General features: G+C 69.4%; 107 protein-coding genes, 1 tRNA gene, 3 rRNA genes and 1 pseudogene (2 of these 112 cut by a window edge). 72 read left to right on the plus strand and 40 right to left on the minus strand.

Going from position 1 to position 115343, the window contains the following annotated elements; translation table 11 throughout:
* The 14 genes from prfA to FO059_RS08115 form a co-directional block, all read left to right on the plus strand.
* Positions 1–428: the final stretch of a peptide chain release factor 1 gene (gene prfA, locus FO059_RS08050; protein WP_143907829.1), read on the plus strand. The gene continues 652 nt to the left of window position 1, outside the view; the window shows 428 of its 1080 coding nt (coding positions 653–1080); its start codon lies beyond the left edge, outside the window; its stop codon occupies positions 426–428.
* A gap of 25 nt (positions 429–453) precedes the next feature.
* Positions 454–1404, plus strand: a complete 951-nt coding sequence (prmC, locus tag FO059_RS08055; protein WP_143907831.1) for a peptide chain release factor N(5)-glutamine methyltransferase — start codon at positions 454–456, stop codon at positions 1402–1404.
* A gap of 58 nt (positions 1405–1462) precedes the next feature.
* Entirely contained in the window at positions 1463–2116 is a 654-nt protein-coding gene (locus FO059_RS08060; protein ID WP_143907834.1) for an L-threonylcarbamoyladenylate synthase, read from the plus strand.
* Positions 2117–2171: 55 nt separating this feature from the next.
* Positions 2172–3335: a glycosyltransferase family 4 protein gene (locus FO059_RS08065; protein WP_233267049.1), complete on the plus strand. Its 1164-nt coding sequence runs from the start codon at positions 2172–2174 to the stop codon at positions 3333–3335.
* A gap of 58 nt (positions 3336–3393) precedes the next feature.
* The gene (locus tag FO059_RS08070) at positions 3394–3909 is read left to right on the plus strand and encodes a hypothetical protein (RefSeq protein ID WP_199257131.1); all 516 of its coding nucleotides are present in this window, start codon (positions 3394–3396) and stop codon (positions 3907–3909) included.
* Positions 3910–4196: 287 nt separating this feature from the next.
* The gene (gene atpB / locus FO059_RS08075) at positions 4197–4991 is read left to right on the plus strand and encodes a F0F1 ATP synthase subunit A (RefSeq protein WP_143907836.1); all 795 of its coding nucleotides are present in this window, start codon (positions 4197–4199) and stop codon (positions 4989–4991) included.
* Between the two features lie 100 nt (positions 4992–5091).
* A complete protein-coding gene (locus FO059_RS08080; protein ID WP_143907838.1) occupies positions 5092–5343 on the plus strand; it encodes an ATP synthase F0 subunit C in 252 nt (83 codons plus the stop codon).
* 6 nt (positions 5344–5349) lie between these two features.
* Positions 5350–5916 carry a F0F1 ATP synthase subunit B gene (locus tag FO059_RS08085; RefSeq protein ID WP_143910569.1) on the plus strand — a complete coding sequence of 189 codons (567 nt, stop codon included), beginning with the start codon at positions 5350–5352 and terminating at the stop codon, positions 5914–5916.
* Between the two features lie 5 nt (positions 5917–5921).
* On the plus strand, positions 5922–6737 hold the full coding sequence (locus FO059_RS08090) for a F0F1 ATP synthase subunit delta (RefSeq protein WP_143910570.1): 816 nt from the start codon (positions 5922–5924) through the stop codon (positions 6735–6737).
* A gap of 77 nt (positions 6738–6814) precedes the next feature.
* A complete protein-coding gene (gene atpA / locus FO059_RS08095) occupies positions 6815–8458 on the plus strand; it encodes a F0F1 ATP synthase subunit alpha (protein ID WP_143907839.1) in 1644 nt (547 codons plus the stop codon).
* Between the two features lie 49 nt (positions 8459–8507).
* On the plus strand, positions 8508–9485 hold the full coding sequence (locus FO059_RS08100) for a F0F1 ATP synthase subunit gamma (protein ID WP_143907841.1): 978 nt from the start codon (positions 8508–8510) through the stop codon (positions 9483–9485).
* Positions 9486–9488: 3 nt separating this feature from the next.
* Positions 9489–10934: a F0F1 ATP synthase subunit beta gene (gene atpD / locus FO059_RS08105; protein WP_143907843.1), complete on the plus strand. Its 1446-nt coding sequence runs from the start codon at positions 9489–9491 to the stop codon at positions 10932–10934.
* A 9-nt stretch (positions 10935–10943) separates the two neighbouring features.
* Complete coding sequence (locus FO059_RS08110; protein WP_199257133.1) at positions 10944–11312, plus strand: F0F1 ATP synthase subunit epsilon; 369 nt, start codon at positions 10944–10946, stop codon at positions 11310–11312.
* A gap of 97 nt (positions 11313–11409) precedes the next feature.
* A complete protein-coding gene (locus tag FO059_RS08115; RefSeq protein ID WP_158726753.1) occupies positions 11410–11829 on the plus strand; it encodes a DUF2550 domain-containing protein in 420 nt (139 codons plus the stop codon).
* Between the two features lie 24 nt (positions 11830–11853).
* Here FO059_RS08115 and FO059_RS08120 read toward each other — a convergent pair whose 3' ends face one another.
* A complete protein-coding gene (locus FO059_RS08120) occupies positions 11854–12432 on the minus strand; it encodes a cob(I)yrinic acid a,c-diamide adenosyltransferase (protein ID WP_143907847.1) in 579 nt (192 codons plus the stop codon).
* A gap of 40 nt (positions 12433–12472) precedes the next feature.
* Here FO059_RS08120 and murA point away from each other — a divergent pair, with 40 nt between their 5' ends.
* The 22 genes from murA to FO059_RS08225 all read left to right on the plus strand — a co-directional run bounded on the left by murA (position 12473) and on the right by FO059_RS08225 (position 38119).
* Positions 12473–13726 carry a UDP-N-acetylglucosamine 1-carboxyvinyltransferase gene (gene murA / locus FO059_RS08125; protein ID WP_143907849.1) on the plus strand — a complete coding sequence of 418 codons (1254 nt, stop codon included), beginning with the start codon at positions 12473–12475 and terminating at the stop codon, positions 13724–13726.
* 655 nt (positions 13727–14381) lie between these two features.
* Positions 14382–15905 (plus strand): 16S ribosomal RNA (locus FO059_RS08130).
* Between the two features lie 344 nt (positions 15906–16249).
* A 23S ribosomal RNA gene (locus tag FO059_RS08135) occupies positions 16250–19397 on the plus strand.
* An 87-nt stretch (positions 19398–19484) separates the two neighbouring features.
* Positions 19485–19600: ribosomal RNA gene (gene rrf, locus FO059_RS08140) — 5S ribosomal RNA — on the plus strand.
* Together the 16S, 23S and 5S rRNA genes form the textbook arrangement of a ribosomal RNA operon.
* A gap of 135 nt (positions 19601–19735) precedes the next feature.
* Complete coding sequence (locus FO059_RS18725; RefSeq protein ID WP_233266787.1) at positions 19736–20881, plus strand: hypothetical protein; 1146 nt, start codon at positions 19736–19738, stop codon at positions 20879–20881.
* A gap of 123 nt (positions 20882–21004) precedes the next feature.
* Positions 21005–22027, plus strand: a complete 1023-nt coding sequence (locus FO059_RS08150; protein WP_233266786.1) for an HAD-IIA family hydrolase — start codon at positions 21005–21007, stop codon at positions 22025–22027.
* Positions 22028–22175: 148 nt separating this feature from the next.
* Positions 22176–22334 (plus strand): hypothetical protein, encoded by a 159-nt coding sequence (locus FO059_RS18345; protein WP_168226595.1) that lies wholly within the window; start codon positions 22176–22178, stop codon positions 22332–22334.
* A 1-nt stretch (position 22335) separates the two neighbouring features.
* Positions 22336–23184: a TlyA family RNA methyltransferase gene (locus tag FO059_RS08155; protein ID WP_143907854.1), complete on the plus strand. Its 849-nt coding sequence runs from the start codon at positions 22336–22338 to the stop codon at positions 23182–23184.
* Entirely contained in the window at positions 23181–24134 is a 954-nt protein-coding gene (locus tag FO059_RS08160; protein ID WP_143907856.1) for an NAD kinase, read from the plus strand. Before FO059_RS08155 ends, FO059_RS08160 begins: the two co-directional genes overlap by 4 nt.
* 78 nt (positions 24135–24212) lie before the next feature.
* Positions 24213–25976, plus strand: a complete 1764-nt coding sequence (gene recN / locus FO059_RS08165) for a DNA repair protein RecN (protein ID WP_143907858.1) — start codon at positions 24213–24215, stop codon at positions 25974–25976.
* A 94-nt stretch (positions 25977–26070) separates the two neighbouring features.
* Entirely contained in the window at positions 26071–27255 is a 1185-nt protein-coding gene (steA, locus tag FO059_RS08170) for a putative cytokinetic ring protein SteA (RefSeq protein WP_143907860.1), read from the plus strand.
* Positions 27252–28175, plus strand: coding sequence for a copper transporter (locus FO059_RS08175; RefSeq protein WP_143907862.1), 924 nt, complete (start codon positions 27252–27254; stop codon positions 28173–28175). The genes steA and FO059_RS08175 overlap by 4 nt, the downstream gene beginning before the upstream one ends.
* Before the next feature lie 168 nt (positions 28176–28343).
* Positions 28344–30149, plus strand: a complete 1806-nt coding sequence (locus tag FO059_RS08180; protein WP_372497942.1) for a CTP synthase — start codon at positions 28344–28346, stop codon at positions 30147–30149.
* Between the two features lie 7 nt (positions 30150–30156).
* On the plus strand, positions 30157–30813 hold the full coding sequence (locus FO059_RS08185; protein ID WP_143907864.1) for an NUDIX domain-containing protein: 657 nt from the start codon (positions 30157–30159) through the stop codon (positions 30811–30813).
* Position 30814: 1 nt separating this feature from the next.
* Positions 30815–31840, plus strand: a complete 1026-nt coding sequence (xerD, locus tag FO059_RS08190; protein WP_143907866.1) for a site-specific tyrosine recombinase XerD — start codon at positions 30815–30817, stop codon at positions 31838–31840.
* Between the two features lie 210 nt (positions 31841–32050).
* Positions 32051–32941: a ParA family protein gene (locus FO059_RS08195; RefSeq protein WP_233266800.1), complete on the plus strand. Its 891-nt coding sequence runs from the start codon at positions 32051–32053 to the stop codon at positions 32939–32941.
* On the plus strand, positions 32938–33816 hold the full coding sequence (locus tag FO059_RS08200; protein ID WP_372497943.1) for a segregation and condensation protein A: 879 nt from the start codon (positions 32938–32940) through the stop codon (positions 33814–33816). The genes FO059_RS08195 and FO059_RS08200 overlap by 4 nt, the downstream gene beginning before the upstream one ends.
* Positions 33813–34514: an SMC-Scp complex subunit ScpB gene (scpB, locus tag FO059_RS08205; RefSeq protein ID WP_143907870.1), complete on the plus strand. Its 702-nt coding sequence runs from the start codon at positions 33813–33815 to the stop codon at positions 34512–34514. The genes FO059_RS08200 and scpB overlap by 4 nt, the downstream gene beginning before the upstream one ends.
* A gap of 392 nt (positions 34515–34906) precedes the next feature.
* Positions 34907–35722 carry a pseudouridine synthase gene (locus FO059_RS08210; RefSeq protein ID WP_372497944.1) on the plus strand — a complete coding sequence of 272 codons (816 nt, stop codon included), beginning with the start codon at positions 34907–34909 and terminating at the stop codon, positions 35720–35722.
* A 35-nt stretch (positions 35723–35757) separates the two neighbouring features.
* Positions 35758–36426, plus strand: a complete 669-nt coding sequence (cmk, locus tag FO059_RS08215) for a (d)CMP kinase (protein ID WP_143910574.1) — start codon at positions 35758–35760, stop codon at positions 36424–36426.
* A 104-nt stretch (positions 36427–36530) separates the two neighbouring features.
* Entirely contained in the window at positions 36531–37934 is a 1404-nt protein-coding gene (gene der / locus FO059_RS08220) for a ribosome biogenesis GTPase Der (protein ID WP_143910575.1), read from the plus strand.
* A 111-nt stretch (positions 37935–38045) separates the two neighbouring features.
* Positions 38046–38119: transfer RNA gene (locus FO059_RS08225), tRNA-Pro, on the plus strand.
* Positions 38120–38296: 177 nt separating this feature from the next.
* Here FO059_RS08225 and FO059_RS08230 read toward each other — a convergent pair.
* On the minus strand, positions 38297–39955 hold the full coding sequence (locus FO059_RS08230) for an ATP-binding cassette domain-containing protein (RefSeq protein WP_143907874.1): 1659 nt from the start codon (positions 39953–39955) through the stop codon (positions 38297–38299).
* Between the two features lie 457 nt (positions 39956–40412).
* On the opposite strand from FO059_RS08230, the gene FO059_RS08235 reads away from it, so the two are divergent.
* From FO059_RS08235 to gcvP, 12 genes and pseudogenes are all read left to right on the plus strand, one after another.
* Positions 40413–41072: an NUDIX hydrolase gene (locus FO059_RS08235; protein WP_372497945.1), complete on the plus strand. Its 660-nt coding sequence runs from the start codon at positions 40413–40415 to the stop codon at positions 41070–41072.
* Between the two features lie 151 nt (positions 41073–41223).
* A complete protein-coding gene (gdhA, locus tag FO059_RS08240; protein WP_143907878.1) occupies positions 41224–42567 on the plus strand; it encodes an NADP-specific glutamate dehydrogenase in 1344 nt (447 codons plus the stop codon).
* 44 nt (positions 42568–42611) lie between these two features.
* On the plus strand, positions 42612–43247 hold the full coding sequence (locus FO059_RS08245) for a CDP-alcohol phosphatidyltransferase family protein (RefSeq protein WP_143907880.1): 636 nt from the start codon (positions 42612–42614) through the stop codon (positions 43245–43247).
* Between the two features lie 6 nt (positions 43248–43253).
* Positions 43254–44096 carry a DUF881 domain-containing protein gene (locus FO059_RS08250; RefSeq protein WP_143907882.1) on the plus strand — a complete coding sequence of 281 codons (843 nt, stop codon included), beginning with the start codon at positions 43254–43256 and terminating at the stop codon, positions 44094–44096.
* Complete coding sequence (locus tag FO059_RS08255; protein ID WP_143907884.1) at positions 44093–44425, plus strand: small basic family protein; 333 nt, start codon at positions 44093–44095, stop codon at positions 44423–44425. The genes FO059_RS08250 and FO059_RS08255 overlap by 4 nt, the downstream gene beginning before the upstream one ends.
* Before the next feature lie 61 nt (positions 44426–44486).
* On the plus strand, positions 44487–45200 hold the full coding sequence (locus FO059_RS08260; protein ID WP_143910576.1) for a DUF881 domain-containing protein: 714 nt from the start codon (positions 44487–44489) through the stop codon (positions 45198–45200).
* 67 nt (positions 45201–45267) lie between these two features.
* Positions 45268–45714: a glycine cleavage system protein GcvH gene (gene gcvH, locus FO059_RS08265; RefSeq protein WP_143907886.1), complete on the plus strand. Its 447-nt coding sequence runs from the start codon at positions 45268–45270 to the stop codon at positions 45712–45714.
* Between the two features lie 133 nt (positions 45715–45847).
* Positions 45848–46330 carry an oxoglutarate dehydrogenase inhibitor Odhl gene (gene odhI, locus FO059_RS08270; protein ID WP_143907887.1) on the plus strand — a complete coding sequence of 161 codons (483 nt, stop codon included), beginning with the start codon at positions 45848–45850 and terminating at the stop codon, positions 46328–46330.
* A 32-nt stretch (positions 46331–46362) separates the two neighbouring features.
* Complete coding sequence (gene ftsR / locus FO059_RS08275) at positions 46363–47055, plus strand: transcriptional regulator FtsR (protein WP_143910577.1); 693 nt, start codon at positions 46363–46365, stop codon at positions 47053–47055.
* A gap of 198 nt (positions 47056–47253) precedes the next feature.
* A complete protein-coding gene (locus FO059_RS08280; protein WP_143907889.1) occupies positions 47254–47742 on the plus strand; it encodes a bifunctional nuclease family protein in 489 nt (162 codons plus the stop codon).
* Positions 47743–48102: 360 nt separating this feature from the next.
* Positions 48103–48612: pseudogene (locus FO059_RS08285) on the plus strand (MerR family transcriptional regulator); the annotation flags it as partial.
* A gap of 23 nt (positions 48613–48635) precedes the next feature.
* On the plus strand, positions 48636–51548 hold the full coding sequence (gene gcvP, locus FO059_RS08290) for an aminomethyl-transferring glycine dehydrogenase (RefSeq protein WP_143907891.1): 2913 nt from the start codon (positions 48636–48638) through the stop codon (positions 51546–51548).
* A 65-nt stretch (positions 51549–51613) separates the two neighbouring features.
* Here the strand turns inward: gcvP and FO059_RS08295 are convergent, their stop codons facing one another.
* From FO059_RS08295 to FO059_RS08325, 7 genes are all read right to left on the minus strand, one after another.
* Complete coding sequence (locus FO059_RS08295; RefSeq protein WP_143907893.1) at positions 51614–53404, minus strand: substrate-binding domain-containing protein; 1791 nt, start codon at positions 53402–53404, stop codon at positions 51614–51616.
* 231 nt (positions 53405–53635) lie between these two features.
* Positions 53636–54736, minus strand: a complete 1101-nt coding sequence (locus FO059_RS08300) for a hemolysin family protein (protein ID WP_143907895.1) — start codon at positions 54734–54736, stop codon at positions 53636–53638.
* Complete coding sequence (locus FO059_RS08305) at positions 54733–56178, minus strand: hemolysin family protein (protein WP_143907897.1); 1446 nt, start codon at positions 56176–56178, stop codon at positions 54733–54735. Before FO059_RS08305 ends, FO059_RS08300 begins: the two co-directional genes overlap by 4 nt.
* A 414-nt stretch (positions 56179–56592) precedes the next feature.
* Positions 56593–58008: a GuaB1 family IMP dehydrogenase-related protein gene (locus FO059_RS08310; RefSeq protein WP_143910579.1), complete on the minus strand. Its 1416-nt coding sequence runs from the start codon at positions 58006–58008 to the stop codon at positions 56593–56595.
* A 104-nt stretch (positions 58009–58112) separates the two neighbouring features.
* Positions 58113–59615 carry an NADP-dependent phosphogluconate dehydrogenase gene (gene gndA / locus FO059_RS08315; RefSeq protein WP_143907899.1) on the minus strand — a complete coding sequence of 501 codons (1503 nt, stop codon included), beginning with the start codon at positions 59613–59615 and terminating at the stop codon, positions 58113–58115.
* Between the two features lie 161 nt (positions 59616–59776).
* Entirely contained in the window at positions 59777–60739 is a 963-nt protein-coding gene (locus tag FO059_RS08320; protein WP_143907901.1) for a M56 family metallopeptidase, read from the minus strand.
* Positions 60740–60762: 23 nt separating this feature from the next.
* Positions 60763–61155 (minus strand): BlaI/MecI/CopY family transcriptional regulator, encoded by a 393-nt coding sequence (locus tag FO059_RS08325; protein WP_143907903.1) that lies wholly within the window; start codon positions 61153–61155, stop codon positions 60763–60765.
* A 273-nt stretch (positions 61156–61428) separates the two neighbouring features.
* On the opposite strand from FO059_RS08325, the gene FO059_RS08330 reads away from it, so the two are divergent.
* The gene (locus FO059_RS08330) at positions 61429–61821 is read left to right on the plus strand and encodes a PaaI family thioesterase (protein WP_143910580.1); all 393 of its coding nucleotides are present in this window, start codon (positions 61429–61431) and stop codon (positions 61819–61821) included.
* A 111-nt stretch (positions 61822–61932) separates the two neighbouring features.
* Here FO059_RS08330 and FO059_RS08335 read toward each other — a convergent pair whose 3' ends face one another.
* The 9 genes from FO059_RS08335 to FO059_RS08375 form a co-directional block, all read right to left on the minus strand.
* Positions 61933–63408, minus strand: a complete 1476-nt coding sequence (locus FO059_RS08335; protein WP_143907905.1) for an NAD(P)/FAD-dependent oxidoreductase — start codon at positions 63406–63408, stop codon at positions 61933–61935.
* A gap of 178 nt (positions 63409–63586) precedes the next feature.
* Positions 63587–64138 carry a Clp protease N-terminal domain-containing protein gene (locus FO059_RS08340; RefSeq protein ID WP_143907907.1) on the minus strand — a complete coding sequence of 184 codons (552 nt, stop codon included), beginning with the start codon at positions 64136–64138 and terminating at the stop codon, positions 63587–63589.
* A 58-nt stretch (positions 64139–64196) separates the two neighbouring features.
* The gene (locus tag FO059_RS08345) at positions 64197–65732 is read right to left on the minus strand and encodes a polyamine aminopropyltransferase (RefSeq protein ID WP_143910581.1); all 1536 of its coding nucleotides are present in this window, start codon (positions 65730–65732) and stop codon (positions 64197–64199) included.
* 106 nt (positions 65733–65838) lie between these two features.
* Positions 65839–66294: a DUF350 domain-containing protein gene (locus FO059_RS08350; protein ID WP_143907909.1), complete on the minus strand. Its 456-nt coding sequence runs from the start codon at positions 66292–66294 to the stop codon at positions 65839–65841.
* Positions 66295–66385: 91 nt separating this feature from the next.
* Positions 66386–66814: a DUF4247 domain-containing protein gene (locus tag FO059_RS08355; RefSeq protein WP_143907911.1), complete on the minus strand. Its 429-nt coding sequence runs from the start codon at positions 66812–66814 to the stop codon at positions 66386–66388.
* Positions 66811–67314 (minus strand): DUF2617 family protein, encoded by a 504-nt coding sequence (locus FO059_RS08360; protein WP_143907913.1) that lies wholly within the window; start codon positions 67312–67314, stop codon positions 66811–66813. The genes FO059_RS08355 and FO059_RS08360 overlap by 4 nt, the downstream gene beginning before the upstream one ends.
* Before the next feature lie 9 nt (positions 67315–67323).
* On the minus strand, positions 67324–67950 hold the full coding sequence (locus FO059_RS08365; protein ID WP_143907915.1) for a DUF4178 domain-containing protein: 627 nt from the start codon (positions 67948–67950) through the stop codon (positions 67324–67326).
* A gap of 112 nt (positions 67951–68062) precedes the next feature.
* Positions 68063–69034 (minus strand): alpha/beta fold hydrolase, encoded by a 972-nt coding sequence (locus tag FO059_RS08370; RefSeq protein ID WP_168226596.1) that lies wholly within the window; start codon positions 69032–69034, stop codon positions 68063–68065.
* Positions 69035–70214: 1180 nt separating this feature from the next.
* Positions 70215–71237, minus strand: coding sequence for an AraC family transcriptional regulator (locus FO059_RS08375; RefSeq protein WP_143910582.1), 1023 nt, complete (start codon positions 71235–71237; stop codon positions 70215–70217).
* 302 nt (positions 71238–71539) lie between these two features.
* Between FO059_RS08375 and FO059_RS08380 the strand changes: the two genes are divergently transcribed.
* The 10 genes from FO059_RS08380 (at position 71540) to FO059_RS08425 (ending at position 80678) form a co-directional block, all read left to right on the plus strand.
* Entirely contained in the window at positions 71540–72517 is a 978-nt protein-coding gene (locus FO059_RS08380; protein WP_143907919.1) for a quinone oxidoreductase family protein, read from the plus strand.
* Between the two features lie 61 nt (positions 72518–72578).
* Positions 72579–73505: a TauD/TfdA dioxygenase family protein gene (locus FO059_RS08385; protein WP_143907921.1), complete on the plus strand. Its 927-nt coding sequence runs from the start codon at positions 72579–72581 to the stop codon at positions 73503–73505.
* Between the two features lie 66 nt (positions 73506–73571).
* Positions 73572–74624: a BKACE family enzyme gene (locus FO059_RS08390; protein WP_143907923.1), complete on the plus strand. Its 1053-nt coding sequence runs from the start codon at positions 73572–73574 to the stop codon at positions 74622–74624.
* Between the two features lie 356 nt (positions 74625–74980).
* The gene (locus tag FO059_RS08395; protein ID WP_143910583.1) at positions 74981–76276 is read left to right on the plus strand and encodes an MFS transporter; all 1296 of its coding nucleotides are present in this window, start codon (positions 74981–74983) and stop codon (positions 76274–76276) included.
* Complete coding sequence (locus FO059_RS08400) at positions 76273–76890, plus strand: RBBP9/YdeN family alpha/beta hydrolase (RefSeq protein ID WP_143907925.1); 618 nt, start codon at positions 76273–76275, stop codon at positions 76888–76890. Before FO059_RS08395 ends, FO059_RS08400 begins: the two co-directional genes overlap by 4 nt.
* Positions 76887–77705, plus strand: coding sequence for a CoA transferase subunit A (locus tag FO059_RS08405; RefSeq protein WP_143907927.1), 819 nt, complete (start codon positions 76887–76889; stop codon positions 77703–77705). The genes FO059_RS08400 and FO059_RS08405 overlap by 4 nt, the downstream gene beginning before the upstream one ends.
* Position 77706: 1 nt before the next feature.
* Positions 77707–78360 carry a 3-oxoacid CoA-transferase subunit B gene (locus FO059_RS08410; RefSeq protein ID WP_143907929.1) on the plus strand — a complete coding sequence of 218 codons (654 nt, stop codon included), beginning with the start codon at positions 77707–77709 and terminating at the stop codon, positions 78358–78360.
* A 91-nt stretch (positions 78361–78451) separates the two neighbouring features.
* Positions 78452–80029, plus strand: a complete 1578-nt coding sequence (locus tag FO059_RS08415; RefSeq protein ID WP_143907931.1) for a long-chain-fatty-acid--CoA ligase — start codon at positions 78452–78454, stop codon at positions 80027–80029.
* Positions 80026–80406: a carboxymuconolactone decarboxylase family protein gene (locus FO059_RS08420; protein WP_168226597.1), complete on the plus strand. Its 381-nt coding sequence runs from the start codon at positions 80026–80028 to the stop codon at positions 80404–80406. Before FO059_RS08415 ends, FO059_RS08420 begins: the two co-directional genes overlap by 4 nt.
* Positions 80407–80441: 35 nt before the next feature.
* Positions 80442–80678: a hypothetical protein gene (locus FO059_RS08425; RefSeq protein ID WP_143907933.1), complete on the plus strand. Its 237-nt coding sequence runs from the start codon at positions 80442–80444 to the stop codon at positions 80676–80678.
* Positions 80679–80768: 90 nt separating this feature from the next.
* On the opposite strand, the gene FO059_RS08430 is transcribed toward FO059_RS08425, so the two are convergent.
* Positions 80769–81125, minus strand: coding sequence for a hypothetical protein (locus tag FO059_RS08430; protein WP_143907935.1), 357 nt, complete (start codon positions 81123–81125; stop codon positions 80769–80771).
* Positions 81126–81306: 181 nt separating this feature from the next.
* Between FO059_RS08430 and FO059_RS08435 the strand changes: the two genes are divergently transcribed.
* The gene (locus FO059_RS08435) at positions 81307–81561 is read left to right on the plus strand and encodes a hypothetical protein (RefSeq protein ID WP_143907937.1); all 255 of its coding nucleotides are present in this window, start codon (positions 81307–81309) and stop codon (positions 81559–81561) included.
* A gap of 419 nt (positions 81562–81980) precedes the next feature.
* On the opposite strand, the gene FO059_RS08440 is transcribed toward FO059_RS08435, so the two are convergent.
* Together FO059_RS08440 and FO059_RS08445 are read right to left on the minus strand one after the other, a co-directional pair.
* Positions 81981–82763: a SigB/SigF/SigG family RNA polymerase sigma factor gene (locus tag FO059_RS08440; RefSeq protein ID WP_143907939.1), complete on the minus strand. Its 783-nt coding sequence runs from the start codon at positions 82761–82763 to the stop codon at positions 81981–81983.
* Complete coding sequence (locus FO059_RS08445; protein WP_143907941.1) at positions 82760–83188, minus strand: ATP-binding protein; 429 nt, start codon at positions 83186–83188, stop codon at positions 82760–82762. The genes FO059_RS08440 and FO059_RS08445 overlap by 4 nt, the downstream gene beginning before the upstream one ends.
* A 296-nt stretch (positions 83189–83484) precedes the next feature.
* Between FO059_RS08445 and FO059_RS08450 the strand changes: the two genes are divergently transcribed.
* Entirely contained in the window at positions 83485–83751 is a 267-nt protein-coding gene (locus FO059_RS08450; protein WP_143907943.1) for a hypothetical protein, read from the plus strand.
* 112 nt (positions 83752–83863) lie between these two features.
* Here the strand turns inward: FO059_RS08450 and FO059_RS08455 are convergent, their stop codons facing one another.
* From FO059_RS08455 to FO059_RS18730, 5 genes are all read right to left on the minus strand, one after another.
* Positions 83864–85282 (minus strand): NAD-dependent succinate-semialdehyde dehydrogenase, encoded by a 1419-nt coding sequence (locus FO059_RS08455; RefSeq protein ID WP_143910585.1) that lies wholly within the window; start codon positions 85280–85282, stop codon positions 83864–83866.
* Positions 85283–85463: 181 nt separating this feature from the next.
* The gene (locus FO059_RS08460; RefSeq protein ID WP_233266784.1) at positions 85464–85967 is read right to left on the minus strand and encodes a flavin reductase family protein; all 504 of its coding nucleotides are present in this window, start codon (positions 85965–85967) and stop codon (positions 85464–85466) included.
* Positions 85968–85995: 28 nt separating this feature from the next.
* Positions 85996–88413 carry a phosphoketolase family protein gene (locus tag FO059_RS08465; protein ID WP_143907945.1) on the minus strand — a complete coding sequence of 806 codons (2418 nt, stop codon included), beginning with the start codon at positions 88411–88413 and terminating at the stop codon, positions 85996–85998.
* A 3-nt stretch (positions 88414–88416) separates the two neighbouring features.
* The gene (locus tag FO059_RS08470) at positions 88417–88998 is read right to left on the minus strand and encodes a type 1 glutamine amidotransferase domain-containing protein (RefSeq protein WP_143907947.1); all 582 of its coding nucleotides are present in this window, start codon (positions 88996–88998) and stop codon (positions 88417–88419) included.
* Positions 88995–89396, minus strand: coding sequence for a hypothetical protein (locus tag FO059_RS18730; RefSeq protein ID WP_233266783.1), 402 nt, complete (start codon positions 89394–89396; stop codon positions 88995–88997). Before FO059_RS18730 ends, FO059_RS08470 begins: the two co-directional genes overlap by 4 nt.
* Before the next feature lie 214 nt (positions 89397–89610).
* On the opposite strand from FO059_RS18730, the gene FO059_RS08480 reads away from it, so the two are divergent.
* Entirely contained in the window at positions 89611–89919 is a 309-nt protein-coding gene (locus FO059_RS08480) for a hypothetical protein (protein ID WP_143907949.1), read from the plus strand.
* Between the two features lie 43 nt (positions 89920–89962).
* Here FO059_RS08480 and FO059_RS08485 read toward each other — a convergent pair whose 3' ends face one another.
* Positions 89963–90286 (minus strand): hypothetical protein, encoded by a 324-nt coding sequence (locus FO059_RS08485; protein ID WP_143907951.1) that lies wholly within the window; start codon positions 90284–90286, stop codon positions 89963–89965.
* Between the two features lie 213 nt (positions 90287–90499).
* Between FO059_RS08485 and FO059_RS08490 the strand changes: the two genes are divergently transcribed.
* Together FO059_RS08490 and FO059_RS08495 are read left to right on the plus strand one after the other, a co-directional pair.
* Complete coding sequence (locus FO059_RS08490; protein WP_143907953.1) at positions 90500–90844, plus strand: RNA polymerase-binding protein RbpA; 345 nt, start codon at positions 90500–90502, stop codon at positions 90842–90844.
* Positions 90845–91178: 334 nt separating this feature from the next.
* Complete coding sequence (locus FO059_RS08495; protein ID WP_233266782.1) at positions 91179–92120, plus strand: iron-containing redox enzyme family protein; 942 nt, start codon at positions 91179–91181, stop codon at positions 92118–92120.
* Between the two features lie 9 nt (positions 92121–92129).
* Here FO059_RS08495 and FO059_RS08500 read toward each other — a convergent pair whose 3' ends face one another.
* Complete coding sequence (locus FO059_RS08500; protein ID WP_372497835.1) at positions 92130–92399, minus strand: CDGSH iron-sulfur domain-containing protein; 270 nt, start codon at positions 92397–92399, stop codon at positions 92130–92132.
* A gap of 159 nt (positions 92400–92558) precedes the next feature.
* Here FO059_RS08500 and FO059_RS08505 point away from each other — a divergent pair, with 159 nt between their 5' ends.
* Positions 92559–93314 carry a HemK2/MTQ2 family protein methyltransferase gene (locus FO059_RS08505; protein ID WP_199257025.1) on the plus strand — a complete coding sequence of 252 codons (756 nt, stop codon included), beginning with the start codon at positions 92559–92561 and terminating at the stop codon, positions 93312–93314.
* A gap of 234 nt (positions 93315–93548) precedes the next feature.
* Here FO059_RS08505 and FO059_RS08510 read toward each other — a convergent pair whose 3' ends face one another.
* Both FO059_RS08510 and FO059_RS08515 read right to left on the minus strand, forming a co-directional pair.
* Positions 93549–94403, minus strand: coding sequence for a Rieske 2Fe-2S domain-containing protein (locus tag FO059_RS08510; protein ID WP_143907959.1), 855 nt, complete (start codon positions 94401–94403; stop codon positions 93549–93551).
* 59 nt (positions 94404–94462) lie between these two features.
* On the minus strand, positions 94463–95458 hold the full coding sequence (locus FO059_RS08515; protein ID WP_143907961.1) for a TIGR03557 family F420-dependent LLM class oxidoreductase: 996 nt from the start codon (positions 95456–95458) through the stop codon (positions 94463–94465).
* A 270-nt stretch (positions 95459–95728) separates the two neighbouring features.
* Between FO059_RS08515 and mdlC the strand changes: the two genes are divergently transcribed.
* From mdlC to FO059_RS08530, 3 genes are all read left to right on the plus strand, one after another.
* A complete protein-coding gene (mdlC, locus tag FO059_RS08520) occupies positions 95729–97351 on the plus strand; it encodes a benzoylformate decarboxylase (protein WP_143907963.1) in 1623 nt (540 codons plus the stop codon).
* 86 nt (positions 97352–97437) lie between these two features.
* A complete protein-coding gene (locus FO059_RS08525; RefSeq protein ID WP_143907965.1) occupies positions 97438–99090 on the plus strand; it encodes an FMN-binding glutamate synthase family protein in 1653 nt (550 codons plus the stop codon).
* A 106-nt stretch (positions 99091–99196) separates the two neighbouring features.
* The gene (locus tag FO059_RS08530; protein WP_143907967.1) at positions 99197–101017 is read left to right on the plus strand and encodes a molybdopterin-dependent oxidoreductase; all 1821 of its coding nucleotides are present in this window, start codon (positions 99197–99199) and stop codon (positions 101015–101017) included.
* Between the two features lie 69 nt (positions 101018–101086).
* On the opposite strand, the gene FO059_RS08535 is transcribed toward FO059_RS08530, so the two are convergent.
* From FO059_RS08535 to mgtE, 5 genes are all read right to left on the minus strand, one after another.
* Positions 101087–101284 carry a type 2 periplasmic-binding domain-containing protein gene (locus FO059_RS08535; RefSeq protein ID WP_143907969.1) on the minus strand — a complete coding sequence of 66 codons (198 nt, stop codon included), beginning with the start codon at positions 101282–101284 and terminating at the stop codon, positions 101087–101089.
* 149 nt (positions 101285–101433) lie between these two features.
* Positions 101434–103110: an apolipoprotein N-acyltransferase gene (gene lnt / locus FO059_RS08540; RefSeq protein ID WP_143907971.1), complete on the minus strand. Its 1677-nt coding sequence runs from the start codon at positions 103108–103110 to the stop codon at positions 101434–101436.
* 3 nt (positions 103111–103113) lie between these two features.
* Complete coding sequence (locus FO059_RS08545; RefSeq protein ID WP_233266781.1) at positions 103114–104721, minus strand: amidohydrolase; 1608 nt, start codon at positions 104719–104721, stop codon at positions 103114–103116.
* Positions 104722–104833: 112 nt separating this feature from the next.
* The gene (locus tag FO059_RS08550) at positions 104834–105388 is read right to left on the minus strand and encodes an FxsA family protein (RefSeq protein WP_158726516.1); all 555 of its coding nucleotides are present in this window, start codon (positions 105386–105388) and stop codon (positions 104834–104836) included.
* A gap of 177 nt (positions 105389–105565) precedes the next feature.
* Positions 105566–106909 carry a magnesium transporter gene (gene mgtE, locus FO059_RS08555; protein WP_199257024.1) on the minus strand — a complete coding sequence of 448 codons (1344 nt, stop codon included), beginning with the start codon at positions 106907–106909 and terminating at the stop codon, positions 105566–105568.
* Positions 106910–107011: 102 nt separating this feature from the next.
* Here mgtE and FO059_RS08560 point away from each other — a divergent pair, with 102 nt between their 5' ends.
* Positions 107012–107995: a hypothetical protein gene (locus tag FO059_RS08560; protein WP_143907974.1), complete on the plus strand. Its 984-nt coding sequence runs from the start codon at positions 107012–107014 to the stop codon at positions 107993–107995.
* Here FO059_RS08560 and FO059_RS08565 read toward each other — a convergent pair.
* The 3 genes from FO059_RS08565 to FO059_RS08575 all read right to left on the minus strand — a co-directional run bounded on the left by FO059_RS08565 (position 107946) and on the right by FO059_RS08575 (position 111038).
* Positions 107946–108824, minus strand: a complete 879-nt coding sequence (locus FO059_RS08565; protein ID WP_143907977.1) for a universal stress protein — start codon at positions 108822–108824, stop codon at positions 107946–107948. The genes FO059_RS08560 and FO059_RS08565 overlap by 50 nt on opposite strands.
* Positions 108825–108999: 175 nt before the next feature.
* Positions 109000–110022 carry an LLM class flavin-dependent oxidoreductase gene (locus tag FO059_RS08570; protein ID WP_143907979.1) on the minus strand — a complete coding sequence of 341 codons (1023 nt, stop codon included), beginning with the start codon at positions 110020–110022 and terminating at the stop codon, positions 109000–109002.
* Between the two features lie 221 nt (positions 110023–110243).
* Positions 110244–111038, minus strand: coding sequence for an SDR family NAD(P)-dependent oxidoreductase (locus FO059_RS08575; protein ID WP_143907981.1), 795 nt, complete (start codon positions 111036–111038; stop codon positions 110244–110246).
* A gap of 248 nt (positions 111039–111286) precedes the next feature.
* Between FO059_RS08575 and FO059_RS08580 the strand changes: the two genes are divergently transcribed.
* Together FO059_RS08580 and FO059_RS08585 are read left to right on the plus strand one after the other, a co-directional pair.
* Positions 111287–111862, plus strand: coding sequence for a dihydrofolate reductase family protein (locus FO059_RS08580; protein ID WP_143907983.1), 576 nt, complete (start codon positions 111287–111289; stop codon positions 111860–111862).
* Positions 111863–111899: 37 nt separating this feature from the next.
* On the plus strand, positions 111900–112310 hold the full coding sequence (locus tag FO059_RS08585; RefSeq protein ID WP_143907985.1) for a PPOX class F420-dependent oxidoreductase: 411 nt from the start codon (positions 111900–111902) through the stop codon (positions 112308–112310).
* 21 nt (positions 112311–112331) lie between these two features.
* On the opposite strand, the gene FO059_RS08590 is transcribed toward FO059_RS08585, so the two are convergent.
* Positions 112332–113498 carry a M24 family metallopeptidase gene (locus tag FO059_RS08590; RefSeq protein WP_143907987.1) on the minus strand — a complete coding sequence of 389 codons (1167 nt, stop codon included), beginning with the start codon at positions 113496–113498 and terminating at the stop codon, positions 112332–112334.
* A 41-nt stretch (positions 113499–113539) separates the two neighbouring features.
* Between FO059_RS08590 and FO059_RS08595 the strand changes: the two genes are divergently transcribed.
* Positions 113540–114481 (plus strand): 5'-3' exonuclease, encoded by a 942-nt coding sequence (locus FO059_RS08595; RefSeq protein ID WP_143907989.1) that lies wholly within the window; start codon positions 113540–113542, stop codon positions 114479–114481.
* A gap of 46 nt (positions 114482–114527) precedes the next feature.
* Here FO059_RS08595 and FO059_RS08600 read toward each other — a convergent pair whose 3' ends face one another.
* On the minus strand, positions 114528–115343 hold the 3' portion of the coding sequence (locus FO059_RS08600; protein ID WP_143907991.1) for a DUF4333 domain-containing protein. The gene runs 81 nt beyond the window's last position; only the last 816 of its 897 coding nucleotides appear in the window; the start codon falls outside the window, past its right edge; it ends in the stop codon at positions 114528–114530.

Here is a 115343-nt window from a genome sequence, read left to right on the forward strand (position 1 = left end):
TCGTGATCGACGATTCCGACATCCGGGTCGATGTCTACCGCTCGTCGGGGAAAGGCGGCCAGGGGGTGAACACCACGGACTCGGCCGTGCGCATCACGCACCTCCCGACCGGGATCGTGGTCACCTGCCAGAACGAACGCTCCCAGCTGCAGAACAAGGCGCGCGCGATGCAGGTGCTCGCGGCGCGTCTCAGGGCCGCCGCGGAGGAGGCCGCGCAGGCCGAGGCGGCGGAGGACCGGCACAACCAGATCCGGACCGTCGACCGTTCCGAGCGGATCCGCACATACAACTTCCCCGAGAACCGGATCGCAGACCATCGCATCGGTTTCAAGGCCCACAACCTCGACGCGGTCCTCGACGGTGAGCTGGGACCGTTGCTCGACGCGCTGGGCCAGGCGGACCGTGACGCGCGGGTGCAGGCGGAATGACGGCGTCGGCATCGGTGGCGCTGCGATGACCCGCAGACCGCTCCGCCTCGCGATCATCGCTGCTGCGGAGGAACTCGCGTCCGAAGGCGTCCCGGATCCCCGGATCGATGCCGAGATCCTCGCGGCGCACGTGGCCGGGGTGCAGCGGTCGCGTCTCGGGCTGGTGCCGTTGGTCGACGAGGAAGTTCTAGTCCGGTATCGGGAGTTGGTCGCCCTGCGTGCCACGCGGGTGCCGCTCCAGCACATCCTGGGCAGCGCACCCCTCGGCCCGATCGACGTCGCAGTGGGGCCGGGCGTCTTCACCCCGCGGTTCGAGACGGAACTGCTGTTCGCCTGGGCGATCGCGGGGCTTCGGCGCTGGGATGCTGCGCAGGCCGGCGACGGGGCGACGGAAGGACGCCGGCAGCCTCCCGCACGCACGCATCCTGTGGTCCTCGACCTGTGCACGGGTTCGGGGGCGCTTGCCCTGGCGATCGCGCACGAGCGGCAGGATGCCGAGGTGCATGCTGTGGAGTTGGACACCGCGGCGCTCGCGTGGGCCCGGCGGAACGCCGATTCCCGGGCGCGGGCGGGTGACACGCCCATCCACCTGCATCAGGGGGATGTCACGGACTGGGACCTGCTGGCGCGGCTCGAGGGGCGCGTCGATGTGATCGTGGCCAACCCGCCCTATGTTCCGGACGCGACGCGGGTGGATGTGGAAGTACGCGACCACGACCCGGCGCGGGCGGTTTTCGCCGGGCCGGACGGGCTGGACGTGATCCGGCCGATGGTCGCCAATATCGCCAGGTGGCTGAGGATCGACGGCATCGTGGGGGTCGAGCACGACGCCACCAATGGCGACGCCACCGCCGACCTCTTCCGGGCCCGCAGGGTCTTCGACGACGTGTCCCAGGAATCGGACCTCGTCGGCAGACCACGCTTCGTGGTGGCGAGGCGCGCCGCAACGGCGGCCGAGGCGCAATGGTGGCGGTGATCCCCGTGCCGGGTGGCGGGCGCAGCACCGTGGATAGGACGGATGATTGGATGAGGGTGTGAACACTGTTTTCGACTGTGCGGATCCTGCGTCACGGGCGGCCGGGATCGATGCGGCCGCATCGGCATTGCGTTCCGGCCGGCTGGTGGTGATGCCGACGGACACGGTCTACGGCCTCGGCTGCGACGCGTTCGACGGCGATGCGGTGGCGTCCCTTCTCCGCGCCAAAGGACGCGGGCGTGACATGCCCGTTCCGGTGCTGGTCGGTTCGTGGTCGACCATCGACGGACTCGTCTACAGCGTCTCGGATCAGGCTCGCAGCCTGATCCGCGCGTTCTGGCCGGGCGGGCTGAGCCTGGTCGTCCGGCAGGCCCCCTCGCTCGGGTGGGACCTGGGCGACGCCCACGGCACCGTGATGCTCCGGATGCCGTTGCATCCGGTCGCCATCGACCTGCTGCGCTCGGTGGGCCCGCTTGCCGTGTCGAGCGCCAACATCTCCGGCCGCCCGCCCAGCACCACCATGGAGGACGCCAAGGCGCAGCTGGGCTCCGCGGTCGAGGTCTTCCTGGACGGCGGTCGCTGCGAGCAGGGCGTCCCGTCGACGATCGTCGACGTCAGCGGTGCGGCCCCGCGCATTCTGCGTGAAGGGGCGGTGACTGCGGAATCGGTGGCGGACGTCGTGGGCGTCTCCGTCGAGGACCTGCGGTCCTGAGGGCGGGGCGGACGCCATCAGCGGGATAATCGTCGACGGGGCTGCGGTCTCCGCTGTGCCGGGGTCGTCGGACACGGCAGTGCACCTGGTCGCTCAGGCAGCGGGCGGTCTGGGCGTGCCGGTGCGCGAGCTCGGCTTGCTGGTCCTGGCGAGCGCCGTGATCACGTTCCTGATCACCGGCGTGGTCCGTGTTCTCGCAGTACGGTTCGGAGCGATGGCCATCCCGCGGCAACGCGACGTCCACGCGACGCCCGTTCCGCGGCTCGGTGGCGTCGGAATGTATCTCGGGATCGTCATCTCGTTCGGGCTTGCGAGTCAGCTGCCTGCGCTGACGCGCGGTTTCGAGTTCGGCACCGACGTCGTCGCCGTCATCGTGGCCGGAGCGGTCATCGTGATCGTCGGCGCCATCGACGACACGTGGGGACTCGACGCGCTGACGAAGTTCGTCGGACAGGTCACCGCCGCCGGGGTCATGGTCGTCTTCGGTTTGACATGGTTCCTGTTGTTCCTGCCCTGGGGCGGGGGAGTGACCGTGGTTCTCGACCAGCTCCAGGCCGGCACGCTCACAGTCCTCGTCACTGTGGTGATGATCAATGCGGTGAACTTCATCGACGGGCTCGACGGCCTTGCCGCGGGGGTCGGGCTGATCGCGGCCGCCGCGGTCTGTCTGTTCTCCGTCAGCCTGTTGCGGGACCAGGGCGGAGACGTCAGCGCCTATCCGCCTGCGATGATCGCAGCCGCCTTGGGCGGCGCCTGCCTGGGATTCCTGCCGCACAACTTCCATCGCGCGCGGATATTCATGGGGGATTCCGGGTCGATGCTCATCGGATTGATGCTCGCGGCCGCGTCGACGAGTGCATCGGGTCGTATCGGCCTGGCCGCCTACGGGACCAAAGACCTTTTGGCCCTGCTCTCGCCGGTGCTCGTGGTGGGGGCGATCATGTTCATCCCGTTCCTCGACCTGCTGCTGGCGGTCGTGCGCCGCACGCGGGCGGGACGCAGCCCGTTCAGCCCCGACAAGATGCATCTGCATCACCGGCTGCTGCAGATCGGGCATTCGCACCGCCGGGTGGTGCTCCTGCTCTACTTGTGGACCATCTCGCTGGCTTTCCTGGCGGTCGGTCCCGCCCTGCTGGAGATCGCGGTGGTGATACCCGTGGCGGCCGGGCTGTTCCTGGTGGCGATCGCGGCCACGGTGGTGCCACGGTTGCGATCGTGACGCATCGGCCGAGGACCGGCGGGCGCACCGCGCGGTGCTCCGGCTAGGCTGGTTGCCTGTGAACCACCCAGGCGCGCAGCAACCCAATCAGTTCGCACCGTTACTGGCGGCAATCCGCTACGGTGCTGCCGGACTGGCGGCGGTATCCGTCGTCAGCCTCATCGTGTGGGGGCTCGTCGCGGGCGGGCCAGGAGTTTGGGGCGCGCTGGTCGGAGCAGCAGTGGGCGGGGCGTTCATCCTCGCGACCATCCTCATCATGTACGCCACCCGGAACGTGGCGCCGACGACGACCGGGGCCATTCTGCTCGGCAGCTGGCTGCTCAAGATCATCATCGCCATCGCGGTGATGGTCGTGGTCCGGCAGATGGACTTCTACGACAAGCCGGCGCTCGTGGTCACGATCATCGCCGTTCTCGTGGTCATGCTCGCGGCGGAGTCGACGGCGATCGCACGCACCAACTCCACCTATGTGACCCCGGAGCCGTCGTCGGACGGCGACGGCGAGGGGGCGGGCGCCGGGGCGGATCGGGACGCCGCGGAGGAGGAGGGGACAGGGGGCTCGGCGACCCGCTGATCACGAGGACCTGTTGCCTCAGTTACTACAGAATGTAGTATATTTACCGAGGGCGACCCCGGCGGGCATGCGGTGGCCGGGATTGATAGGCTGCCCCCGGCAGGCCTGCGAAGTGGCCCCCGAAAGGTGGCTGTGGTCACGCACCGAGGCCACGCTTCAGTGCGGGTTGCGGCGGGCCGGGCGGAGTGCCGGTCGGCAGCCGATAGACCAGCATCAGATCAATATTCAGATCAGATTCACACTGTGGCTTCATCGACGGACCGAGAACGGGAGAGACCGCGAGAGCAATGAGCTTCTTTGACTACGGAGAATTCCACCCGCCGGAGCTGCAGGAAGAGTTCTTCCCCGGGCCGCTGTTGTTCGGTGACACCCCGTTCGAGATCGACCGGCTGATCATGGTGCGTCTGATCATGACGGCCGCGCTGTTGATCTTCTTCTACCTGGGCTTGCGGCGGGCGCGCATCGTCCCCCGCGGACTGCAGAACGCCGTTGAGTATCTGATGGACTTCGTCCGGATCTACGTGGGCGAGGAGATTCTGGGCAAGGAGCAGGCCAAGCGGTTCATGCCGCTGCTCATGACCATCTTCTTCATGGTCTTGGCGTTGAACCTGTCTTCCATCATCCCCTTCCTCAACATCTCGTCCAACGGCCTGATCGGTCCGCCGTTGGTGCTCGCCGTGGTGGCCTACGTCGCCTTCAACTACGCCGGCATAAAAAAGTACGGCTTCTTCCGCTTTTTCAAGTCGACGGTCGTGATCCCCAACGTTCCGTGGCCGCTGCTGCTCCTGCTGGTGCCGATCGAGTTCGTCTCGACGTTCATCCTCCGGCCGTTCACGCTGACGATCCGTCTTATGGCGAACATGCTCTCCGGGCACATCCTGCTCGTGCTGTTCTTCGGAGCCACGCAGTTCTTCTTCTTCGGCGAGGCAGTGGGCTGGATGCGCCCCTTCGGCGCCGCATCCCTGCTGGTGGGCTTCGCTTTCACGGCCTTCGAACTGCTGGTGATCGTCCTGCAGGCGTACATCTTCGTGTTGCTGACGGCGGTGTACATCGACCTTGCCCTGCATGCTGAAGAGCATTGACCGGGCACGTCACCGACCATCCGGACCGACCGACAACCCACAGACCGACTCGGCGACCACAAACCGGCGCTGAGCCACACGAAAAAGGAATGGATTGACAATGAGCGTTGCGCAGCAGGCTGTCGAGTTCCTGGCGGCTGATGAAATGAAGTTCACGGGCCTCGGCGCAGTCGGCTACGGCCTGGCGGCCATCGGCCCCGGTATCGGCATCGGCATCGTCGTCGGCAAGGCCATCGAGGGCATGGCGCGGCAGCCGGAGATGTCCGGCCAGATCCGCACCACGATGTTCCTCGGCATCGCCTTCACCGAGGCGCTGGCGCTCATCGGCATCGTCACCGGCTTCATCTTCTAGATCATGCTGAGCACCCATCTGGCCGTACTAGCGGCCGAGGAATCGGACCACAACCCGATCATTCCGACGGCGTACGACATCGTCTGGTCGATCGTCGTACTCATCATCATCGGCTTCTTCTTCTGGAAGTTCGCGCTTCCGGCCTACCGCAAGGTGATGGATGAGCGCTCCGAGAAGATCGAAGGCGGCATCGCTCGCGCCGAGGAGGCGCAGGCGAAGGCGCAGTCCGCGCTCGAGCAGTACACCGCCCAGCTCACCGAGGCGCGTGTCGAGGCGTCCCGTATCCGCGAGGATGCGCAGGACCAAGGCAAGCAGATCATCGCGGAGATGAAGACCAAGGCGCAGGAGGAAAGCGACCGCATCGTCGCCGCCGGCAGCAGTCAGCTCGCAGCGCAGCGCCAGCAGATCGTCGCCGAACTGCGCGGGGATCTCGGTCGCACCGCTGTGGACCTCTCCGAGAAGATCATCGGCGAATCGCTGTCCGACGAGGTCAAGCGTGCCAGCACCATCGACCGATTCCTGAACGAGCTGGATTCCGTCGATGCGGGGGCCGCGGACAAGGTGGGCCGGTGACGGAGATGTACGCGGCAAGCCGTGAGGCCATGTCGGCCGCACGGGCATCGCTGCAGGCCGAGCTGTCCTCGACGACGGACGGGACAGGTGCCGCGCAAATAGGCGCGGACCTGTTCCTGGTGGTCGACGTACTGACTGCGGAGCGGAGCCTGCGTGGCCTGCTTTCCGATCCGTCCGCGGAGCAGTCCGCGCGTGAACGCCTCGCTGACACCGTGTTCGGCGAGCGGGTCGGCGCAGGCGCGCAGAAGGTGCTGCGCAGTGCTGTGAACCAGCAGTGGTCGTCCGCACGTGACCTGGTCGATTCCATCGAACTGCTCGGTCGTGAGGCTCTCCTGGTCTCGGCGGATCAGCAGGGGCGACTGGCACTGGTCGAGGACGAGCTTTTCAGGCTGGGGCGGATCGTCGCCGGCAACCCGGAGCTGGAGATCGCGTTGACGGACCGCACCGCGGATCCGGAGCGCAAGCGGCAGCTGATCTCCCGACTGCTCTACGGCAAGGTCTCGTCGGTCACCGAAGCGCTCGCGACGCAGGGCGTCGGCCGTCTGAGCGGTCCGCCGGCGGCACTGTTCGACACGCTGTCGAACATGGCTGCAGAGCGCCGCGACCAGGCGGTCGCACACGTCCGCAGTGCGACCCCGATGACGGAGTTGCAGCAGCAGAATCTCGTCGACTCCCTGTCGCGGCTGTACGACCGGCGCGTCACGGTTCACGTCGAGGTAGATCCCACGTTGCTGTCGGGCGTGGTCGTCCGGGTCGGTGACGAGGTCATCGACGGCAGTGGCGCCGGCAGGCTGGCGAGCGTCCGCAAGTCCATCGGCTGAGCGCGGCGGCGGCCCGAGCGTCACACGAGCATCGGCACAGTGAAAACCCACAATCGACACCCGAGAGCAGGAAGAACATGGCGGAGCTGACGATCTCCTCCGACGAGATCCGTAGCGCGATCGAGAACTACACCGCGAGCTACTCCCCGGAGGCCTCCCGCGAGGAGGTCGGCGTGGTCACGGACACCAGCGACGGCATTGCGCACATCAGCGGCCTGCCGTCGGCGATGTCGAATGAGCTGCTGGAATTCCCCGGGGGCGTGCAGGGCGTCGCGCTCAACCTGGAGGCGCGCGAGGTCGGCGCTGTCATCCTGGGCGAGTTCGCCGGTATCGCCGAGGGTCAGGAAGTCCGGCGCACCGGCGAGGTCCTTTCCGTGCCGGTCGGCGACGGGTACCTGGGCCGCGTGGTGAACCCGCTCGGTCAGCCGATCGACGGCCTCGGCGACATCGCGTCCGAGGGCGACCGCGCGCTCGAGCTGCAGGCCGCATCGGTGCTCGAGCGCCAGCCGGTGGAGGAGCCGCTGCAGACGGGCATGATGGCCGTCGACGCGATGACGCCGATCGGACGCGGGCAGCGTCAGCTCGTGATCGGTGACCGCAAGACCGGAAAGACCGCGGTCTGCATCGACTCGATCCTGAACCAGAAGGCCAACTGGGACTCCGGGGACCCCGCGAAGCAGGTGCGTTGCATCTACGTCGCGGTCGGGCAGAAGGGCTCCACGATCGCCGGCGTCAAGTCCGCGCTCGAGGAGAACGGCGCGATGGAATACACCACCATCGTGGCGGCGCCCGCCTCGGATTCGGCCGGCTTCAAGTGGCTCGCCCCCTACACCGGCTCGGCCATCGGCCAGCACTGGATGTACGGCGGCAAGCACGTGCTCGTCGTGTTCGACGACCTCACCAAGCAGGCCGAGGCGTACCGCGCGATCTCGCTGCTGCTGCGCCGCCCGCCGGGCCGCGAGGCGTACCCCGGCGACGTGTTCTACCTGCACTCCCGTCTGCTCGAGCGCTGCGCGAAGCTCAACGACGAGCTGGGCGGCGGGTCGATGACCGGACTGCCGATCATCGAGACCAAGGCCGGCGACGTGTCGGCCTACGTTCCCACCAACGTCATCTCGATCACCGACGGTCAGGTGTTCCTCGACTCCGACCTGTTCAACCGAGGGGTCCGGCCGGCGATCGACGTCGGCATCTCGGTGTCCCGTGTCGGCGGTGCCGCCCAGACCAAGGGCATGAAGAAGGTTGCGGGTTCGCTCCGTCTGGACCTGGCACAGTACCGCGAGCTGGAGGCGTTCTCCGCGTTCGCCTCGGATCTCGACGCGGCCTCGAAGGCGCAGCTGGACCGCGGCGCCCGCCTGGTCGAGCTGCTCAAGCAGGACCAGTACCGCCCCGTCACCGTCGAGGACCAGATCGTGACGATCTTCCTCGCGAGCGAGGGCAAGTTCGACTCCGTCCCGGTCGAGGACATCCGGCGGTTCGTCGCCGATCTGCTGGACGACCTGCACCGCAACGCCGGCGGTGCGTTCGGCTCCATCGCGGGCGGCACCGTCCTGGGCGACGACGCGGCCGCGGAGTTCGTCGCGGCCACCGACCGGTTCAAGCAGGGCTTCCTCGCCTCGGACGGCAGCCGCGTGGTCAACGAGGCCGAAGCCGATTCTCTCGCGCCGGACGCCGTCGATCAGGAGACTGTGACAGTCAACCGCAAGACGGTCACCCGGTGATCATGGTGTTGAGTGTCCCGACTATGAGTGAGGGGAGTGTGACCGGCTGATGGCAAACCTGCGCGAGCTACGTTCGCGGATCAAATCGGTCAACTCGACGAAGAAGATCACCAAGGCCCAGGAGCTCATCGCCACTTCGCGCATCACGAAGGCCCAGGCCCGTGTCGCCGCGTCGAAGCCGTACTCGGTGGAGATCACCAAGGTGCTCTCGCAGCTGGCCAGCGCGTCGGCGGCGCTCGATCACCCTCTGCTCACCGAGCGGGCGGAGCCGAAGCGTGCCGCGGTCCTCGTCGTCACCAGCGACAGCGGCATGTGCGGCGGATACAACTCCAACGTCATCAAAGAGGCGGAGGAACTGAGGCAGCTGCTGCGCAGCGAGGGCAAGGACGTCGTCCTCTACGTCATGGGCGGCAAGGGCATCGGCTTCTACACGTTCCGCGGGCGCGAGCTCGCGGGTTCGTGGGCCGGCTTCTCGCAGCAGCCGAGGTACGCGGACACCGCATCCGCCGGGCGTCACCTCGTCGACATGTTCATGGCCGGATCGGGAGAGCAGGTCGACGCACCCGGTGGCGAAGGCACTCTCGAGGGCGTCGACGAGCTGCACATCGTGTACACGCAGTTCGTGTCGATGCTCACCCAGACCCCCCAGGTGCGCCGGGTCGCGCCGCTGGAGGTCCAGGTGCATGAGGAGATCGTCGAGCTCGGTGACGACCTGCTCAGCGACAGGCAGCAGAGCTCGGACGAGCCCGGTGCGGACTACGACTTCGAGCCTGAGGCGGAGGCCCTGCTCTCGGCGCTGCTGCCGAAGTACGTGAACACCCGGATCTACGCCGCACTGCTCGATGCCGCGGCGTCGGAGTCCGCTTCACGCCGCACCGCGATGAAGGCGGCGACCGACAACGCAAACGATCTGGTGAATGTCCTCTCGCGGGAGGCGAACCAGGCACGTCAGGCCCAGATCACCCAGGAAATCAGCGAGATCGTCGGTGGCGCCAACGCGCTGGCCGCGAGCGCAGGAAGTGACTAACCAATGACCGCAGCAATGACGCAGGACTCCGCGTCCGGCACCTCTGCCGCAGGGCGGGTCGTGCGGGTCATCGGCCCCGTTGTGGACGTCGAGTTCCCCCGCGGTGCCGTGCCGGCCCTCTACAACGCACTGCACGCCGATATCGCGCTGGAGTCGGTCGCCAAGGAACTGACGCTCGAGGTGGCGCAGCATCTGGGCGACAGCCTGGTGCGCACCATTTCGATGCAGCCGACGGACGGGCTCGTCCGCGGCACTCCGGTGTCCGATACCGGCAAGCCGATCTCGGTGCCCGTCGGCGACGTCGTCAAGGGGCACGTGTTCAACGCTCTCGGCGACTGCCTGGACGCGCCCGGAACGGGCCGTGACGGCGAGCAGTGGGGCATCCACCGCGAGCCGCCCGCGTTCGACCAGCTCGAGGGCAAGACCGAGATCCTGGAAACGGGCATCAAGGTCATCGACCTGCTGACCCCCTATGTCAAGGGCGGCAAGATCGGCCTGTTCGGCGGCGCCGGCGTGGGCAAGACGGTGCTCATCCAGGAGATGATCACCCGTATCGCCCGCGAGTTCTCCGGCACCTCGGTGTTCGCGGGCGTCGGTGAGCGTACGCGTGAAGGCACCGACCTCATCCTCGAGATGGATGAGATGGGCGTTCTCCCCGACACCGCCCTGGTGTTCGGTCAGATGGACGAGCCGCCGGGAACGCGTATGCGCGTGGCGTTGTCGGCCCTGACGATGGCGGAGTATTTCCGTGACGTGCAGAACCAGGACGTTCTGCTGTTCATCGACAACATCTTCCGCTTCACGCAGGCCGGCTCGGAGGTTTCCACGCTGCTGGGCCGCATGCCGTCCGCGGTGGGCTACCAGCCCACACTCGCCGATGAGATGGGTCAGCTGCAGGAGCGGATCACCTCGACCCGCGGCCGTTCGATCACCTCGCTGCAGGCCATTTACGTGCCGGCCGACGACTACACGGACCCCGCGCCTGCCACCACGTTCGCCCACCTGGACGCCACCACGGAGCTCTCGCGTGCCATTACGCAGAAGGGCATCTATCCTGCGGTGGACCCGCTGACGTCGACGTCGCGGATCCTGGAGCCGGCGATCGTGGGCGATGAGCACTACCGCGTGGCCCAGGAGGTCATCCGGATCCTGCAGAAGTACAAGGAGCTGCAGGACATCATTGCGATTCTGGGTATGGACGAGCTTTCCGAGGAGGACAAGGTCCTCGTCGGTCGTGCCCGCCGCCTGGAGAAGTTCCTCGGCCAGAACTTCCTCGTTGCCGAGAAGTTCACCGGCATGGTGGGCTCGGTGGTTTCGCTGACGGATACCATCGAGGCGTTCGACAAGGTCACCAAGGGCGAGTACGACCACCTGCCCGAGCAGGCCTTCAACAGCTGCGGCGGGCTCGACGACGTCGAAGCGAACGCGGCGAAGATCGCCGGGAAGTGACGGTGGCCCGTGGCTGAGATGACCGTGGAAGTGGTCGCAGTGGAGGAGCGGATGTGGTCGGGCTCGGCCACCCTCGTCTCCGCGCAGACCACGGAGGGTGAGATCGGGATCATGCCCGGTCATGCTCCGGTTCTCGGACAGCTCGTGGAGGGCGGGATCGTGTCGATCACGACCTCCGAGGGCGAGCGGCGTGTGGCGGCGGTGCACGGCGGTTTCCTCGCCGTCACCGGGCAGAAGGTGAGCGTCCTCGCCGAGACTGCGGATTGGTCCGACGAGATCGACGCGGACGAGGCCCGTCGTGTGCTGGACGACGCCGGATCCGATGAGGTGGAGGTCGCGCGCGCTCGCGGTCGGCTGAAGGCGGTCGAGCGCGCCTGAGGTGACGCAGTAGAATCGAGCACGTCTCAAGGCCGCGACAAGTCAGGGGTCCCTACCAGTGCCTACCACGATGACGATAGTCATCACGGTGGTGTGCGTGCTGGTCGGAGCAATCGCCCTCTGGCTTGTCGCGGCCTTCTGCTATCGCTACTACGTGGTACGGCGTGGTTCGACCTCCGTGATCCTCCGACGGTTGCCTGCTGACGAGGGGGCCGGGTGGCGTCACGGCGTCATCGTGTACGGCGACAGCGGGGTCCGCTATTTCAGGTTGTCGAGTCTGCGCATGTTCGCGGATCTGAATCTCCGCCGCAGCAGACTCGAGCTGAACGGGAAGCGCACCCCCGTCGGCACCGAACTGGAGATCATGAGCGAATCCATGCCCATCGCGACCGTCGAGGGGGAAGGGCTGCGGGTGGAGATCGCGCTGGAACGCGAATCCATGACCGCCTTCCAATCCTGGGTGGAGTCCCGCCCCCCGGCGCGTTCACTCCGGAGGGCCCCGCGTCGGCATGAGTAAGCCGACCGCGGGGCGTGCCGGCCGTCAGTCGTGATCGCCGCCGCCGGGCTGCCACAGAACGTCGCCCTCGGGATTGGCCAGCCTGCTGAGAATGAACAACAGGTCGGAGAGCCGGTTGAGGTACTTGGCGGGCAGCACGTTGGTGGATTCCGGCTGGCGCTCCACCTGTGCCCACGCGGACCGTTCGGCCCGACGTGCGACGGTGCGCGCGCAGTGCAGCAGAGCCGCGATCGGCGTGCCGCCCGGCAGGATGAACGAATCGAGTTTGGGCAGTTCCGCGTTGTATTCGTCGCACCAGGCTTCGAGCCTGTCGATGTAGCGGGTCGTGATGCGCAACGGCGGGTACTTCGGCTCGTCCACGACGGGCGTCGCGAGGTCGGCACCGGCGTCGAAAAGGTCGTTCTGGATCTGCCTCAGGACGCCCAGCACAGGCTCCGACGGCCGTCCCAGCGCGACAGCGAGGCCGATTGCCGCGTTCGCTTCGTCGCAGTCGGCGTAGGCGACCAGTCGGGGATCCGTCTTGTGCACCCTCGAGAAATCGCTGAGACCCGTCGTTCCGTCGTCGCCGGTCCGGGTGTATACGCGAGTGATATGTACGGCCATGTGATCACGGTACCGTCCGACTCGCCTAGGCTGTGACCCTGTGACTGAGAGATTCCTGGTGACCGGCGGCGTGAGCCTCGCCGGCGAGGTGCGCGTCACCGGCGCTAAGAACAGTGTGCTCAAGCTGATGGCTGCGGCGCTGCTGGCCGAGGGCACCACGCGCATCACGAACTGCCCGGAGATCCTCGACGTGCCGTTGATGGCGGACGTGCTCGAGGGACTCGGCTGCGATGTGGAACTCGACGGCGACGTCGTCGAGATCAGCGTGCCGGCGATGCCGCGGTACCGCGCGGACTTCGAAGCTGTGGAGAAGTTCCGGGCGTCCGTATGCGTGCTCGGTCCTCTGTTGGCCCGCTGCCGTCGGGCCGTTGTCGCGCTCCCCGGGGGAGATGCCATCGGGTCGAGGCCGTTGGACATGCATCAGGCCGGTCTGCGTGCACTCGGCGCAGTGTCGCGGATCGAACACGGCTGCGTGGTCGCGGAGGCCGAGAGGCTGTCCGGGGCGGAGATGACCCTGGAGTTCCCGTCGGTCGGCGCTACGGAGAACATCCTGATGGCGGCGGTGCTGGCGGAAGGGGAGACGACGATCGTCAACGCGGCCAGAGAACCTGACATCGTCGACCTCTGCGAGATGCTGAACCAGATGGGCGCGCGGATCACCGGCGCTGGCTCCCCGGTGTTGCGGGTGGAAGGGGTCGAGCGGCTCCACCCCACGACGCACCGCGTGATCGGAGACCGGATCGTCGCTGCCACGTGGGGCATTGCAGCGGCTGTGACGTGCGGTGACGTGTCGGTGCAGGGAATCGACCCCGGACATCTCACATTGGTGTTGGACAAGTTGCGCGCCGCCGGCGCCGAGGTGATCGAAAGCGTCGACGGGTTTCGCATACGTCAGGAGGCACGCCCCGCGGCGGTGAACTTCTCGACGCTGCCGTATCCGGGGTTCCCGACCGACTTGCAGCCGATGGCGATCGTCCTCGACTCCATCGCCCGCGGCAGCTCGATGATCACGGAGAACATCTTCGAGGCGCGGTTCCGCTTCGTCGAGGAGATGGTGCGTCTGGGGGCGCAGGCCCGTGTGGACGGGCATCACGTGGGCCTGCAGGGCATCGAACGTCTCTCGAGTGCCCCGGTGTGGTCCTCCGATATCCGGGCGGGTGCCGGCCTGGTGCTGGCCGGACTCGTGGCGGAAGGCACGACGGAGATCCACGACGTGCATCACATCGACCGCGGCTACCCCGAGTTCGTCGAAGATCTGGCACGCCTCGGCGCCAAGATCGAACGCGTCCGCTGAGATGGGGACTGCCGGTCTACCGATTCCCGGCGCTCCGACCGCGGACCAGCCCCGTGAGCCGACCTCTCGTCGGCGAACGGGGTTTCGTGCCTTCAAGGGACGCTCCGCCCGGAAGCGCCGGGGCAGGTCCGTCGGGGAAGTCCGCGGTCTGGCGGTGACCTGCGTTGCTGTCGCGGTTCATGGCTGGTGGAATGCGACGACCTCGCGCCTCCAGCGCCCTGTCGACCTGGGGATTTGTGTTTGGGTGGGGGTGGGCGTAACTTTATCCGGGCCGGAGCGGCGAGAGCAGCTCCCAAGCCCGAGTAGGGGCTGGGGGCGGTGCGCTTGTGAGTGTGCTACGGTGTTTGCAGCAGGTGCGGCCGGCTGAAGCTCGGGAGTGTCCGGGTGGTGGTGGTTGTGCGTGTTCTTTGAGAACTCAACAGTGTGTCGATGAATGCCAGTGCCAATAATTTGGCATGCCGCATCCCATGGTTTGTGGGGTGTGGTTGTTTGCGGGTCGTGTCTTCCATTCCCTGTCGGGAGGTGCGGCTCGATGTTTTTTGAAGCTAGGTTTGTTTTGCTAGTGGATTTCTCGATGTGATTTGACTGATTCGCCGTGTCGTCGGGGCTGCTGCCGTGTGTGGTGGTGCCGGTGGGATGGTGGGTTGTGAATCTTTCAACGGAGAGTTTGATCCTGGCTCAGGACGAACGCTGGCGGCGTGCTTAACACATGCAAGTCGAACGGAAAGGCCCCTTCGGGGGTACTCGAGTGGCGAACGGGTGAGTAACACGTGGGTGATCTGCCTTGCACTCTGGGATAAGCCTGGGAAACCGGGTCTAATACCGGATAGGACCGTACCTCGCATGGGGTGTGGTGGAAAGCGTTATGTAGCGGTGTGAGATGGGCCCGCGGCCTATCAGCTTGTTGGTGGGGTAATGGCCTACCAAGGCGACGACGGGTAGCCGGCCTGAGAGGGCGACCGGCCACACTGGGACTGAGACACGGCCCAGACTCCTACGGGAGGCAGCAGTGGGGAATATTGCACAATGGGCGCAAGCCTGATGCAGCGACGCCGCGTGAGGGATGACGGCCTTCGGGTTGTAAACCTCTTTCAGTGCCGACGAAGCGGAAGTGACGGTAGGTACAGAAGAAGCACCGGCCAACTACGTGCCAGCAGCCGCGGTAATACGTAGGGTGCGAGCGTTGTCCGGAATTACTGGGCGTAAAGAGCTCGTAGGCGGTTTGTCGCGTCGTCCGTGAAAACTCGCAGCTTAACTGTGGGCGTGCGGGCGATACGGGCAGACTTGAGTACTGCAGGGGAGACTGGAATTCCTGGTGTAGCGGTGAAATGCGCAGATATCAGGAGGAACACCGGTGGCGAAGGCGGGTCTCTGGGCAGTAACTGACGCTGAGGAGCGAAAGCGTGGGGAGCGAACAGGATTAGATACCCTGGTAGTCCACGCCGTAAACGGTGGGTACTAGGTGTGGGACCCTTCCACGGGTTCTGTGCCGTAGCTAACGCATTAAGTACCCCGCCTGGGGAGTACGGCCGCAAGGCTAAAACTCAAAGGAATTGACGGGGGCCCGCACAAGCGGCGGAGCATGTGGATTAATTCGATGCAACGCGAAGAACCTTACCTGGGTTTGACATACGCCGGATCGCCGTGGAGACACGGTTTCCCTTGTGGCCGGTGTACAGGTGGTGCATGGCTGTCGTCAGCTCGTGTCGTGAGATGTTGGGTTAAGTCCCGCAACGAGCGCAACCCTTATCCTGTGTTGCCAGCACGTAATGGTGGGGACTCGCAGGAGACTGCCGGGGTCAACTCGGAGGAAGGTGGGGACGACGTCAAGTCATCATGCCCCTTATGTCCAGGGCTTCACACATGCTACAATGGTCGGTACAGAGGGCTGCGAGACCGTGAGGTTCAGCGAATCCCTTAAAGCCGGCCTCAGTTCGGATTGGGGTCTGCAACTCGACCCCATGAAGTCGGAGTCGCTAGTAATCGCAGATCAGCAACGCTGCGGTGAATACGTTCCCGGGCCTTGTACACACCGCCCGTCACGTCATGAAAGTTGGTAACACCCGAAGCCGGTGGCCCAACCCCTTGTGGGAGGGAGCCGTCGAAGGTGGGATCGGCGATTGGGACGAAGTCGTAACAAGGTAGCCGTACCGGAAGGTGCGGCTGGATCACCTCCTTTCTAAGGAGCATCAAGTGTCTCGAGGCCGCCGTGCGTGTGGTCTGGGGTTGCTCATGGGTGGACACTGGTGGCACTTCGTGCAGGAGTTTCGTGGTGGTCGCCGCCGTTATGGGTGGTGGCCGGTGCGGGGCGGGGGTGCTAGTCGGCATGCTGTTGGGCTTTGAGGGAACACGCCGCGTGTTTGTGTGTGGTGGGTTGTCTTGATGTGATGCGCCGGTGTGCCTGCCGGATGCGCTCGGCTGGTCTTGCCCTGTTGTGGGGTGGGTGGCCGGGTGTGGTGGGTGTGGTGGTGTGTGTGTTGTTTGAGAACTGGACAGTGGACGCGAGCATCTTTGATCTTTGTGTTGTAAGTGTGTAAGAGCACACGGTGGATGCCTTGGCACCAGGAGCCGATGAAGGACGTGGGAGGCTGCGTTAAGCCTCGGGGAGCTGTCAACCGAGCTGTGATCCGAGGATGTCCGAATGGGGAAACCCAGCAGCGGTGATGCGCTGTTACCCGCGCCTGAATGTATAGGGCGTGTGGAGGGAACGCGGGGAAGTGAAACATCTCAGTACCCGTAGGAAGAGAAAACAATAGTGATTCTGTGAGTAGTGGCGAGCGAAAGCGGATGAGGCTAAACCATGCGCATGTGATACCCGGCAGGGGTTGTGTGTGTGGGGTTGTGGGGCTGCGGCGTGCCGGTACTGCCGTGCCGGCGGGTAGTTGTAGAAAACACATGGTTAGCGGAAGTGGTCTGGGATGGCCTGCCGTAGTGGGTGAGAGTCCCGTACGTGAAAGCTGTGTGTCTGCCTTGTCGTGGTGCCCGAGTAGCAGCGGGCCCGTGAAATCTGCTGTGAATCTGCCGGGACCACCCGGTAAGCCTGAATACTCCCTGGTGACCGATAGCGGATAGTACCGTGAGGGAATGGTGAAAAGTACCCCGGGAGGGGAGTGAAAGAGTACCTGAAACCGTGTGCTTACAATCCGTCAAAGCCTGCGCGTAGTTTGGTCTGCGGTGGGTGATGGCGTGCCTTTTGAAGAATGAGCCTGCGAGTTAGTGGCATGTCGCGAGGTTAACCCGTGTGGGGTAGTCGTAGCGAAAGCGAGTCCGAATAGGGCGAGTTAGTGGCATGTTCTAGACCCGAAGCGGAGTGATCTACCCATGGCCAGGGTGAAGCGACGGTAAGACGTCGTGGAGGCCCGAACCCACTTAGGTTGAAAACTGAGGGGATGAGTTGTGGGTAGGGGTGAAAGGCCAATCAAACTCCGTGATAGCTGGTTCTCCCCGAAATGCATTTAGGTGCAGCGTCGCGTGTTTCACCATGGAGGTAGAGCTACTGGTTGGCTGATGGGCCTTACCGGGTTACTGACGTCAGCCAAACTCCGAATGCCGTGGTGTGAGAGCGTGGCAGTGAGACTGCGGGGGATAAGCTTCGTAGTCGAGAGGGAAACAGCCCAGATCGCCGGCTAAGGCCCCTAAGCGTGTACTAAGTGGAAAAGGATGTGGGATTGCGAAGACAGCCAGGAGGTTGGCTCAGAAGCAGCCATCCTTGAAAGAGTGCGTAATAGCTCACTGGTCGAGTGGTCCTGCGCCGATAATGTAGCGGGGCTCAAGTACACCGCCGAAGCCGCGGCACTCACATGTGTGGTTCGCATCTGCCTGCGGGTGGGTGTGCAGCCGTGTGGGTGGGTAGGGGAGCGTCGTGTAGCCGGGGAAGCGGCAGAGTGATCTAGCCGTGGAGGCTGCGCGAGTGAGAATGCAGGCATGAGTAGCGAAAGACGAGTGAGAAACTCGTCCGCCGAATGACCAAGGGTTCCTGGGCCAGGTTAATCCGCCCAGGGTGAGTCGGGACCTAAGGCGAGGCCGTCAGGCGTAGTCGATGGACAACGGGTTGATATTCCCGTACCCGTGATATCGCGCCCGTGGTGAATCAGTGATACTAACCATCCTGAAGCCCGTGTCGTGCACTTTCGGGTGCCGGCGTGTGGTGGATGCGTGGGACCTGATCTGGTAGTAGCCAAGCGATGGGGTGACGCAGGAAGGTAGCAGAGCCAGTCAGTGGTAATACTGGTGTAAGCCCGTAGGGCGAGGTGCAGGTAAATCCGTGCCTCATATGAGCCTGAGAGGCGATGCGACCCCGGTGTGGGGGATTCTGTGATCCTATGCTGTCGAGAAAAGCCTCTAGCGAGTGGTGTCATGGCCCGTACCCCAAACCGACACAGGTGGTCTGGTAGAGAATACCGAGGCGATCGAGAGAACTGTGGTTAAGGAACTCGGCAAATTGCCCCCGTAACTTCGGGAGAAGGGGGGCCATGTCCGGTGAACACCCGTGCGGTGGGAGCTGGGTGTGGTCGCAGAGACCAGAGAGAAGCGACTGTTTACTAAAAACACAGGTCCGTGCGAAGTCGTAAGACGATGTATACGGACTGACGCCTGCCCGGTGCTGGAAGGTTAAGAGGACCGGTTAGTGGCTCTTCGGGGCCGCGAAGCTGAGAATTTAAGCCCCAGTAAACGGCGGTGGTAACTATAACCATCCTAAGGTAGCGAAATTCCTTGTCGGGTAAGTTCCGACCTGCACGAATGGCGTAACGACTTCTCTGCTGTCTCAACCACAGGCTCGGCGAAATTGCATTACGAGTAAAGATGCTCGTTACGCGCGGCAGGACGAAAAGACCCCGGGACCTTTACTATAGCTTGGTATTGGTGTGTGATTCGGTTTGTGTAGGATAGGTGGGAGACTGTGATGCGCCGGCGCCAGCCGGTGTGGAGTCGTTGTTGAAATACCACTCTGATCGTATCGGACTTCTAACCTCGGACCATGATCTGGTTCAGGGACAGTGCCTGGTGGGTAGTTTAACTGGGGCGGTTGCCTCCTAAAGAGTAACGGAGGCGCCCAAAGGTTCCCTCAGCCTGGTTGGCAATCAGGTGTTGAGTGCAAGTGCACAAGGGGGCTTGACTGTGAGACTGACGGGTCGAGCAGGGACGAAAGTCGGGACTAGTGATCCGGCACTGGCTTGTGGAAGCGGTGTCGCTCAACGGATAAAAGGTACCCCGGGGATAACAGGCTGATCTTCCCCAAGAGTCCATATCGACGGGATGGTTTGGCACCTCGATGTCGGCTCGTCGCATCCTGGGGCTGGAGTAGGTCCCAAGGGTTGGGCTGTTCGCCCATTAAAGCGGCACGCGAGCTGGGTTTAGAACGTCGTGAGACAGTTCGGTCTCTATCCGCCGCGCGCGTAAGAAACTTGAGGAAGGCTGTCCCTAGTACGAGAGGACCGGGACGGACGAACCTCTGGTGTGCCAGTTGTTCCGCCAGGGGCATTGCTGGTTGGCTACGTTCGGGAGGGATAACCGCTGAAAGCATCTAAGCGGGAAGCCTGTTCCAAGATGAGGTTTCTTTCCCCTTTTGTGGGGTAAGGCCCCCTAGAGATGATGGGGTTGATAGGCCGGAGCTGGAAGCCCTGTGAGGGGTGTGAGGTGACCGGTACTAATAGGCCGTAGGCTTACCCATGAAGTTGTCTGGTTGTTTGTGCGTCCACTGTCCGGTGTCTGAGGCAACACCCACGTTCACTGCGTGTGGGTGTGTGTCGCATGGAGTTGCGGTGGTTATAGCGTGAGGGTCACGCCCGGTCCCATTCCGAACCCGGTAGCTAAGCCTTACTGCGCCGATGGTACTGCACCCTCAGGGTGTGGGAGAGTAGGTCACTGCCGCACAAATATTGCCGGTGGAGGGAACCCCGATAGGATGGGGTTCCCTCCATTGGTGTTTGGGCCGTCTTCCGGGCGGCGGACGACGCGGACGCCGGACCGACACCGATCGCAAACTGATATCGACCACAAGGATGATGCATGAACGCGCAGGAACCCCGGGAAGCACCCGGCGAGCGGCGTCACGGCGCAGACGACGGTTCCCGTGGTCGGCATAATCCGCCGCGCGAACGGACCGGCGGCGCTGCGCCAGGCAGCGGCGCTCAGGCCGGTGACCGCCATCGCAACCAGTCCGGAGCCGGTGCAGGCCGGCATCAGGGCGGTTCCAGCGGTGACCGGTATCGGGACCAGGGCGATCGGGCGGACCGCCGTTCGGCCGATGACCGACCGCGCAGCGGCGGACGCCGGGGCGACGCCGCACGTACGGGCGGACGCCCGAACGAGCGCGACGGAGGATTCCGCGCCGATCGGAACCGCAACGGCGGCGGCCGCGGTCCTGCCTTCCGCGGCGGGGCGCAGGACAGGCGCGCCCGGCCGCACCGTGACAACGACAACGCGCCGGCCCGGCAACACAGGGATCCCGAGCCGGACCTGCCGGACGACGTCGCCCCCGACGAGCTGGACACCTCGGTGCGTCGCGATCTGCACACCTTGGACAGGGCCAATGCAGAGACTGTGGCACGGCACCTGGTGATGGCGGGACGGCTCGTGGACACCGACCCTACGGCCGCGTTGGCCCACGCCCGCGCAGCCCGGGGCCGGGCGGGGAGGGTGGCCGCGGTGCGCGAGGCGGCCGGCATCTCCGCCTACCACGCCGGCGAATGGGCCGAGGCGCTTTCCGAATTGAGGGCCGCCCGCCGGATGGCGGGGGGACCGGGGATGCTGGCGGTCATGGCGGACTGCGAACGCGGTCTCGGTCGCCCCGAGCGGGCGCTCGATCTCGCGCGCAGCGAAGAGGCGCGGCGTCTGACCGGTGAGGCCGCAATCGAGCTGAACATCGTGGTCGCGGGCGCTCGGATGGACATGGGCAAATACGACGCCGCGGTGGTCACCCTGCAGGGGAAGGACCTGGACCCGGCGAAGACCGGTTCGGCCTATGCCCGCTTGTTCTACGTCTACGCGGAGGCGCTCCTCGCCGCCGGGCGTGAGCGTGAAGCCCTGGAGTGGTTCCTCAACTGCGCGGCGGCCGACGACTCGGCGGAGACGGACGCGGAGGAACGCGTGGCGGAGCTGAGCGCGGACGGCCCGGGAGCCGATGGCCCCGCGGGTACGACCGGGGGCGAGTAGGCACCATTGTCCGAGGAACAACGTCCGGACGGCCGTTCGCGCACGGAGCAGGAACCGGGTTCCGCAGGGCGGGCTGCGCCGCACCCGGCGGACACCGGCCTTTCGGGGTCATACGATCTCCTGTTGCTCGACCTCGACGGCACCGTATACCGCGGGTCAGAGCCGATCGTCGGCGCTGAATCCGCGCTCGCGGCCTCCCCCTCCCGTCACCTGTTCGTGACGAACAATGCGAGCCGGAGTCCCGAGGATGTCGCGGAACACTTGAACGCGCTGGGAATCCACGCGGAGTTCGACGACGTCGTGACGAGCGCGCAGGCAGGTGCGCGTCTGGTGGCGTCCCGGCTCGGCGCGGGCGCCGAGGTCCTCGTCGTCGGAGCGCCCGCGCTGGCCGACGAAGTGCTCGGGCAGGGTCTGCGCCCTGTTCGATCCTTCTCCGAGTCGGTGGCGGCGGTCATTCAGGGGTTCTCCCGGTCGGTCGCGTGGTCGGACCTGGCGGAGGCGGCCCTCGCGGTCCGGAACGGCGCGTGGTGGGTGGCGACGAACGTCGATTCGACACTCCCGGACGAGCGGGGTCTGCTGCCCGGAAACGGCTCGCTGGTGGCGGCGCTGGCGACGGCGACGGGAGCCACGCCGACGGTGGCGGGGAAGCCCGGCAGACCGATCATGGACGACGCGGTGCGCCAGGGCGGCGGGCGGCGCCCGCTCGTGGTCGGGGACCGTCTCGACACCGACATCGCGGGGGCGTGTGCCGCGGGTCTGGACAGCCTCCTGGTGTTCACCGGCGTGTCGACGCCGGCGGAGACGATCCTGGCGGCGCCCGCGATGCGTCCCACGTACGTCGCCGATTCCCTGCACGCATTGGCCGCGCCGGCGCAGGAATGTGCAGTGGGCCCGCAGCGGGGATGGCATGCCCAGGTCGACGGCGACATGATCCGGGTCGAGGCCGACCGCGAGGTGCTCGAAACGCTGGAGGAGCAAGGCGGTCGGGTCGTCGACGGCCCGGGGCAGGTCGCGGCCTCCTCAGAGTTGTCGATGCGCGGACTGCGGGCGGTGGCAGCCGTCGCCTGGAAGCATGATTTCCAGGGCCGCATCGTCGGGGCGGATCCGCGGATCCAGGCGTTGGTGCGGCAGTGGCACGGCGCGTGACCCCTGTTTCGGGCCGGAGGCCGTGGCGCACTTCGTTGGGCCGCCCGCGGCACATCGACTAGCGTTGGCAGCGATGAACGACCCCGGACCCCACCACGGTATTCGGACGCCAGGCCCCGTGCCGACGCCCGCGGAGGCGGCCGCGCCCATGACGGACCCCGACACGGTGCGGGAGAGGGTGCAGGCGTTGCTCGCGCGGGCGGCGGACGATGCCGACGCTGCGACGGACGGCGCGGATGCGGCGGATTTCTACGAACAGGCGCATGAGGTACTGCTCGAGGCGCTCGGCACGCTGGACAGGAACTGATATGGCACGCCGTGCACGTGCGGATGCGGAACTGGTGCGTCGCGGTCTTGCGCGGTCGCGCGACCATGCGGCCCGGCTCATCGCGGACGGCCGGGTGCGCTCGGGCCCGTTGCCGGTGGCGAAACCTGCCACCGGGATCAGCGCCGGCGATCCGCTGCACGTGACCGAGGTGCCCGACGAGTTCGACTGGGCCTCGCGCGGGGCGCACAAGCTGATCGGTGCGCTGGACGGTCTGGGGCCGGACGGCCCCGGTGCAGACGGGAAGCGGTGCCTGGACGCGGGAGCCTCCACCGGCGGGTTCACCGATGTCCTCCTCGAGCGCGGCGCGCGCGAAGTGGTCGCCGCGGATGTGGGATACGGCCAGCTCATCTGGCGGTTGCAGAACGATCCCCGGGTGTTCGTGCACGACCGCACCAACGTCCGCTCCCTCGGCCCCGACGACATCGGAGGTCCGGTCGACCTGGTCGTCTCCGACCTGTCCTTCATCTCGCTCGCCCTCGTGCTTCCGGCGCTGCGCGAATGCTGCCGTCCGGGTGCGGACCTGCTTCCCATGGTGAAGCCGCAGTTCGAGGTGGGCAAGGACCGAGTCGGGCACGGCGGTGTGGTGCGCGACCCCGCGCTGCGGGCCGAGGCGGTGAGCGGCGTCGCGTACACGGCGGCCCGGTTGGGGCTCGAAACGCTCGGCGCAGTGGCAAGCCCGCTCCCCGGTCCGTCCGGGAACGTCGAGTACTTTCTCTGGCTGCGCCGCACCGACGTCGATCCGGAGTCGGCGGAGGCGGCCGTCGATCGGGACGGAATCGACGGGATCGACGGGATCGTCCGCCGTGCGGTCGAGGAGGGGCCCCGATGAGCGGACGCCCCGGGCCGGGGGTGCCGACGCCCGCCCGCGAGATCCTGCTGGTTGCGCACACCGGGCGGCCGTCGATCGCGGACACGGCCCGGCGGGTCTCGCGGATCCTCGCGGACGGCGGCATCGGGCTCCGGGTGCTCGACGACGAAGCGGACCGTACGGGCTTACGGGGCGCCGGATCCGACCGGGATGCGCATATCTTCCCGGCGCGCGTCGTACCGCACGACCACCGCGCCGCCGCCGGATGCGAGATGGTGATCGTGCTCGGTGGTGACGGGACCTTCCTGCGGGCCGCGGAGCTGGCCTGGTACGCGGGCGCCCCGGTGCTGGGGATCAACCTGGGACGCATCGGATTCCTGGCGGAGGCCGAGGCGGACCATCTTGACGACGCGCTTGGGAGCGTCATCCGCGGCCACTACCGGATCGAACACCGGATGACGCTCGATGTGCGCCTGTGCTCCGGCGACACCACGGAGTCGGCCGGGTGGGCGCTCAACGAAGTGAGCATCGAGCGCGGCCGGCACGTCGGCGTGCTCGAGCTGTTGCTGGAGATCGACGGGCGCCCGGTGTCGTCGTTCGGCTGCGACGGGCTGCTGGTCTCCACGCCCACCGGTTCGACGGCGTACGCCTTCTCCGCCGGCGGGCCCGTGGTGTGGCCGGAGCTGGAGGCGATCCTGGTGGTGCCCAACAACGCGCACGCGCTGTTCTCAAGGCCCATGGTGACCAGCCCGTCGTCGGTGATCGCGGTGGAGGTGGAGCCGTCGGGCAGCGGCGCTGTCATGTATTGCGACGGGCGGCGCGCGGTGCATGTGCCCGCGGGGGCGCGGCTGGAGATCGTGCGCGGACACCACCCGGTGCGGTGGGTGCGGCTGGACTCGGCACCGTTCGCGGACCGGATGGTGCACAAGTTCGCGCTGCCGGTCCGCGGCTGGCGCGGCCGCGGGGCCTGAGCGTCCCGGACGCCGCCCGACCGTTCCCGTGGCATGCGGTGCTGCGGCGGTGTCGTGGGACATGGTTAGGATTCGGTTGTGCTTGCGGAGATTCGAATCGACGGACTGGGGGTGATCTCGGCCGCGTCGGCGCGGTTCCACCCCGGGTTCACCGCGTTGACCGGCGAGACCGGCGCCGGCAAGACCATGGTGGTGACCAGCCTGCATCTGCTCGGCGGGGCGCGCTCGGACGCCGGGCGGGTGCGCACGGGGGCGCAGCGGGCCGCAGTGGAAGGGCGGTTCACCCTCGACGACCTGTCCGCGGAGGCCCACGCGGCCGTCGAGGAGATCGTCGACGCCGGCGCCTCCGAGGTCGATGAGGACGGCAGCATCATCGCCGTGCGCACGGTCGGCAAGGACGGACGGTCCCGCGCCCATCTCGGCGGGCGCAGCGTGCCCATCGGGTTGCTGGGCCGTCTGACGGGGCAGTTGCTCGCGGTGCACGGCCAGAACGACCAGCTGCGCCTGCTGCGTCCCGAACGGCGCCGTCATGCCCTGGACACGTTCGCCTTCGACGAGATCGGCCCGCTGCTCGAGCATTACCGCGAGACCCGACGCGACTTCGGCGCCGCGCGCGACGAGTACGCGGAGCGCACCGATCGGGCACGCGAGCTGGCGCAGGAGTCGGACAGGCTGCGGCTGGGTGCGGAGGAGATCGCCGCGGTGGATCCGCAACCCGGCGAAGACGTGGCGATCGCGGCCGAGGTCCGTCGCCTGGGCGAGCTGGATTCGCTCCGCGAGGCCGCGGAGTACGTGCACGCCGCTTTGGCAGGGGCGTCGTCCTTCGCCGGCGAGGGGGAGGGGATCGCGGATCTGGCCTCAGGCGCGCGCGGCCGGCTCGACAACGTCGACGACCCGGCGCTTCGCGCGTTCGTCCCCCGCCTCGACGAACTGGCGGTGCTGTCGTCGGATCTGGCCGGCGACGTCTCGGGGTATCTGGCGGACCTGCCCTCGGACGGGCGGGAGCTCGACGACCTGCTGCAACGCCAGGCGTCGCTCAAGGGGCTGACCCGCAAGTACGCGGCGGACGTCGACGGAGTCCTGGAATGGGCGCGCGACGCGGAGGAGCGCTTGTCCGGGCTGGACATGTCCGAAGGCGCGCTGGCGGAGCTGGCGCAGCGGGTCGAGGATCTGCGCGGCGAGCTCGCCGACGCGGCGTCCGTCCTGCACCGCGCCCGCGCGTCCGCCGCCGCCAAGCTCGGCGAGGCGGTCACCGAGGAGCTGGCAGGCCTCGCGATGGGGAAGTCGCGCCTGGCGGCGCAGGTGGAACTCGTCCCTGCTGCCGAGGACGATCCGTGGCGGATCACGGTCGACGGCGCGCAGGCGCACGCGGCTGCCGACGGCGCGGACACAGTGGATCTGCTCCTGGGATCGCACCCGTCCGCCGACCCGTTGCCGATCGGCAAGACCGCGTCCGGGGGCGAGCTGTCGCGCGTCATGCTGGCCATCGAAGTGGTGCTCGCGGGGAGGGACGGCGGCGGCACCCTGGTGTTCGACGAGGTCGATTCCGGCGTCGGCGGGCGGGCCGCCGTGGAGATCGGCCGTCGCCTGGCGCGGCTTTCCCGCACGCATCAGGTGATCGTGGTGACCCACCTGCCGCAGGTCGCCGCGTTCGCCGACGCGCACCTCGTGATCGGCAAGGAGATCGGCGACGAGGGAGCGCACAGCGCGGTCCGCGGCCTCGACGACCAGGAGCGGGTGGGCGAACTGGCGCGGATGCTCGCCGGGCTCGACGACACCGAGACCGGCCGCGCGCACGCGGAGGAGTTGCTGGCCACCGCGAGCGCGGACAGGGCCCGCTGACCGGCCGGCCGCTGCCGCCCCGATCGCGGTCGAATCGCCACCGCCCCGGCGCGCCTCCACAGGGAGTGGCCGCGGACGGTCCATCATTTCAGGCATGAAGATGCCTGCGTTGCTCTCGCGAAGCACAGACGCGCTCCCGGGCACTGTCGGCCTCGCCCGGGTTGGCCGCAACACGACCAAGCTGCTCGGCCGGGTGGGTGAGGGCGACATCGTCGTTCTGGACGAGGTGGACCTCGACCGGGTCACCGCGGACGCGCTGGTGGAGGCCAAGGTGGCCGCTGTCGTGAACGCGTCGGAGTCGGTCTCCGGGCGCTACCCCAACCTGGGGCCGGAGGTCCTGGTGTCGGCGGGGATCACGCTCATCGACCGTGCGGGCGAAGACGCGCTGCGCAAGGTCAAGGACGGCGCGCGGGTGCGTGTCCACGAGGGGGCGGTGTACTCGGGGGAGCGGCGGCTGACCGGCGGCGCGGAGATGACGCAGGCCGAGATCGCGGACCTGATGATCGAGGCCAAGACCGGCCTGGTCAACCATCTCGAGGCGTTCTCCGGCAACGCGATCGAATTCATCCGGAGCGAGAGCCCCCTGCTGATCGACGGCGTCGGCGTGCCGGACATCGACATCGATCTCGACGGCCGCCACGTGGTGGTCGTGTCGGACGGCCCCGATCACGCGGAGGACCTCAAGCGGCTCAAGTCGTTCGTCAAGGAGTATTCCCCGGTCCTCGTGGGGGTGGGCAAGGGCGCGGATGCGCTGGTGAAGGGCGGCTACCGGCCGGACCTCATCGTGGCCGACCCGGCAGACGTGACCTCGGAGACGCTGCGGTGCGGCGCGCAGGTCGTGCTCCCGGCCGACCAGGACGGGCACGCCGCCGGCCTGGAGCGGATCCAGGACCTGGGCATCGGGGCGATGACGTTCCCCGCCGCCGGGTCGCCCACCGACCTGGCGCTGCTGCTCGCCGACCATCACGGGGCGGCGCTCATCGTCACGGTCGGCGCCAGTGCCTCGCTGGACGACTTCTTCGACCGGAGCCGCGGTGATTCGAACCCGTCGGCGTTCCTCACCAGGCTCAAGGTCGGGCAGAAGCTCGTCGACGGCAAGGCCGTCGCAACCCTGTACCGGAGTCGCGTGTCCGGGCTGGCGGTCACGATGCTGATCCTCGCGGCCCTGCTCGCCGTGGTGGCCGCGGTGGCCGTCACCGGCACCGGGCAGGAGATCATCGACTGGGCCGTCGACACCTGGAACTCGGTCGCCGTGAAGTTCCAGGAGCTCTTCACGTGATCTCGCTACGCCAGCACGCGATCTCCATCGCCGCGATCTTCCTGGCTCTCGCGATCGGGGTCGTGCTGGGATCTTCGGTGCTCTCCGACAACCTGCTGTCCGGCCTGACCGACGACAAGCAGGACCTGCAGTCCCAGGTGCACGACCTGCAGTCGCAGGCGAACGCGCAGAATCTGCAGCTCCAGGCGGCCGACGGGTTCGATTCGGCCATCGCGGGTCGCGTGGTCGGAGGATCCCTCACGGATCGCACCGTGGTCGTCTTCACGACGCCGAGCGCCGCGCCGGAGAGCGTGGACGCGGCGGTGGGCCTCGTGGCGGCCGCGGGCGGCAAGGTCACCGGGCAGGTCGGGTTGACCGAGGCGTTCGTGACCGCGCAAGGGGCGGACCAGTTGCGGGCGACCGTGACCAACGTCGTTCCCGCGGGGGTGCAGCTGAGCACCGCCGCCGTCGACCCGGGCAGCATGGGCGGCGACCTGCTGGGTTCGGTGCTGATGCTGGATCCGCAGACGGCGGAGCCCCAGTCGACTCCGGCGGAGCGTGATCTGGCGATGCAGACGCTGCGATCCGGCGGGTTCATCTCCTACCAGGACGGGACCGTCGCACCGGGGCAGCTCGCGCTGGTCGTGACAGGCACGTCCGACAACGGGAACAAGGGCCCGATCGTCGCCCGGTTCGCGGCGGCGATGGACTCCCGGGGCGCCGGGACCGTGCTCGCCGGCGATGCGGGCTCGGCGGAAGGCAACGGCGCGGTGGCGGTGGCGCGCTCGGATGCGGCGATCTCCAACCACCTGAGCACCGTCGACAACGTCGAGCGCAGCGCGGGCAGGATCAGCACGGTGCTGGCGCTGCGCGAGGAGCTCGAGGGCCGTTCCGGACAGCTCGGGGTGGGCCCGGGGGCCGGTGCGCTGACGGTGTCGTAGCCGCGTCGGGCCGGAATCCGCGGCTGCGGGACACTTCGCGCCCGATGCTGTGCCCGCGCCCACGGACACGGTGCGTCCCCGCACACCGGGACGCCGGAGGTGTTACCGTGAGGTCCCGTGGGTCGGCGGGCCCAATCCATCCACCTGCAAGGTCACACGGGAGCTTCGTTGCAACTGCCACGCCGTTCAGCGCGTATTTCGACCAAGTACCTCTTCGTCACCGGCGGCGTCGCGTCGTCGCTGGGCAAGGGACTCACCGCGTCCAGCCTGGGCCAGCTGCTGACCTCCCGGGGACTCCGGGTGACGATGCAGAAGCTGGACCCGTATCTCAACGTGGATCCGGGCACCATGAACCCGTTCCAGCACGGCGAGGTCTTCGTCACCGAGGACGGCGCGGAAACCGACCTGGACATCGGCCACTACGAGCGTTTCCTGGACAGGGACCTGTCCGGCTTCGCGAACGTCACCACCGGTCAGGTGTACTCGGACGTGATCGCCAAGGAGCGCCGCGGGGAGTATCTGGGCGATACCGTCCAGGTGATCCCGCACATCACCGACGAGATCAAGCGCCGCATCCTCGCCATGGCCGGCGAGGACGACGAGGGCAGCGTCCCGGACGTCGTGATCACGGAGATCGGCGGCACGGTCGGCGACATCGAGTCGCAACCGTTCCTGGAGGCCGCACGCCAGATCCGGCACGACGTGGGCCGCGACAACGTCTTCTTCATGCACGTGTCGCTGATCCCCTACCTGGCCCCGTCCGGTGAGCTGAAGACCAAGCCCACCCAGCACTCGGTGGCCGCGCTGCGGAACATCGGCATCCAGCCCGATGCGCTGATCCTGCGCGCGGACCGGGACGTGCCGGACCCGTTGCGGGCCAAGATCGCGCTGATGTGCGACGTCGACATCGACGGCGTCATCTCCACCCCGGATGCGCCGTCCATCTACGACATCCCCAAGGTGCTGCACCGGGCCCAGCTGGACGCCTACGTGGTACGCAAGCTCGGCCTGCCGTTCCGCGACGTCGACTGGACCATTTGGGGCGACCTGCTCAAGCGGGTGCACGAGCCCACCGAGACCGTCCGCCTGGCGCTCGTCGGCAAGTACGTCGACCTGCCGGACGCATATCTTTCGGTCACCGAAGCGCTGCGCGCCGGGGGGTTCGCCCACCGTGCGCGGGTGGAGATCGTGTGGGTGCCCTCCGACGACTGCGAATCGGAAGCGGGTGCGCAGGCCGCGCTGGGCGAGGTGGACGGCGTGCTCATTCCGGGCGGGTTCGGCATCCGCGGCATCGAGGGCAAAGTGGGGGCCATCCGGTTCGCGCGCACGCGCCGGATTCCGCTCCTGGGCCTGTGCCTCGGACTGCAGTGCGTGGTCATCGAGGCGGCGCGCGCGGCGGGGATCGAGCAGGCCGGATCGACGGAGTTCGACCCGGACACGCCCGATCCGGTGATCTCGACGATGGCCGACCAGGAGGCGGCGGTCGCGGGTGAGGCCGATCTCGGCGGCACGATGCGACTGGGCGCGTATCCGGCGCAGCTGCAGCCCGGTTCGGTGGTGGCGGAGGCGTACGGGGCGGAGACCATCAGCGAGCGGCACCGCCACCGTTACGAGGTCAACAACGCCTACCGCGACCGGATCGCGGCGACGGGCCTGGAATTCAGCGGCACGTCGCCCGACGGCAGGCTCGTCGAGTTCGTCGAGCTGCCGCGGGAACTCCATCCGTTCTTCGTCGCGACGCAAGCGCACCCGGAACTGAAGAGCCGGCCCACTCGGCCGCACCCGCTGTTCGACGTGTTCGTCGCCGCCGCCCTCGCCTACAAGGCGGAGGAGCGGCTGCCGGTGGACATCCCCGGCCGCGATGGCGCAGCACAGGCCACGGCGGCCACGGAAGAGGACGGTGCGGACGCGGATGCAGCGGGCGATGACGCGGAACGCGCGCGTCCGGGAGTCCGCGCGGGTGCGGAGGACTGATCGCCCGATGGCCGACGATGGCGCCGAGGACCGGGAACGGCACGAGTTCTCCGTGGAGGGGTCGGAGACCGTCTACGACGGCGCGATCGTCGCCCTCCGGGTGGACGAGGTGGCGATGCCGGGCGGCACGACCGCCCGGCGCGAGGTGGTGGAGCACCACGCCGCGGTGGTCATCGCCGCCGTCGACGAGGACGACCGGATCACGCTCATCCGCCAGTACCGGCATCCTCTGGGAAGACGGATCTGGGAGCTGCCCGCCGGCCTGATGGACGTCACCGGCGAGGCGGCCCTGGCGGGCGCGCAACGTGAACTGCACGAGGAGGCCGGGCTGCGGGCTGCACGGTGGTCGGTGCTCGTGGACCTGGCCGCGTCGCCCGGATTCACGGACGAGACGCTGCGCGTGTACCTGGCGGAGGGGCTCACCGACGCGGGCAGGCCCGAGGCGCAGGACGAGGAGGCCGACCTCGAGGTGCGGGCGGTGGCGCTGAGCGAGGCGGTGGCCATGGTGTTCACCGGTGAGATCGTCAATGCGGCCGCGGTGGCGGGCATTCTGGCGGTGTCCGCCGTGCGTGCCGGTCACGGACGGACCCGCAAGGTGGACAGCCCTCCGCTGGTGACCGCCGAGGCCTTCGCCGCGCGCGCAGAGTCGCGGGGCGGCCGCTGAGATGGAACCCGCGGAGGAGGCCGAGACGGCGCAGGCGGATTCCGTGCCTGCGGTGACGGCCCCGGCGCGAGCCGACGCGCTGAGCGTCCAGATCCGCGGGTACCTGGACCACCTCACCGTGGAGCGCGGAGCGGCGCACAACACGCTCACCTCCTACACGCGCGATCTGAACAGATACGGCGCCTACCTGCGATCAGTGGACGTGCACGACCTCGCGGACGTGACGGAGGCGACGGTGGCGGGGTTCCTCGCGGACATGCGGCGCGGCGCCCCCGCGGACGGCATTCCGCCGTTGGCGGCGAGTTCGGCCGCACGCGCGCTCGTCGCTGCGCGCGGGTTGCACAAGTTCGCGGCGGCCGAACGGCTCATCCCCGCGGACGTGGCGCGGGAGGTGCACCCGCCCCGCGCGGGCAGACGGCTGCCGAAGGCGCTGACGGTGGACGAGGTGCTCCGCCTTCTCGAGGCGGCGGGCGGCACGGGCGACGCGGCCGAAGGCGGCAGCGGGGGGCAATCCGCAGTGCCGCGCGGTCTGCGCGACCGGGCACTGCTGGAAACGCTCTACTCGACGGGGGCGCGGATCTCCGAGGCGATCGCGCTCGACGTCGACGACATCGACGCGGAGACGCGTTCGGTGATCCTCGCGGGCAAGGGCGGAAAGGAGCGCATCGTCCCCGTGGGCCGGCCGGCGCTCGCCGCCATCGACGCCTACCTGGTGCGCGGCCGCCCCGCCCTGGCGAAGCGTGGGGGAGCGGCGATGTTCCTCAACGCGCGGGGCGGGCGGCTGTCGCGGCAGAGCGCATGGCAGGTTCTGCAGGACGCCGCGTCACGGGCGGGGATCGCAGCGGGGGTGTCCCCGCACACGCTGCGGCATTCGTTCGCGACGCACCTGCTCGACGGCGGGGCGGACGTGCGGGTGGTGCAGGAGCTGCTGGGGCACGCGTCGGTATCGACCACGCAGGTCTACACCATGGTGACGGTCACCGCGCTGCGGGAGGTCTGGGCCGGTGCGCACCCGCGGGCGCGTTGATGCGGGCGGCGGGAGGCGGCAGTGCCCGGCGGCCGGGGGAAGGTGCCGTGCGCCACGGGCCGTCGTGCGGATAGGCTCCGCATGGCGGCTGCGGACAATAGACTGGCCGCGACGGAACGGGCCCGCGTCGAGCGGAGGGGAGTACCGATTGTGACTGCAGCGCAACCGCCGGCATCCGATCGCGGAATCGCGGAGGCCGGGGACGGCGGGTTGTTCGGGTCACCGGAACGCAAGAAGGAAGCCGCGGCGGCCTCGGATGCTGTGGAGCTCGGACCCACCGGGCGCCCCGTGCGCGAGATCCCCGAGCCGGGGCCGGCGCCGCGCGGCGGCACCGCGCGGGTGATCGCGATGTGCAATCAAAAGGGCGGCGTGGGGAAAACGACCTCCACGATCAACCTCGGTGCCGCGATCGCGGAGTGCGGGCGCCGGGTGCTCATGGTGGACCTCGACCCGCAGGGGGCGCTTTCGGCGGGCCTCGGCGTGGCGCACCACGACCTGGAACGCACCGTCTACAACCTCCTCGTCGAGCGCGGCGTGGATATCGACGACGTCGTCATGCGCACCCGCGTCGAGGGGCTGGACCTGCTGCCCAGCAACATCGACCTGTCGGCCGCCGAGATCCAGCTGGTGAGCGAGGTCGGCCGAGAACAGGCGCTGGCCCGCGTGCTGCACCCGGTGCTGGACCGCTACGACTACGTGCTGATCGACTGCCAGCCGTCGCTGGGGCTGCTGACGGTGAACGCGCTGGCGTGTTCGGACAGCGTCCTCATCCCCATGGAGTGCGAGTTCTTCAGCCTGCGTGGGCTCGCCCTGCTCAACGACACCATCGACAAGGTCCGCGACCGGCTCAACCCGCGCCTGACGCTCGAGGGGATCCTGGTCACGATGTTCGACGCGCGCACCTTGCACTCGCGGGAGGTCATGTCCAGAGTGGTCGAGGTCTTCGGCGACGCCGTATTCGATTCGGTGATCTCGCGGACGGTGCGGTTCCCGGAGACCTCCGTGGCCGGTGAGCCGATCACCACCTGGGCCCCGAAATCCACGGGGGCGCAGTCGTACAGGACGCTGGCGCGCGAAGTCATCCACCGCACGGGCCGGTGACCGCAGGGGGCGCGGAACCGGTCGTGCAGGCGGCGGCCGACGTATCCGCGCAGACTGCGAGCGATCAGGCCGACACCGAGGAGCCCCGCTCCGCGGACGCGGGCTTCACCGTGCGGCTGCAGAACTTCGAGGGCCCGTTCGACCTGCTGCTCCAGCTGATCGGCCAGCACCGGATGGACGTGACCGAAGTGGCGTTGCACGTGGTCACCGATGACTTCATCGCCTACACCAAGCAATTGGGCGCGCAGATGGGACTCGACCAGACGACGGAGTTCCTGGTCATCGCGTCGACGCTGCTGGACCTGAAGGCGGCGCGGCTGCTGCCCTCGGGAGAGGTGGAGGACGAGGCGGACCTGGAGCTGCTCGAGATCCGCGACCTGCTCTTCGCGCGGATCCTGCAGTATCGCGCGTACAAGCAGGTGGCGGAGCTCTTCCGGGAGCTCGAGGCGGCGGCGCTGCAGCGGTATCCGGCGGCGGTGCCTCTGGAGGAGAGGTTCACGGACCTGCTGCCGGAGGTGCGGATCGGCGCGGGTCCGGAACGGCTCGCGGAGATCGCCGCCTACGCCATGCGTCCCAAAGAGGTCCCGTCGGTGGGGCTGGACCACCTGCACGCGCCGCGCGTGTCGGTGCAGGAGCATGCGCAGCGCATCGTCGAACTGCTGCGGCGGCGCGGTGCGGACGCGCCTGCGACGTTCACCGAGCTGGTGGACGAGTGCGGCACCCGGCTGGAGATCGTCGCCCGTTTCCTGGGGCTGCTGGAGCTCTACCGCCAGCGCACGGTCACCTTCGACCAGCCCGAGCCGCTCGGCGATCTGCTGGTGGAATGGACCGGCGAGGGCGACGCCGAGGACATCGACGACGAGGAGTACGCATGACGACGGCCGGTGATGCAGGCGGTACCGACGGGGCAGGCGGGGCCGACGCGGACGCCGCGCCGCTGACCGACGAGCGGGTGGACGCCATCATCGAATCCCTGCTGCTGGTGGCGGACTCGCCGGTCCCGGCCGAGGTGTTCGCGGACGTGCTCGACGTCCCGCAGGCTCGCGCGGAGGAGCGGCTGGCGTCGATCTCCCGGCGGTACGACGACACGGGCGGCGGAATGGACCTGCGCTTCACGGGCGACGGGTGGCGGCTGTTCACGCGCACCGAGAACGCGCCGTATGTCGAACGGCTGTTGCTGGACGGGACGCGCGCCACATTGACCAGGGCCGCGCTCGAGACGCTGGCGGTGATCGCCTACCGTCAACCGGTGACCCGTACCCGCGTGGCGGCGGTGCGCGGGGTCAACGCGGACGGCGTGATGCGTACCCTTGTGGCGCGGGGTCTGATCACCGAGGCCGGACCGGACCCCGAGACGCGCGGGACGCTGTACACCACCACGGGACTGTTCCTGGAACGGCTCGGGCTGGACTCCCTGGAGGATCTTCCTCCGCTGGCGCCGCTGCTGCCGGACGAGGACGTCATCGAGTACATCGGCGACAACCTCGACGACGACCCGCGGGTCATGAGAATGCACGCGCGCTCCTCCTCGACGGAGGAGAACACAACCGAAATAGATGTGGACGAACACTGATGAGACCCGCTCGCCGAGATGGCACACCGGATCGAGACCGAGACCCCCGCGCCGGACGCGGCGGGGGCAGCAACCGCGCAGGGGCCGGCAGGCCGCACGGTCGCACACCCGCGCGTGATGCGCAGCCCGGCAAACCCGCCCGCGGTGGACACGGCGGCACACGCGGAGAGGGAGGGCGCCCCGGCCGGGCCGACGACTCCCCGCAGCAGGGCGGCCGGCCGTCCCGGAAGCCGTCCCGCACCGGCAAGCCCGCGGCGACGGGCAAAGGCGCCCCCGCCAGGGGCGGATCGGCGCGCGGCGGATCGGCCAGGGGCGGGTCGGCCAGGGGTGCCGCACCGAAGGCGGCGGCACAGAGCAAGCCGAAGCCCACGCGGGCCAAGCGCGAACCCACGATGCTCAGCTTCGCCCGCCCGGCCCGCAACCAGTCCGACGGGCCCGCGGCGACCTCGTTCGAGGGGAGTTCCGGCGGTGGCGGCGAGGGCGTGCGCCTGCAGAAGGTGCTGGCGCAGGCGGGTGTCGCATCACGGAGGGCCGCGGAGATCCTCATCGACAGGGGACGCGTGGAGGTCGACGGTCAGATCGTCACACGCCAGGGGATGCGCATCGACCCCACCGAGTCCGTCGTCCGCGTCGACGGTGTCCGCATCGTGATCGACCAGGACATGGTGTATCTGGCGCTGAACAAGCCGCGCGGGTGGCAGTCGACGATGTCCGACGACCTGGGCCGGCCGTGCATCGGCGACATCGTCGCCGAGCGGGTCATGGCGGGCCAGCGGATCTTCCACGTCGGCAGGCTCGACGCCGAGACCGAGGGGCTGATCCTGCTCACCAACGACGGCGAGCTTGCACACCGGCTCATGCACCCGTCGTACGAGATCCTCAAGACCTACCTGGCGACCCTCGACGGCCGCATCCCCCGCAATCTGGGCCGGATCCTGGCGGACGGCGTGGAACTCGAGGACGGGCCGGTGCACGTCGACAAGTTCTCCGTGGTCGACCTGGGGGAGACCCGCACCATGGTGCGGGTGGTGCTGCACGAGGGGCGCAAACACATCGTGCGCCGGTTGTTCGAGGAGGTCGGGCACCCGGTGCTGGAGCTGGTACGCACCGACGTCGGGCCCGTGTCGCTCGGCGACCAACGTCCCGGCACGCTCCGGGTGCTGCGCGGCGCCGAGGTGGCCGAGCTCTACGCCAAGGTGGGAATGTGAGCGCGTCGGCGCCGTCGGGTACGTCGCGGTTCACGATGGCGATCGACGGGCCGTCGGGCACCGGCAAGTCCAGTGTGTCCCGCCAGGTGGCGCACCGCATCGGCGCCGGGTACCTCGACACCGGGGCGATGTACCGGGTGGCGACGCTGCACGTGCTGCGCGGGGCGGTGGACATCGCCGACCCGGTGGCGGTCGCCGCCGCCGTGCGTGGGCTCCCGGTGTCGGTCGGCTCCGACGCCCTCGTCGAGGAGATCCTCCTGAGTGGCGAGGACGTCTCGGCGGAGATCCGCGGCGATGCCGTGACGGCGGCGGTCTCCGCCGTGTCGGCGGTGCCGGATGTGCGCACGGCCCTGGTGGAGGTCCAGCGCATCCTGGGTTCCGCGCGGGAACGGATGGTGGTCGAGGGGCGGGACATCGGCACCGTCGTGTTGCCCGGCGCCGACGTGAAGGTGTTCCTCACCGCGACGGCCGAGGCCCGCGCGCAGCGGCGCAACAGCCAGAACATGGCAGCCGGCGGCGCCGACGACTACGACGCGGTCCTGGAATCTGTCCGCCGGCGCGACCACCTGGACTCCACGCGCGCCGTCTCGCCGCTGCGGCCGGCCGAGGACGCGCGCGTGGTGGACACCAGCGACATGGGATTCGACGAAGTCGTGCAGCTCCTCACCGGGCTTGCGCGCGAGAGCATGGGAGCAGCCCTATGAGCGACGACGTGGGTCGCGGTGGCGGCGAGAGCGGCACAATCGGCGGCGGCGACATCTACGGGCAGGGCATCGACCGGCCCGGTTCCGTGGGCGTCGGGGTCGGCATGGACGGCATCTGGAGCGACGAGTCCGACTGGACGGCGCTCGACGCGGAGCTCGCCGAGGAAGTGTCGGAGGACGCCGTCCCGCAGCCGGTGCTGGCGATCGTGGGCCGGCCGAACGTGGGCAAGTCCACCTTGGTCAACCGGCTCATCGGCCGGCGTGAGGCCGTCGTGGAGGACGTGCCGGGCGTGACGCGAGACAGGGTCGCCTACAGCGCCGAGTGGTCCGGCCGCAGGTTCATGGTGCAGGACACCGGCGGGTGGGAGCCCGACGCGGTGGGCCTGCAGAAGTCCGTGGCGCGGCAGGCCGAGACGGCCATGGCCGAGGCGGACGCGATCCTGCTCGTGGTGGATGCGACCGTGGGCGCGACGGCCACCGACGAGGCGTTCGCCCGTATCCTGCGGCGCTCCAAGACGCCGGTGCTGTTGGTCGCGAACAAGGTGGACTCGAGCCGCGTCGAGGCGGACGCGGCGGCCCTGTGGTCGCTGGGCCTGGGGGAGCCGCACACGGTCAGCGCCATCCACGGCCGTCGAACGGGGGATCTGCTCGACCTGATCCTCGAAACGCTGCCGGAGACTCCGCGCGACACGGCGGCGCCGGTCGGCGGCCCGCGTCGCGTGGCACTCGTCGGCAAGCCGAACGTCGGCAAATCGAGCCTGCTCAACAAGCTCTCCGGCGGCGAGATCTCGGTGGTGCACGACGTCGCCGGCACCACGGTGGACCCGGTGGACACGCTGGTGGAACTGGGCGGCAGCGTCTGGCGGTTCGTCGACACGGCGGGCCTGCGGCGAAAGGTGCGGCAGGCCAGCGGCACCGAGTTCTACGCCTCGCTGCGCACCCGGTCCGCCATCGACGCGGCCGAACTCGCGATCCTGCTCATCGACGGCTCGCAGCCGATCACCGAGCAGGACCTGCGCGTGCTGTCGATGGTCGCGGACGCCGGCCGCGCCCTCGTCGTCGTCTACAACAAGTGGGACCTCGTGGATGAGGACCGCCGGTACGAGCTCGACCGCGAGATCGACCGCGAGATGCACCGGGTGCCGTGGGCGCAGCGGGTCAACATCTCCGCGCTCACCGGGCGGGCCGTGCAGAAGCTGGTGCCCGCCATGGAGACCGCGCTGGCGTCGTGGGATACGCGCGTGCCGACGGGCAGGCTCAACAACTGGCTCAAGGAGGTCGTCGCCGCCACGCCGCCGCCGATGCGCGGGGGCAGGCTGCCCCGGATCATGTTCGCCACCCAGGCGGGCACGCGGCCGCCGACGTTCGTGCTGTTCACCACGGGCTTCCTCGAGGCCGGATACCGGCGGTTCCTGGAGCGGCGGCTGCGCGAGGAGTTCGGCTTCGCGGGCAGCCCCGTGCGGATCTCCGTGCGCGTGCGGGAGAAGCGGGACCGGCGCAAGAAGTAGCGGCAGCACGGATCGGGAACACCGCAGGTCGGGGGCCGATTAGCAGGTTGGGCCCCGCCTGCGGTACTGTTCTTCCTGGTGCTGCGGGAGTGCTTGTTCCCCGCGGCGTCACGGGCTGTGGCGCAGCTTGGTAGCGCACTTGACTGGGGGTCAAGGGGTCGTGGGTTCGAATCCCGCCAGCCCGACGTAGAAGAGTGCCGGGACATCGCAGATGCGGTGTCCCGGCACCTTTCTGCTTTCAGACCCGGGCACGGGTAGATCCCGCCATTCCGAGTACTGGGTATGCGGATCCGCGCACGTGTTCCCCGGGGATCCTGTGCCGAGGGTTCTCGGAACGGCGGGCCACCGGCTAGGGCGCCCGCTCAGCCCATCGGCACCGGTGAGTTGCCTGCGACCGTCGCGGCGAGCCGGATCCTCGGCCACTCTGCGACGTCTCGCAGCAGCTGTCGATCGTGGGTGGCCAGGACGACCGCCGCCTCAGTGCCCCCGAGCGCCTCGGTGAGCTCGTCGACGAGAGTCATGGACAGGTGGTTGGTCGGCTCGTCCAGCAGGAGAATGTGCGGGCGCGCCGCGAGCACGAGAGCCAGATCGAGGCGGCGCTGCTGGCCTGTCGACAGTTCGCCTACCCGTTTGCCCGCCTCGCCCGGGCGTAGAAGGCCGAGCCGGTCGAGCCCCACTGCCTCCGACTGTGGCAGCGTGCCCGCCGAGACGAGACCGGCGACCTGGGCGGCGTAGACCTCGCTCGCCGGACGGTCCAAGGGAAGCGAGGTCTCCTGGTGCAGGATGCCCGTGCGGGTGCCGTGCGGCGCCCACGCCTTCCCGGTGTCGGGAGGCAGTGCGCCGCCGGCCACTGCCAGCAGCGTCGACTTCCCTGCCCCGTTCGGCCCCGTGACGAGGAGCCGGCCGCGGTGCGTCAGCTCGAACGAGACCGGCTCGGGCAGGCGTCCGGCGACGCTGACGTCGCCGACGTGCAGAAGAACTGCTCCGGTGCGCGTGGGGAGATCGGGGAACCGGAGGCCCAGTGGTGGTTCCGGCACGGTGACGGCGTGCGCTTCGAGCGCCTGCTGCCGCCGGTGCACGTTCTGGACAAGCCCGCCCGCACGGGTGGCCCGCCCGTGCTTGTCGGTGCCCTTCTCCGGCCGCCACCTTGAGACGAGCCGATTACGGGCGGCGCTGAGATCGTCGCGCAGACGGGCGTGCTCCGCCTGCTGTCGGCCGTATTCCTGTTCCCAGCGTTCACGTTCGGCCGAGCGCCCCTCGCGGTAGCCGGCGTAGCCACCTCCGTACATGCGTGGGATACCGTCCGATGTCGGGTCGAGGTCCACGACGACGTCCGCGACATCGTGGAGCAGGGCCCTGTCATGGCTGACGACCACGACGCCCCCGGGACGCAGCCGGATCCTTTCCGTGAGGAAGTCGAGCCCGCTGCGGTCGAGGTGATTCGTGGGCTCGTCGAGCAGGAGGAAGTCCGCGTCTGCGCCGAGGAGGCACGCTAGGCGGACCCGGTAGCGTTGCCCGACGGACAGGTCAGCCAACAGGGTGGCCGGGTCGAACACCGCGCCGAGCGCCCCAAGGGCGAACCGGACACGACGTTCGGCGTCCCACGCGTCGAGGGACTCTGCCGACTCCAGTGCCGCGGCGAAGAGCGTCTCGGCGCCGACTGCACCGGTGGCGAGAGCATGGGTGGCGGTGTCGAGTGCAGCGAGCGCGGCCACGGGTCGGGAGATCGCCTCCGCGACCGCGTCGCCCACCGTTCGGCCGTCCGCCGCTGACGTCTCCTGCTCAGCGAGCCCGACGGTGCCGACGCGGCGGACCGTTCCGGCATCGGGCGGCAGCGTGCCCGCCATCACGTGCAGCAGGGTTGTTTTTCCGCGGCCGTTCTCGCCCGCGATCGCCAACCGCGAGGACGCGCCGACGACGAGGTCGACGTGCTGGAGAACGGTCTGGGCACCACGTGTGACGGAGACGTCGGTGGCGGTGATCTGCGCACGGCGGCGCGCGGGATGGGTATGGGTGTGCATTCGATTCCTTGAAGACGACGCACCACGGCAGGCCGGTGGCGGCCGGGTGCGTGGGGTGACAGCAGCCCTGGATGGGGCGAAATTCGTGGCAGTCCGAAGGCTCGGAGATCTCTCGGCTACAAAGTGATCCCGGTGAGCGCGGAGGGCCGACGCAGCTGTCACAGGAAGTACAAATGCATACCGGCGACGATACACGGCGTAGACGAACGGAACGGACGTCGACCATGCCGTTTCGAGCGTCTGGTGCGCCGTCCGCGCGCGTGTCCCCCGGGGATCCTGTGCACAAGGCGCTCGGACGGTGGGAGGACGGGCCGGCCGGAAGCGGGGTTACGCTCGGATTATGGACACGCGCGACACCGGCCCGAGCGACACGGACCTGAGCGACCTGGACCTGAGCGACCTGGACCTGAGCGTCGCGGCCCCGGACGGCACGGGCGGTCACGAGTTCGTCCACGTGGTGCGGCCCGGGCATGCGCCAGGCGAGGCAGGTGCGGCCGCCCGATTCGGCCCCGGCTCCGTCACAGAGGACGACGTCCGGTGCGCGGTAGCCGCATTCACGCGTCAAGAAGGGGGCGGTGCCGGCGGGCACGCTGTCGGATCCGCCGTCGCGCTGGCGGTCTCGACGCGTGGCGGTGTGCCCGGGATCTGGTTGACGCGCCGCTCGCTCACGCTGCGCAAGCATCCCGGGCAGTTCGCGCTGCCCGGCGGCCGGATGGACCCGGGCGAGGACGGGCCGACGGCCGCGCGGCGCGAGCTCGCCGAGGAGCTCGGCGTGGAGTTGGCGGACGACGCGGTGCTGGGGATGCTCGACGACTACACCACCCGGTCCGGCTTCACCATGACCCCGGTGGTGCTGTGGGCGGGGGAGGACCGTGTCACCTGCCCCAGCCCGGACGAGGTGGCAGATGTGTTCTTCGTCCCCTTCGATGAGTTGGACATCGAACCGTTGTTCGATCGGATTCCGGAGTCTGATCGTCCGGTGATAAAGTTGCCGTGGCGTGGTGGGCATCTCCATGCACCCACCGCGGCCGTGATCTACCAGTTCCGCGAGGTCGTACTGCACGGTGAGCACACCCGTGTGGCGAATTTCGAGCAGCCGGTGTTCGCCTGGCGCTGACGGTCCACCCGGTGATCGCTCCACCATCGCCCGGCCTGCGGCGCTCGGCGCCGGTTACCGGCGGCGACCTCGTTCAGGATAGATTGATCGCTTGGTACTTTTCGGAGTCGTCCGAGTACAGATCGATAAGTGTGCTGAAAGAAGGTGACGTGTGACCGGTAATGGTCAGGTGAGCAGGATCTATGACGAGGTGGTCAAGAGGAACGCGGGCGAGCCGCTGTTCCACCAGGCCGTCGCGGAGGTCTTCGAATCGCTGTCGGTGGTGCTCGAGCGCTACCCGCATTACGCGGACGCGGGCCTCATCGAGCGGCTGTGCGAACCGGAGCGCCAGATCATCTTCCGCGTGCCGTGGCAGGACGACGAGGGCAACGTCCTCGTCAACCGCGGATTCCGCGTGCAGTACAACAGCGTCCTCGGGCCCTACAAGGGCGGCCTGCGCTTCCACCCCAGCGTCAACCTGGGCATGGTCAAGTTCCTCGGCTTCGAACAGATCTTCAAGAACTCGCTGACCGGGCTGCCCATCGGCGGCGGCAAGGGCGGCTCCGACTTCGACCCCAAGGGCCGCAGCAACTCGGAGATCATGCGCTTCTGCCAGTCGTTCATGACCGAGCTGCACCGGCATCTGGGCGAGTACACCGACGTCCCCGCAGGCGACATCGGCGTGGGCGGCCGCGAGATCGGCTACCTGTTCGGCCAGTACAAGCGGATGACCAACTCGTACGAGTCCGGCGTCCTCACCGGCAAGGGCCTCACGTGGGGCGGCTCGCAGGTGCGCAAGGAGGCCACCGGGTACGGCGCCACGTACTTCGTGGCCAACATGCTCGAGGCCAAGGGCACGGACCTCGCCGGCAAGAAGGTCGTCATCTCCGGCTCGGGCAATGTGGCCGTCTACGCCATCGAGAAGGTGCACCAGCTCGGCGGCACCGTGATCGCCAGCTCCGACTCCTCCGGCTACATCGTGGACGAGCAGGGCATCGATCTGGAGCAGCTCAAGGAGATCAAGGAGATCAAGCGCGGGCGCGTCAGCGAGTACGCGGAGCAGCGTTCCTCCGCACGTTTCGTCGAGGGCGGGTCCATCTGGGACGTCCCCTGCGACGTGGCGCTTCCGTGCGCCACGCAGAACGAGCTCAGCGGCGACGACGCAGCCACCCTGATCAAGAACGGAGTCCTCGCCGTCGCGGAGGGCGCCAACATGCCCACCACCCCGGAGGCCCTCAAGGCATTCCGGGAAGCCGGAGTGGCGTTCGCCCCCGGCAAGGCGGCGAACGCGGGCGGCGTGGCCACCTCGGCCCTCGAGATGCAGCAGAACGCCTCGCGCGATTCCTGGCATTTCGAGTACACCGACGAGCGGCTCGCGGCGATCATGGGCGACGTGCACGAGCGCTGCAGTGAGACCGCCCGCGAGTACGGCAAGCCCGGCGACTACGTGCTGGGCGCCAACATCTCCGGGTTCGTCAAGGTGGCCGACGCGATGTTCGCGCTCGGCGTCATCTGACCGGTACGCTGACACCGCCCGGAGGCGAGGCGGTGGGGGTGGACATGTCGACGACGCAGGAGGGTCAGAGGGCCGACAGCGGCCCTCTGACCGTCCCGAACCTCATCAGCGGGCTGCGCATTCTGGCGGTGCCGCTGTTCCTTTACCTGGTGCTGGGGCCGCAGGCCGACGGGTGGGCGCTGGCGGTGCTGCTGCTCAGCGGTGCGTCGGATTGGGTGGACGGCAAGCTTGCGCGGCTGCTGGACCAGTACAGCCGGCTCGGCGAGCTCCTGGACCCGGTGGCCGACCGCCTCTACATGGCGGCCGTGCCCATCGCTTTCGCGATCCGCGGCATCATCCCCTGGTGGGTGGTCGGGGTGCTGATCGCCCGCGAGCTCGTGCTGGCGGCCACGCTCCCGCTCTATCGCAGCCGCGGGCTCGGCCCCCCGGAGGTGCACTACCTGGGCAAGGCCGCCACGTTCACCCTGATGATCGCGCTGCCGGTGCTCCTGGCCGGTTTCGGCGACTCGGCCGTGGCGACGACGCTGCACCCGTGGGGCTGGGCGTTGCTCATCTGGGGAGTGGGACTGTACGTGTGGACCGGGCTGATGTATGCAGCGCAGGCGCTGATGACAGCGCGCGCGCTTCCGCGGGTGCGCACGTCGGCCGTACTCCCGCCGGCGGCCCGCGGGGCGGATTGACCGCCGATGACCCTGCACCGCAACCCGGAGCCGTCGCTGCTGCGTTCACTGCTGCACGACCACCTGGATCCCGGCTACACGGAATCGGCCGCCGCGGGGCGCAACCATAGGCGTGCCGGTGCGATCTGGCTGGCGGGCGGCTGCCTCGTCATGGGACTCGTGCTGGGGACCGCCGCCGCCCAGCAGCTCGATGACGGCCGTGACGCGCCGTCCGACGGTCAGGCGGCGATCGTGGGCCAGGTGCGGGAGCAGCAGGACTCGGTGGACCGGCTTGTCCGGGAACGCGATGCGGCGGCGGACAGCGCCGATGCGGAGCGGCAGCGGGTGCTGGCCGGAGACGCGGCCGGCGGCCACGTGCTGGACGGTCTTGCACGCCTGCGGACCGCCTCGGCGTCCACCGCGGTGCACGGCCCCGGGATCGCGGTGCGCATCACCGAACCGGAGGGCGGCGGCGACCTCAGCGACTCCGAGCGACCGCAGCCGCGGAGCGGTCAGGCGGTGTTCGACAGGGATCTGCGTGCCATCGTCAACGCACTGTGGGCGGGGGGCGCGGAGGCCGTCGGCATCAACGGCGTGCGTATCGGGCCGGATACTGCGATCCGGCAGGCCGGGGGTGCGATCCTGGTCGACAACCAACCGGTGGTCTCGCCGTACGAGATCGACGCGATCGGAGACCAGAACGCGCTCAGCGTGGATTTCGTGGACTCGGCCGCCTATCTGCGGATGCAGTCGCTGACCCAGCTCTACGGGGTGGAGGTCGCGTTCGAATCGCGTTCCGATCTGCGCCTGCCGCGCGCTCCCGCAGCAGAACTACGGTATGTACGAGGCGTTGAGGAAGGACCCCGATGATCGGTTTCATCGCGCTGGTCGTGGGCATTGTTCTGGGCATCGTGTTCAGCCCGCAGGTGCCCGAAGCGCTGCAGCCCTATCTTCCCATCGCCATCGTCGCCGCGATGGACGCCGTGTTCGGCGGGTTGCGGGCCTACCTGGACCGGATCTTCGATCCCAAGGTGTTCGTCGTCTCGTTCGTCTTCAACGTGGTGGTGGCGGCGCTGCTGGTGCTGCTGGGCGACCACCTCGGGGTCGGCACGCAATTGTCGACGGCGGTGATCGTTGTGCTGGGCATCCGGATCTTCGGAAACGCGGCGGCTCTGCGCAGGAGGCTTTTCGGTGCCTGAGGAACCCGAACGGCCGGACGGCCCCGAGGGGCCCGCCGGAAAGCCGCGGCGGCGCTTCGGGATGCTCGCGTGGCCGGGGCGGTCGTCCCGGGTGTCCGCCGTTCTCGTCGCGTTGCTGTGCATGTTGCTGGGCGTGGCCATCGCGACCCAGGTGCGTGACACCGGCTCGGGCGACTGGCTCGACTCTGCGCGCCCGGCCGACCTGCTCGTGGTGCTGGACAACCTGCATGGGAAGGAGGCGGCCCTGCGGCAGGAGATCTCCGGGCTCGAGCAGTCGCTGCAGTCGATGCAGTCCGCGGGCTCGGACTCCCGTGAGGCCCTGGCGCAGTCCCGGCAACAGCTTGCCGCCCTGCAGGTGCTCGTGGGTGTCGCGCCGGCGGAGGGGCCGGGTGTGGTCGTCGAGGTGACGGATCCGCGGGGCGGTGTCGACCCGTCGGTGCTGCTGGATCTGCTGCAGGAGCTGCGTGCCGCGGGAGCCGAGGTGATCGCATTCTCCGGCGCGGGCGACGGAGACGACGTGCGGGTCGGCGTCGATACGGCGGTGACCGGCACCGCCGGGGCCGTCGTGGTGGACGGCGTGCCGCTGAGGGCCCCGTACACCGTGAAGGCCATCGGGGACGGCCCGACCATGGCGGCGGCGCTGAACATCCCGGGCGGCGTGCAGGACACCGTTCGGCGGGCGTCGGGGGACGTCACGGTGACCACCGAGGACCTCGTACGGATCACCGCCGTCAGGAAGCCCGAAGCGCCGCAGAATGCGCAGCCCGGCGATTAGGGTCGTGATGACCGGGGTCCGGGTTTCGCCCGGACCCGATGCGGGGTGGAGCGGAAGGGGCAGGCGCATGGTTTCGGGCGATGGCGGCGGCGCATCCGGCGACGGCGGCGGTGCGGACGGTCAGGATGAATCCGCCCTGCGCTACACGACCGACCATGAGTGGGTGCGCCCGCTGGGGGAGGATCTCGTCCGGGTGGGGATCACCGGTTACGCGTCCCGGCAGCTCGGCGATGTCGTGTTCGCGGACCTCCCCGCGGAGGGAGCCGAGGTCATCGGAGGCCGGGCGATGGCCGAGGTGGAGTCCACCAAGAGCGTCTCCGAGGTGTTCGCCCCGGTGTCCGGCCGGATAGCAGCGGCGAACGACGCCTTGGAGTCGGAACCGGAGCGCGTCAACGCCGACCCGTACGGCGAAGGCTGGCTCGTCGAGATCCGTGTGGCCGATTCGGCGGCGCTCCGCACGGCCCTGGCGGGCATGATGGAAGTCGATGCCTACGAGGCGTCGACGCGGATGTGAGCGTGACTGTTTCGTTTCGCCTGCGACGCATCGGTCCGCGCGGCCACGATGTACCGTCGACACAGACGAGACCGATCGTGCGAGAGCGACTGCCGAGCAGGTGCGAGGTCCGGAGACGGACGAAGGAGATGCGGTGAGCGAGAACGACAAGAACGCGGCCTACGAGGCACCGGCCGAGACCACTTCGGTGTTCCGTTCGGACTTCCTCAGCGAGGTCGACGGGTCGGGGCAGGCCGCGGAGGCGCCGGTCAGCGGCGTAGAGGGCTTGCCGCTGGGCGCGGCCCTGCTGGTGGTGAAGCGGGGCCCCAACGCCGGCTCGCGGTTTCTGCTGGACCAGGACGCCACCTCGGCCGGCCGGCATCCGTCGAGCGACATCTTCCTCGACGACGTCACGGTGAGCCGCCGGCATGCGGAGTTCCGCAAGCACGGCGACGGCTACCAGGTGGTCGACGTGGGCAGCCTCAACGGCACCTACGTCAACCGCGAACCGGTGGACAGCGCCGCCCTGGCCAACGGCGATGAGGTGCAGATCGGCAAGTTCCGCCTGGTGTACCTGACCGGGCCGCGGGGAGGCGGCGCGCAGGCCGAGGGTGCTGCCGGCGCGGAGGGCCGGTGACGGCAGCCGGCCGATCCACGGCACCCTCCGGGATGTCGATCGGGGCGGTGCTCGAGCAGCTGCGCGGCGATTTCCCCGATGTGACGATCTCGAAGATCCGGTTCCTCGAGGCGGAGGGGCTGGTCACCCCGGCGCGGACCGCGTCGGGGTACCGCCGCTTCTCGGTGGCGGACTGTGAGCGGCTGCGGTTCGTGCTGACCGCCCAGCGTGACCACTACCTGCCGCTCAAGGTGATCAAGGAGCAGCTGGAGAGCATTGACGAGGGCGGTTCCGCGGTATCGACGCTGCACCCGCCGCGGGCGCTGTCCATCGCGCCCGGGTTGGTGTCGCCGGAGGCCTTCCGGTCTGGACGGGAGGTCCGGGTGACGCGTGCGGACCTGTGCGAACGGGTCGGCGTGGAGGACGCCTTCGTCACGCAACTGATCCGGGCGGGCCTCATCGTCCCGGGCTCGTCCGGGTTCTTCGACGAGGATGCGATCACCGTCGCCACCACGGTGCGTGACATGGCCGGTTTCGGCCTCGAGGTGCGGCACCTGCGCGCGTTCAAGGCCGCGGCGGACCGTGAGGCCGGGCTGGTGGCGCAGATCGCCTCGCCGGTGGCCCGCGGGCGCGATGCCGGCGCGCGAGACCGGGCGGAGGAGATCGTTCGCGAGCTCGCAGCGCTGTCGGTGACGCTGCACAGCTGCCTGGTGAAGGGCGCAGTTCGCGACAGCCTGGACGGCTGACGACCGGACCGTCGCGGGTGCTGCTGATCGGCGTCCGTGTGGCCTAGACTTCAACTGCGGGAGCCGATCGCGGTATGCCCCCGTAGACGGCGGTCAGCCGATGGTCGCGGGCGCAGGCGGTTTCAGTGGCGCCGACGTCGCGGATTGCAGACCGCTGTGGCCCCGGACCGGTTTCGAGCAGCGTGAAAGGCGGGCACAATGAGCGAAATGCAGCTGGTGGGCATTCGTGTGGAACAGCCCCAGAACCAGCCGGTGCTCCTGCTGCGTGAATCGGACGGAGAGCGGTTCCTGCCCATCTGGATCGGGCAGAACGAGGCGGCGGCGATCGCGCTGGAGCAGCAGGGCATCGCGCCCGCGCGTCCGCTCACCCACGACCTGATCAAGGACATCGTCGACGCGCTCGGCCGGACGCTGCTCGAGGTGCGGATCGTGGACCTGCGGGAGGGGACCTTCTACGCCGATCTCGTATTCGACGGCGACGTCACGGTGTCGGCGCGGCCGTCGGACGCCGTGGCGCTGGCGATCCGGGTGGACGTGCCGATCCTTTCGGACGAGTCGGTCCTGGAGGAGGCGGGTCTGGTGATTCCGGACGAGCGTGAGGACGAGGTGGAGAAGTTCAAGGAGTTCCTGGACTCCGTGTCCCCGGAGGATTTCAACCCCGGCGAGGCGGGCGGCTCCGAGGGGTGAGCCGACGGATCGAGCGTGCAAAAGTCACGATTCGGCCACAAGCTCAATCTCAAGTTGAGGTTTAGGGTGTGTCGCGTTGAATCGGCGCCGGGATCCCCATAGCGTTCTGTACGTCGAACCACAGCGAAGTGGTTCGGTTCAGGCGTAGGCTGTACGCGCCTGAGGTATCGGCGCGAGTGCGTTGCCGCGGGCGGTGGCGAGAGGGAGTGTCCAGTGGGCCAGAATCCTGAGAACCCTGCAGATCAGAACCTCCATCGGGGCCTCCTCGATGAGGACGGCGTCATGCAGGATGCCGCTTCGCAGGACAAGCCGCCGATGGGCGCGGCTCGGGACTCCGCATCGCCTCTGCCTCAGCCCGAGGTCGCGGACGAGCTGGTGGGGTACCGCGGCCCGACCGCGTGCCAGATCGCCGGCATCACCTACCGGCAACTCGACTACTGGGCGCGCACCTCGCTCGTCGTCCCGTCGATCCGCAGCGCTGCCGGATCCGGCAGCCAGCGGCTGTATTCGTTCAAGGACATCCTCGTCCTCAAGATCGTCAAGCGGCTCCTCGACACCGGGATTTCGCTGCAGAACATCCGCGTCGCCGTCGACCACCTGCGTGGCCGCGGCGTCGACGACCTCGCCGAGATCACGCTGTTCTCGGACGGCGTGTCGGTGTACGAGTGCACCTCCGCTGAGGAGGTCGTGGATCTGCTCCAGGGAGGGCAGGGCGTGTTCGGCATCGCGGTGAGCGGCGCGATGAAGGAGCTGTCGGGTTCCATCGCTGATTTCCCGGCGGAGACGGCGATCGACGGGCACGCGATCGACACCCCGGAGGACGAACTGGCAGGGCGCCGGAAGGCCCGGGCAAAACGGCGCATCGGCTGACCGGCCCGCCCTACGATGCGGGTATGGAGCATGGGGACACAGGGCAGGGCGTGACCGCCGCCGCGGCAGCGGACCCATCGGACTTCGCCCGGCGCCATATCGGAGCCGACGCGGTGGAGACGGAGTACATGCTCACCCGCATCGGCTGCGGTGATGCGGTGGCGCTGATCGCGCAGGCGTTGCCGCATTCCGTGCGGGAATCTTCGGCGGATGCGGGCTCGGACCTTCTGCCCGCCGCCTGCGACGAGAGCGCGATGCTCGGCGAGCTGCGGGAGATCGCCGAGCAGAACACCGCGCACACGTCGATGATCGGGCTCGGCTACTACGGCACCGTCACGCCGGCCGTGCTGCGACGCGGGATTCTCGAGAATCCCGCGTGGTACACCGCCTACACCCCCTATCAGCCCGAGATCAGCCAGGGCCGGCTCGAGGCCTTGCTGAACTTCCAGACGATGGTGGCCGAGCTGACCGGCTTGGACATCGCCGGCGCCTCCATGCTCGACGAGGCGACGGCGGCCGCCGAGGCGATGACGTTGATGGTGCGGGCGCGCCGCGGCGGCCCCGGCACGGTGATCGTCGTCGACACCGACGTGTTCCCGCAGACGGCCGCGGTGCTGGCCACCCGCGCCGCGCCGCTGGGCATCGAGATCGTCCGTGCGGACCTGCGCGGCGACGGCGTCCCGGACTGCGATCCGGCAGGCGTCATCCTGCAGACCCCCGGCGCGTCGGGTGTGCTCACGGACCTGCGGCCGCTCGTCGACGAGGCGCACGAGCGTGGAGCGCTGGTGGCGGTGGGGGCGGATCTGCTGGCGATGACGCTGGTGCGCCCGCCGGGCGAGGACGGTGCGGACGTGTGCTTCGGAAGCACGCAGCGCTTCGGCGTGCCGATGGGCTTCGGCGGCCCGCACGCCGGCTACATCGCCGTGGGCGAGGAGCATGTGCGCCGCCTGCCAGGCCGGCTGGTGGGCGTCTCGCACGACGCGGACGGGACGCCCGCGTACCGGCTGGCGCTGCAGACGCGTGAGCAGCACATCCGCCGCGAGAAGGCCACCAGCAACATCTGCTCGGCGCAGGTGCTGCCTGCGGTGCTGGCGTCGATGTATGCGTGCTACCACGGGGCCGAAGGCCTCATCGCGATCGCGCGGCGGATCGCGGCACGCGCAGAGGTCCTCTCAACGGTGTTGGGCATGATCGATGTGGAGGTGGTGCACCGACGGTTCTTCGACACGGTGCTCGCCCGTGTGCCGGGTGCTGCGGCCCGCGTGGTCGAGCGGGCGCGGGACGCGGCGGGCCTCAACCTGCGCCTGGTCGACGCCGACCACGTGGCCGTGAGCTGCGACGAGACCACCACCGATGCGCAGGTGAACGCGGTGATCGACTCTTTCGCCGGCGAAGAGGTGCCCTGGTACTGCCCGCTCAGCGACTATCGGGTCGCGGGGGTGCCGCCGCGCACCACGCCGTTCTTGCAGCACGAGGCGTTCACCCGGTACCGCAGCGAGACCGCGATGATGCGGTACCTGCGGCAGCTGGCGGACAAGGACATCGCACTGGACCGGAGCATGATTCCGCTGGGGTCGTGCACGATGAAGCTCAACGCCGCCGCGGAGATGGAGCCGATCACCTGGCCGCATTTCGCGGGCACGCACCCGTTCGCCCCGCAGGACCAGGCCCGCGGCACCCTGCGGGTGATCGCCGATATGGAGCGGTGGCTGGCCGCGATCACGGGATACGCCGCGGTGAGCGTGCAGCCCAACGCCGGGAGCCAGGGAGAGCTGGCGGGACTGCTCGCGATCGCCGCCTACCACCGTGACAACGGGCAGACGCAGAGGACGGTGTGCCTCATCCCGTCCAGCGCGCACGGCACCAATGCGGCGTCGGCGGTGCTCGCCGGGCTCCGCGTGATCGTGGTGGCCTGCGACGAGGCCGGCAACATCGAGCTGGCAGATCTGAAGGGCCTGCTCGCCGAACACGACGGCACCGTGGCCGCGCTGATGCTCACCTATCCGTCCACGCACGGCGTCTACGAGGAATCGGTGGGCGAGGTGTGCGCCGCCGTGCACGACGCCGGCGGGCAGGTGTACATCGACGGGGCCAACCTCAACGCGCTGGTGGGCCTGGCGCGGCCGGGCCGGTTCGGCGGCGACGTCAGCCACGTCAACCTGCACAAGACGTTCTGCATCCCGCACGGCGGCGGTGGTCCGGGGGTGGGGCCGATCGGTGTGCGTGACCATCTGGTCCGATACCTGCCAGGCCATCCGATGGCGCCGCGGGCGCCGGGGCTGCGCGGCGGCCCGCCGGTGTCCGCCGCGCCGTACGGGTCCGCGTCGATCCTGCCGATCAGCTGGGCGTACATCCGGATGCTCGGCGCGGACGGCCTGCGGCAGGCGACGGTGGCGGCGGTGGTCGCCGCCAACTATGTGGCCGCGCGGCTCGGGGAACACTATCCGGTGCTGTACACGGGGGCGGGAGGACTGGTCGCGCACGAGTGCGTGCTGGACCTGCGCGCCATCACCCGCGAGACGGGCGTGACCGTCGAGGACGTGGCCAAGCGGCTCGCCGACTATGGACTGCACGCGCCCACCATGAGTTTTCCGGTGGCCGGCACGCTCATGGTGGAGCCGACCGAGAGCGAGAATCTCGAGGCGCTCGACGAATTCTGCGACGCCATGATCGCGATCCGGCGGGAGGTGGACCGGGTGTCGTCGGGGGAGTGGCCGGCCGACGACAATCCGCTGCGCGGCGCCCCGCACACCGCGGAATGCCTGGTCCACGAGTGGACGCACCCGTATTCGCGTGCGGAAGCGGTGTACCCGTGGGGGACGGAGGCCCGGCGGCCCAAGATCTGGCCCGCGGTCCGTCGCATCGACTCCGCCTACGGCGACCGCCATCTCACCTGTTCATGCCCGCCTGTCGAGGACCTGGCGGAGACGCGCTGAGGGGCATGATCGGACGGCGCCCGTTCGCTCCGGCTCGGTCCTCCCCGCGTCGGGGCGGGCGGGTGTCAGCGCAACAACGCGTCGACTGCCCCGCCCAGGCCTGGATCCGCCGATGACGGGACTTCAGTGACGGTTCCGCCGGTGGCCGTCGCGACGGACCGCAGCGAGTCGACGTCATCGTTGGGGCCTATGACGATGATGTCGATGCGCACCGGCCGCGCCGGGTCGGCGGCCTGGCCGATGGCGTCGAGCAGCGCCTGCGTGCTCTTGAAAGACTGGTCGTCGTTGGGCCCGTCGGTGATGAGCAGCACCGAGTTGACGGCGCCGTCGACGTACCCTTGCACGGCCGACGAGTACGCCGCCTGCAGTGAACGGTAGGTGTGCGTCGCGGCACGCGGTCGCGCCGCGTCGAGCCCGGTGACGAGCGACTGACGCCGTTGTGTGCCGTCGACCTGGTCGCTCAGCTTCCCGGTCGGCACGATCACCCGGTATGGGCCGGAATCGCTGAGACCCGAACTATAGGTCCACAGACCCACACTGTCGGAGTCCGGCAGTCCGCCGAGGCGGTCAGCCAAGGCCCGGGTGACGTTGGAGAGACGGGTCCCCGCGCCCTCGTTCGCCCCCATGGACCCGGATACGTCCAAGAGGACGGTCGTCGCTCCGCCCGACGACGCCGCGGGCGTGGCGGGGGCGGCAGGAGCGCCTATCGCGGCGCCGAGCGCGGCCAGGGCGTCGTCGGCCGGGCCGGGGAGCACCTGCGCGGGCGGGGCACCGGTAAGAACGCCGTTCGTGTCGGCGGGGGACGCGGCGTCCGGGGCGCCGGTGACGAGGAAACCGCTCTGGACGAACCGCGACGCCTGTTCGGGCCGGGCGAGGTAGTTCAGGAAGTCCGACGCCGCCGCCGACAGCGCCTGGGCGTCGACGGCCCGGTCGCCATCCCGCGTGGGTGCGGCCGATCCGCCGGCGGGGCGCAGGAGCACCGCCGGATAGTCGACGACGGGGGTGGGACCGGCGGGGCGGACGGCGCTGAGCGGAGCGGCGCCGGAGTCCGTGTTGAACCGGTAGAGCTCTTCTGCGGTGGTGGGTACCGCCCGGACGCCCTCCGGCGCGGTCGACTGCTGCAGGGCTGTGAGCACATCCCCGGGCTCGGCTGCGCGGTCTCCCGGGGCGCCGCCGACGAGTGCCGCGGTGGCCGCCTGCCCCCGCGGGCCGTCGACGGTCTTCCCCGTGAGGGCGGTTCCGGTCGGATCGGGGCCCGCGTCGGCGATCGCCGCTGCGAGGGTGAGGCCGGTGGGGGCCGCGTCGCCGCCGGCCGGCATGGCGAGGCCGAGCGTGCCCGCGGACTGGCGGGCGGGCAGCGCGTTCCACGCGAGGTCCTGCAACGTCGCCGCGGCCGATTGCGGTGCCGCAAGGACGACCGGGGACGCGGCCAGCGACACTGGATTGCCGTCGATGCGTTCGGGGGAGGCGGAGCGCAACGCGGCCACGTCCGCGGCGGACTGCGGCACCCACAGTGCCGGGCCGCCGTCCGGCGCGGCGATCTCCTGGAGCGCCGTCGATCCGTCGGCCGGGTGCACTCGGACTGTCACGCAATGGTCGCGTACCACCGGGTGCACGTCGGAGTAGGACTCCGCGAGGGAGGTGAGCACCGGGGCGATCGACGGGGCGGCCGCCACGGGGACCGTGACGTCGCCGTTCACGCACGAGGCGGCGGCCCGATCGTCTGCGTCGCCGGCATGGTCGCGCAGCGCCAGCCATCCGATGACGACGGCGATGACGACGAAGACCGCGGCCACGGTGAGGATCAGTCCGCGGCTCACACGGCGGTTGCCGGAAGCGCTGCGATGTCGAGCCACGTCACTCCTGATAGTTGCGTGTTCTCCCGCAAGGTCTCCCCGCCGGGACTCCCCGTACGGCCGAGTCTAAGGCGCGGGTTGCGCCCGGGTGTGGCGGCGCACCGGCTGGCGTGGCGGAAGTGGCGGATCGCACCGTCCGCGGTCGACGGGCCGGCGCACGACCGGCCGGAACCGCGGCGGGGGCCGGTCCGGGACATCCCGGCACCCGGCCCCCGCCGCGGAACGGTGCTGCTACGCCGGATTCTCCGGCAGCGGCGGCTCGTAACGGTGGGTCGCATCGCGGACGGTGCCCACGAATTCCTCGGCGAGGTCCTCCATCGCGACGATTCCCACGAGCCGTGCCGGTCCCGCATCGCCTGCCAGTCGCGTGACCGCGCCCAGGTGGCTGTGCGTGCGCCGCAGCAGGGTGAGCGCCTGATCCAGCGGCAGGTCGTGCGGCACCCGCGGGAGCGGGCGCACCTCGGAGACCGGGATATGCGTGGACGCCGTGGTCGTCGGATCCAGCATCAGTTCAAGAATGTCCTTGACATGCAGGTATCCGGCGAACCTGCCGCCCTCCGCCCGCACCGGGTAGCGCGAGAACCCGGTCGCGGTGACCGCGTCCTCCACCGACCCGAGCGTGGGCCCGCCCGGCGCCATCGGCACCGTGCGCACCTGTGCGGCCGGGATCATCACCTGGCCGACCGTCTTGTCGATGGTCGTCAGCGCGCGGGTCAACCGGCGGTGCTCCTCGGCGTCGAGGAGCCCCTCCAGGCGGGACTCGCCGATGATCTCCGAGAGCTCCATCATCGAGACGGTCGCGTCGAGCTCGTCCTTGGGGTGGACGCCGACCATGCGCAGCACAAGGTTGGCCGCCAGGTTGTAGAACCTGATCAGCGGGCTCATCGCTTTCATGAACACAAGGTGCGTGGGCACGAGGATCATCGCCATGCGCTCGGGCCCGGCGATGGCGATGTTCTTCGGGACCATCTCGCCGAACAGGATGTGCAGGAACGCGACGATGAGCAGAGCGATCACGAAGGCGATCGGGTGCTGGATGTCCGCCGGAATGCCCATCGAGTCCATCGGACGTTCGAGTATGTGCGCGATGGCGGGCTCCGCGATCCGGCCGAGCAGGATCGAGCAGATCGTGATGCCCAGCTGCGCGCCCGCCAGCATCATCGACAGGTGCTCGCTCGCATGGATGACGGTCTTCGCGCGCCGGCGCCCCTGCGAGGCCAGGGACTCGAGCCGGTCACGGCGTGCCGAGATGATGGAGAACTCGGCGCCGACGAAGAAGGCGTTTCCGGCGAGCAGCACGACCATCAACAGGAGGGACCACAGATCGGTCATTGGGCGCTCCTCCCGCGGCGTGCACTCGTATCCCCGACGGCGTCGGGGCCGGTATCGGCCGTGCCGTCGGACTCGTCGGCCGGCAGCTCGGTGCTCAGCGCCACCCGGTCGATGCGACGCCCGTCCATGCGGACCACGCGCGCGCGCCACACTTCGTGGTGCGCGCCGATCTGGTCGCCCAGCGTCTGCTGTTCATCGTCGAGGGTGGCGGCGATGGGAACGGTGATCTCCTCGCCCTCGGCCGGGATGTGGCCGAACTCGGTGAGCAACAGCCCGGCGAGCGTCTCGAAGTCGCCTTCCGGCAGGGGCAGCCCGATGGCCGCGGACACCTCGTCGATGCGCAGCAACCCGGAACAGAGCCAACCGTCCGCGGTGGGCTGCACGTCCGCGAGGGTCACGTCGTGCTCGTCGCGGACGTCGCCCAGGATCTCCTCGACGAGGTCCTCCATCGAGATCATGCCGGCGGTGCCGCCGTACTCGTCCACCACCAACGCGACCTGCATGCCGTGCGCGCGGACGCGTTCCATGACCGCGTCCCCGTCGAGGCTGGCGGGCACGCTGGGCACGCTGCGGGCGATATCGCCCACGTGCGTGTCGGCGCGCGCCTCGGCCGTCAAGCCGAAGGCCTGCTTGATGTGGACGACGCCGATGGTGGTGTCCAGGTCGCCGTCCGTCACGGGGAAGCGGGAGTAGCCCGACTGCGCGGCGAGCTCCACGAGATCGGTGACGGTGTCGTGGCGGTCGAGCGACTCGATCCGCACGCGCGGCGTCATGAGTTCATCCGCGGTGCGTTCGCCGAAGTTCAGGGACCTGTCCACGAGCAGAGCAGTACCCGGGGTGAGGGCGCCCTGCTTGGCGGAGTTGCGCACCAGTGAACCGAGTTCGTCGTGCGACCGGGCGGAGCGGAGCTCGTCGGCGGGTTCGATGCCCAACCGGCGCACTATGGCGTTCGCCGAGCCGTTGAGTGCGTTCAGCGCCCACTTTCCGGCCAACGCGAAGCCCGCCTGCAGTGGCGCGGCGGCACGGGCGACCGCCATCGGATGCGCGATCGCGAGGTTCTTCGGCACCAGCTCGCCGAGGATCATCGACAGGGACGTGGCGATGAGCAGTGCGAGCGCGAGGGCGATCCAATCGGCCGTCGAATCGGACAGGCCGGCGGATACGAGTGGGCCGTGGAACAGCGACGAGAACACGGGCTCCGCGATGAAGCCGGTGAGCAGCGTGGTGATGGTGATGCCCAGCTGCGCCCCGGACAACTGGAACGACAGTGTGCGGTGGGCGTGCTGGACGATCCGCGCGCGACGGTCGCCGTCGCGGGCATGGGAATCGACGGTGCTCTTCTCGAGCGCCGTCAAGGAGAACTCGGCGGCGACGAACACGGCGGTGCCGATCGTCAGCGCGAAGAAGCCGACGAGGCTGAGGATGGTGATCGCGATGTTCATCAGGTGAGCCGCCCCGGCATCTCACCTGCGACGAGCCGACGCCATTGCGCTGCGCGACGTGTCGCGGTGGCGATGGTGCGGTCCTGCAGGTGATGGTGGCGCCGAGGCGGCCACGGAGACGGAGGATGCTCGTAGGGTCTGTGTGGGGGTGCCGTGGGCACCGGTACCTCGCCTTCGGTAGGGGACCGCGGCCCTCTGTACGGGCGCGGACGGTTCCGTGATGGGGTGCCGCCTGCAACGATGCTTCCCGGCAGAAACGCTGCCCGGCAGAAACGCTGCCCGGCAGAAATGCTGCAGGACGACGGTCGGCACGACGCCGGGCCGGTGACCGACCCGCGCCGTCGTCTGCAGTTTACCGGGCGGGCGTGGGCCGCGTGGTGAGGGTCGCCACCGGTATGGCGCGTCGCGCGTCCGTCACCATCCCGAGGCGAGTGGACGGCCCTCGGCGAACCCGGCAGCCGATTGGATGCCGAGCACGGCCTTGTCGTGCAGCTCGGCCGGCGATCGTGCACCGGAGTAGGTGCACGTACTGCGCACTCCCGCACAGATGTGGTCGACGACGTCCTCCACGCCGGGCCGCTGCGGGTCCAGGCGCATCCGCGAGGTGGAGATGCCCTCCTCGAACTGCGCCTTGAGCGCGCGGTCGAACGCGTCGCGGCTGCGCGTGCGCGCCTCCACCGCGCGCTTGGAAGCCATGCCGAAGCTCTCCTTGTAGGGGGTGCCGTCGGCCTCGTAGCGCAGGTCGCCGGGCGACTCGTGGGTGCCCGCGAACCACGATCCGATCATCACGTTCGATGCGCCTGCGGCCAGCGCCAGCGCCACGTCCCGGGGATGGCGGATTCCGCCGTCCGCCCACACGTGGCCCCCTGCCTCGCGCGCCGCGGCGGCGCATTCGAACACCGCGGAGAACTGTGGCCTGCCCACTCCGGTCATCATGCGTGTCGTGCACATCGCCCCAGGACCGACGCCGACCTTGACGATGTCGGCACCCGCCTCGAGCAGGTCGCGGGTGGCGTCGGCGGTCACCACGTTGCCGGCCACGATGGGCACGCCCGGGCCGGCGGCGCGGACGGCGCGGACGGCGTCGATCATCTTCTCCTGGTGGCCGTGGGCGGTGTCCACGACGAGGACGTCGACCTCCGCGTCGGCAAGCGCGCGCGCAGTGGCGCCCACGTCGCCGTTGATGCCGATGGCCGCTGCGACGCGGAGGCGCCCGCGGCCGTCGAGGGCCGGGGCGTACAGCTCCGAGCGCACCGCCCCGGCGCGGGTCAGCACGCCCGTGAGCAGTCCATCGCCGTCGACCAGCACGGCGAGCTCATCGCGGGTTGCCGTCAGCGAGTCGAACACCTCCCGCGGCGGCGCTCCGGCGGGTGCGGTGACGAAGTCCGTGGACGCCACGGCGCCCACCCGGCTGAACCTGTCGACGTCGGCGCAGTCGGCTGCGGTGACGACGCCGACCGGCCGGCCGTTCTCGACCACGACGGCTGCGCCGTGGGAGCGCTTGGGGATCAGGACGACCGCGTCGGCGACGGAGTCGTCCGGTGCCAGGGTCACGGGTGTCTCGTGGACGGCATGGCGGGACTTGACGTCCCGGACGGTGGCGCGCAGCGCGTCCAACGGCAGGTCCTGGGGGAGGACTGCGAGCCCGCCGCGGCGGGCGAGCGTCTCCGCCATCCGCCGGCCGGACACGGCCGTCATGTTCGCGGCGACCAACGGGATCGTCGTGCCGGACCCGTCTCCGGTGGCGAGGTCCACGTCGAAGCGCGACGTCACGGCGGAACGCGCGGGGACCAGGAACACGTCGTCGTAGGTGAGTTCATACGGCGGCATTACGTGGGGCAGGCGCACGCCGCTCACCCTACGCACGACGGCGGCCCCGCGCCGAGGAGTCTCCCTCGGCCGCAGGGCCGCCGGTACCTGTAGCGCAGGGGCGGTCAGGCCTCGATCTCGGCGCCGCCCTCGCTCCACAGGATGTGGAACTTCTTGCCTTCGGGCGCGTCGACGCGTTCGTAGGTGTGGGCGCCGAAGTAGTCGCGCTGCCCCTGGGTCAGGGCGGCCGGGAGCCGTTCGGCACGCAGTCCGTCGTAGTACGCGAGCGAAGACGAGAAGCCCGGCGTGGGCACCCCGAGCCGCACGGCGGCCGCGACCACGCGCCGCCAGCTGTCCAGGCCCTCCTCGATGGCGCTGCGGAAGAACGGATCCAGGACCAGGCTGGGCAGCTCGGGGTTCGAGGTGTACGCCTCGCGGATGCGGTCCAGGAACCGGGCGCGGATGATGCAGCCGCCACGCCAGATGGTGGCCAGGTCGACGGGCTTGACGCCCCAGCCGTGCTCGTCGCTGCCGGCCTTGATCTCGTCGAAGCCCTGCGCGTAGGCGATCACCTTGGAGGCGTAGAGCGCGCGGCGGATGTCCTCGATGAACTCGGTCTCGCTGTGGCCGCCCAGGGCCTCCGCCACGGTGGGCAGGGTGCCGCCGGCGAGTCCCTTGGTGGCGGCACGCTGGGTGCGGGCGCCGGAGAGAGCGCGGGCGAACACGGCCTCGGCGATCCCGGTGACGGGCACACCCAGGTCGAGCGCGGCCTTGACGGTCCAGCGGCCGGTGCCCTTCTGCTCGGCCGCGTCGACGATGACGTCCACCAGCGGGCCGCCCGTCTGGGGATCGGACTTGTCGAGCACTTCGGCGGTGATCTCCACCAGGTAGCTCTCAAGCTCGGTGCCGTTCCAGTCGCGGAACACCTCGGCGATGCGGCCGGCGTCGAAACCGAGCACGCGGCGCATGAGGTCGTAAGCCTCGCCGATCAGCTGCATGTCCGAGTACTCGATCCCGTTGTGCACCATCTTGACGAAGTGGCCGGAACCGTCGGGGCCGATGTGGGTGCAGCACGGTGTCCCGTCGACCTGGGCGGCGATCGACTCGAGCAGCGGGCCCAGCGACTTGTAGGACTCGACCGAACCGCCGGGCATGATCGACGGCCCCTCGAGCGCGCCAACCTCGCCGCCGGACACGCCTGCACCGACGAAGTGGAGTCCGCGCTCGCGCAGCGCGTGCTCGCGGCGGATCGTGTCGGTGAACAGTGCGTTGCCGCCGTCGATGATGATGTCGCCCGGCTCCATAGCTGCGGCGAGCTGCTCGATCACCTGGTCGGTGGGCTGGCCGGCCTTGACCATGATCAGCGCGCGGCGCGGCTTCTGCAGGGCGGCGACGAACTCTTCGATCGACTCGGTGCGGACGAAGTCGCCCTCGTCGCCGTGCTCGGCGATGAGGCGGTCGGTCTTGTCTGCGTGCCGGTTGTGCAGCGCCACCGTGTGGCCGTGCCGTGCGAGGTTGCGGGCTAGGTTCGAGCCCATCACCGCGAGGCCGGTCACGCCGATCTGGGCGCGGCCGACGCCGGCCGCGTCGGTGGAGTCTGCCGGAGAATTCGCCGTAGGAGAGGTCATGGATGCCAGTTTTCCTTGTTGACGTCGGGAGTCCAAACACGATCCCGGCGATTCGACGCGGACACGACGGCGACTTGAGGCGACCGGGAGCGTGACGCTGCGGACAACGCTACCCCCGCGGCTCTCGCGCCGGGCCCGCCGTGCGCGTGTTCGGCCGCGGGTCAGCGCAGCGGCGAAAGGGGGCCCATGAGCTTGTGCAGCTCGGTGAGCCAGGGGACCGCCACGGCCAGTGTCGGCACCACCAGGACCACCGCCGCGGCGGCGTACGCCAGCGCGGCGAGGCGATGGTCGTTCTCGCGGTGCAGACGGGTGACGCGGACCAGCGTGCCGGGTCCGCCGAGCGCCAGGGCGCCGGCGGGCGCCTCGGAGCCGGCGCAGGCGACCAGGGCCCGCGCGAGCGGCGTGGGGCCGGCCGTGCGGCGTGCCGAGTCGTCCGCCAGCATCTCGACGAGCAGCTGGACGGAGTCCAGCGCCGATCCGCTGCGCACGAAGCGGGGGAAGGCCGCGTAGACGGCGGTGAACGCTTCCAGGACCAGGTCATGCCGCGCACGCAGGTGCGCGCGTTCGTGGTTGAGGACGGCCCGGATCTCGACGTCGTCCAAAGTGTCCAGCACGCCCTCGGACATGACGATCCGCCGGCGCAGCCCGGGCAGGCAGTACGCCAACGGGCGGGGACTGCTGAGTACGCGCAGGGCCGACGAGGACGGCCGATGCGCCCGATCCGGCGAGCAGTCGAGCAGGTCCACCAGCATCCGGTGACGCGCGCGCCGTCTGCGGGTGTGGAAGCCGACCCTGGCGACCGCGAAGATCAGGCGGGCGCCGATGATGAGCGTCGCGGCGAGCACCACGACGTACAACGCCCACAGCGGCCAGCCGAGGGCGTCGATCTCGTCGAGGGGAGCGGTGGTGGGGCGACCGTCCGGGCCCGGCACCAGCAGGCGGCTCGCGATGGCGATGCCGGCGCTGAACGCGGAGAGGACGGCGGCCAGCGCCACGGCCTGCCAGAGCACGAGGGCGGCGCGCGGAGCCCTGTGGGGCCAGGTGGCCCTGCTCAGTAGAGCGGGAATCGGGCCGGCCAAGGCGAGGGCCAGGATCCCGAAGATCAGCGCGGACACGGGGTTCATAGTGCCTCAGCAGAGCATCAGGCTCAAGGGCGTGTCCGGCCGCGGTCCTCCGCGGTCTCGAGCGCGTCGAGGGCCTCGCGCAGCGCGTGCGCCTCGTCGGGGGTCACCTGCTGGACGAAGTGCACGAGCGCGCCGACGCGTTCGCCGGTCTCGGTGCCGTTGGAGAGCGCGTCGACCATGAGCCCGGCGACCAGCTCGTCGCGGCTGTGCACCGGCGCGTAGCGGTGCGCGCGGTCGCTGCGGTGCTGGGTGACGAGGCCCTTCTTGGCCAGACGCTGGAGGACGGTCATGACGGTGGTGTATGCGAGGTCGCGGTGGGAGGCGAGGCCCGCGTGCACCTGGCGGACGGTCTGCGGCTCGTCTGCAGCCCACAGCTGATCCATCACTGCCTTTTCAAGCTCTCCGAGTCCGGCCATGGCAAAAGTCTAACCATGTATCCGACATGGCGTGGTACTACCCGTCGTCGTATGGGCGCCGCGACTCCGCGCCGCGCCCGGCGGACGCTCTGCGGACCGGCGGTGTGGAAGTATTGGCGGGGGCCGGGACACCGGCCGCTCCGGGGAGCCGGGACCGGCCCGCGCGAGCGACGACGAGCGGATGGAGCGGCTGTGTCCCACGGAACCACGACGGCGGCGGAATCGGCCGAAGCGGCGGAGCGCCGCGGCCCGACCCTCGAAGATGTGCAGGCCATGGCTGGCGTGGGGTTTCACAAGGCGTTCGGCTTGCGATTCCTGGAGGCCTCCGGCGACCGCATCCGGGTCGAGTGGGACGCCGCCCCGGAATTGCACCAGCCGTACGGCATCGTGCACGGCGGCGTGTACTGCTCGGTGATCGAGTCGATCGCCAGCCTCGGCGCCGCGTTGTGGCTGGGGGAGCGCGGCAACGTCGTGGGTGTGAACAACAACACGAACTTCCTGCGCGCCGTGCGCACGGGCCGGCTCGAGGCGGTGGCCGAACCGCAGCACCGCGGCCGCCTGCAGCAGCTGTGGCGGGTGGCGATCACCGACGAGGACGGCCGGATGGTCGCCGAAGGCCAGGTGCGGTTGCAGAACGTGGAGAACGCCGAGCGCCTGGCTAACTGAGCGCGCACTGACGGCCCGCGGCTCGAGGTCCCCGGCCCCCGGTCTCCGGCCCGTGGTCTCCGGCCCGTGGGTCCTCGGTCCGCATGGTCCGTGTCCGCTGATGCGGAGCCCTCAGCCGGCGGCTTCGGCGGGGCCGCCCTGGGCGTCGTCCGCGGGGCCATGTGTCCCGTTGTGGGCGCGTTCGAGCGCGAGGACCCGCTCCGCCTCCTCCTGCGCGAGCTTCTTCGCCGCGTCCACGTCGAGGACCGCGTACTTGCCGTTGCCCAGCTGACCCAGAGCGGAACGTGCGAGAACCTGCTGCACGGTGATGGTCATCTGGCCTCGGCTGCGGCCGAAGAACGTGGTGGCCCACGACATCAGCGTCGTCAACCGGCTCTTGAAGCCCACCAGGTACATCAGGTGGATGACCAGCCAGATGATCCACGCGAGGAACCCGGTGAGCTCGAGCCGGCCCACCTTGGCGACGGCGCTGAACCGCGAGATCGTGGCCATGCTGCCCTTGTCCCAGTACTTGAACGGCTTGCGCTCGTGGTGCGGGCGACCGCCGGCCTCCGCCGCGATGTTCTTGGCCACATAGGTGCCGCCCTGCATGGCCACCTGCGCGAGGCCCGGCAGGTTGTCGAGCGTCATCATGTCGCCGATGACGAACACATTCGGGTGCCCCGGAAGGCTCAGGTCCGGGTTGACGTGGACTCTGCCGGCCCGGTCGAGTTCGGCCTGCGACTGTTCGGCGAGCAGGCCGCCGAGCCGACTCGCCTGCACTCCCGCCGACCACACCTTGCACTGGCAGCGGATGAGCTTCTCGCTGCCGTCCTTCTTCTTGATCGTGATTCCGTCGCGGTCGACGTCGGTGACCATGGCCCCGGTATGGATCTCCACTCCCAGCTTGGTCAACCGCTTGGCGGTGCTGGCGCTGAGCTTGCCGCCGTACACGGGCAGCACGTCGTCCGCTCCGTCGAGCAGGATGATCCGCGCGTCGTGCGGGTCGATGTTGCGGAAGCTGCCGTGGAGCGTGCGGTGGGCGAGTTCCGCGATCTGCCCCACCAGCTCGACGCCGGTGGGGCCGGCGCCGACGACGACGAACGTCATCAGCCGCTCGCGTTCGTAGTCGTCCGTGCAGATCTCCGCCTGCTCGAAGGAGCCGAGGATCCGCCCGCGCAGTTCCAGCGCGTCGTCGATGGTCTTCATTCCCGGTGCGTACTCGGCGAAATGGTCGTTGCCGAAGTACGACTGCTTGGCGCCGGCGGCGACGATGAGGCTGTCGAACGGTGTGACCCGGGTGATGGCCATCGCCTCGGAGGTGACCGTCCGGGCCTCGAGGTCGATGTCGGTGACCGACCCCAGCAGGACCTCCGCGTTGTCCTGCTTGCGCAGCACCAGGCGGGTGGACGGGGCGATCTCGCCTTCGGAGAGGATCCCCGTGGCCACCTGGTAGAGCAGCGGCTGGAATAGGTGGTGTGTGGTCTTGGCGATCATGGTGACGTCGACGTCGGCACGCTTGAGTGCCTGTGTGCTGAACAGCCCGCCGAAGCCGGATCCGATGACCACCACGCGGTGGCGCTGGGGCGTTCCGGTCTCGCTGGTCATGACGCACTCCTCAGGCGGATCCATCTGGTCCGTGGACGGCAGGACACTGACAACCTTAGTGATCCAGCGAACACTCGGCGCGCCAGGCCGCGAATCCGGTGGGGCGTGGCGCCGTATACGCCCAGGGAACCGGGCGGTGCGGTCCACGGACGCGGCCGGCGCGCAAAGCCACGCAGTCTCAGGCGAACTCGGGGCCGGTGTCCCGCGGCGCCGGCGGATGCGCGGAGTATGCGCCGTAGATGAATCCGGCGGCGGCGGGCAGGTCCAGGCCCAGTGCGGTCAGTTCGTCCGCGAGCGCGTGCGGTGCGGTGAGTGCGATCAGCAGGTGGCCGGTGCCGACGGCGGCGTGTCCGCGGCGTGCCGCGTCCGATCGGGCGGCGGCGAGGACCGCGTCGATGGCGGGCAGGGGGCCATCGGTGCGCGCGGGGGCGTCCGCCGGCGGCAGGGTGAGCGCGGCGATGCGCATCCGAGCCCGCCCCAGGCGCACGCCCTGATCGGTCAACGCGCGGGTGGCCGTGGATCCCGTCTCCGCGAGGAGGGCCAGCATCAGGTGCGCGGCGTTGACGGATTCGTGGCGGTCGGGCGACGTGGGCGCCTGCCGCGTAGACGGGCGGGACACCGCCTGAGCGGCGACGAGGGCGTCGTGCGTGCCCTGGGTGTAGGGCATCGCGGGCCCGGCATGCTGCGCGCCGTCGGAGTGCTCGATGAGTGTCGGCCGGTGATCGGTCACAATCCCAGCCTATCCGCGCCCACCCTCCCGCGCGTGTATGCGCGGCCCCTGGCGCCGATCAGCGATAGCCGTGGCGCATGTCCTCGACGATGCGCGGGTGGGCGAGGGTCGACGGCTCCAAGACCCGTGGCCCCATGTCGTCGGGGAAGACGACCGCGGCGTCGAGCACCTGTTGGTCGAGGAACCGGAGGCCCGGCAATCCGGGGGGCAGCGTCGCGGCGGGGGGAGTGTCGCCATGGGCGGCGAGGGTGAATCCCCAGCCGCCGAACGTGGGGACGTAGATGTGGTACGGGGTGACCGCGAGCCCGGCCGCCTGCACGGAGGAGACCGTGCGCCAGTAGGCGTCGGTGGTGAAGTAGGGGCTTCCCGATTGCACCACCATGCGGCCGTCGGGGGCCAGCACGCGGGCGGCGAGGCCGTAGAACTCCGTGGAGTAGAGCCGTCCCAGCTGCGGGGTGTCCGGGTCGGGGAGGTCGATGAGCACCGCGTCGAACCCGCCGTCGGGGATTGCGGGATGGTCCTGGCGCAGCCACGCCATCGCATCATCGACGATCACGTGCACCCTGGGGTCCGCGAGGGAATCCTTGTTGATGCCGCTGAGCATGGTGCGGGCCAGCTCCAGCACCTCGGGGTCCAATTCCACCTGGACTATGTGCTCCACCGAGGGCACGCGCAGCAGCTCGCGCGCGGCCAGGCCGTCGCCGCCGCCGAGGATCAGCACCGAGCGGGTGTCCGCTTGCAGCGCGGGGTACACCAGGCTTTCGGTGTAGCGGTATTCATCGCGGGTGGAGAACTGCAGACCCCCGTCCAGGTACAGCCGGGTGTCGCTTCCGCGCTGTGTCACCACGATTTCCTGATAGTCGGAGCGTTCGTAGGCGATGATCGGATCCGCGTAGAGGGCCTGGCGTGCGGTGGTCTCGATGTTCCGGGAGCCGACGAGCAGGGTGATGAGCACGGCCGCGGCCGCGGCGAGCAGCATCAGCGAGAACACCAGCGCCCGCCTGGAGAGCAGGTGCCGCAGCAGGAACAGCGCGAGTATCGCCGCCGCACCCAGATTGATCATCCCGGTGACGGCCGCGCCGCGGAGCATCCCGAGCGCCGGCAGCAGCAGGAACGGCCACGCGAGTCCGCCGAGCAGCGCGCCGAGGTAGTCGGCCGCGTTGAGGTTGGCCAGCACCCGGCCGGAGTCGGTCGCCTCGGCCGTGCGGCCCTGCTGCAGCAGGGTCATCAGCAGGGGGACCTCGGCGCCGACGAGGGATCCGATGAGTGCGGTCGCCAGCACCAGCACCCACACCGACGAGCCGATGTAGGCGAAGGTCAGATACAACGCGGTGGCGGAGAGGCCGCCGACCAGCGCCAGCATGGTCTCGACCGTGACGAAGGTGACGGCCGCGCGGTGCAGGAGCGGCTTGACCAGCAGTGCGCCCGCGCCGAGCGCGGCCACGTAGCCCGCCACGATCAGCGAGGTCTCGACGATGCCGCCGCCGGCCAGGCTGGTCGACAGGGTGAGCAGGGCGAGTTCGTAGATCAGCCCGCAGGCGGCGCAGGCCGCCACGGAGGCGAGCAGCAGCGCGCGCCACCGGCGGCGCAGCACGAACGACGGCCGGCCGTCGTCGTGCGGGGTGCCGGAAGGACTCTCCGTGGCGGGGGAGTCGCCGGACGCGGCGTCGGTGGTCGTGCTCACGCGGTGTCTGTCCGGATCACGAGATGGCTGCGGCGTTCACGATCCCCACGGCGAACAGGGTCACCGCGACGGCGACGGCCGACGGATGCAGCGTGGGGGACTTGATGAGGTCGCGGGCCCGTCCCGGGGAGGCCACCTCCAGCACGATCAGCGTCGCCACCTGGAGCAGGACCCCGATCACGCCGTACACCACGGTGTCCAGCAGACCCTGGGCGAGGCCGCTCGAACTCGCGAAGATGCTCGAGGCGACGACGATGGCGAGCGCGAGGTGCATGCCCACCGCCACGGCGACCGCGTTGGGCCGATGCTCCTGGAATACCTGCCTTCGCAGATTGCCCGGTGTCAGAATGTCGATGAGGACGAATCCCAGTCCCAGGATCGCGACGCCGATGGCGAAGTACAGAACGATCGCGACCGCGTTCTGTGCGAGGTTGCTGCCGTGGATCGTTCCGAATTCGACGGCCAGATTCATGAGGTGCTCCTCGCGGTGGTCGTGACGGTGGTCGTGGGATTCCGGCGTGAAGACGGGCGTGGCGTTGTGCGCGGCGACAGGATGATTCGGGTCATTTGGTTCCTCCCGGGCCGCCGCCGCTGCCCCCGGCGCCCCCGGACGGTGCGCCGGGGAAGAAGCCGGGGCCGAGGAAGACGAATGCGCCACCGCGGTAGCCCGCGTTGAGGCCTTCGACGTGGACCACGCAGGGCTCGCCGCCGAGCGGGCCGACGGTCACGATGTCGTCGTCGTATCGCAGATACTCGGTGCCGCGGTCCGCTTGGCGTGCCTGAGGGGACTTGTATGCGGCGAGGTCGTCGGCCACCTGTGCGGGGTCGCCGGTGCATCGGTAGTTCTTCCCGCCCGCGGCGAGCTCCACGCGCTGGTAGGTGTCGTCGATGTGCGACGTGATGTTCTTGGCCACGACGACCGCGAGCAGCAGGCACACGACGCCGCCGAACGCGAGGAGACCTGCTATCAGGTAGTGGCGCCGCGGCGTCATTCTCTCCACCGGCTTTCGGTGCGGACCACTGTGCCGCGATCGACGCCGGGGTAGAGATGCCAGGTGCGCCAGCTCCAGCCATCGCGTTCCGGACTCGCAGCGAGGCTGGTCAGCGCGGACGTGTCACCGGGGAAGCGGCCGGTGATCCAGCGGGCGTCGGCCTCCGACCGCGCCTGCAGCAGGCCGGCTACTCGCGCGATCCCCGCGCGGCTCAGCTGCCGAGTCTGCGCGTCGAGCCGATAACCCCGGTCTTCGAAGCTGCGGGGGAGCGGAGTGCGCAGGGGGGCGGTATTGCACGAGATCTGCTCGGTGAAGTGCTGCACGCCCGAGCCGACGCTGACGACGTGCGAGGCGCCGAGCACGCCGAGGGTCACGGTGCCGCCGTTCGGATGCGTCAGCACGAGCTCGGCCAGGGCCGGGGGAGCCGGGCGGCCGAGGATCAGGTTCAACTCGTCAGCCTCGACATCGATGGCCGGCACGGTGAGGACGTGGAATGTCACAGGGTGTGCTCAGGATCCCGCCGGCGGGGCCGGGTACACGGTGAGTTCGCCGGGCAGCAGCGTCCTGCCGACGGAGACCTCCCAGACCTGGCCGGGCGCCCAACGCTCGAAGCCCAGCAGGCTGTTGCCGTCGGCCGACACGAAGTCCACGTAGTCCATCTCGCCGCCGGAGGGGAGCCCGGTGTTGCCCTCTGTGGTGTAGGAGGCGCGGCCGCGTTCGTCCTCGGTGTAGTCGATGCCCTCCATCTGGACGGTGCCCTGGGGTGCGGTGGACGGACCGGGACGCTTGTGCCAGAGCGCCATTTCCAGTGTGCCGTCGTCCTCTTCGACGCTGAGCCACTTGGGCTCGCCCTCGCTGGCCAGCAGGTGCTCCCACCAGACGAACGGTCCTTCACGCAGCGTGAGCGTTCCACGGACGACGTAGTCGACACCGAAGTAGGACACGATGGCGCCGGGGCCGAGGGAACGCGGGCCGAAGGTCGAGGTGGGCGACGTGGCCGAACCCAGGGGATCGGTCCGCTGCGACGGGGGCCGTTGCGCGGCCTCGGCCTGTCGCTTGGCGCGGAATCCCAGGTATGCGATCACACCTGCTGCGATGATCAGGATGATCGCGATGAGGATGAGGAATGAGGACAAGTGGTGCCTCTCGTCGCCAGGACAGGGAGCCGGTGGAACGACTGTAGCAAGGCGGACAGGCGTGATGCAGTGCTGGTGCGGTCGCCTCCAATGCGCAGACGGTTCGGGTGCTCTACCTGGGAGTCATTCCCTGGGCGCCGGTCATTGGATCCGTGGGCACGCAACGAGGCGCACGGGTGGACCTCGGATCCAACGCGCCCAACACGAGATCCACCACGCGGGGATCCGACGGCATGGTCATGTGACCGCTTCGGCTGAGGTCGCAGCCGTCTTGCACGATGACGTCCTCACCGCCGTCCACTCCCGCGAACCCGATCGCCGGCGGGAACACCTCGTCAAATTCCGAGGCGATCGTGCGGTAGCGCACCCCTTCCAGGTACGGCGTTCCGCCCGCCCACACGGCATCGATCAACGGCGATGGCCGCACCAGGTCGATGCCGCTTCGGATCGGCCCTGCGGCAATCACGTCCTTCAATCGCCCCGACTTCTCGAGTGGGCGCAGCGCCGGCCAGTTCGAGACCGTCGATGTGCCTGGCCGCATCCAGTATCCGGCGATGAACACCACCGTGCCGATGTCGCCGGGGCGGAGCGCCTTGGCGACGTATGCCCCTACCGGTGCGCCGAGCGAATGACCGACGAGGTCTACCTGTTCGGCGCCGGTGCGTGCCCGTACTTCGTCAACATATGCTGCGACCTCGTCGGCTGCATCGCCGACGACCTTGCGTACCCCGCCGACACCGGGCGCCTCCGGGTACGCCCCGTATGTCGGAGCGAACACGCAGTATCCCTCCGCAGCGAGCGCGGGGGCGAGTGTGCTCCACGTATTGAGTCCGTTCATTCCGGTCCCGTGGAGGAGCATCACCGGCCGGGGCTTGTCCTCCGTCGGGCGGCACTGCTCGTCGGTTCCAGGCACAGGCGAGCCGGGGCGCTCGATCGCGTGACGGACACCCGCCCATGGGGAATAGTCGACTCCGTCGGAGCCGTAGTTCAGCCCGACGGAGTCCGCCGACGATTCCGCCGGCGATGCAGCCAGCCCAATGACAAGGGCCGCGGCCAGGGCGCCAGCGGCACGCATGATGCTCATTCGGTCATTAGCCCATGTCCCATTGCCATCGGAAGGTCCTTTTGCTGAAACAAGCGGCGTTGTGCTGGGATCGCGCTCTGCGAGCCGAGGCGCTGGCGGGTGCGACGCGCGAGAGGGGGCTCGGGACAGTGGGGGTGACCCCTCTGAAGCAGCACGTCGGTTCCAAAATGACATAATGTAGATTATCGGCGTTTCGTTGACTTGGGTGGATAGGGGTCGCGCCGTGTGAACGCGCCCGATGTTGCTGGCTGTGACGACCATGCGGTCGATACCGCATTGCGGGCCGTGCCGCGGTGCGCGCGGGTGTCGCCGCTGCCGCATGTGCTGCGGTGCGTGACGCTGCAGCAGCGTCACGCACCTTCGGGATCCGCCGGCGCGAAGCATGTCAGTGCGCTCGGTCGGCTGACTCTGTGCACCAGGCAGGCCGCAGGTTTCGATTCGGCGGCCGACCCCGGACTCCTCGCCTGCTTCCCCCCCGCTGCTTCTCAAAACGTCACTGTGACGAAAGGAAGTGTGGGGCTTTGTTTTGCGTGTGTCCGCCCGATGCCGCTTGCAACACCCGACGTGTTCAGTTCGCGATCGGCGTCACCGCAACACGCTTGCGCGCGCTGCGATCAAGGCGAGTAGCCGGTCGCGAGTCTGTCGGTCTTCTGCCGAGTAGAGCCTGGACCTCAGAAGTTCTTTCTGGTCACGGAAATGCTCGTCACCTACCGCGTAGAAGCCATGCGGTTCGACAGCGCACATCATGTCGGAATCCCCAGACCAGTCGAGCGTTCCGCGTAGTCCGGCATGGATCGCCGGCGGATGCCAGGTCACGTCTACCAGAAGCGGCCCAGCCCAAGGTGTTTCCACTGTCAGGCACTCGTGTACCTCGAGGAGTCCGTGACTCGATGCCTGGATATCGGGCCATGCACACGGAGCCAGCGGACCGACGACCATGATTCGACTGGCCCTGAATCCGACTTGCTCGAGTACCTCGCTGAGCAGTGCATGCTTCCCGGCGCACGTTCCCGCTCCCTGACGACGGACGTAGTCGGCCGTCGGGGCCCCGGGCCATGCATAAGGGATGGTTTGGATTCGTTGAACTGCATCGCAGAGCAAGTCCTGTCGCTGGTCGTCGGACATGCCGGTTGATTCCGAGCGCATGCTGATTACTTCCTCTTTCCTGCGACGATGCCGTCTACCGCATCGAGTCCTCCGCCGCGCGCCGGGCCCGCCACTGCCGCGGCGACATCCCGAACCGGGTCTTGAACCACCGCGAGAAGTTGCTCGACGCCGAGAACCCCAGCATCGTTGAGATGTCGGTCATCGAGTTGTGCGGGTTCGTCACGAGGTGTGCGCCGAGGTCGCCGCGAACGTCGTCGAGCACCGACGAGAACGTGTGGCCTTCGGCCGCCAGCCACCGGTGCACCGTCCTCCTGTCCACGCCGAGGCTGCGCGCCACCTGCTCGGTCGAGCAACGCCCGGTGGGGAGCAGCATCTCGATCAAGTCGCGCACCCTGCCGATCGGCGACGTCTCGTGGCTGGAGGCGACATCGTCGAGGAACTGGTGCGCGTACGGGCGCATCAACGGGTCGGACAGCGGGTTCTTCGCATCCAGTTCGCTCGAGGGCAGAACGACGCCGTTGAAGTCCTGGCCGAACTTCACGACCGTGCGGAACGTCTCGATGTAGGTGCTGATGTCAGTCGGTTCCGGGTGGGCGAACGAGACGCTCGCGGGACGCCACCCGGGCCCGAGGAACTCGGACAGCACGCCGTGGATGACTCCGACTGCGAGGTCGACGGACTGCGGGGCGGTCGCATCCGAGGGCCTGCCGACGTCGATCCGGGTGCGGATCGTGGCGACGCCGCCGGCTTCGACCATGCGGGTGCGGATCGCCTCGTTGTACATGCGCTCGTAGCGGACGAGCATCTGGAGGGCGCGCCGGACGTCGGGCTCCTCGCGCATCGCCATGCTCAGCGGGCCCAGGTTGGACAGCGTGCGCAGCGCGGCCAGGCGCAGCCCGAAATCGGCCCGGCGCGTGGTGGCGGCCGCGTGTTCCAGCAGCACCACGATGGATTCCGCCGGCACCCAGCGGTCCTGCTGTCGCAGACTTGCGAGGTCGAGGTTCGCCGCCCGGATCAGGGGCACCGGGTCGGTGTCAAGGGACCGGCACAGATCGAAGAACTTGTTGAGCGACGCGTAGCGCGCGAGCGGCTTCATCCGGTCAACTCCCGTCTCCCCCGTCCCGTCTCCCCCGTCCCGTCTCCCCTGTCTCATCGCTTCCGCGTCTCCTTCGCTGACCCAGGTGAACTGTGTCCCATCTCGCATAAAAGTATGTCCCGTAATGATAAGTAATCTCGCCTCCCGAATCCTAATGTTGTGGACATCACATAGCGAGGAATTCCGGTCGCAGGTCATACACGACCCGGGTCCACCAGGCGAAAGGCGCCCGGTCTGCGCATCACCGAGGCGCAGTGATCCCGGTTCCGGCGAGCGGATCGCACATCGACGAGGAGGACACAGTGGCGAAGGCCATTCGATTCTACGAGACCGGCGGACCCGAGGTCATGCAGTGGGAGTCGGTCGAGGTGGGCGACCCCGGGCAGGGCGAGGTCCGCATCCGCCACGAGGCGGTGGGCCTGAACTTCGCCGACACCTACTTCCGTACGGGGCTCTACCCGGTCCCCCTGCCGAACGGCATGGGCGTCGAGGCGTCGGGCGTCATCGAGGCGGTGGGTTCGGGCGTCGAGGGCTTCAGCGCCGGTGACCGTGTCACCTACACCGGCAGTCCGCTCGGCGCGTACAGCACCTCCCGCGTCATGCCGGCGTCCCACCTGATCCGAATTCCGGACGCGATCAGCTGCGAGACGGCCGCGGCGATGACGATGCGCGGGCTGACCGCTTCGTACCTGTTGCGCCGGATCCACCCGCTCAAGTCCGGCGACACGGTCCTGCTGACCGCGGCCGCGGGCGGGGTCGGACTCATCTTCACTCAGTGGGCGGCGCTGCTCGGCATCAACGTGATCGGCACCGTCTCCACCGAGGCGAAGGCCGAGATCGCTCGCGCCAACGGGTGTTCCGACGTGATCGTGCACACGCAGGTCGACGACGTGGCCGCGAAGGTGCGCGAGCTCACGGACGGACAGGGCGTTCCGGTGGTGTTCGACAGCATCGGCAAGACCACCTTCCACAACTCACTCGACGCGCTGTCCCGGCGCGGGCTCCTCGTGTGCTTCGGCACCGCCTCGGGCCCCATCCCCCCGATCGACGCTATGCAGCTCGCGTCCAAGGGCTCCCTGTTCGTCACGCGTCCGGCCCTGGCCGACTACATCGCGGACCCCGCCGAGCGCGCCGAGCTCGCCGGCGAGCTGTTCTCCCACGTCGCCGCCGGCGACATCGACATCAAGGTCAACCAGCGCTACGCGCTCGAGGACGCCGTGCTGGCGCACAAGGAGCTCGAGACCGGACGCAGCATCGGATCGTCCGTCCTCCTCCCCTGACATCGAACGCGCCTTCCGGCGCACCCTGACCGTTTCGACTGCAAGAAAAGGAGCAAAAGTCATGGCCACACTCACCCGTCCTGCGCCGGCACCGGTGCCCACGGACCCGGCCCGCACCGGAAGGCGCAGTCGCACGCCGCTGACCGTCGAGAGGCTCTCGTGCGCACTCGGCGCCGAGGTGAGTGGCCTCGACCTCGGGGACGCGGCGCACGACGACGACCTGTTCGCACGGCTCCGCGCGCTGCTCCTGGAGCACAAGGTGCTGTTCTTCCGGGACCAGGATCTGGCCCGGGCGGATCACGTGACCCTCGCCGAGCGCTTCGGCCCGCTGGAGGACCATCCTGTGCTCGGGTGCGACCCGGACCACCCCGGCCTGGTCCGCATCTACAAGGACGCCGACACCCCGGTCGACCGGTTCGAGAATGCGTTCCACTGCGACGCCACCTGGCGCAACAACCCGCCGATGGGTGCGGTGCTGCGGTGCGTGGAATCGCCGGCGGTCGGCGGCGACACCATCTGGGTCAACATGGCGCTGGCCTACGAGCGGCTGCCGCAGCACGTCAAGGACCGCATCGGCGGTCTGCGTGCCCGGCACAGCATCGAGTCCACCTTCGGCGGCCGGATGCCGATCGAGCAGCGGCTCGCCCTCAAGGAGCGCTACCCGGATCCGGAGCATCCCGTGGTGCGCACCCACCCGGAGACCGGCGAGAAGATCCTGTTCGTCAACAGCTTCGCCACACACCTGACGAACTACCACACCGACGAGAACGTGCGGTACGGGATCGACTACGCGCCCGGTGCGAGCGACCTGCTGCAGTACCTCGTCAGCCAGGCATCGATCCCCGAATACCAGGTTCGCTGGCGGTGGACGGCCGGCAGCGTCGTCATCTGGGACAACCGGTCGACCCAGCACTACGCGGTGCAGGACTACTGGCCGGCGGTCCGGCAGATGGAGCGGGCCGGGATCGCCGGCGACCGCCCCTTCTGACCGCAACGGCTTCACCTTCTTCCCACCCCCGATTCAACCGAAACCGATTCAGAACGGAGCATCACCATGCATTTCCACGACGACGCGCTCTTCCCCGAGGTCCAGGACAAGCTGGTCATCACCTGCGCCCCGTACGGCCCGGAGTGGGAGCTCGACGATTTCCGCGAGGATCTGCCCCTGACTATCGAGGAGCACGTGCAGCAGGCGGTGGACTGCTACGAGGCCGGTGCCACGGTGCTGCACATCCACGTGCGTGAGCTCGACGGACACGGCTCCAAGCGCCTGTCGAAGTTCAACGAGCTCCTCGCGGGCCTGCGTGAGGCCGTGCCGGACATGATCCTGCAGGTCGGCGGCTCGATCTCCTTCGCCCCGGAGGGCGACGGGGCCGACGCCAAGTGGCTGTCCGACGACACTCGGCACATGCTCGCAGAGCTGGATCCGGCGCCGGATCAGGTCACCATCGCGATCAACACCAGCCAGATGAACATCATGGAGCTGATGACCGCGGACGACATCGCGGGCACGTCGATGGAGCGCGAGGACCTCGCGGCCGCCTACCGCGAGATGACGGTGCCGGCCGGCCCCGAGTGGGTCGAGGAGCACCTGCGCCGCCTGCAGGCGGCCGGCATCCAGCCGCATTTCCAGCTCTCGAGCATCCCACAGCTCGAGACCGTCGAACGGCTGATCCGCCGCGGCGTCTACACCGGACCGCTGAATGTCACCTGGGTGGGTATCGGCGGCGGCTTCGACGGCCCCAACCCGTACAACATCATGAACTTCATCAACCGGGTTCCGGACGGCGCGATCCTGACTCTCGAGACGCTGATGCGCAGCGTGGTGCCGGTCAATGCGATGGCGATCGCGATGGGCCTGCACAGCCGGTGCGGAAACGAGGACACGATCTGGGGCCGTAAGGGCACCAAGATGACCTCGGTCGAGCAGGTGCGCCAGCTCGTGCGTATCGCGAACGAGCTCGGCCGTGAGGTGGCCACCGGCAAGGAGGCCCGCGACATCTACCGGATCGGCGAGTCCTACGCCGACGCGGACGAGACACTCGCCAGGCTCGGCTACGCGCCCAACCGCCGCCCCGGCCAGGTCGGCTTCACCCAGCACGCCTGACCAGCACTCCCGACCGGCTGCGGCGCCGTGACCCGGCGCCGCAGCCGGAATAGGGGCCTCCGCCACCGCACCCCCGGCCCCGACTCCCCCGCGCCTCCACCCTTGCCGCGCCTCCGTCCCCGCCGCGCACCTGCGCCCCTCCCGGCTTCCCGCCCCCGGAACTCCCCGTCTCCCCCGCCGCCGGCACACACCGCCCTCATCTTCCGCACGCGCACCCGCAGCTCCCCGCGCTGTTCTACCCTTGATTTCAGGAGCAAGTCATGGCACTGAAAGCCGACTCCCTCGATCTCCCCGATGTCCGGATCGAACCCCCGGACGACTCCCACGACAGCCAGACGTCACAGCCGAAGCCGCCGATGAAGTCCACGAAGCGACGGATCTATCCGTGGATAGTCTTCGGGCTGGCGTTCGCGCTGCTGCTGTCCGACTACATGTCCCGCCAGGTGCTCAGCGCGGTGTTCCCGCTGCTGAAATCCGAGTGGTCGCTGTCGGACTCGCACCTGGCCTCGCTGACGAGCATCGTCGCGCTGTCGGTCGGCATCCTCACGCTTCCCCTGTCGCTGATCGCCGACCGGTACGGACGCGTCCGGAGCCTGGTCGTCATGGCGACTCTGTGGAGCATCGCCACGGTGTTCTGCGCGATCGCGCAGAACTACGAGCAGATGCTGGGCGCGCGCTTCCTCGTCGGCGTCGGCGAGGCCGCGTACGGCAGCGTCGGGATCGCGCTGGTGCTGGGCATCTTCCGCTCCAAGCTGCACGCGACGCTGAGCGGGACGTTCATGGCCGGCGGGTCCTTCGGCTCGGTCGTAGGCGTAGCACTCGGCGGCGTCATCGCCGTCCAGTTCGGCTGGCGCTGGGCGTTCGTCGCCATGGCCGTCCTGGGGCTGATCCTCGTCATCGCCTTCCGCCTCATCGTCAACGAATCGAGGCTGGCCGACCACGCGGTGCGTGAGGACATCGCAGACACCGGAGCCGGATCCGCGCGCATGCGGGCACCGATCTCGAGCCTGTTCACCAACCCGGCCGTGCTCTGCGCCTACATCGGCGGCGGCCTGCAGATGTTCACGGCCGCAGTGCTGCTGGCGTGGACGCCGAGCTTCTTCACCCGGTTCTACGACATGGACCTCGACAAAGCGGCGCTGGCCGCCTCCGGCATCGTCCTGCTGGTCGGTACAGGGATGGTCGTGTGCGGCATGATCACCGACAGGGTGGGCCGGCTGGACGTGATGCGCAAGTGGTACACCGCCGTCGCATACTGCGCGATCTCGCTGGTGTGCCTGGGCATCGGCTTCTCGTTGGGCACCGGCTTCGTCCAGATCCTGCTGCTGTGCATCGGCGCGTTCTTCTCCGCGGGATCCTCCGGGCCCACCGCGGCCATGGTGGCCAACCTGACGCACGAGAGCATCCGCGCCTCCGCGATGGGCAGCCTGACGGTGGCCAACAACCTGCTCGGTCTGGCGCTCGGCCCGTTCGTCGTCGGCGTCCTCGCCGACCACCTGGGCCTGGTCCAGTCGATGAGCCTGGCGCCCCTCGTCTACATCCCCGCGATCATCGCCCTCATCATCGGCCGGCGGCTGCACCCGGCGGGACTGCGCCGCCTCGCCGTCACGGTCGAGAAGACCGCCGCAAAATACGATCGGAGCTCCCTGTGACCACCTCGCACGATCCCACCGTCGTCATCGTCCCGGGCCTGCGCGGTCACGTCGACGACCACTGGCAGACACACCTCGCCGCGGGCCTGGGCCGCACGGTCCGCACCGTGCAGCCCCTCGAGACGACGCCGCTGAGCAGGAAGGCCCGCGTGGCCGCACTCGACGCGGTACTCGCAGAGGTGGAAGGCCCGGTGGTCCTGGTCGCCCACAGTGCCGGCGTGCTGAGCACGGTGCACTGGGCGCAGGAGCCGACCCGCGAGATCCAGGGCGCCCTGCTGATGACGCCGGCCGACATGGAGGAGCCGATGCCCTCGCCGCACCCGACGCTCGAGGAGCTCGACCAGGGCGGATGGCTGCCGATCCCGCGGCGCGTCCTGCCATTCCCGAGCCTGTTGGGCATCAGCACCGACGACCCGCTGGCGCGCTATCGGCGCGTGACCGGAATGGCCGAGGTCTGGGGCAGTCGCCTCGTCGATCTCGGCGCCGTCGGTCACCTCAACCCGGCCGCGGGTTTCGGCCCCTGGCCGCGCGCCGAGGAACTGCTCGCCGAACTGATCGAATCCACCGCGGATCGGCAGACGGCATCGTCCGGAGCATCGGCGGCGATCCGATGACGGCGACGGCTCCGGCGTCCGCCAAGGTGGACGGCGACGTGACGACGCGGAAGGTGTGGGCTTCGGCAGCCGACGCGGTGGCCGATATCCCGGATGGCGCATCGCTGGCGGTCGGCGGGTTCGGCGCTTCGGGCGTGCCGGACCTGCTCGTCGAAGCCCTCGCGGCCGGCGACGCGGGCGGCTTCGAGGTGATCTCGAACAACTGCGGGACAGAGGATTACGGTCTGGGCCTGCTGCTCGCAGCCGGGCGCATCCGCCGCATCATCGCCTCCTTCATCGGGGGCAACGCACTCTTCGCGAAGCAATACCTGAGCGGGGAGCTGGACGTGGAGCTGACCCCGCAGGGCACGCTCTCCGAGCGTCTGCGCTGCGGCGGCGCCGGCATCCCGGCCTTCTTCACCCCGGCCGGGGTGGGCACACCCGTCGCCGACGGCGGAATCCCCGTCCGGTACGCCCCGGATGGGAGCGTCGCGGTCACCTCGCCGCCCAAGGAGGTCCGGTCCTTCCCGGGCGCCTGGTCCGATCGCGAGTACGTGTTGGAGAACGCGATCACGGCGGACTACGCGCTCGTGCACGCCCACACCGGCGACACCGAGGGGAACCTCGTGTTCAACCTCGCAGCCAGGAACTTCAACCCGCTGGCCGCCATGGCCGGCAAGGTGTGCATAGCCCAGGTGGAAAACCTGGTCGAGGCCGGCGAGATCGACCCCGCCCAGGTGCACCTGCCCGGGATCTTCGTCGACCGGATCGTGCACGCCGGGCCGCAGAACAAGTACATCGAGAAGCGCACCGTGCGCGATGCCGTGGAGGACTGACATGACCGCGATTGCAGAACCGGCCCTCCGCGGCTGGACCCGGACGCAGATGGCCGCCCGCGCAGCCAGGGAACTCCGTTCCGGTGAGTACGTGAACCTGGGGATCGGGCTTCCCACGCTGATCCCCGATCACCTGCCCGACGGAGTCCACGTCACCTTGCACAGTGAGAACGGGATCCTCGGCACCGGGCGGTACCCGACGGCCGAGACGATGGACGCCGACCTCATCAACGCGGGCAAGGAAACCGTGACGGTGCGCGCCGGTGCGGCCTTCTTCGACTCGGCGACCTCGTTCGGCATGATCCGCGGCCGCCACATCGACACGGCGGTCCTCGGCGGTATGCAGGTGTCCGCCGGCGGCGACCTGGCGAACTGGGTCGTGCCGGGACAGATGGTCAAGGGCATGGGCGGCGCCATGGACCTGGTGCACGGGGCCAAGAAGGTCCTCGTCCTGATGGAGCACAGCGACAAGCGCGGCGGCGCCAAGCTGGTGGAGCGCTGCACGCTGCCGCTCACCGGCCGCGCGGTGGTGCAGCGGATCATCACCGATCTGGCGGTGATCGACGTGAACGCCGACGGGTTCGTGCTCGTGGAAACCGCGCCCGGCGTCACCGCGGATCAGGTGCGCGCTGCGACCGACGCACCCCTGCGCTGACCTCCCCCGCGGGCCCCGGTTCGCGCCACGCGGCGACCCCATCCTCACCTCGCGATCCTCACCTCGCAAACGACGAAACGGAAATGTTGCAATGTTGAATCTCAGTGTAGTGCTGGAGGACTCGGCCCGGCGGTACCCCGACCGGACGGCTCTGGTGTGCGCCGGCCGCCGCTTGTCCTACCGGCAGGTGGACGAGTGGTCCAACGCGATCGCGAACCTGCTGGCGTCGCGCGGCGTGACCCCCGGGGCCCGGGTTGCGCTCTCCTGCCCCAACATCCCCGAGTTCGTCGCGATGTACCACGGGATCCTCAAGGCCGGCGCCGTAGTGGTGCCCCTCAACATCATGCTCAAGCCCCAGGAGATCGCCTACCACCTGAACGACTCCGGAGCCGAGGTCTACCTGTGCTTCGAGGGCGATGAGGCGCTGCCGACGGGAGACTACGGCCGGGCCGGGTTCGCCGATGCGCACGGGTGCCGGGAGATGTTCACCTTCGCCGGGATCCTCAGCGCCGGGACCGGATCCGCAGACGGGGACCCCGGCGCCGCGTGGGCGCCGCTGGAGGGCATGCCGCGCACGTTCGCGACGTCCGTGCGCTCCCCCGAGGACACCGCAGTGATCCTGTACACCTCGGGCACCACCGGCCGGCCCAAGGGCGCCGAGCTGACGCACGCCAACATGACCCTCAACGCGCTGACCGCGAACAGGTTGTTCGACAGCAATGCGATCCGCCACGACACCTATCTGCTCACCCTGCCGCTGTTCCATTCGTTCGGTCAGACGGTGATGATGAACGCCGGGCTCGCCACGGGCGCGACGCTGGTGCTCCTCCCCCGCTTCGAGGCGCGCGCGGCATTGGATCTGATGCTGGCCGAGGAGATCTCGGTGTTCGCCGGTGTTCCGACGATGTACTGGAGCCTGCTGGGCGCCCTGGACGAGACCGTCGACGTGGCGCGCATCGCGGACAACCTGCGGGTCGCGATCTCCGGGGGCGCGGCGCTGCCCGAGGAGATCCTCTCGGACTTCGCGGACCGCTTCGGCATCCCCGTGCTGGAGGGATACGGGCTGTCGGAGAGCTCCCCGCTGGCGCTGTTCGTGGACCCGCAGCGGGGGCCACGGCCCGGCTCGATCGGCGTGCCGGTGTGGGGCATCGAAGCCCGCTTGGTCGACGCGGACTGGGACGACGTGCCCGAAGGCGGGGTGGGTGAGCTCGCCATCCGCGGGCACAACGTCATGAAGGGCTACCTGAACCGGCTCGACGCCACTGCGGAGGTGCTGCGCGACGGGTGGTTCCGGACCGGCGACCTCGCGCGCCGCGACGAGGACGGTTACTACTTCATCGTCGACCGCGCCAAGGACCTCATCGTGCGCGGCGGGTACAACGTGTATCCGAGGGAGATCGAGGAACTGCTGTTGACGCATCCCGCCGTGTCCCTTGCCGCGGTCATCGGCACCCCGGATGAGCGGCACGGCGAGGAGATCGCCGCGTTCGTCATCCTGGAGCCGGGAGCCCAGATCGGTGCCGACGCGCTCTCGGAGTGGTGCAAGGAGCGACTCGCCGCGTACAAATACCCGCGGTCGATCGAGTTCGTCACCACCCTGCCCATGACGGCGACGGGCAAGATCCTCAAGCGCGAGCTCACGGCCGCGCGTCAGGCGGTCGCGTCATGACAGCGGAGGCGGGAGCCGATCGGGCCGAGCCCACCGTCGAGCGGCTCCGTCGCACCGGAGCCTGGAACCCGTTGTGGGACGGCATGGACGAACTTGATCCGGCCTGGGCGGACGAGTACATGTCCGCCGTCATCGAACCGTACGAGAGCGGGGTGCTGACGCCGAAGACCGTGCAGCTGCTGTGCATCGCCGTGGACGCGTCGTGTACGCACCTGTTCGCCCCCGGCGTGCGCCGGCACATCCGGGCCGCGCTCGACATGGGCGTGACGCCGGAGGAGATCTTCGAGGTGCTCAAGCTGTGCACCACGGTGGGCATCCACTCGATGAACGTCGGGCTGCCGATCCTCCGAGAGGAGGCCGGGCGAACGCATAGTTGACCTTGCCGTCGCGGCAGTGTTTACGGTCTATCGTCATGAGCATCTCGATACTGGACAGTGCTGCGGACATGAACCGAGTGCTGACGTCGGACGCGGACGATCGCGTCGACCTCATCCGTGACATGGGGGCTCCGATGGCGGGGATGTATCAGTTCATCCCCGGAGGCGTGGACATGGCCGGCGAGCACCGGCAGAACTTCGGCTTCCGTCCTGATTCGGCGATGGGTGCTACGGCCGCCCAAGCGTCCGCACGCCCGCGTCCGACATGCTGAGCAAGTCGCTGCTCAGGCTGGGATTGAAGCGAGCAGAATTCTGAAACGATCGGTCCGCGCCGTCTTGTGCCGCGACCGGTCATGCGTGGCTCACCCCATGAGCGCGCCGCCCGCGGAGGCCACGAAGACCAGCATGACGGCGAAAAGGAACCACCCGACTCCCAACCAGACCATCCAGGGGCCGCGGCGACGCCACACCAGCAGGGTGCGGATGAACGCGGTGATCCCGCCCAGTGCGATGATCGCCGGCGGGACGTAGATCATCACGTACTGCGTGGCGGACAAACAGCCGGTCGTACCGTCGTCGCAGTGCACGGGTCTCCCCCACGACATCGCGGCGGTCACGGCGAGGACGATCAACGCACCGACCACGACCGCGGCCGCGTAGCCCACCGTGCCGCGCAGTACGCGCGAGGAAACCGGAGTCCGCTCGATACCCCAGCCCATGGCCGCATCACCTTCGCTTCCATCGAGGGTGCACGCACCCGTATACCCACATCACTACCACCTCCCGGCGCACGCCGGTCCGCCCCGGTGTGCGACAGGGAGAACACGGCATCGGTTTGCGCACCCGCTGGGCGGGTAATCACCGGGAGTCGACCGACTCGACAGTCCGGGAGGTGTGGTGATGACCGAGGAATCGCGCGATGACCAGGGGGATGATCGCGGTCGAGACAGCGAAGACGAGAACCTCCCGGGCAGGAGGGAGTTCCCGGCGAACTCGGAGAAAGACCTCCGGCATCGTGACGAGCGGCTGGGCGACCTCGTCGACCGCATGGAGGAGGGCGTGGAAGCCGAACGCAGCCAGGACGACGTCCGCGGCAACGTCGAGGAGCGGAAGGAGACCACTCCGGTGGAGCCCGACGACCAGGCGCCGGATTGACGAAGGACGTGCGATTGACGTCGGAACTGCGCTTGCCCGCCGGGTGTGCGCGCGGCGCACGGCGTGGTCAGGCCCAGGCGTTGCGTGCCGACCACGCCGTCCCGGTCGAAGCGCAACTCGGGCATTGCACGGTTTCACCGACGGACCATCCGTTGAGACGACCCACCTCGCGGGCGGCGTCCATACTGTCAGCGTGGGTCTCGAATGTGCGTTCGCACTTGTCACACCGCATCTGCATTCGCCGAAACTCCCTGTCTCGTACCGCCCGTACCGCCCGTACGGCCGGTACGGGCAAGCTGGCCCCGGATACCCGCGAGAGCCGGCGACTAAACCGGGCGATGCGCAACGGAACGCAATCGGTGCCCTCGCGGTCGGGTTTTCGCCGCAGCCGGTCGCGTCGCCGGCCACGGTGGGCACCGCTACCGTTCCCGGAGCTCGTCCCGCAATTGGCTCAGCGTGCGGGCCAGTATCCGTGACACGTGCATCTGCGACAGGCCCACGCGCTCAGCGATCTGGCTTTGCGTCATTTCGCCGAAGAACCGCAGGGTGAGGATCCGGCGTTCGCGCGGCGGCAGGGCATCCAGGTGCGGCTTGACCGCCACGTACCCCTCGACGTTGTCGAGGTCCGGGTCCTCTCCTCCCACGACATCGCCCAGATTGAGGCCTTCGGAGCCCGCGGACGGTGGCGCATCCATCGAATCGGGCTGATAGGCGCTGCGGGCGATGAGCCCTTCGGTCACCTGCCGGATCGGCAGGCCGAGTTCGCGCGCGATCTCTGCGGCGGTCGGAGACCGGCCGAGCGACTGTGCGAGTCGCTCGGAAGCGCTGGAGATTGCCAGGTGCAGCTCCTTGGCCCGCCGTGGCACGTGCATCGCCCAGCCGGTGTCGCGGAAATGACGACGCACCTCCCCCATGATCGTCGGCACTGCGAAGGCGACGAAGTTGTCCCCCTTGTCCGCGTCGAACCTGTCGATCGCATTCACCAGGCCCAGCCGTGCCACCTGCAGCAGATCGTCGAAGGGCTCGCCGCGTCCGTGGAACCGCCGCGCGATGTGTTCGGCGAGCGGCAGGCACCGTGTGATCACCTCGTCGCGACGGTGGTCGTGATCGCTGTCCGAGGGACTGCTCCGCAGTGCGCGAAGTGCGCCCGGCACGTCGGCGTAATCATCGCCGCCGCGACCCGCGTGACGATGGACGGTCACTCGGTGACGCCCGAGCTTTTAGTGAAGGTGATCGACCAGCGGCGTGCCGTGTTGTGGGGCTCGGATTCGTCCACCCTGACCTGGGCGTTGTCGGTGAGGGTGTGCAGGACGTGCCAGCCGAAGCCCGTCTCGCGCACCTCGGTTCCGTCGGGCAGTTCCGCGGAAACGGACACGGACATGACGAAGCGCCGCACCTCCATCTCCATCGTGATCGACGGAATGTCCGCCACGGAGCGTTCCAACTGGGCGCACGCCTCGTCCACCGCCAGTTTGACGTCTGCGACCTCGTCGAGGCCGAAGCCGTACAGGATCGCCAACGTCTCCGCGACCGACCTCGCCACCGGAGCCTGGGACGAGGCGGCGTCGAGCGTGAGCGAGACGGGGCCTCGGTGGTCGAGTACCTCCGGTTCGGTGGCCAGATACATCCAGGGTCCTCACTAAAGTAATCGCAGTAGCACGCCGAGAATACCCGGACATCCGGCGGCGAAACCGAGACGGCACGAGCAATTCCGGGAGTAATCCGCAAACGCTGGCAAACCTCGGCGGGACGGGTCACAATGAGGGTGGACCTGGGCGGACCGGTCCTCATCGGGCATCCACGTGATGGCTGCGATGGGGAAGAGATCGCATCACCGCCGCGATCGGATGGACGCCGAGAGAACCGCCTTCCCGGGCCGGCTGTTCGCGTTGTGCGCGATGCCGAGTCGAAAGGGGCACGATCATGGGCAGCAACTACGAGGGGCTTCTCGGGTACTTCTTCTTCCTGGCCGGGCTCGCGGTCGGCGGTCTCGCCATCGTGGCGCTGGCCATGGAGAACTTCCCGTACTTCATCGCCGGAGCGGTGATCGGCGTGGCGAGTCTCGCCGCCGGAATGGCACTGTGGCTCAACGTGTCGCATCGGGAGCATCACGACCCGCTCGAGCCGAGCATGACCCGCGCGGGTATCCGCCGGTACGAGATGCGCCGCAAGACCGGCACCTGCATGTGACATCACCCGAGGCCCGCGCGTGCGGTGGAGGGACATCCGCACGCGCGGGCGAACGGTGAGGGTGCGCTGCCCTCGCGCTCATGACTTCGTGGACTTCATGACGGCGGGGGCCTCACGACGGCACCGTGCGCACGAGCTTGCGATTGACGAACTCGTACATCCCCATGCGTGACAGCTCACGGCCGAAGCCCGAACGCTTGACACCACCGAAGGGAAGGTCGGCCTGGGTGAGCGTGGGCGCATTGATCCAGACCATTCCGGAGTCGATCCGGCGTGCCACCTTCTGCGCGGCGTCGGTGTCGGAGCTCACGATCGTGGCGCCGAGGCCGTACGGCGAATCGTTGGCCATGCGGACTGCCTCGTCGGTGTCGCTGACCCGGTGCACTACGGCCACCGGGCCGAAGAGCTCCTCCGAGAACGCCCGCATCTCCGGTGTGACCTCGGTCAGCACCGTCGGTTGGAAGAAGGCGCCGGCGCCGCCCGGCCCTCGATCGGATTCGGGTGGGCGGCCGCCGCCCACCACTGCGCGTGCGCCCTTGTCCAGCGCATCCCGCACTTGGTCGGCCAGGCCATCCGCGGCCTCCTCGGAGGACAGCGGGCCGAGGGTGGTCTCCGGGTCGGTCGGGTCCCCTGGCGTGTAATCGCTGAACCGTGCGGCCAAGGCTTCGACGAAACGGTCGTGAATGGACTCGGGTACGAAGAACCTCTTCGAGGCCACGCAGCTCTGTCCGGTATTGAACATGCGGCCCTGCACCGCCATGTCCACGGTCGATTCCAGATCCGGGCTGTCGAGCACGATGAACGGGTCGTTGCCGCCGAGCTCGAGCACGCACTTCTTGATGTGGCGGCCGGCCTGCTCGGCCACAGCGGCACCGGCCCCGTCGCTTCCCGTCAACGCGACGCCCTGCACGGCGGGGTGCGCGATGACCCGCTCCACGTCGCGCGTGCGCAGGAAGACGTTGGTGTACACGCCCTCCCCCGTCCCCGCATCGGCGAAGATCTGCTCGATCTTGAGTGCGGTGAGCGGGCAGGTGGACGTGTGCTTGAGCAGGATCGTGTTGCCGGCGACGAGGTTCGGTGCAGCCAGGCGCACCACCTGGTAGAGCGGAAAGTTCCACGGTTCGATGCCGAGCAGGACGCCGAGCGGCTCGTAAACGACGCGGGCGTCGCCGCCCTCTGCGATGTCGAGCGCTTCGGGTTCCAGGAACCGCGGGCCGTTGTCGGCGTAGAAGCGCAGGATGTCGGCGGAGGTCTTGATCTCCCAATGGGCCTCGCCGATGAGCTTGCCCATCTCGGCGCTGATGGTGCGCGCCAGGTCGTCCGCCCGCTCACGGACCAGATCCGCTGCGCGGGAGACGACGGCGGCGCGTTCGCCGGCGCCGAGTTCCCGCCACTGTTCGAAGCCGGCGTGGGCGCGGTCGATGATCTCGTCGAGCTGCTCGATCTCCAGGTATGGGAATTCGCCGAGCGTCTCGCCGGAGTACGGGTTGATCGAGCGGAACGGCTCAGCGTCCGGCCCGGTGGCGCTCATCGGTTGAATGCTGGTCGAGGTCACGGCGTGTCCTCCTCACTGTTGTCAGCTGTGCGGCGGTTACCCGAGCCCACGACTGGACAAACACGCCGGATCCGCCGTGGCGCCGTTCACCCCGCGCGGAGCCCCGGCTCGCGGGGGCGCTGGCCATGACGCGACTCCACCCACCGGCGAGCCTGTTCTAGGCGGGGTGGCCGGGGTCGAGATAGAGAACGTCGTGCATCCCCAGGAGGTCTTCGACCGGCCCGGCCACGGCGGCCGCATCGGGTGCGACGACGAAGCCTTCGTGGTCGCCGAACACGGTGGTCGCTGTGATCGGCCCGGAGAACCACGCCCGCGCCTCGCCGAGGATCGGGACGCCGTGGGCGTCCGGCTTCCATGCGCACCGCGCGAACTTGTCGACCCGGTCTCCCGTTTCGGTCCCGAACAGGCGCGCCAGGCGATGCTGGTGCGGGCCGAGGACGTGCACGGCCAGCCGCGTGGCCCTCCGGGTAAGCCGATAGGTGTGGTTCTTGTCCGACAGGCACACCAGGAATCGCGCCGGCGCGATGGAGACCTGGCATCCGAAACCGACGAGGCAGCCGGCCCGCTCTTCTCCGTGGCGGGTGGTGACCACGTACATCGGCTGGTTCAGCGACGCCGCGATGCTTTCGAAGTCGCGCAGCGGCTGCTCCTCGGTCGGCATGGGTGCCTCCCCGGCTTGGTCGTGGCCGTCATCGTCGCGGCGGCATCCGCGTCAAATCAGGGGCGTCCGCCCCGTGGCTGCGCGTGTATTCCTTGGCGGCGGCCCGGGCGCGCGCAAACTCTCCGGCGGCATCCGGCCCTGCATCGCCCGCCGCGTGCCGTGCGCGGGCCAGTGCGTCGAGCGCGAGGCTGTAGCGGTCCATGCCGTTGAGCATGAGCATATCGAACGGCGTGGTCGTCGTGCCCTCCTCCAGGTAGCCGTGCACATGCAGGTTCGCGTGGCAGGCGCGGCGGTAGGTGAGCCGGTGGACCGCGCTGGGATACCCGTGGTAGGCGAAGATCACGGGGGAATCGCGGGCGAACAGCGCGTCGAATTCGTCATCGCTGAGTCCGCGCGGTTCTTGTTCCGGGGTCTGCATGCGGAGCAGGTCGACCACATTGACGACTCGCACTTGCAGGTGCGGCACGTGCTGCGACAGCAGTCGGGCCGCCGCGACCGTCTCCGCCGTGGGCACCTCGCCGGCGCACGCCAGCACCACGTCGGGTTGCTGTGCGCCGTCCTCGGTGCCCTCCTCGGGCCAGATGCTCATGCCGCGTGCGCAGTGCTCCCGTGCCTCGCCGAGCGTGCGGTAGACTGGCGACGGGTGTTTGCCGGCCACGATCACGTTCATGCGGCCGACACTCGACAACGCCTCGTCCGCCACTGCCAGCAGCGCGTTCGCGTCCGGCGGGAACAGCACGCGCACCAGGTCGTTCTTCTTGTTCATCACCAGGTCGATGAAGCCGGGGTCCTGGTGGGAGAAACCGTTGTGATCCTGGCGCCACGCGTGTGAGGTGAGCAGCAAGTTGAGCGAGGCGGGAGGCTGGCGCCAGTCGATCGCCCGTGCGCCTTCCAGCCATTTGGCGTACTGGCCGACCATGCTGTCGACGACATGGGCGAACGCCTCGTACGTGGCCAGCATGCCGTGCCGGCCCGTCAGCAGGTACCCCTCCAGCCAGCCCTCGCACAGGTGCTCGGAGAGCACCTCCATCACCCGGCCGTGCGGCCCCAGGTTCTCGTCGTGAACGCCATGGCCCAGCGGATCGGTCGACCCTGAGCGCCACACCCGGTCGGTCGTTTCGAACACCGCCGACAGCTTGTTGGAGTCCGCCTCGTCAGGTGAGAAGAGCCGGAAGGTATCGGGATTCCGTTCGATCACAGTCCGCAGGTACCGGCCCAGTGCCGCAGTAGGCGAGCATTCGCAAAGACGCCCGCTGCTCCCCTGCCGTGCCTCCTGGATCTCGGACTCCGGTACCGCCGCCTCCTGCGGATCCGGCAGGTCGAGGTCGCGCCGCACGCCGCCGGCGTTGGCGCGCGGGTTCGCGCCCATCCTTCGGTCGCCGTCCGGCATGTACCTGAGCACGCTTTTCGTGGGGCGCCCGTCGGCGTCGAACAACTCCTGCGGACGGTAGCTGCGCAGCCAGTCCTCCAGCTCCGTCAGGTGGCCGGTCGCCTCACGGGATACAGCGAGCGGGACCTGATGCGCCCGGAAGGTGCCTTCGATCGGTGTGCCGTCGACGAGGGAGGGGCCGGTCCACCCCTTGGGGGTGCGCAGCACGATCATCGGCCAGCGGAGGCGGCCGTCCGGCGTTTCGCCGGCGCGGGCGGAGCTTTGAATGGCGTCGATCCTGTCGACGCAGCCGTCGAGGGCGGCGGCCAGATCGGCATGCACCATCTCCGGCGCGGCGCCTGCCACCTCGACGGGCTCGTATCCGTACCCGCGCAGCAACGCCCGCAGGTCGGCCGGGTCCATGCGGGCGAGAACGGTGGGCCCCGCGATCTTGTAGCCGTTCAGGTGCAGGACGGGCAGCACCGCGCCGTCCACCACCGGGTCGAGGAATGACGTGCTGTGCCAAGACGCCGCCAGCGGCCCGGTTTCGGCCTCGCCGTCCCCGACCACGCACACCGCCAGGGCGTCGGGTGCATCGAACACGGCACCGCATGCGTGCGCCAGGCTGTAGCCCAGCTCGCCGCCCTCGTTGATCGAGCCGGGAACGTTCGGTGCGGCGTGGCTCGGAATGCCACCCGGAGTGGAGAACGCCTGGAAAAGCCGCTGCATGCCGGCTTCGTCCCGCGGCATCGAGGGGTCGCGCTCACCGAGCGATCCTTCGAGGAACGTGTGCGCCAGCAGTGCGGGGCCGCCGTGGCCCGGCCCCGCGACGAAGACGACGTCCAGATCACGCTCGCAGATGATGCGGTTGAAGTGGCTGTACACCAGCGTCAACCCGGGGACGGTTCCCCAGTGACCGACGACGCGCGGCTTGAGATCATCGGGTCGCAGCGGCTGCCGTAGCAGCGGATCGCCGTCGAGGTAGAGCTGTCCTGCGGCGAGGTAGTTCGCCGCGCGCCACTGTGCATCGACGGCCGCAAGGTCGACCCGGCCGCCGGGAGCGTGCTTCGCCTGCACCGCTCAGTCCGTCCGCGGGGCAGAGAATGCCCGCACCATCGCAGAACAGAACGCGGGCAGGTCGTCGGGCATGCGGCTCGACACCAGAATGTTGGGGCCGTGATCGCACACGACGACCTCCTGATCCACCCACTCGGCCCCGGCATTGCGCAGGTCCGTGCGCAGGCTCGGCCACGATGTCATCACTCGCCCGCGGACCGCGTCGGCCTCGATGAGGGTCCACGGCCCGTGGCAGATCACCGCGACGGGTTTGCCCGCGTCGAAGAACGCCCGGACGAATGCGACGGCATCGGCGTCGGTGCGCAGGATGTCCGGGTTCGCGACGCCGCCGGGGAGCACGAGGGCGTCGTAGTCGCTCGCGGCGTCCGCGTTCGCGGCCGCCTCGGCCTCGAACGTTCCTTCGCGATCGAGGTGGTTGAACGCCTGAATGCTGCCTGTACGGGTGGATACGAGTGTGGGCGTCCCGCCGGACCGCTGTACCGTCCGCCACGGCTCCGTCAGCTCGATCTGCTCGACTCCCTCGGGCGCGACCAGCATCGCGATATTCCGCCCGCCGAGTCCGGTTGCCGCGTCTGCTTCACTCATCGGTACTCCTCACCAGGGTCGTCGCGGTCCTCGATGCGCGTGGACGCCGTGGGGACGTCGTCGTCGGCCGGCCGCGCATCCGGGTCCGACGATCCGCCGGGTACGGACTCGGCGGTATCGGGCCGCTCGGACCACAGTCGATGATCGATACTCTCGCCTTCGGCCTGTTCGCGGGCGGTCACTCCGTCCCTGTCCGCTGCGCTCCAGTCCTCGGGCGGCTCGACGCCCTCCTCGAGCGGGTCGGCGCCCAGGCGATCCTCGTCGAGGTCCTCGGCATCGACCGACGACGTGAGGTCGGTGTTGACCGCCGATTCCGGGTCGACCTGGAGTTCAGGGCCGCCGCTTGGAGCGCCGCCGACGTCGGCTCCGGCGTCATGGTCCGTCGTGGAGTCCTTCACGTCCTGCTCCTTTCCTCTCGTTCCGGCCGCCCCTGGAGCGTCCGGCGCTTCCGGTTCGGTGCGTTCCATCGACAGGGTTCCCACAGTGCGGCCGATCAATCACGTGCGCCTCGGATCTCTTGTTCCGCGGCGGAGGTGTGAAAGCGGCGGAAGCCGGGTAACCCGGAACCGCTTGACACTGAAATGAGACCCCACAGGAAGAGAGGCAGAGACGATGCGACAGAATTTTCCCGGCCTCATCGCCTGGACGTTGTTCCTCATCGGCCTCGGCGCCGCCGGGGTATGGCTGGTGATCCTCGGCAGGAGTGGAAGCGACGGTGCCGTCATCCCGGGCGTCATCGCACTGGTGTGCCTGATCGGCGCGGGTGCGCTGTGGCTTTCGATCCGTCTGCTCCTGCACAACGACCCGATGAACCCGGAAGTGCTCGAGGACGAGGAGAAGGTCTACCTCAAGCGGCGCCGCGACAAGCGCAACCGCAGGGCGCAGGGCAAGGAGGGGGCGGCCGACGGCGAACCGGTGTGACGTGGCCGGTCCCGCTGTGCACAGCGCGTCGTCAAGTCACGTGTCAGCGCAGGCGTTCGCTGTGGCGGGCCAGGGCCACCAGTTCCGCGCACATCCGCGCCAGTTCTTCGTGCGGGGCGCCCTCGTCGACGGCCGTCGCCACGTCCTCGCAGGCGCAGCGGAGCTGGAAAGCCCTGTCTGCCACGGCGCCCGCGTCGGCGGCGCTCAGGATGACCGCGTCCTCGGGTACGGCAGTGCCGGCAAGCGTCTGCCGCTGCTCGTAGGCGCGCTGCCGGCACGATTGCCGACAATAGCGGCGGCGCCGGCCTGTGGAGACCTCCGCGACGGGCCTGCCGCACCATGCGCACGGCGACGGCTTGTTCTGCACGCCCGGGAGCCTACCGCGAGCCTGCCCCGCACCCGCCGGTAGTCTTGGCAGGCGAGCCGCGTCCGTCGCCCGACCTGCGGCCGGCGGGAACGTTTGCGCGTCGTCGTGCGTTGAGGATGGTGGATGGCGGCCGCATCACGGAAGGATCGCGGTCGCGCACAGGTGCCCCACTGGCGACACCGACTGGATTATCGACAGAATTGAGGAGCGATCATGGCAGATCGAGTTCTGCGGGGAAGCCGACTCGGCTCCGTCAGCTACGAGACCGATCGCGACCACGACCTGGCCCCCCGCCGTACTGCGCGGTACCGCTGCGAGAACGGGGAGGAATTCGAGGTGCCGTTCTCCGACGACGCCGATTTCCCGGCCTCGTGGGTGGGGCGCAACGGCCTCGAGGGCAAGCTCGTCGAGGGCACTGCGCAGGAGGAGAAGAAGGCCAAGCCGCCGCGTACCCATTGGGACATGCTGCGCGAGCGCCGGTCGCTCGAGGAGCTCGAAGTGCTGCTCAAGGAGCGCCTGGACCTGCATAAGACCCGTAGGCGCAGTTCCGCCGGCTGACTCCGGCGAAAGCTCACGTCGTGCGGTGAGCGCACGACGACTGCTTTTCGGGCCCCGCACCGACAGGTGCGGGGCCCGAGCGGTGTGCGGGGTACCCGGCGAGCGTTGTTTGGTTCGTGTCGGCGTCGGGTAGTCGGCGCTGAGTGTCCCGCGCCCATCGCGTGAGACGCCGCAGTGCGACGACGAGGAAAGCAGCCTGACGAGGAAACGGAGACCCAAGATGCCGAGCACTCCCGTACAGGATCGTCCGGGATTCGCTCCGATGCTCCCCGGTGCGCGTGGCAATCTGTCCGAGTGGGTTCTGAGGAGGCTCGAGGGACGCAGTGACAGAGGAATGCCTGATCCGTCCCGCGCCGACCCGCTGGGCGCAGACCTGCAGATGGCGCTGTTCGTCTGCTACGAACTGCACTATCGCGGGTTCCGCAATGTCGGAGACGGATGGGAATGGGATCCGGCACTGCTGGAGTTTCGTGCCGGGTTGGAGTCGGCCTTCATCACCCGGTTGCGCGCGCGAGTCGCCGGCGTGGACGAGCATGCAGCGGGGTGCGTCGGGGACGGACTTGATGCCGAGACCGCTCTGGACCACGCCACGGCCGGGCGCCCCGGGGACCGTGGGCCCGCCGACCACCTGGCGGCCGACGGCTCATGGGAGCAGATGCGCGAGTACTTCATCCACAGATCCGTCTACCAGCTGAAGGAAGCCGACCCCTACGTGTGGGCGATCCCGCGACTCCGTGGGCAGGCGAAGGCATCGCTCGCGGCGGTCGAGTTCGATGAATTCGGCGCGGGTCACGGCGCGGAGGTGCACTCGCGGTTGTTCGCCGATCTTTTGGACGCCGCCGGACTGGATTCGACGTACCTGGCCTATGCGGACCGCGTGCCGGCGCCGACGCTGGCGGTTGCCAATCTGGCGACGACCTTCGGCCTGCACCGTTCGCTGCGCGGTGCGCTCGTCGGGCACTTCGCGGTCACTGAGAGTTCCACCGGCCCGGCGGCCAAGGCGCTTGAGCGGGCCCTGAAAGCGATGGCGGCACCCGAGCCCTGCGTGCGCTTCTACACGGAGCACGTCGAGGCGGACGCTGTACACGAGCAGGTGGTCCGGTATGACATCCTGCAGCCGCTGCTCGAGGCCGAGCCGTGGCTCACCGATGATGTCGTTTTCGGGATCCGGGCGGTGGGGACGCTGGAGGCGGACCTCTCCACCCTGCTACTCGACAGTTGGGACCAGGGCAGAAGCTCGCTCGGCCCCGTCGGCGGCAGCCCGACTCGCGGATAAGGCTCCGGCTCAGGACGTCTCCGAAGACTTTCTGTCCTCCCCTGCCGTTCCGCCCGCGCGGCGGCGTCCACGCGGCGATTTGTGGCTCGCGTCGCACAGCGGGTACACGGCGCTGCGGTGGCACATGCAGATCGCCACCATGAACCGATTCGACCGCACCACCTCCCCCGACGGCAGCGACACTTCGAGCGGGCCTTCGACCAGCAGCGGTCCACCGGGCACGACGCGCGCCCGCCGAAGGGGGGCCGAACTCTGCGAAGTCACGGGCATGGCAATCATCGAGGGTCTCCTTTCTGTAGCCTGCCGTCCGCGATTCCCCGCCGAGCGTCGGCGCAAACCGGGTTTGGCGGGTGATGACCGTGGTAACCGGTCACGGACCCGGCAGGCGGTTCGCCGCCCCGGGCGCAGTCGGCTACCAATGGACGAATGGAGCACCGGATGGGCAGCGACGGTGGCGACAACGTCGCTCAGGTCCCGCGGGTTCTGCGGTTGCCGGGCGTCTACCGACCGCAGGAGGACACCGCGCTGCTCGTCGAAGCGGTCCGTGGACTGCGGATGACCGCGGACACAGCGGTGCTGGACGTGTGTACCGGAAGCGGAGCCGTCGCCCTGGCGGCCGCATCCGCAGGGTCCCGGAATGTGACCGCCGTCGACATCAGCCTCGCATCGGTCTGGTCCGCGCGGTGCAATGCCTGGTTGCGCGGATACCGCTGTTTGGATGTACGGCGGGCCGACATCACCGGCTTTCGGTTCGGCGGCCGTTTCAACCTCATCGTCTGCAACCCGCCGTACGTTCCCACGCCGTCTTCCGCACGCACCCGTGGCGCCGACCGGGCCTGGAATGCGGGGCCGTCGGGGCGGGCGTTGCTCGACCCCCTTTGCCGATCGCTCCCGTCGATGCTGGCCGACGGCGGGCGACTACTGATGGTGCAGTCGGAGTGTGCGGACATCGACCGCACGGTCGCTGAGCTCGCGCAGCGGTGCGCCGACGCGCGCGTGGTGGCGCGCAGACGGATCCCCTTCGGCCGGATCATGTCAGACAGGACGGGTTACCTGGGGGGAGCGGGCCTCCTGCCCGACCTGCCGGACGGTCGCAATACACCCAGCGAGGAGATCGCGGTGATCGAGGCGGTAGCCGCCGTGCGATGGCCGGCGCTGGAGCCCGCAGAGTCGCCGAGTGCCCTACGGGGCTGATATAGGGCCGGTATGGCTTGCCGTCACCGCGATGGACCCGTGACGACGTCGGGAGGTCCCCGCCACTCCTCGGCGTGCGCCGGGCGCGACGATCATCGGTTCCACCTCCTCCTGAGCTCGTCATCGGCTCGGGCACCGTGCTTGTCGCTGCCGCATTCCATCGCTCTGATCTCCTTCCCCTGTTCTCTGCCCGTGCGCCGGTGTCAGGGGCGTCGGTGCCGGATGCGCAGCTCGTCACCGTACAGACCGGATCTCGACTGCGCCGTCGACGATCCGGGCGTCGTACGCCGGCTGCGGCGAACTCGCCGGACCACGCACCACCGTGCCGTCGTCGAGACGGAACACGCTGCCGTGCCACGGGCAGGTGACGCATCCGGCCGTCCTCTCCCCCTCCCCCAGTGGCCCGCCCATGTGGCTGCAGGTGGCGGCGATAGCGCTGACCCGGCCACTGCGGCCCCGCGACAGCAGGATCGACTGGCCGTCGCAGTGGGCCGTCAGCGTGCCGTCCTCCGGCAATTGCGCTTCCCCTGCCACGCGTGTCCACTCGGACGGGATGTCCAACCACGCCGTGTGGTTCACGTTCATCGCCCGTGCGTACGTGAGGTGCCCGCCCAAATAACCGCCGCCGCCGACCAGTGCGAGTCCCGCCCACGACAGCGCCTTGCCCGGCACGATCCTCCCCCGGAAGCGCAGCGCCAGCGATGCGAGGAACAGCATCGATGCGCTCGAATTGGCGGCGGCGTGCACGGCGCCGACGCGCGACTCCGGGGCCTTGGTGTCCGCCCAATCGTTAAGCCCCGTCGCGGCGGCGGGCACTGCCGTGAAGAGTCCGGCGGCGATGAGGGTGCCCGCCGCCCGGTTGCCCTGCTTGCCTCCGACGATGTCGAACAGCGCGGACATTCCCCACGCGCCGATCGGGACCGCCACCAGCATCGGATGGAAGGGATGCCCCAGCCATGTGCCACTGAGCGTGTTCCGCACCGTCGTCGGCTGCACCGCTCGGTGTACGGCATCGGACACGGGACTGACGAAGCGATCGAGTGGCGCGAGACCCTCGATCCGTTGCATCGCATCGTGTAGAGCTGTCATCGGTGATCCCTTCCGGTGTGTGTTTTCGGTTGCGTACGCAGAACGGGCGTGCAGTGCGATCAGTAGGCGTTGGCGCGCGATGGCTGCTTTCCATCGGTCATGGCCCTTATCGGGCCGGCCAGTTCGTCGGCGAAGAAGGCGAAGAATCCGTCGATCTCGGGGCCGGCGTTCATGAGGGCGACGCGGTCGAATCCGGCGGCCACGAACTCGCCCACCGCATGTAGATGGGACTGTGGATCAGGCCCGCAGGGCATTGCCGCGCGGACGTCGTCCTCGCGAATGTGCGCCGTTGCGGCCTCGAAGTTGACCGGGTTGGGCAACTCGGCCTGCACTTTCCACCCGGTCAGGCCGAATCGGAACCGCTTGTGTGCGGTGCGCGCCGCCTCCTGCTCGTCGGGGGCCCACGCCAGGGGGACCTCTGCGTAGCGGGGACCGGTTCCGCCGGCGCGGCGGTAGGCCTCGACCACGCCGGCGTCGGGTGCCGTGGCGAACAGTGCATCGCCGTGCTCCCCCGCCAGGGCCGCGGAGGCATCGCCGGAGGCGGCGATCGCCACGGGTGGCGGCGTGCCGGGCAGATCGAACACGCGGGCATCGTCGAGTTGCAGGTGGCGTCCCCGGTACGAGCGGTACCCGCCAGACCAGAGCAGGCGGATGATCTCCACAGACTCGCGCAGCATCTCGTGCCGCACCGAAACCGAGGGCCAGCCCGCTCCCACCACGTGCTCGTTGAGGTTCTCCCCCGCTCCGATCCCCAGTGTGAAGCGCCCGTCCGAGAGCAGGGCGGTCGTCGCGGCCGCCTGCGCGATGATCGCCGGATGATAGCGGCCGAACGGGCAGGTGACTCCAGTGGCGAGACCTATGCGGTCGGTGGCCTGCGCGGCGGCTCCCAGCATCGACCAGGCGAACCCGGAGTGCCCGTGGCTGAACAGCCACGGGTGGAAGTGGTCGCTCACCTCGACGAAATCGAAACCGGCCTGCTCGGCCGCCCGCGCCTGACGAACGATCTCTGTCGGCGCGAAGGTTTCCGCCATCAACTTGTAACCGATCTGGACCATCGTGGCGCCGCTCCTCGCACAGATCACACCTCGGCCGCCTGCAACCGGACAGCGCCCTGCAAGCGGCCGGCTTCGCGACGAGGTTACCCGTGGTGGAGGCTGATAAACCATGGGCGGGAATGCGCTCGGCGGGCATCTCCCGGTTCGCGCGCGATCCCGAATTGATTTCACAGGTGTTCAATTATCCGCAAAGCGACGCACACTGCGACGGGGGCCGATACGGTCGTGCCAGATCAAGAAGCGGATCACATGCGCAGGGGAGGAACGGCAATGGGCCAGACCATCCGCGACGTCACTTTTCAGCTGATGAGAGACCTGAACCTGACGACCATCTTCGGCAATCCGGGATCCACCGAGGAGACCTTTCTCAAGAACTATCCTGCGGACTTCCGCTACATCCAGGCATTGCAGGAGGCGTCGGCCGTGGCGATCGCCGACGGCTATGCGCAGGCGACGAGGCGGCCCGCTCTGGTCAACGTCCACACGGCCGCCGGCGTGGCGAATGCGATGAGCAACATCATGACCGCGTCGATGAACCAGACCCCGTTGATCATCACTGCGGGCAATCAGACTCGGGAAATGCTGCTCATGGAGCCGTGGCTGATGAATGTCCAGCCGGAGGATCTGCCTAAGCCGTGGGTGAAATGGAGCTACGAGCCGGTGCGTGCCGCCGACGTACCGGCCGCGTTCATGCGCGCCTATGCGGCCGCATTGCAACCGCCTGCGGGGCCGGTGTTCCTGTCGATCCCTTTGGACGATTGGGAGCAGCCTGCCGCCGGCTCGAACCCGGTCGCCCGCACCGTAGCCACCCGCGTGGGTCCGGACCCGGTGCGCATCGCCGAGTTCGCGCAGGCGCTGTCCGACGCGAAGGATCCGGCGCTGATCTTCGGCGCGTCCATCGCCAGGGGCGACGGCTGGGACCAGGCTGTGACACTGGCGGAGAAGCTCGGCGTCCATGTCTATGCGGCGCCCGCCTCGGAGCGCCCCCCGTTCCCGGAGGACCATCCCCTGTACGTCGGCGGACTTCCCTTCGCGATCGGCCCGCTGTCGAAGAAGCTCACCGGTCACGACGTCGCGATCGTCATCGGGGCGCCGGTGTTCCGCTACTACCCGTACGTCGCCGGCGACTACCTGCCCGACGGGCTCCGGCTGCTGCATGTCACCGAGGACCCGGCGCAGGCGGCGCGGGCGCCCGTCGGCGACAGCCTCGTCAGCGACGCGGTTCTCGCGACGGAAGCGCTCACCGAACTTATCCCGGGCCGCCCCCACCGGAAGGTGGTCATGCAGCCGCACCGCATGGCGCCGCACGGCCCCGGCGTCTCCGTCCGCGAGGATTCCCGCATGGGCGCCGACGAACTTTTCGCCACGCTGTATGACGCGATGCCCGAGGACACGGTGGTGGTCGAGGAGTCGCCGTCGAACCTGGGCGATTTCCACGCCGCATGGCCCATCGTCAAGCCGGACTCCTTCTACACCTTCGCCTCGGGGAGTCTGGGGTGGAACCTGCCCGCCGCGGTGGGACTGGCGCTGGCAGAACGGGACTCCGGCCGGAACCGCCCCGTAATGGCGATGATCGGCGACGGCTCGATGCAGTATGCGGTGCAGGGCCTCCACTCCGCGGCGCAGGAGCAACTGCCCATCATCTACGTGATCCCGTGCAACGGCGAGTACGCGATCCTCAAGTCGTTCGCGGACCTCGAAGACTCCCCCGGCGTGCCCGGCCTCGACGTTCCGGGGCTGGACGTCGTGGCGCTCGCCAAGGGCTACGGCTGTACCGGGGAACGCGCCGAGACCGCCGAGGAGGTGCGTGCCGCCGTCGCGCGTGCCCTCGGAAGGCCCGGCCCCACCGTGCTGGAAGTGCCGATCGAGGCCAAGGTGCCGCCACTGCTGTGACCCTGGCACCCGTCCTCGGGCGTGCGGGGTACAACGAGAGTGGGGAGGCGACCATAAGTTCGCAACTCACGGTTTAGGAGTAGACGATGTTTCGATGGTTGGCGGTTGCAGCGCTGTGGATGATAGGCGGCCTGTCGTTCGTTCTGGTGTTCATGGTGTCGCTGTGGTGGCTGTTCCTCACGGTGCCGTTCCTGCTCCTCGCGCTGGTGGGCGCGTGGGATCTGCTGCAGGCCCGGCACAGCATCCTGCGCAACTTCCCCATCCTCGGGCATGCGCGCTTTATGCTCGAATTCATCCGTCCGGAGATTCAGCAGTACTTCGTCGAGCGCAACACCGACGGGACGCCCTACGACAGGGACACCCGCTCCACGATCTACCAGCGGGCCAAGGACATCAAAGACGTCGAGCCCTTCGGCACCGAACGCAACGTGAACGCGATCGGCTACGAGTTCGTCCGCCACTCGATCATTGCGCAGCCGGCGCCCGCGGAGACCCCGCGCGTGCGGATCGGCGGCCCGGACTGCAAGCAGCCCTACGACATGGCGCTCTACAACGTCTCCGCGATGAGCTTCGGCGCGCTGTCCGCCAACGCGATCATGGCGCTGAACGGCGGTGCGGCGAGGGGCGGCTTCGCCCATGACACCGGGGAGGGCGGCCTGAGTCCGTACCACCTCAAACCGGGCGGGGACCTCATCTGGGAGATCGGCACCGCCTACTTCGGTACCCGGACCGAGGACGGGCACTTCGATCCGGACACCTTCCAGAAGAAATCCCAGAATCCTCAGGTGAAGTGCATTTCCATCAAGCTGTCGCAGGGGGCGAAGCCCGGGCTCGGCGGCGTGCTGCCAGGGCCGAAGGTCACCCAGGAGATCGCCGACACCCGTGGTGTCCCCGTGGGCAAGACCGTCGTCTCCCCACCGTCGCACAACGCCTTCCACACGCCGGCCGAACTGTGCCGGTTCATCGGCACGCTGCGTGACTTGTCCGGCGGCAAGCCGATCGGCTTCAAGCTGTGCGTCGGATCGCGCAGTGAGTTCCTCGGCATCTGCAAGGCGATCCGGGAAACCGGCATCGCACCCGATTTCATCATCGTCGACGGTTCCGAGGGCGGCACCGGCGCCGCGCCCCTCGAGTTCGAGGACAACGTGGGCATGCCGCTCACCCATGGCCTGATGACGGTGCACAACGCTCTGGTGGGGACCGGGCTTCGGGATCAGATCCGGGTCGGGGCCTCCGGAAAGGTGGCCAACGGCATCGACATCGTCAAGAGGGTCATCCAGGGCGCCGACTTCACGCTCGCCGCGCGGGCGATGATGTTCGCCGTCGGGTGCATCCAGGCGCAGAAGTGCCACACGAACACCTGCCCCGTGGGCGTCACCACCCAGGACCCCAAGCGTTTCCGTGCGCTGGACGTGCCGGACAAGACAACGCGCGTGTACAACCTGCAGCGCAACGTGGTCGACAACGCCAAGCAGGTGGTCGCCTCGATGGGGCTGGGCGGCTTCGACGATCTGCACCCCTCGATGCTCATGCGGACCGTCAACTTCAACGACCAGCGCACCTATGCGGAACTGTACGAATGGCTGCGGCCCGGCCAGCTGCTGGAGGATCCGCCGCTGTCGTGGATTGAGGACTGGGAGTGTGCGCGCGCGGACACGTTCGTTCTCACGGCCGCGCAACTTCCGGATCCGTCCCGGCGCACCCCGGTGTACTCCGAGGAGGTCCCGTTGGCGGTCTGATCCGCGCCGGCCGGCCGCTGCCGGCCGAGGCGCTCCGGAGCCGGAGACGCGGGTCCCCGGCCGTTTGTGACACGAACGATCGCTGCACGGACCGGCAGGCGGGGAAATGACACAGCAAGGCCGTGAGAACAGTCGCGACGCCGCTGCCGCACGACGCAGGGAAGCCGCCGGAAGACGAAGGGACTCGGCCGAGCTCGAGGACGACTTCCACAACGTGGCACTGCTCCGCGAGGAGGGCGTGCACCCGCGCATGTCCCTCACCCGCATCCACGTGCGGATAGGGCGGCGGTTCGTCTCGGTGTGGTGGGCGCTCCCCGCGGCGCTGATCGGCGGCATCGCGGTGGTGATCGTGGCCAAGGTACTCATGGGCATCGATGCCGTCGGTGGAACCGACGGGTTCACCGCGGCGCACCCGTGCGAGCCGTCGATGGACGAGCTCCGGTCGGAGGGCCGGCCGTTCGGCATACCGGCGTGGAGCATCGCCACCCACGCGCTGAACTTCTTCATCATGGTCATGGTGGTGCGGGCCGGCTGGCAGATCCTCGCCGACCACCCACGGCTCTACCTCAAGATGCACTGCACCCCGGACAAGGAATGGTTGCGCTTCCGCGGCGCGATGCCGAAGAACCGCGTCTGGACCGCGAAGGACGACGCCATCACGCTCAGCCCGATGGTGGGCATGCCCGGCGGGCGGCACACCATCGGGGTGGCGCGCCACTGGCATTTCCTGTTCGACATCCTGTTCGTGCTCAACGGCGTCGTCTTCATCGTCCTGACCTTCGCGTCCGGACACTGGCGCAAGCTGGTCCCCACGGAGTGGTCGATCTTCCCGGACGCGGTCTCCTGCCTGGTGCAGTACTCGTCGCTGCGCCTGCCGCACGAACTCGGCGGCTACTACACCTACGACGCGCTTCAGCAGCTGAGCTACTTCGCGATCGTGTTCATCTTCGCCCCGCTGGCCATCCTCACCGGCATCGCGATGTCGCCGGCGATGGACAACCACTTCACCTGGTATCAGAAGATCTTCGGCAACAGGCAGATCGCCCGCTCGCTGCACTTCCTGGTGATGGTCGTGTTCGTCGTGTTCTACGGCATCCACATGCTCATGGTGGCCGCCACCGGGTTCGCGGAGAACCTCAACGCCATCACGCTCAACGTCGCCCCCGCCGACGGGTTCAACCTCAACGGCATAGCGCTGTGGGGCCTGGCGATACTCGTCGTGATCCTGTTCAACGTGTGGGCGGTCCGGTTCTCCTGGACCCACACGCGCGTGCTTCAGCGCATCTCCAATGCCACGGTGGGCAGAGTTATGGACGTGCTGTTCGACAAGTACGCACCGAAGGCCGAGTACAAAGAAGAGGACATCAGCCCGTTCTTCTGGCCCAACGGGCTCGTCCCGGTATCGGAGGAATGGCACGGCCTCCACGACGGCGGTTTCGAGGACTACCGGCTGAAGGTGACCGGGCTGGTCGACAATCCCGTGGAGCTCTCGCTCGAGGACATCAAGGCTCTCGCCCACCGCGACCAGATCACGATGCACAACTGCATCCAGGGCTGGTCGGCCATCGGCAAGTGGTCGGGACTGCCGTTCAGCGCGCTCATCGACCTGGTGCAGCCGACGCCGGAGGCGCGCTGGGCGATCTTCCGCTCCTTCGGCGAGGGCGGCGAGGGCGGTCAGTACTACGACTCGCACTCGATGGTGGACCTCCGGCATCCGCAGAGCCTGTTGGCCTACGAGATGAACAACGAGCCGCTGCCGGTCGTGCACGGAGCGCCGCTGCGCCTGCGGGTGGAGAACCAGCTGGGCTTCAAACAGGTCAAGTGGATCAAGGAGATCGAGTTCGTCCACGACTTCCGCGATTTCGGCGCGGGGCTGGGCGGATACAACGAGGACCACGAGTTCTACGGCTACCGCGACGAGATCTGACTGCGGTGCGGGGCGCGGAACGCCCGCCCCGCACCGCAGTCGGCCGCAGGCGGTCGGCGCCCTCCGCAGTCAGAGGCGGTGCTGCAGGAACTCGTCAGGCGGCGTCTGCTCGGCGCGGTCCGCGGCCTCCCCCAACAGCCGCGCGATTTCGCGTGCGTCCTCGGGGGTGAGCGTCACCGTGGCGCCGGACACCTCGAGCACCGCCTTGTCCAGCCTGTTGCACACGGAGATCTTGCCGCGTTCCGAATCGCGATGCTTCAACGACACTGCAGTCCTCCCCGGATGATTCGGCCTGTGAGCATGCGCCCCGGTGGGGATCGGCGCCGCGCCGACCGCATCGCACGGCGCCTTTCACGCAGAGTAGACGCCCGACGACGTCGGTGCCGCTGATTCCGCAGGATTCCTGCGCGTTGAACTCACCGCGTCGATCGCCGGCGCAGCCCGGCGCCGACGGATGCGGCCAGCGCGATGCCGCCGAGGGCGCTGAGGATGTATTCGGGCCACGGGCCGGCGACGGTTGCCGGAGTCAGCTCGGTGCGCAGCGGAATGGATGCGACCAGTGCCGCCGGCACGTCCACGCCGGTGCGCTGGGTGACGGTGCCGTCGGGCGCGATGATCGCGCTGACCCCCGTCGTCGCGGCCACGACCGCCGCCCGCCCGTGTTCCGCGGCGCGCACCCTCGTCATCGCCAACTGTTGGTAGGTCATCTCGCTGGGGCTGAAGGTGGCATTGTTCGTGGGTGCGGCCAGGAACTGGCCGCCCGCCCGGACCGCGTCGGTGTACGCGCGGTCGAACGCGATCTCGTAGCACGTGGCCACGGCGATGGGGACCCCGTCGGCGGCGACGACGCCGTCTCCGTGGCCTGGCACGAAATGTCCGGCCTGATCGACGTAGGACGAGAAGTGCCGGAAGAAGTCACGGAACGGCATGTACTCGCCGAACGGTTGGAGGATCGCCTTGTCGTGCCGGTCCGCCGGGCCGGTGCCGGGGTTCCAGACGATCACCGAGTTGGTCGTGGTGCCGTCGCCGTTGTTCAGCACGGCGCCGACGAGGATCGGCGCACCGATGCGATCGGCGGCATAGGAGATTTCCCGCGCAGCATCTGAGTTGCGCAGCGGGTCGATGTCGGACGAGTTCTCCGGCCACACCACGACGTCCGGCCGCGGCTCCCGCCCAGCGTCCACGTCGTCCGCCAGTTGCAGGGTGCGCCGCACATGCATGTCCAGGACGGCCCGTCGCTGGGCGTTGAAACCGAGCCCCAGGCGCGGCACGTTCCCCTGCACTGCGGCGACGGTGAGCCGCCGGCCGCCGGAGTCCATGTCCGGCAGGAATGGCGCGCGCACCGCGCCTGCCACCAGCGGCAGGGCGACGGCCGTGAGCGCCCCGGCCGCGGCGAGCATCCGGGTCCTGCGGGCCGCGCGGGGCGGACGACTCCCCCTGTCGCCGGACCGTTCCGCGACGGCACTCGCGGCGAGGACCACGGCCGCGGCGAGCCCGGAGCCGACGAGGGCCACCGCGAAGCTGAGCAACGGCGCGCCGCCCAGGGAGGCCAGGGGCAGCAGGATGCCGTCGGGCTGGCCGAAGGCGAGACGCCCCCAAGGGAACCCCCCGAACGGTACCGACGACCGCAGCCATTCGGTGCCCGACCAGCACGCGGCCACGGCGAACGGGCGCAGCCACGGCGGCGCCACCGGCCACCTGTACAGCACCGCGACGGCAAGACCGAAGAGCCCGACGAACAGGGATTCGGCGGCGACGAGCGCCAGCCAGGGCACCGGGCCCACGTAGAGCCCCACCCAGGGCAGCAGCGGGAGCAGGAATCCGGCACCGGCGAGGAAGCCGTATCCGAAGCCGCCCCACAGCGAAGGTGCGCCGGTCCCAGCGGCGACCCCGTCGACGCCGTCTGACCGCGAGCGCCGGGGCCAGGTGATCGCCAGCACGGCGAGCGCGATGCCCACCGGGGCCAAGTACCACGCAGTGCGCGGCGGGTAGGACGCGAAGACCACCAGTCCCCCGCCGGCGGCGAGGACCTGCCGGGGCAGGGCCCGCAGCCAGCCGAGCGCGAAGCGCCGCACGCGCGCGGGTGCCGCCATCGGTCAGGCGGCCGTGTAGATCATGCGGCCCGAGCGGACCGTCGCGAGACAGCGCGGCGCAGGCGCGTCGGCCGACATGTCCGGCAGCGCGGGCACCCGCGAGCGCGGATCCGTGGACCAGCGTGCTATCGACTTGGACGACGCGGCCACGACGAGCTCACCGGTCTCCCAGACGGCAAAGGAGGCCTCGGCGCCGGGCTGCAGCGTCCCCGCCATGCCGTCCCGCAGACCGGCGGCCCGCCAGGCGCCGCGGGTGGCCGCGGTGAACGCGGCCCGCGGCGACAGCGAGTGGTCGTCGACACTGTGGTTGACGGCCGCACGGACCGCGGCCCACGGGTCCATGGCGGTCACCGGGGAATCCGACCCGATGGCGAGCGTGACGCCCTCCGCAGCGAGGACGGAGAAAGGGTTGGTCTGAGCTGTCCGCGCCGCGCCGAGCCGGTCCGCATACATCCCGTGGGGACCGCCCCACAGCGCGTCGAACACGGGTTGCACCGATGCCACCGCGCCGAGCCGGCCGAGGACAGCGGCCTGCTCTCTGCTCACGAGCTCGGCGTGCTCGATACGGTGCGCGCGCCCGGCGACGGCGGGCCCGCCCATCGCCTCGGCGGCGGCCGCGAAGGCCCCGGTGGCGGCGTGGACTGCCGCGTCGCCGATGGCGTGGAAACCCGCCTGGATGCCCGCCTCGGTGCACGCCCGCAGGTGGGCGGCCGCGGCCGCACCGTCCAGGTGTGCGGTGCCGTTGCCGGAGTGGTCGGCGTACGGCTCGTGCAACCAGGCGGTGCGGGACCCCAGCGCGCCGTCGAGGAACAAGTCCCCGCCCAGGGCGTGGGCGCCGTGCTCGGCGAGCAGGCTGCGGGCCTGCCGGGCCGTCGTCACCGGCTCGCCCCAGTAGCCGCGGACCGCCACGGAGTGTTCTCCGGCGCCCATCGCCAGCACTGCACGGAAATCATCCGCACCGGCGATGTCGGGTCCCCCGCACTCGTGCACGGCGACGATTCCGTGGGCGGCGGCGTGGTCGAGGGCCGCCCTGCGGGCGTGATCGAGCTGGGCCGGGTCCAGCAGCAGGCGCGCGCGGGTGCGCACGGCATGGTGCTCGTCGCCGTGCAGCGGTTGCGCGGGGGCGCCCTGCGCGGGCGCCGGCAGGCCGGCCGACGCGATGAGGCCGCGGGACGCCGCGGCGGAATGCTCGTCGATCCGGGACAAGTAGACGTCGCGGCCGGGGGCGACGCCCTCCAGGTCGTCCGCCGACGGCGCACGGCGCTCCGGCCAGCGGGTTTCGTCCCAGCCGTGCCCCCAGATGATCCTGGTCTCCGGATGCCGTCGCGCGTAGGTGCCGAGAGCGTCGAGGCAGTCGGCCAGACTCGCCGCGCCCGACAGGTTCAGGCCGGTCAGGGACAGCCCGGTATCGGTGACGTGCACGTGCGGGTCGACGAAGGCGGGCGCCACAAAGGCCCCCTGCAGATCGATCACCCGCGCGTCCGGATGCAGCGCGTGTGCCGGGTCGTCGTCGCCGAGCCAGGCCACCGTGCCGTCGACCACGGCCATCGTCGTGGCGTACGGGTGCGAGGGGCTGTGGATGCGTCCGCCGATCAGCAAAGTGGTGCTCACAGCGAACCAGTGTGCCCTTCCGGATCGGCGGGCGCCGCAGCGGCTCCGGCGGCGGTCCCGCAGTGCCGGCTCCGCGGTGCTGGTTCCGGATCGCCGGCGGCGCGCACCTCCGCTATCGCGTGCGGCCGCCGGACGACGGCGGGAGCACTTGCGGGAAGATCGTTCCGTAGTCCGTCGCTGTGCTGGAGTCCGCCGATGTGCCGGCCCGGCCGTCGTCGTCGATCACCTCGCCGTCGACCACCGGCGCGCCGCCGGTGCGGGTGCTCCGCGCGGCGACGACCCCGATCACGGGGAACCGCCGAAGGCCCAGCGCCACTACGGCGGGGCTGAGCACGCGGCGTGTCGGGGGGAAGAGGAAGAGCAGGCCCGCGACGCTGGTCACCAGCCCCGGCACCATCAACATGCCGATGCCGGTCGCCGTCAGGGAGCCGTCGGCCAGCGCCTGCATGGGCTTCCGCGGTCCGTCGGCGCGCGCGCGATCCTGGGCGGTGCGCGCCTGCGAGACGGATTCGGCCCACCGGCGCGTCTTGACGCTCAGGGCGATCACACCTGCGGCGGTCCCGCTCATGACCAGCAGGATCGCCCAACCGAAGCCGATCCACGCCGTCACCGCCCACACGGCGGCGATCTCGACGACGAGATACACGAGGAACAGCAGTCGGAACACGGGCAGCCCCTTTCATCCGGGCGGGCCGGCCGCAGCGCTGCTATCCGGCCCATACCTTTACAACGCGCGGGAGCGCCTGTGCGTTCCCGCGCGTTGTGGAGACAGGGGGTGCGGGCACCGCGGTCCGCGGGCGGCCGGGCCGAGGACGGAGCACGAACCGGGCGGCATCGGCGACGGTCAGAACATCACGAGCCGGGCGATCTCGAAGTAGATCACGAGCCCCGTGCCGTCGACGATGGTCGAGATCATCGGCGCGGAGACGACGGCGGGGTCGAGCCCCACGCGGCGCAGCAGCAGGGGCAGCACCGAACCGATGAACGACGACCACAGCACGATCGCCGCCACGGTGAGCGTGACGGTGACGGCCACCTCCACCCCCACCCCCAGCGTCCAGGCCCGGATGATCGCGGCCACGGCCATGGTGATCGCGATGAACGAACCCGCGCTGAGCTCCTTGACGATGACCCGGCCCATGTCCCGCAGCCGCACGTCGCCCAGCGCCATTGCGCGTACCAGCGTGGAGGTGATCTGCGTGCCGGTGTTGCCGCCGGTGCCGATCAGCAGCGGGATGAAGAACGACAACGCCACGACCTCGTCCAGCTCGGCTTCGAAGTGTCGCAGGACGGTGCCGGTGTAGGCCTCCGCGACGAAGAGCACCAGCAGCCAGATGATGCGCTTGCGCCACAGGAGCAGCGGCGACGCGCGCAGGTAGGGGGTCTCCAGCGGGTTGGAACCGCCCTGGCGCTCTGCGTCCTCGGTGAACTCCTCGTCGACGATGTCGGCGACGTCGTCGGAGGTGATGATGCCGATCAGCCGACCCGCGTCCACCACCGGCAGGGCGAACAGGTGGTTGCGGATGAGCATGCGCGCCGCCTGCTCCTGGTCGTAGTCGGCGTCCACGGATAGCAGGTCGGTGTCCATCACGTCGCGCACCAGCGCGTCGCCGGGCGCCAGGACCAGGTCGCGGAACGACATCACGCCCACGAGCACGCCGGCGGCGTCGGTGACGTAGATGTAGGCGAGCGTCTCGGTGTCCGCGGCCTGGGCACGCGCGGCCCTGTTGGCCTCCTTGATGCTGAGGTCGTCGGGAATCGCCGTGACGTGGGGGGTCATCCGGGCGCCCACGGAGTCCGCGGGCCGGCTGAGCAGGCCGGCGATCACCTGCCGCTGCCCGTCCGGCAGCATCCGCTGGGCTTCCAGGCGCTCGTCGTCGGGCAGCAGCCGCAGGATCTCCGCGGTCACGTCCGGTGCGGCGGCGGTGAGCGCGCGGGCGCGCAGCGGGGCGTCCAGCCGGGCGAGGACGTCCGCACCGTCATGCGGGCTGGCATGGTCGAGAAGCTCCGCCAGGTCCGTCTGCTCCAGAAACTGCAGCACGCGTGCGCGTTCCGGCGGGTCGAGCGACGCGATCTGCCGGGCGCGCCGGCCGGCGTCCGGGACGGCGGCGAGCCACGAGGACAGATGGTCCGGCAGCCGGTCCGCGTCGGCGAGTCCCGCGAGATCCGAATCGTCGACCGTGGACACCTCGTACCTCCTTTGCGCGCGCTCCCGCGCCTGGATGCGGGCCGGCCGAGCGGTTCCCGGCGGACTGGCGGACCTGCGATCACGGGCCGCTATCCTTGCCGCGTGACTCTATCGTCCGCGCCGCGGCACACCGGCCCCGAACGTCGCGACCGACGGTTCCGGCCCCGCGCGGGGCGGCTGACGCCGGGTGACGTCGCGGCGCTCGCCGCCTATGCGGAGTCCGCAGAGGCCGCGGTGCGGATCGATCCGCGGGCCGCGGTCACGGTGATCCACCCGCCGCGCGCCTCCGTGGGCTCCCCCGCTTCCGGGGCCGCCCCGCCTCGCCTGTCGGTGCCCGAAGACGATGGCGACCGGCAATCCTGGCAGGTGCTGTGCTCGCCGCTCACGGGCCGCGCCGGGGGTGTCCGCGACGTCCGCCCGGTCGCAGAGCGGCTTTCGGACCTGCCGGCGCCGCGCGATGCCGCGGCGGCGCCGGGGGACGGAAGCTTGCTGGCGGTCGACGACGGACGCCGCGACGTCGCGGGCGCGCACGCGCTCCTATCGGTGATCGCAACGGACATCGGCGGTTTCACGCTCGAGGTGTGCGGCGAGCCTGTAGGGCTGAGCGTTCCGGATCCGATGGTGCCGCGCGCAGCGGCAGCAGCGGCGGGGCTGCTGGTGGCACAGCAGGCGCCGATCCCCGGTGCGGCCAGAGGCGCGGTCGACGCCGTCCGCCGACTGCTCGCCGGCATCGAAGGGGTGGACGCGGCGGCGCCCGCCGGCACTGCAGCGCCGGCGGGCGCCGCGGCGGAGATCGGCTGGATCCCCCACGACGCCGACGACCGCGTGACGCTCGGCGCCGCCACAGACGGGGCGGTGCTGGACGCGCGGCGGCTGCAGTTCATCGCCGCGATCGGCTGCCCCGTCATCGTGGGGCCGAGGCGGACGCTCCTGCTGTGCGACTTGGACGAATGGACCGCCGAGCAGGTGGTGCGGGTGCTCGCGCCCATGGGCTTCGTCTTCGACGCCGACTCGCCCACGGTGCGCGAACTCGACCTCAGCTGTGCACCACCATCACCGGGCAGCGCGCCGAACGCAGCACCTTGATGCTCGTCGAGCCCAGCATGAGGCCGGCGAATCCGCCGCGCCCCCTGCTGCCCACCACGACCAGTTGCGCGCCCTCGGCGTGGTCGAGGATCGCGGTGTCCGGCCGGTCGAGCACCACGACATGCTCGATGTTCAGATCCGGATTGTCGTCGCTGTAGCCGGCGAGCTGTTCGGAGAGCACGGCGTCCGCCACCGCCGCCTCGTCGAATAGCCCGCGGACCTGCGCGATGGGGTCCATGGTGCTCAGCGGCACGTCGCTCCACGCGTGCACGGCGACCAGCGTGGCGCCCCGCGCAGACGCCTCGCGTACTGCGGTGGCGACGGCCTTGGCGGAGTTCTCCGAACCGTCCACACCCACCACCACCGGGCCGCTGACCGGTGCCGGCGCCTGGTCGTCCTCGCTGCGCACGACCACCACCGGGCATGCGGCGTGCCGGGCCACGAGCGAGCTGATCGACCCCATGAAGGCGCTGGCGAGCCCGCTGAGGCCACGCGTGCCGACGACGATCGTCCGTCCACGTTCGGACAGTGCCAGCAACGCCGGGCCCGTCGCCTCGAGCTTGACCACCGATTCGACCTCGAGCCCGGAGGCGACATCGTGGGCTTCGGCAGTGGCCTCGCGCAGGATGCGCGCGCCGTCTTCCTCGAGCGCGGTGAAGAACTCCTGCGGCAGGTTCCCGCCCATGCCGTAGGCCACCGGCGCGCTCACCGCGGTGACGATGAGCAGCGGCGCGCCGTGCAGGTGCGCATGGTGCGCCGCCCACCGCACCGCGAGCCTGGCATGGTCGGAACCGTCCGTGCCGACGATGACGGGCTTGACTTCTGTCATGGATTCTCCTCACCCCGGGTCCGTGCGGCGGGTCCGCACGGCGATCGATCCGACCCGGCCGGCATGCAGCGTCCGCGTCGGCCTCCGCCCTGATTCAATCAGCCGCGGACCACCAAGGCCACCGGGCGGCAGAGAACCCCCCTGTGATGTCGCGGACCCTCAGCCGCCGTGACGATCACGCCGCGGCGCCGCGGCTTCGGCCGACACCGCGGGCGTTGAGCGGGGCGAGCAGTTCGAGCGTGCGCAGCCACGCCGCACGGTCTGCGGCCTGCGAGACGACGATCAGTTCGTCGGCGTCGGCGTCCACCGCGAACCGGTCCAGGTAGTCGGTCACCTCGTCGGCGGTGCCCACCGCCGAGTACTTCGTCATGCCCGCCACCTGCGCCCCGGCCGGCGACTCGAGCAGCGCGTCGAGCTCCTCGTCGGTGAAGCGGCGGTCCCGGGCGCGGCCGCGACCGACCAGCGCGGCGACGCGGCGGCGCCGGGCGTCGTGGAACAGCTGCCGGGCGCGCTCGGCGGTGTCGGCGGCGACCACGTTCACCCCGGCGATCACGTGCGGCTCGCTGAGCTGCGCGGACGGCGTGAACTCGTCCCGGTAGACGCGCACGGCGTCGTGCATGGCTGCGGGCGCGAAGTGCGAGGCGAACGAGTACGGCAGACCGAGAGCCGCGGCGAGGTGCGCGCCGAACAGTGAGGAACCCAGGATGTAGAGCGGCACCCCGGTGCCCTTGCCGGGCGTCGCTTCGACCCCGTCGATGCGGCTCTGGCCGGACAGGTAGCCCTGCAGTTCCAGGACGTCCTGCGGGAAGCGGTCGGCCGACGTGTGATCGCGCCGCATCGCCAGCATCGTCTGCTGGTCGGTGCCGGGTGCGCGGCCCAGGCCCAGTTCGATCCTGCCGGGGTGGAACGAGGCGAGGGTGCCGAACTGTTCGGCGACGGTGAGCGGTGCATGGTTGGGCAGCATGACGCCGCCCGAGCCGAGCCGGATTGTCGAGGTCGCGGCGGCCACCTGCCCAATCAGCACGGCGGTCGCGGACGAGGCGATCGTCGGCATGTTGTGGTGTTCGGCGTACCAGATCCGGCGGTACCCCCAGGCCTCTGCGCGTTGCGCCATGTCCACGCTGGCGCGGAGGCTGTCGGCGGTGGTCTCGCCGCGCACGACCTGCGCGAGATCGAGGATGGACAGCGGATACGCCATGACCGGACCTTTCGACGGGGGTGTTCGGGCACCGACAGGGCAGGCCGCAGCGCGCCTTTCCGCGCGCAGGCCTGCCCTCTCATCCGATCAACACGGCGGGCGGCGATCCTGTTCCCGGATACGGGTTCCGGGATCGCAGTCTCCCGTCCTGACTCCGAGTCCCCGCGCCAGGACGCTGTGCCGTGCGCCTGTGCCAGGAGGCGGCGCAGAACCGCTGCGCGTCACCGCGGAAGGCGCCGCCAGACGAACCCGGGGACCAGCCGCGCCACGGCGAACACGGCGCGCAGGCGACCCGGGATCCACACGACACGGCGCCTGCGCGCGAGTGCGTCGACGACCGCGTCCGCGACCTCGTCCGGGGTGCTGGACATCGGTGCGGGCTTGACGCCGTCCGCCATCAGCCCCACGGTCATCGCGCCGACGACGAAGCCCGGACGCGCCAGCAGCAGGTCGACGCCGGTGCCGGTGAGCGCGTCGGACAATCCGCAGGCGAATCCGTCGAGCCCCGCCTTGGCGGACCCGTACACGTAGTTGGCGCGGCGTACGCGCACACCGGCGACCGAGGAGAACACGATGATGCTGCCGCGGCGGCCTCCCCGGGCGGGCGCGGCGCGCAGCACGGAGGTGAGTTCGGTCAGCACCGAGGCCTGCGCGACGAAGTCGGTGTGCAGGATGGCGGCGGCGTGGGCGGAGTCGGTCTCCGCGCGGGCCTGATCCCCCAGGATTCCGAACGCCAGGACGGTGACGCCCGGCGCGCCGAATTCACTCGTCACCGCGTCGACGAATCCGCCGTGCGAGGGCAGGTCGTCGGCGTCGAACTCGCGGACGGCCACCGCGGCGGCCCCGGCCGCCCGGAGCGCCACCGCATTGGCCTCGAGCGCGCGCCTGCGCTCCGGCTCCTCCGTACGGCGGGCGGCGAGCACGACCGTTCGTGCGTCGCCGGCGGCGGCGGCGGCGCGGGCGACACGGAGCGCCACCTGCATGCCGATGTCGCTGCATCCGCCCAGCAGCAGCACCGGGCCGCGGGCGAAATCGCCCCGAGGGCTAGGAGCGACGGGAGATGCTGGAGACGATGTACCGGGCACGCGATCAGTGTGCACGATCCCCGCCGGCCGCGTCGCATGCAGGCGGCGGCGATGAATTTCGGCACGCGCGGGGGTCGGTACCGGGACCGGCCGCACGGCCGGAGCGGCCAGGACACGTGACGGCAGGGTGACCTGCCTTCGACGGCGGGTCCTGGCGCCCCGACGAACCAGGAGTACCCATGCGCACGGTGATCGCCACGGCCTTCGTCTCGCTCGACGGCGTCGTCGAGGCCCCCGGAGGAGAGCCCGGATACCGCAACTCCGGCTGGACCGTCCAGGGCGTCGACTTCGACGAGGACGCCTACCGGATCAAGGGCGAGGAGCAGGACGAGGCCGCGGCCATGCTCCTCGGGCGGGTCAGCTACGAGTCCTTCGCCGCCGTGTGGCCGGACATGGTCGACGAGTTCCCCTCCTACAACGCCATGCCCAAGATGGTCGTCTCCACGACCCTGAGCGACGAGGACCTGGTGCAGAACTGGGGTGAAACCACGATCCTGCGCGGCGTCGACGACGTCGCGGCCGCCAAGGAGGGCGACGGCGGCCCGATCATCATCCACGGCAGCGCGACGCTGGTGCGGAGCCTCACGGACGCGGGGCTGATCGACCGATTCCATCTCCTGGTCTTCCCGCTGCTGCTCGGCGCCGGCAAACGATTGTTCAGCGCGGCGGACAAGGACATGCAGCGCCTCGACCTGATCGACAGCGTGCGGTACCCGAACGGCATCCAGAAGCTCGTCTACGCGACGCGGCGCTGAGCGGGGACCCGGCGGGCCGGTCGGCTACGGTCCATGCATGCCCATCGGACCCGAGCAACTCCACCCGAGCGCGCTGGACTTCCTGGCCGACCGTCACCTGGCCACCCTGGCGACGCAACGCGCCGACGGCAGCCCGCACGTGGTGGCGGTGGGCTTCACCTGGGACGCCGCGGCGGGACTGGCCCGGGTGATCACCAACGCCGGATCGCAGAAGGCGCGCAATGCGCAGCGCGGCGGGCGCGCGGCGCTGACCCAGATCGACGGCGCACGGTGGCTCACCCTCGAAGGATCGGCGCGCGTGAGCGACGACCCCGACGATGTGGCCAGAGCGGTCGAGCTCTACGCCGGCCGGTACCGGCAGCCGCGTCCCAACCCCGCACGCGTGGTGGTCGAGGTGGCCGTGGACCGGGTCCTCGGCCTGCAGACACTGCTGCGGGCGCCGGCGTAGCGGGTCCGCTGCGGGCGGACGTCAGTGCGCGGACAGGATCCCGAGCGCGCGGGGGCGGGTGTTGAGCGGCTCGCACCCGTCGTCGGTGACCACGACGATGTCCTCGATGCGCGCACCCCACTCGCCCTGGAAGTAGATGCCGGGTTCGATGCTGAACGCCATGCCCGGGCGCAGCAGCTCTGCATTCCCGGCGACGATGTAGGGCTCTTCGTGCACCGACAGCCCGATGCCGTGCCCGGTGCGGTGCACGAACGCGTCGGCCAGGCCGTGCCGGGCGAGCTCGTCGCGCGCGGCGGCGTCGACGGACTCCGCGGTGACGCCCGGGCGCGCCTGGCGGCGGGCCGCCTCCTGCGCGGCCTCGAGCAGGGCGTAGCGGCGGGCGATCTCCGGGTCCGGCTCGCCGATGCAGTAGGTGCGCGTGGAGTCCGAGTTGTAACCGGGCTCGACGGGCCCGCCGATGTCGATCACGACCACGTCGCCCGCGGCGAGTACGCGGTCCGACACCTCGTGGTGCGGGTCGGCCCCGTGCGGACCGGAGCCGACGATGATGAATTCCGGCTCGGTGTGCCCCTCCTCGACGATCGCCGCGGCGATGTCCTCGGCGGCCTGCCGCTCGGTGCGCCCGGCCTTGAGCCACTCCCCCATCCGCGCGTGGACCCGGTCGATGGCCGCGCCGGCCCGCCGCAGCGCCTCGACCTCCTCGGCGTCCTTGATCATCCGCAGCTCGCGCAGGACCGGCGTGGCCAGCCGGGCGGGCGCGCCGATCCGCCCGGCGAGCGGCACGACGTGCAGCGCCGGCAGCGCCGGGTCCACCGCGATCGCGGGCGCGCCCGTGCCGTCCCCCATCGCCTCCGCGACGATGTCGGTGACGAGCCCGTGCGGGTCCACGCCGTCGACCCAGTCGAGCACGCGCAGCCCCAGCTCGGCTATCGCCGAATCGCGCAACGACGCCAGCTCCAGCCGCGGAACCACCACGGTGGCCGGGGCCCCGGAGGCCGGAACCACGATGGCCGTGAGCCGCTCGAAGGAATGCGCCCGCGAACCCGTGAGGTATTGCAGGTCGGGACCGGTGCCGATCACCAGAGCGTCCAGGCCGGCGTCGGCGGCGAGGCGGGCGGCGCGGGCGAGGCGGTCGGCGTACGTGGCTGCGGCGAAACGGGTGGCGGGCTGCGGTGCGCTGTCGGTCATGCGACCAGCGTATCGCCGAGGCGCCTGGCAGGATCGCACCCATGACCGAGCCGCTGATGCTGATCGATGGTGCGAGCCTGTGGTACCGCGCCTTCCACGCCCTGCCGGAGAAGATCACCGCCCCCGACGGCTCCCCGGTGAACGCCGTGCGGGGGTTCACCGACATGGTGTCGGCGCTGATCCGGCGGGAGCGTCCGGCGCGGCTGGTGGTGTGCCTGGATCGTGCGTGGCGCCCGCAGTTCCGCGTGGACGCCGTGCCCTCCTACAAGGCGCACCGGGCGGTCGAGGGGGACCCCGGGCGCGAGGACGCGCCGGAGGCGCTGCTGCCACAGGTTCCGTCGATCCTCGCGGTCATGCGCGCCGCGGGGGTCGCGATCGCGGGGGCCGAAGGCTGCGAGGCCGACGACGTCATAGGGACCCTGGCGCACCGCGAGTCGGTGGACCCCGTAGTCGTGGTCAGCGGGGACCGGGACCTGCTGCAGGTGGTGCGGGACGAGCCGACGCCGGTGCGGGTGCTGTACGTGGGGCGGGGCATCGCCAAAGCCGAGGACTTCGGCCCGCAGGAGGTGGCCGCGAAGTACGGCGTGCCGCCCGCCCGCGCGGGCGCGGGGTACGCCGAGCTGGCGTTGCTGCGGGGCGACCCGTCCGACGGGCTGCCCGGGGTGGCCGGCATCGGCGAGAAGACCGCGGGACGGCTGCTCACCGAGTACGGCGACGTCGGCGCACTGCGCGCCGCCGCGGCCGACCCCGGCTCGACCCTGACGCCGCGGGTGCGCACCAGCCTCGTCGACGCTGCCGGCTACCTGGATGCAGCGCTTCCGGTGGTGCGCGTGCGCACCGCAGCGCCGGTGGAGTTCGACGGCGGTCCCGGGGATGCGCTCCCCCGGACGCCGACCGACACCGCCGCGTTGGACGAGCTGGCCGGCCGTCTCGGAATCGGGAACGTCGTGGAGCGTCTCGTGTCCGCACTGGCGGACCGCTAGCCTCGGCCGCGCCGTCGGCACCGGGAGAGTCACCCCCCCGGGAAAGTCAGCCCACCGGGGCGGAGACCACGTAGGCGCCGTCGTCCCCGTTGAAGGTCGCCTGGACGGAGGTGACGCGCCCGTTCACCACGGCCTGGCAGGTGAAGGAGTCACCGGACGAGACCTCGATGCGCGACGGGCACTCGACGGTGCCGACCCCGCCGATGCCGAGGTCGTTCTCGAGAACCTGCGCGATCGACGATTCCGCGGCCTGCGTGTCGAGGACGGTGGTCACGAAGAACGCGGGCCACACGAATCCGAGTACCAACACCACCACGGCTACTGCGGCCGCCAGCGCGGCGAGCGAGGCGACCAGCCTTCCGCGGCCCGCGGAAGGCTGCTGCGGCGTCTCAGGTTGCGCCTGCCCGGGCCGCGGCATACCGGGCGGCCCGGCGGGATCCTGCCCGGGCGGCGCCCACGGAGAACCGGCGGGAGGCTGTTGCCCGGCGTACCGGGGATCGCCGTACGGCTGCCCGCTGTACTGGGGGTACGGGGCATACCCGGCCTGCGGATACGAGTGCGACGGGTATCCGGTCTGCGGATAGTCCGAGTACGCCTGACTTCCGGTGCCCGCGTCGCCGGGCGGGTACGGCCCCGACGGCGGGAACTGCTGGGCGGGCGGGAACTGCTGGGCGGGTGGGAACTGCTGGGCGGGTGGGATCTGTCGGGTCGGCGGTGACTGCTGCGGGGACGCCGCCGTGCGCCCGTCGCCAAACGGATCCGCCCATTGGGAATCCTGAGACCATTGAGGGTGCTGAGACCATTGAGGGTCCTGCGGCCCCGGGGCGTCCTGAGTCCACCGGGCGTCCTGCGCCTGGTACGC

This window comes from Tomitella fengzijianii, assembly GCF_007559025.1.
In the GTDB taxonomy this organism is placed as follows: domain Bacteria; phylum Actinomycetota; class Actinomycetes; order Mycobacteriales; family Mycobacteriaceae; genus Tomitella; species Tomitella fengzijianii.

Bases quoted from the DNA above. Each gene is read 5' to 3' on its own strand.
- prmC (WP_143907831.1), top strand. From the start codon at position 454: ATGACCCGCAGACCGCTCCGCCTCGCGATCATCGCTGCTGCGGAGGAA.
- atpB (WP_143907836.1), top strand. From the start codon at position 4,197: ATGAGCTTCTTTGACTACGGAGAATTCCACCCGCCGGAGCTGCAGGAA.
- FO059_RS08080 (WP_143907838.1), top strand. From the start codon at position 5,092: ATGAGCGTTGCGCAGCAGGCTGTCGAGTTCCTGGCGGCTGATGAAATG.
- FO059_RS08090 (WP_143910570.1), top strand. From the start codon at position 5,922: ATGTACGCGGCAAGCCGTGAGGCCATGTCGGCCGCACGGGCATCGCTG.
- atpA (WP_143907839.1), top strand. From the start codon at position 6,815: ATGGCGGAGCTGACGATCTCCTCCGACGAGATCCGTAGCGCGATCGAG.
- FO059_RS08100 (WP_143907841.1), top strand. From the start codon at position 8,508: ATGGCAAACCTGCGCGAGCTACGTTCGCGGATCAAATCGGTCAACTCG.
- atpD (WP_143907843.1), top strand. From the start codon at position 9,489: ATGACCGCAGCAATGACGCAGGACTCCGCGTCCGGCACCTCTGCCGCA.
- FO059_RS08120 (WP_143907847.1), bottom strand. From the start codon at position 12,432: ATGGCCGTACATATCACTCGCGTATACACCCGGACCGGCGACGACGGA.
- FO059_RS18725 (WP_233266787.1), top strand. From the start codon at position 19,736: ATGAACGCGCAGGAACCCCGGGAAGCACCCGGCGAGCGGCGTCACGGC.
- FO059_RS18345 (WP_168226595.1), top strand. From the start codon at position 22,176: ATGACGGACCCCGACACGGTGCGGGAGAGGGTGCAGGCGTTGCTCGCG.
- FO059_RS08155 (WP_143907854.1), top strand. From the start codon at position 22,336: ATGGCACGCCGTGCACGTGCGGATGCGGAACTGGTGCGTCGCGGTCTT.
- FO059_RS08160 (WP_143907856.1), top strand. From the start codon at position 23,181: ATGAGCGGACGCCCCGGGCCGGGGGTGCCGACGCCCGCCCGCGAGATC.
- steA (WP_143907860.1), top strand. From the start codon at position 26,071: ATGAAGATGCCTGCGTTGCTCTCGCGAAGCACAGACGCGCTCCCGGGC.
- FO059_RS08185 (WP_143907864.1), top strand. From the start codon at position 30,157: ATGGCCGACGATGGCGCCGAGGACCGGGAACGGCACGAGTTCTCCGTG.
- xerD (WP_143907866.1), top strand. From the start codon at position 30,815: ATGGAACCCGCGGAGGAGGCCGAGACGGCGCAGGCGGATTCCGTGCCT.
- scpB (WP_143907870.1), top strand. From the start codon at position 33,813: ATGACGACGGCCGGTGATGCAGGCGGTACCGACGGGGCAGGCGGGGCC.
- FO059_RS08210 (WP_372497944.1), top strand. From the start codon at position 34,907: ATGCTCAGCTTCGCCCGCCCGGCCCGCAACCAGTCCGACGGGCCCGCG.
- cmk (WP_143910574.1), top strand. From the start codon at position 35,758: ATGGCGATCGACGGGCCGTCGGGCACCGGCAAGTCCAGTGTGTCCCGC.
- der (WP_143910575.1), top strand. From the start codon at position 36,531: ATGGACGGCATCTGGAGCGACGAGTCCGACTGGACGGCGCTCGACGCG.
- FO059_RS08230 (WP_143907874.1), bottom strand. From the start codon at position 39,955: ATGCACACCCATACCCATCCCGCGCGCCGCCGTGCGCAGATCACCGCC.
- FO059_RS08245 (WP_143907880.1), top strand. From the start codon at position 42,612: ATGTCGACGACGCAGGAGGGTCAGAGGGCCGACAGCGGCCCTCTGACC.
- FO059_RS08250 (WP_143907882.1), top strand. From the start codon at position 43,254: ATGACCCTGCACCGCAACCCGGAGCCGTCGCTGCTGCGTTCACTGCTG.
- FO059_RS08255 (WP_143907884.1), top strand. From the start codon at position 44,093: ATGATCGGTTTCATCGCGCTGGTCGTGGGCATTGTTCTGGGCATCGTG.
- FO059_RS08260 (WP_143910576.1), top strand. From the start codon at position 44,487: ATGCTCGCGTGGCCGGGGCGGTCGTCCCGGGTGTCCGCCGTTCTCGTC.
- gcvH (WP_143907886.1), top strand. From the start codon at position 45,268: ATGGTTTCGGGCGATGGCGGCGGCGCATCCGGCGACGGCGGCGGTGCG.
- ftsR (WP_143910577.1), top strand. From the start codon at position 46,363: ATGTCGATCGGGGCGGTGCTCGAGCAGCTGCGCGGCGATTTCCCCGAT.
- FO059_RS08280 (WP_143907889.1), top strand. From the start codon at position 47,254: ATGAGCGAAATGCAGCTGGTGGGCATTCGTGTGGAACAGCCCCAGAAC.
- gcvP (WP_143907891.1), top strand. From the start codon at position 48,636: ATGGAGCATGGGGACACAGGGCAGGGCGTGACCGCCGCCGCGGCAGCG.
- FO059_RS08300 (WP_143907895.1), bottom strand. From the start codon at position 54,736: ATGACCGATCTGTGGTCCCTCCTGTTGATGGTCGTGCTGCTCGCCGGA.
- FO059_RS08305 (WP_143907897.1), bottom strand. From the start codon at position 56,178: ATGAACATCGCGATCACCATCCTCAGCCTCGTCGGCTTCTTCGCGCTG.
- FO059_RS08310 (WP_143910579.1), bottom strand. From the start codon at position 58,008: ATGCCGCCGTATGAACTCACCTACGACGACGTGTTCCTGGTCCCCGCG.
- gndA (WP_143907899.1), bottom strand. From the start codon at position 59,615: ATGACCTCTCCTACGGCGAATTCTCCGGCAGACTCCACCGACGCGGCC.
- FO059_RS08320 (WP_143907901.1), bottom strand. From the start codon at position 60,739: ATGAACCCCGTGTCCGCGCTGATCTTCGGGATCCTGGCCCTCGCCTTG.
- FO059_RS08325 (WP_143907903.1), bottom strand. From the start codon at position 61,155: ATGGCCGGACTCGGAGAGCTTGAAAAGGCAGTGATGGATCAGCTGTGG.
- FO059_RS08330 (WP_143910580.1), top strand. From the start codon at position 61,429: ATGGCTGGCGTGGGGTTTCACAAGGCGTTCGGCTTGCGATTCCTGGAG.
- FO059_RS08335 (WP_143907905.1), bottom strand. From the start codon at position 63,408: ATGACCAGCGAGACCGGAACGCCCCAGCGCCACCGCGTGGTGGTCATC.
- FO059_RS08350 (WP_143907909.1), bottom strand. From the start codon at position 66,294: ATGAATCTGGCCGTCGAATTCGGAACGATCCACGGCAGCAACCTCGCA.
- FO059_RS08355 (WP_143907911.1), bottom strand. From the start codon at position 66,814: ATGACGCCGCGGCGCCACTACCTGATAGCAGGTCTCCTCGCGTTCGGC.
- FO059_RS08370 (WP_168226596.1), bottom strand. From the start codon at position 69,034: ATGAGCATCATGCGTGCCGCTGGCGCCCTGGCCGCGGCCCTTGTCATT.
- FO059_RS08375 (WP_143910582.1), bottom strand. From the start codon at position 71,237: ATGAAGCCGCTCGCGCGCTACGCGTCGCTCAACAAGTTCTTCGATCTG.
- FO059_RS08385 (WP_143907921.1), top strand. From the start codon at position 72,579: ATGGCCACACTCACCCGTCCTGCGCCGGCACCGGTGCCCACGGACCCG.
- FO059_RS08390 (WP_143907923.1), top strand. From the start codon at position 73,572: ATGCATTTCCACGACGACGCGCTCTTCCCCGAGGTCCAGGACAAGCTG.
- FO059_RS08395 (WP_143910583.1), top strand. From the start codon at position 74,981: ATGAAGTCCACGAAGCGACGGATCTATCCGTGGATAGTCTTCGGGCTG.
- FO059_RS08405 (WP_143907927.1), top strand. From the start codon at position 76,887: ATGACGGCGACGGCTCCGGCGTCCGCCAAGGTGGACGGCGACGTGACG.
- FO059_RS08410 (WP_143907929.1), top strand. From the start codon at position 77,707: ATGACCGCGATTGCAGAACCGGCCCTCCGCGGCTGGACCCGGACGCAG.
- FO059_RS08415 (WP_143907931.1), top strand. From the start codon at position 78,452: ATGTTGAATCTCAGTGTAGTGCTGGAGGACTCGGCCCGGCGGTACCCC.
- FO059_RS08420 (WP_168226597.1), top strand. From the start codon at position 80,026: ATGACAGCGGAGGCGGGAGCCGATCGGGCCGAGCCCACCGTCGAGCGG.
- FO059_RS08425 (WP_143907933.1), top strand. From the start codon at position 80,442: ATGAGCATCTCGATACTGGACAGTGCTGCGGACATGAACCGAGTGCTG.
- FO059_RS08430 (WP_143907935.1), bottom strand. From the start codon at position 81,125: ATGGGCTGGGGTATCGAGCGGACTCCGGTTTCCTCGCGCGTACTGCGC.
- FO059_RS08435 (WP_143907937.1), top strand. From the start codon at position 81,307: ATGACCGAGGAATCGCGCGATGACCAGGGGGATGATCGCGGTCGAGAC.
- FO059_RS08445 (WP_143907941.1), bottom strand. From the start codon at position 83,188: ATGTATCTGGCCACCGAACCGGAGGTACTCGACCACCGAGGCCCCGTC.
- FO059_RS08450 (WP_143907943.1), top strand. From the start codon at position 83,485: ATGGGCAGCAACTACGAGGGGCTTCTCGGGTACTTCTTCTTCCTGGCC.
- FO059_RS08455 (WP_143910585.1), bottom strand. From the start codon at position 85,282: ATGAGCGCCACCGGGCCGGACGCTGAGCCGTTCCGCTCGATCAACCCG.
- FO059_RS08460 (WP_233266784.1), bottom strand. From the start codon at position 85,967: ATGCCGACCGAGGAGCAGCCGCTGCGCGACTTCGAAAGCATCGCGGCG.
- FO059_RS08470 (WP_143907947.1), bottom strand. From the start codon at position 88,998: ATGAGTGAAGCAGACGCGGCAACCGGACTCGGCGGGCGGAATATCGCG.
- FO059_RS08480 (WP_143907949.1), top strand. From the start codon at position 89,611: ATGCGACAGAATTTTCCCGGCCTCATCGCCTGGACGTTGTTCCTCATC.
- FO059_RS08490 (WP_143907953.1), top strand. From the start codon at position 90,500: ATGGCAGATCGAGTTCTGCGGGGAAGCCGACTCGGCTCCGTCAGCTAC.
- FO059_RS08495 (WP_233266782.1), top strand. From the start codon at position 91,179: ATGCCTGATCCGTCCCGCGCCGACCCGCTGGGCGCAGACCTGCAGATG.
- FO059_RS08500 (WP_372497835.1), bottom strand. From the start codon at position 92,399: ATGATTGCCATGCCCGTGACTTCGCAGAGTTCGGCCCCCCTTCGGCGG.
- FO059_RS08505 (WP_199257025.1), top strand. From the start codon at position 92,559: ATGGGCAGCGACGGTGGCGACAACGTCGCTCAGGTCCCGCGGGTTCTG.
- FO059_RS08510 (WP_143907959.1), bottom strand. From the start codon at position 94,403: ATGACAGCTCTACACGATGCGATGCAACGGATCGAGGGTCTCGCGCCA.
- FO059_RS08515 (WP_143907961.1), bottom strand. From the start codon at position 95,458: ATGGTCCAGATCGGTTACAAGTTGATGGCGGAAACCTTCGCGCCGACA.
- mdlC (WP_143907963.1), top strand. From the start codon at position 95,729: ATGGGCCAGACCATCCGCGACGTCACTTTTCAGCTGATGAGAGACCTG.
- FO059_RS08525 (WP_143907965.1), top strand. From the start codon at position 97,438: ATGTTTCGATGGTTGGCGGTTGCAGCGCTGTGGATGATAGGCGGCCTG.
- FO059_RS08530 (WP_143907967.1), top strand. From the start codon at position 99,197: ATGACACAGCAAGGCCGTGAGAACAGTCGCGACGCCGCTGCCGCACGA.
- lnt (WP_143907971.1), bottom strand. From the start codon at position 103,110: ATGGCGGCACCCGCGCGCGTGCGGCGCTTCGCGCTCGGCTGGCTGCGG.
- FO059_RS08565 (WP_143907977.1), bottom strand. From the start codon at position 108,824: ATGACAGAAGTCAAGCCCGTCATCGTCGGCACGGACGGTTCCGACCAT.
- FO059_RS08570 (WP_143907979.1), bottom strand. From the start codon at position 110,022: ATGGCGTATCCGCTGTCCATCCTCGATCTCGCGCAGGTCGTGCGCGGC.
- FO059_RS08580 (WP_143907983.1), top strand. From the start codon at position 111,287: ATGCGCACGGTGATCGCCACGGCCTTCGTCTCGCTCGACGGCGTCGTC.
- FO059_RS08585 (WP_143907985.1), top strand. From the start codon at position 111,900: ATGCCCATCGGACCCGAGCAACTCCACCCGAGCGCGCTGGACTTCCTG.
- FO059_RS08590 (WP_143907987.1), bottom strand. From the start codon at position 113,498: ATGACCGACAGCGCACCGCAGCCCGCCACCCGTTTCGCCGCAGCCACG.
- FO059_RS08595 (WP_143907989.1), top strand. From the start codon at position 113,540: ATGACCGAGCCGCTGATGCTGATCGATGGTGCGAGCCTGTGGTACCGC.